Source organism: Pantoea sp. Ep11b (assembly GCF_040783975.1).
GTDB lineage: Bacteria > Pseudomonadota > Gammaproteobacteria > Enterobacterales > Enterobacteriaceae > Pantoea.
On the sequence record NZ_CP160631.1, the window covers coordinates 52,820 to 167,063 of the forward strand.

106 protein-coding genes (2 of these 106 cut by a window edge) are annotated in these 114,244 nt (G+C 58.6%); 46 read left to right on the forward strand and 60 right to left on the reverse strand.

Annotation, left to right across the window (positions count from 1 at the left end; translation table 11 throughout):
• Window positions 1–135 carry the end of a phosphoribulokinase gene (locus tag AB1748_RS00365; RefSeq protein WP_111139710.1) on the forward strand. 735 nt of this gene lie to the left of the window's left edge, so only the last 135 of its 870 coding nucleotides appear in the window; its start codon lies beyond the left edge, outside the window; the stop codon is at window positions 133–135.
• A 243-nt stretch (window positions 136–378) separates the two neighbouring features.
• On the opposite strand, the gene AB1748_RS00370 is transcribed toward AB1748_RS00365, so the two are convergent.
• Window positions 379–783 (reverse strand): OsmC family protein, encoded by a 405-nt coding sequence (locus tag AB1748_RS00370; RefSeq protein ID WP_003852949.1) that lies wholly within the window; start codon window positions 781–783, stop codon window positions 379–381.
• 304 nt (window positions 784–1,087) lie between these two features.
• On the opposite strand from AB1748_RS00370, the gene crp reads away from it, so the two are divergent.
• Together crp and AB1748_RS00380 are read left to right on the forward strand one after the other, a co-directional pair.
• Window positions 1,088–1,720, forward strand: coding sequence for a cAMP-activated global transcriptional regulator CRP (crp, locus tag AB1748_RS00375; protein WP_003852956.1), 633 nt, complete (start codon window positions 1,088–1,090; stop codon window positions 1,718–1,720).
• 57 nt (window positions 1,721–1,777) lie between these two features.
• Window positions 1,778–3,853, forward strand: a complete 2,076-nt coding sequence (locus AB1748_RS00380; protein WP_111139711.1) for a YccS/YhfK family putative transporter — start codon at window positions 1,778–1,780, stop codon at window positions 3,851–3,853.
• A 1-nt stretch (window position 3,854) separates the two neighbouring features.
• On the opposite strand, the gene AB1748_RS00385 is transcribed toward AB1748_RS00380, so the two are convergent.
• From AB1748_RS00385 to ppiA, 5 genes are all read right to left on the reverse strand, one after another.
• Complete coding sequence (locus AB1748_RS00385) at window positions 3,855–5,075, reverse strand: aspartate aminotransferase family protein (protein WP_293773422.1); 1,221 nt, start codon at window positions 5,073–5,075, stop codon at window positions 3,855–3,857.
• Between the two features lie 81 nt (window positions 5,076–5,156).
• Window positions 5,157–5,732: an aminodeoxychorismate/anthranilate synthase component II gene (locus AB1748_RS00390; RefSeq protein ID WP_111139713.1), complete on the reverse strand. Its 576-nt coding sequence runs from the start codon at window positions 5,730–5,732 to the stop codon at window positions 5,157–5,159.
• Between the two features lie 41 nt (window positions 5,733–5,773).
• The gene (locus tag AB1748_RS00395; protein WP_111139714.1) at window positions 5,774–6,367 is read right to left on the reverse strand and encodes a putative adenosine monophosphate-protein transferase Fic; all 594 of its coding nucleotides are present in this window, start codon (window positions 6,365–6,367) and stop codon (window positions 5,774–5,776) included.
• The gene (locus AB1748_RS00400; protein WP_111139715.1) at window positions 6,357–6,527 is read right to left on the reverse strand and encodes a YhfG family protein; all 171 of its coding nucleotides are present in this window, start codon (window positions 6,525–6,527) and stop codon (window positions 6,357–6,359) included. Before AB1748_RS00400 ends, AB1748_RS00395 begins: the two co-directional genes overlap by 11 nt.
• 100 nt (window positions 6,528–6,627) lie before the next feature.
• Complete coding sequence (ppiA, locus tag AB1748_RS00405; protein ID WP_111139716.1) at window positions 6,628–7,200, reverse strand: peptidylprolyl isomerase A; 573 nt, start codon at window positions 7,198–7,200, stop codon at window positions 6,628–6,630.
• A 262-nt stretch (window positions 7,201–7,462) separates the two neighbouring features.
• Here ppiA and tsgA point away from each other — a divergent pair, with 262 nt between their 5' ends.
• A complete protein-coding gene (gene tsgA / locus AB1748_RS00410) occupies window positions 7,463–8,641 on the forward strand; it encodes an MFS transporter TsgA (RefSeq protein ID WP_111139717.1) in 1,179 nt (392 codons plus the stop codon).
• Window positions 8,642–8,676: 35 nt separating this feature from the next.
• Here the strand turns inward: tsgA and AB1748_RS00415 are convergent, their stop codons facing one another.
• The gene (locus tag AB1748_RS00415; RefSeq protein ID WP_111139718.1) at window positions 8,677–9,954 is read right to left on the reverse strand and encodes a cytosine deaminase; all 1,278 of its coding nucleotides are present in this window, start codon (window positions 9,952–9,954) and stop codon (window positions 8,677–8,679) included.
• A 221-nt stretch (window positions 9,955–10,175) separates the two neighbouring features.
• On the opposite strand from AB1748_RS00415, the gene nirB reads away from it, so the two are divergent.
• From nirB to cysG, 3 genes are read left to right on the forward strand one after another with little or no spacing between them, the layout of a single operon-like run.
• Window positions 10,176–12,716, forward strand: a complete 2,541-nt coding sequence (gene nirB / locus AB1748_RS00420) for a nitrite reductase large subunit NirB (protein WP_367395877.1) — start codon at window positions 10,176–10,178, stop codon at window positions 12,714–12,716.
• Window positions 12,713–13,039, forward strand: a complete 327-nt coding sequence (gene nirD / locus AB1748_RS00425) for a nitrite reductase small subunit NirD (protein ID WP_293773411.1) — start codon at window positions 12,713–12,715, stop codon at window positions 13,037–13,039. The genes nirB and nirD overlap by 4 nt, the downstream gene beginning before the upstream one ends.
• Before the next feature lie 47 nt (window positions 13,040–13,086).
• Complete coding sequence (gene cysG / locus AB1748_RS00430; protein ID WP_367395878.1) at window positions 13,087–14,451, forward strand: siroheme synthase CysG; 1,365 nt, start codon at window positions 13,087–13,089, stop codon at window positions 14,449–14,451.
• Between the two features lie 57 nt (window positions 14,452–14,508).
• On the opposite strand, the gene trpS is transcribed toward cysG, so the two are convergent.
• From trpS to pilM, 12 genes are all read right to left on the reverse strand, one after another.
• A complete protein-coding gene (gene trpS, locus AB1748_RS00435) occupies window positions 14,509–15,510 on the reverse strand; it encodes a tryptophan--tRNA ligase (protein WP_111139722.1) in 1,002 nt (333 codons plus the stop codon).
• Window positions 15,511–15,526: 16 nt separating this feature from the next.
• Window positions 15,527–16,204 carry a phosphoglycolate phosphatase gene (locus tag AB1748_RS00440; protein WP_111139723.1) on the reverse strand — a complete coding sequence of 226 codons (678 nt, stop codon included), beginning with the start codon at window positions 16,202–16,204 and terminating at the stop codon, window positions 15,527–15,529.
• Entirely contained in the window at window positions 16,188–16,871 is a 684-nt protein-coding gene (rpe, locus tag AB1748_RS00445; protein ID WP_367395879.1) for a ribulose-phosphate 3-epimerase, read from the reverse strand. The genes AB1748_RS00440 and rpe overlap by 17 nt, the downstream gene beginning before the upstream one ends.
• A 67-nt stretch (window positions 16,872–16,938) precedes the next feature.
• On the reverse strand, window positions 16,939–17,754 hold the full coding sequence (dam, locus tag AB1748_RS00450) for an adenine-specific DNA-methyltransferase (protein WP_111139733.1): 816 nt from the start codon (window positions 17,752–17,754) through the stop codon (window positions 16,939–16,941).
• 93 nt (window positions 17,755–17,847) lie between these two features.
• Window positions 17,848–18,876 (reverse strand): SPOR domain-containing protein, encoded by a 1,029-nt coding sequence (locus AB1748_RS00455; protein WP_111139725.1) that lies wholly within the window; start codon window positions 18,874–18,876, stop codon window positions 17,848–17,850.
• A gap of 72 nt (window positions 18,877–18,948) precedes the next feature.
• Window positions 18,949–20,037 carry a 3-dehydroquinate synthase gene (gene aroB, locus AB1748_RS00460; RefSeq protein ID WP_111139726.1) on the reverse strand — a complete coding sequence of 363 codons (1,089 nt, stop codon included), beginning with the start codon at window positions 20,035–20,037 and terminating at the stop codon, window positions 18,949–18,951.
• 38 nt (window positions 20,038–20,075) lie between these two features.
• Window positions 20,076–20,597 carry a shikimate kinase AroK gene (aroK, locus tag AB1748_RS00465; RefSeq protein WP_003852989.1) on the reverse strand — a complete coding sequence of 174 codons (522 nt, stop codon included), beginning with the start codon at window positions 20,595–20,597 and terminating at the stop codon, window positions 20,076–20,078.
• Between the two features lie 362 nt (window positions 20,598–20,959).
• A complete protein-coding gene (hofQ, locus tag AB1748_RS00470) occupies window positions 20,960–22,231 on the reverse strand; it encodes a DNA uptake porin HofQ (RefSeq protein ID WP_111139728.1) in 1,272 nt (423 codons plus the stop codon).
• Window positions 22,167–22,553, reverse strand: a complete 387-nt coding sequence (locus tag AB1748_RS00475) for a DNA utilization family protein (RefSeq protein ID WP_111139729.1) — start codon at window positions 22,551–22,553, stop codon at window positions 22,167–22,169. The genes hofQ and AB1748_RS00475 overlap by 65 nt, the downstream gene beginning before the upstream one ends.
• Window positions 22,543–23,034, reverse strand: a complete 492-nt coding sequence (locus AB1748_RS00480) for a hypothetical protein (RefSeq protein WP_233498979.1) — start codon at window positions 23,032–23,034, stop codon at window positions 22,543–22,545. Before AB1748_RS00480 ends, AB1748_RS00475 begins: the two co-directional genes overlap by 11 nt.
• Window positions 23,024–23,569, reverse strand: coding sequence for a PilN domain-containing protein (locus AB1748_RS00485; RefSeq protein WP_293773391.1), 546 nt, complete (start codon window positions 23,567–23,569; stop codon window positions 23,024–23,026). Before AB1748_RS00485 ends, AB1748_RS00480 begins: the two co-directional genes overlap by 11 nt.
• Window positions 23,569–24,369, reverse strand: a complete 801-nt coding sequence (gene pilM / locus AB1748_RS00490) for a type IV pilus biogenesis protein PilM (protein WP_293773388.1) — start codon at window positions 24,367–24,369, stop codon at window positions 23,569–23,571. Before pilM ends, AB1748_RS00485 begins: the two co-directional genes overlap by 1 nt.
• A 116-nt stretch (window positions 24,370–24,485) precedes the next feature.
• Between pilM and mrcA the strand changes: the two genes are divergently transcribed.
• The 4 genes from mrcA to AB1748_RS00510 all read left to right on the forward strand — a co-directional run bounded on the left by mrcA (window position 24,486) and on the right by AB1748_RS00510 (window position 30,020).
• Window positions 24,486–27,035: a peptidoglycan glycosyltransferase/peptidoglycan DD-transpeptidase MrcA gene (gene mrcA, locus AB1748_RS00495; protein ID WP_293773385.1), complete on the forward strand. Its 2,550-nt coding sequence runs from the start codon at window positions 24,486–24,488 to the stop codon at window positions 27,033–27,035.
• Window positions 27,036–27,576: 541 nt separating this feature from the next.
• On the forward strand, window positions 27,577–27,987 hold the full coding sequence (locus tag AB1748_RS00500) for an N-acetyltransferase (protein ID WP_111140881.1): 411 nt from the start codon (window positions 27,577–27,579) through the stop codon (window positions 27,985–27,987).
• Between the two features lie 24 nt (window positions 27,988–28,011).
• The gene (locus tag AB1748_RS00505) at window positions 28,012–28,701 is read left to right on the forward strand and encodes a helix-turn-helix transcriptional regulator (protein ID WP_367395880.1); all 690 of its coding nucleotides are present in this window, start codon (window positions 28,012–28,014) and stop codon (window positions 28,699–28,701) included.
• 20 nt (window positions 28,702–28,721) lie between these two features.
• Window positions 28,722–30,020 (forward strand): cytosine permease, encoded by a 1,299-nt coding sequence (locus tag AB1748_RS00510; protein WP_367395881.1) that lies wholly within the window; start codon window positions 28,722–28,724, stop codon window positions 30,018–30,020.
• A 41-nt stretch (window positions 30,021–30,061) separates the two neighbouring features.
• Here AB1748_RS00510 and nudE read toward each other — a convergent pair whose 3' ends face one another.
• The gene (gene nudE, locus AB1748_RS00515) at window positions 30,062–30,625 is read right to left on the reverse strand and encodes an ADP compounds hydrolase NudE (protein WP_111140878.1); all 564 of its coding nucleotides are present in this window, start codon (window positions 30,623–30,625) and stop codon (window positions 30,062–30,064) included.
• Window positions 30,626–31,016: 391 nt separating this feature from the next.
• Between nudE and AB1748_RS00520 the strand changes: the two genes are divergently transcribed.
• From AB1748_RS00520 to pckA, 5 genes are all read left to right on the forward strand, one after another.
• A complete protein-coding gene (locus AB1748_RS00520) occupies window positions 31,017–33,152 on the forward strand; it encodes an intracellular growth attenuator family protein (protein WP_293773379.1) in 2,136 nt (711 codons plus the stop codon).
• A 57-nt stretch (window positions 33,153–33,209) separates the two neighbouring features.
• Window positions 33,210–33,857, forward strand: a complete 648-nt coding sequence (gene yrfG / locus AB1748_RS00525; RefSeq protein WP_111140876.1) for a GMP/IMP nucleotidase — start codon at window positions 33,210–33,212, stop codon at window positions 33,855–33,857.
• 13 nt (window positions 33,858–33,870) lie between these two features.
• A complete protein-coding gene (gene hslR, locus AB1748_RS00530; protein ID WP_111140875.1) occupies window positions 33,871–34,272 on the forward strand; it encodes a ribosome-associated heat shock protein Hsp15 in 402 nt (133 codons plus the stop codon).
• 49 nt (window positions 34,273–34,321) lie between these two features.
• Window positions 34,322–35,188 (forward strand): Hsp33 family molecular chaperone HslO, encoded by an 867-nt coding sequence (gene hslO, locus AB1748_RS00535; RefSeq protein WP_111140874.1) that lies wholly within the window; start codon window positions 34,322–34,324, stop codon window positions 35,186–35,188.
• 365 nt (window positions 35,189–35,553) lie between these two features.
• The gene (pckA, locus tag AB1748_RS00540; protein ID WP_367395882.1) at window positions 35,554–37,173 is read left to right on the forward strand and encodes a phosphoenolpyruvate carboxykinase (ATP); all 1,620 of its coding nucleotides are present in this window, start codon (window positions 35,554–35,556) and stop codon (window positions 37,171–37,173) included.
• Between the two features lie 39 nt (window positions 37,174–37,212).
• Here the strand turns inward: pckA and envZ are convergent, their stop codons facing one another.
• Window positions 37,213–38,580 (reverse strand): two-component system sensor histidine kinase EnvZ, encoded by a 1,368-nt coding sequence (envZ, locus tag AB1748_RS00545; protein ID WP_111140872.1) that lies wholly within the window; start codon window positions 38,578–38,580, stop codon window positions 37,213–37,215.
• Window positions 38,577–39,296 carry a two-component system response regulator OmpR gene (gene ompR / locus AB1748_RS00550; protein ID WP_003853014.1) on the reverse strand — a complete coding sequence of 240 codons (720 nt, stop codon included), beginning with the start codon at window positions 39,294–39,296 and terminating at the stop codon, window positions 38,577–38,579. Before ompR ends, envZ begins: the two co-directional genes overlap by 4 nt.
• A gap of 537 nt (window positions 39,297–39,833) precedes the next feature.
• Here ompR and yjbE point away from each other — a divergent pair.
• The 4 genes from yjbE to AB1748_RS00570 all read left to right on the forward strand — a co-directional run bounded on the left by yjbE (window position 39,834) and on the right by AB1748_RS00570 (window position 44,982).
• Complete coding sequence (yjbE, locus tag AB1748_RS00555; RefSeq protein WP_111140871.1) at window positions 39,834–40,082, forward strand: exopolysaccharide production protein YjbE; 249 nt, start codon at window positions 39,834–39,836, stop codon at window positions 40,080–40,082.
• 182 nt (window positions 40,083–40,264) lie between these two features.
• Window positions 40,265–40,738: a transcription elongation factor GreB gene (gene greB / locus AB1748_RS00560; protein ID WP_111140870.1), complete on the forward strand. Its 474-nt coding sequence runs from the start codon at window positions 40,265–40,267 to the stop codon at window positions 40,736–40,738.
• A 103-nt stretch (window positions 40,739–40,841) separates the two neighbouring features.
• Entirely contained in the window at window positions 40,842–43,169 is a 2,328-nt protein-coding gene (locus tag AB1748_RS00565; protein WP_367395883.1) for a Tex family protein, read from the forward strand.
• A gap of 127 nt (window positions 43,170–43,296) precedes the next feature.
• On the forward strand, window positions 43,297–44,982 hold the full coding sequence (locus tag AB1748_RS00570; RefSeq protein WP_111140868.1) for an alpha-amylase family glycosyl hydrolase: 1,686 nt from the start codon (window positions 43,297–43,299) through the stop codon (window positions 44,980–44,982).
• Here AB1748_RS00570 and AB1748_RS00575 read toward each other — a convergent pair whose 3' ends face one another.
• Window positions 44,983–45,252 (reverse strand): YdgH/BhsA/McbA-like domain containing protein, encoded by a 270-nt coding sequence (locus tag AB1748_RS00575; protein WP_111140867.1) that lies wholly within the window; start codon window positions 45,250–45,252, stop codon window positions 44,983–44,985.
• A gap of 170 nt (window positions 45,253–45,422) precedes the next feature.
• Window positions 45,423–46,199, reverse strand: a complete 777-nt coding sequence (gene bioH / locus AB1748_RS00580; RefSeq protein ID WP_111140866.1) for a pimeloyl-ACP methyl ester esterase BioH — start codon at window positions 46,197–46,199, stop codon at window positions 45,423–45,425.
• Between the two features lie 34 nt (window positions 46,200–46,233).
• Between bioH and gntX the strand changes: the two genes are divergently transcribed.
• Together gntX and nfuA are read left to right on the forward strand one after the other, a co-directional pair.
• The gene (gene gntX / locus AB1748_RS00585; protein ID WP_293773365.1) at window positions 46,234–46,914 is read left to right on the forward strand and encodes a DNA utilization protein GntX; all 681 of its coding nucleotides are present in this window, start codon (window positions 46,234–46,236) and stop codon (window positions 46,912–46,914) included.
• A gap of 58 nt (window positions 46,915–46,972) precedes the next feature.
• Window positions 46,973–47,548 carry a Fe-S biogenesis protein NfuA gene (nfuA, locus tag AB1748_RS00590; protein ID WP_009087718.1) on the forward strand — a complete coding sequence of 192 codons (576 nt, stop codon included), beginning with the start codon at window positions 46,973–46,975 and terminating at the stop codon, window positions 47,546–47,548.
• A 36-nt stretch (window positions 47,549–47,584) separates the two neighbouring features.
• Here the strand turns inward: nfuA and malQ are convergent, their stop codons facing one another.
• The 5 genes from malQ to glpE all read right to left on the reverse strand — a co-directional run bounded on the left by malQ (window position 47,585) and on the right by glpE (window position 54,204).
• Window positions 47,585–49,666: a 4-alpha-glucanotransferase gene (malQ, locus tag AB1748_RS00595; RefSeq protein ID WP_293773358.1), complete on the reverse strand. Its 2,082-nt coding sequence runs from the start codon at window positions 49,664–49,666 to the stop codon at window positions 47,585–47,587.
• Between the two features lie 9 nt (window positions 49,667–49,675).
• On the reverse strand, window positions 49,676–52,081 hold the full coding sequence (gene malP / locus AB1748_RS00600) for a maltodextrin phosphorylase (protein WP_367395884.1): 2,406 nt from the start codon (window positions 52,079–52,081) through the stop codon (window positions 49,676–49,678).
• A 155-nt stretch (window positions 52,082–52,236) separates the two neighbouring features.
• Entirely contained in the window at window positions 52,237–52,995 is a 759-nt protein-coding gene (locus tag AB1748_RS00605) for a DeoR/GlpR family transcriptional regulator (protein WP_111140862.1), read from the reverse strand.
• 31 nt (window positions 52,996–53,026) lie between these two features.
• Complete coding sequence (gene glpG, locus AB1748_RS00610; protein WP_111140883.1) at window positions 53,027–53,848, reverse strand: rhomboid family intramembrane serine protease GlpG; 822 nt, start codon at window positions 53,846–53,848, stop codon at window positions 53,027–53,029.
• 29 nt (window positions 53,849–53,877) lie between these two features.
• Window positions 53,878–54,204 carry a thiosulfate sulfurtransferase GlpE gene (glpE, locus tag AB1748_RS00615; RefSeq protein WP_199560041.1) on the reverse strand — a complete coding sequence of 109 codons (327 nt, stop codon included), beginning with the start codon at window positions 54,202–54,204 and terminating at the stop codon, window positions 53,878–53,880.
• 227 nt (window positions 54,205–54,431) lie between these two features.
• Between glpE and glpD the strand changes: the two genes are divergently transcribed.
• The 9 genes from glpD (at window position 54,432) to mdcH (ending at window position 63,248) form a co-directional block, all read left to right on the forward strand.
• Window positions 54,432–55,937 carry a glycerol-3-phosphate dehydrogenase gene (gene glpD / locus AB1748_RS00620; RefSeq protein ID WP_367395885.1) on the forward strand — a complete coding sequence of 502 codons (1,506 nt, stop codon included), beginning with the start codon at window positions 54,432–54,434 and terminating at the stop codon, window positions 55,935–55,937.
• Between the two features lie 252 nt (window positions 55,938–56,189).
• Window positions 56,190–57,845, forward strand: coding sequence for a malonate decarboxylase subunit alpha (gene mdcA, locus AB1748_RS00625; protein WP_111141798.1), 1,656 nt, complete (start codon window positions 56,190–56,192; stop codon window positions 57,843–57,845).
• A complete protein-coding gene (locus tag AB1748_RS00630) occupies window positions 57,845–58,705 on the forward strand; it encodes a triphosphoribosyl-dephospho-CoA synthase (RefSeq protein ID WP_367395886.1) in 861 nt (286 codons plus the stop codon). The genes mdcA and AB1748_RS00630 overlap by 1 nt, the downstream gene beginning before the upstream one ends.
• An 8-nt stretch (window positions 58,706–58,713) precedes the next feature.
• Window positions 58,714–59,013, forward strand: a complete 300-nt coding sequence (gene mdcC, locus AB1748_RS00635) for a malonate decarboxylase acyl carrier protein (RefSeq protein ID WP_111141794.1) — start codon at window positions 58,714–58,716, stop codon at window positions 59,011–59,013.
• A complete protein-coding gene (locus AB1748_RS00640; protein ID WP_367395887.1) occupies window positions 59,006–59,839 on the forward strand; it encodes a biotin-independent malonate decarboxylase subunit beta in 834 nt (277 codons plus the stop codon). Before mdcC ends, AB1748_RS00640 begins: the two co-directional genes overlap by 8 nt.
• Window positions 59,839–60,639: a biotin-independent malonate decarboxylase subunit gamma gene (gene mdcE, locus AB1748_RS00645; RefSeq protein WP_111141790.1), complete on the forward strand. Its 801-nt coding sequence runs from the start codon at window positions 59,839–59,841 to the stop codon at window positions 60,637–60,639. Before AB1748_RS00640 ends, mdcE begins: the two co-directional genes overlap by 1 nt.
• A gap of 131 nt (window positions 60,640–60,770) precedes the next feature.
• A complete protein-coding gene (locus AB1748_RS00650; RefSeq protein WP_111141788.1) occupies window positions 60,771–61,730 on the forward strand; it encodes an AEC family transporter in 960 nt (319 codons plus the stop codon).
• Window position 61,731: 1 nt separating this feature from the next.
• On the forward strand, window positions 61,732–62,349 hold the full coding sequence (locus AB1748_RS00655; RefSeq protein ID WP_111141786.1) for a malonate decarboxylase holo-ACP synthase: 618 nt from the start codon (window positions 61,732–61,734) through the stop codon (window positions 62,347–62,349).
• On the forward strand, window positions 62,346–63,248 hold the full coding sequence (gene mdcH / locus AB1748_RS00660) for a malonate decarboxylase subunit epsilon (RefSeq protein WP_111141784.1): 903 nt from the start codon (window positions 62,346–62,348) through the stop codon (window positions 63,246–63,248). Before AB1748_RS00655 ends, mdcH begins: the two co-directional genes overlap by 4 nt.
• On the opposite strand, the gene AB1748_RS00665 is transcribed toward mdcH, so the two are convergent.
• The 7 genes from AB1748_RS00665 to asd all read right to left on the reverse strand — a co-directional run bounded on the left by AB1748_RS00665 (window position 63,229) and on the right by asd (window position 75,233).
• Window positions 63,229–64,164 (reverse strand): LysR family transcriptional regulator, encoded by a 936-nt coding sequence (locus AB1748_RS00665; RefSeq protein ID WP_111141782.1) that lies wholly within the window; start codon window positions 64,162–64,164, stop codon window positions 63,229–63,231. The genes mdcH and AB1748_RS00665 overlap by 20 nt on opposite strands.
• A 174-nt stretch (window positions 64,165–64,338) precedes the next feature.
• On the reverse strand, window positions 64,339–66,786 hold the full coding sequence (gene glgP, locus AB1748_RS00670; RefSeq protein WP_111141780.1) for a glycogen phosphorylase: 2,448 nt from the start codon (window positions 66,784–66,786) through the stop codon (window positions 64,339–64,341).
• Window positions 66,787–66,804: 18 nt separating this feature from the next.
• Window positions 66,805–68,238 (reverse strand): glycogen synthase GlgA, encoded by a 1,434-nt coding sequence (gene glgA, locus AB1748_RS00675; protein WP_367395888.1) that lies wholly within the window; start codon window positions 68,236–68,238, stop codon window positions 66,805–66,807.
• 63 nt (window positions 68,239–68,301) lie between these two features.
• Window positions 68,302–69,594 carry a glucose-1-phosphate adenylyltransferase gene (glgC, locus tag AB1748_RS00680; RefSeq protein ID WP_111140383.1) on the reverse strand — a complete coding sequence of 431 codons (1,293 nt, stop codon included), beginning with the start codon at window positions 69,592–69,594 and terminating at the stop codon, window positions 68,302–68,304.
• Window positions 69,595–69,604: 10 nt separating this feature from the next.
• On the reverse strand, window positions 69,605–71,587 hold the full coding sequence (gene glgX, locus AB1748_RS00685) for a glycogen debranching protein GlgX (protein ID WP_367395889.1): 1,983 nt from the start codon (window positions 71,585–71,587) through the stop codon (window positions 69,605–69,607).
• Window positions 71,584–73,767 (reverse strand): 1,4-alpha-glucan branching enzyme, encoded by a 2,184-nt coding sequence (gene glgB, locus AB1748_RS00690; RefSeq protein WP_111140385.1) that lies wholly within the window; start codon window positions 73,765–73,767, stop codon window positions 71,584–71,586. Before glgB ends, glgX begins: the two co-directional genes overlap by 4 nt.
• A 356-nt stretch (window positions 73,768–74,123) precedes the next feature.
• Window positions 74,124–75,233, reverse strand: coding sequence for an aspartate-semialdehyde dehydrogenase (gene asd / locus AB1748_RS00695; protein ID WP_293773325.1), 1,110 nt, complete (start codon window positions 75,231–75,233; stop codon window positions 74,124–74,126).
• Between the two features lie 219 nt (window positions 75,234–75,452).
• On the opposite strand from asd, the gene AB1748_RS00700 reads away from it, so the two are divergent.
• From AB1748_RS00700 to AB1748_RS00715, 4 genes are all read left to right on the forward strand, one after another.
• Window positions 75,453–76,046: a YhgN family NAAT transporter gene (locus AB1748_RS00700; protein WP_111140387.1), complete on the forward strand. Its 594-nt coding sequence runs from the start codon at window positions 75,453–75,455 to the stop codon at window positions 76,044–76,046.
• Window positions 76,047–76,169: 123 nt separating this feature from the next.
• Entirely contained in the window at window positions 76,170–76,751 is a 582-nt protein-coding gene (locus AB1748_RS00705; protein ID WP_111140388.1) for a hypothetical protein, read from the forward strand.
• On the forward strand, window positions 76,748–77,173 hold the full coding sequence (locus tag AB1748_RS00710; protein ID WP_111140389.1) for a hypothetical protein: 426 nt from the start codon (window positions 76,748–76,750) through the stop codon (window positions 77,171–77,173). Before AB1748_RS00705 ends, AB1748_RS00710 begins: the two co-directional genes overlap by 4 nt.
• Window positions 77,170–77,478, forward strand: a complete 309-nt coding sequence (locus tag AB1748_RS00715; protein ID WP_233498989.1) for a DUF805 domain-containing protein — start codon at window positions 77,170–77,172, stop codon at window positions 77,476–77,478. Before AB1748_RS00710 ends, AB1748_RS00715 begins: the two co-directional genes overlap by 4 nt.
• A gap of 33 nt (window positions 77,479–77,511) precedes the next feature.
• Here the strand turns inward: AB1748_RS00715 and gntU are convergent, their stop codons facing one another.
• From gntU to AB1748_RS00735, 4 genes are all read right to left on the reverse strand, one after another.
• Entirely contained in the window at window positions 77,512–78,852 is a 1,341-nt protein-coding gene (gntU, locus tag AB1748_RS00720) for a gluconate transporter (protein ID WP_111140391.1), read from the reverse strand.
• Window positions 78,853–78,854: 2 nt separating this feature from the next.
• Window positions 78,855–79,391, reverse strand: coding sequence for a gluconokinase (gntK, locus tag AB1748_RS00725; RefSeq protein ID WP_111140392.1), 537 nt, complete (start codon window positions 79,389–79,391; stop codon window positions 78,855–78,857).
• A 140-nt stretch (window positions 79,392–79,531) separates the two neighbouring features.
• Window positions 79,532–80,527 carry a gluconate operon transcriptional repressor GntR gene (gene gntR, locus AB1748_RS00730; protein WP_111140393.1) on the reverse strand — a complete coding sequence of 332 codons (996 nt, stop codon included), beginning with the start codon at window positions 80,525–80,527 and terminating at the stop codon, window positions 79,532–79,534.
• A gap of 102 nt (window positions 80,528–80,629) precedes the next feature.
• Window positions 80,630–81,325 carry a pirin family protein gene (locus tag AB1748_RS00735; RefSeq protein WP_111140394.1) on the reverse strand — a complete coding sequence of 232 codons (696 nt, stop codon included), beginning with the start codon at window positions 81,323–81,325 and terminating at the stop codon, window positions 80,630–80,632.
• 346 nt (window positions 81,326–81,671) lie between these two features.
• Between AB1748_RS00735 and AB1748_RS00740 the strand changes: the two genes are divergently transcribed.
• Window positions 81,672–82,163 carry a GNAT family N-acetyltransferase gene (locus tag AB1748_RS00740; protein ID WP_367395890.1) on the forward strand — a complete coding sequence of 164 codons (492 nt, stop codon included), beginning with the start codon at window positions 81,672–81,674 and terminating at the stop codon, window positions 82,161–82,163.
• A gap of 68 nt (window positions 82,164–82,231) precedes the next feature.
• On the opposite strand, the gene ggt is transcribed toward AB1748_RS00740, so the two are convergent.
• The gene (gene ggt, locus AB1748_RS00745) at window positions 82,232–83,983 is read right to left on the reverse strand and encodes a gamma-glutamyltransferase (RefSeq protein WP_367395891.1); all 1,752 of its coding nucleotides are present in this window, start codon (window positions 83,981–83,983) and stop codon (window positions 82,232–82,234) included.
• Window positions 83,984–84,190: 207 nt separating this feature from the next.
• On the opposite strand from ggt, the gene AB1748_RS00750 reads away from it, so the two are divergent.
• Window positions 84,191–84,478, forward strand: coding sequence for a DUF2756 domain-containing protein (locus AB1748_RS00750; RefSeq protein ID WP_111140396.1), 288 nt, complete (start codon window positions 84,191–84,193; stop codon window positions 84,476–84,478).
• Here AB1748_RS00750 and ugpQ read toward each other — a convergent pair.
• The 10 genes from ugpQ to AB1748_RS00800 form a co-directional block, all read right to left on the reverse strand.
• The gene (ugpQ, locus tag AB1748_RS00755; protein ID WP_111140397.1) at window positions 84,469–85,218 is read right to left on the reverse strand and encodes a glycerophosphodiester phosphodiesterase; all 750 of its coding nucleotides are present in this window, start codon (window positions 85,216–85,218) and stop codon (window positions 84,469–84,471) included. The two genes, AB1748_RS00750 and ugpQ, sit on opposite strands and share 10 nt — an antisense overlap.
• On the reverse strand, window positions 85,215–86,288 hold the full coding sequence (locus AB1748_RS00760) for a sn-glycerol-3-phosphate import ATP-binding protein UgpC (RefSeq protein ID WP_111140398.1): 1,074 nt from the start codon (window positions 86,286–86,288) through the stop codon (window positions 85,215–85,217). Before AB1748_RS00760 ends, ugpQ begins: the two co-directional genes overlap by 4 nt.
• Before the next feature lies 1 nt (window position 86,289).
• Window positions 86,290–87,135, reverse strand: coding sequence for a sn-glycerol-3-phosphate ABC transporter permease UgpE (gene ugpE / locus AB1748_RS00765; protein ID WP_111140399.1), 846 nt, complete (start codon window positions 87,133–87,135; stop codon window positions 86,290–86,292).
• Complete coding sequence (gene ugpA / locus AB1748_RS00770) at window positions 87,132–88,019, reverse strand: sn-glycerol-3-phosphate ABC transporter permease UgpA (RefSeq protein WP_111140400.1); 888 nt, start codon at window positions 88,017–88,019, stop codon at window positions 87,132–87,134. Before ugpA ends, ugpE begins: the two co-directional genes overlap by 4 nt.
• A 56-nt stretch (window positions 88,020–88,075) precedes the next feature.
• On the reverse strand, window positions 88,076–89,392 hold the full coding sequence (gene ugpB, locus AB1748_RS00775) for a sn-glycerol-3-phosphate ABC transporter substrate-binding protein UgpB (protein WP_111140401.1): 1,317 nt from the start codon (window positions 89,390–89,392) through the stop codon (window positions 88,076–88,078).
• A 573-nt stretch (window positions 89,393–89,965) separates the two neighbouring features.
• Window positions 89,966–90,679, reverse strand: coding sequence for a high-affinity branched-chain amino acid ABC transporter ATP-binding protein LivF (livF, locus tag AB1748_RS00780; RefSeq protein WP_111140402.1), 714 nt, complete (start codon window positions 90,677–90,679; stop codon window positions 89,966–89,968).
• Between the two features lies 1 nt (window position 90,680).
• Entirely contained in the window at window positions 90,681–91,448 is a 768-nt protein-coding gene (livG, locus tag AB1748_RS00785; protein ID WP_111140403.1) for a high-affinity branched-chain amino acid ABC transporter ATP-binding protein LivG, read from the reverse strand.
• A complete protein-coding gene (locus AB1748_RS00790) occupies window positions 91,445–92,716 on the reverse strand; it encodes a high-affinity branched-chain amino acid ABC transporter permease LivM (protein ID WP_293773287.1) in 1,272 nt (423 codons plus the stop codon). Before AB1748_RS00790 ends, livG begins: the two co-directional genes overlap by 4 nt.
• Window positions 92,713–93,639, reverse strand: a complete 927-nt coding sequence (livH, locus tag AB1748_RS00795) for a high-affinity branched-chain amino acid ABC transporter permease LivH (RefSeq protein WP_111140405.1) — start codon at window positions 93,637–93,639, stop codon at window positions 92,713–92,715. The genes AB1748_RS00790 and livH overlap by 4 nt, the downstream gene beginning before the upstream one ends.
• 133 nt (window positions 93,640–93,772) lie before the next feature.
• Window positions 93,773–94,885: a branched-chain amino acid ABC transporter substrate-binding protein gene (locus tag AB1748_RS00800; RefSeq protein ID WP_111140406.1), complete on the reverse strand. Its 1,113-nt coding sequence runs from the start codon at window positions 94,883–94,885 to the stop codon at window positions 93,773–93,775.
• Window positions 94,886–95,279: 394 nt separating this feature from the next.
• On the opposite strand from AB1748_RS00800, the gene panM reads away from it, so the two are divergent.
• Window positions 95,280–95,675: an aspartate 1-decarboxylase autocleavage activator PanM gene (panM, locus tag AB1748_RS00805; protein ID WP_111140407.1), complete on the forward strand. Its 396-nt coding sequence runs from the start codon at window positions 95,280–95,282 to the stop codon at window positions 95,673–95,675.
• Window positions 95,676–95,750: 75 nt separating this feature from the next.
• Here the strand turns inward: panM and rpoH are convergent, their stop codons facing one another.
• The 4 genes from rpoH to ftsY form a co-directional block, all read right to left on the reverse strand.
• Window positions 95,751–96,608, reverse strand: a complete 858-nt coding sequence (gene rpoH / locus AB1748_RS00810; protein ID WP_010253314.1) for an RNA polymerase sigma factor RpoH — start codon at window positions 96,606–96,608, stop codon at window positions 95,751–95,753.
• A 243-nt stretch (window positions 96,609–96,851) separates the two neighbouring features.
• Window positions 96,852–97,835: a permease-like cell division protein FtsX gene (gene ftsX / locus AB1748_RS00815; protein ID WP_003852199.1), complete on the reverse strand. Its 984-nt coding sequence runs from the start codon at window positions 97,833–97,835 to the stop codon at window positions 96,852–96,854.
• Window positions 97,825–98,493 carry a cell division ATP-binding protein FtsE gene (ftsE, locus tag AB1748_RS00820; RefSeq protein WP_111140408.1) on the reverse strand — a complete coding sequence of 223 codons (669 nt, stop codon included), beginning with the start codon at window positions 98,491–98,493 and terminating at the stop codon, window positions 97,825–97,827. The genes ftsX and ftsE overlap by 11 nt, the downstream gene beginning before the upstream one ends.
• A gap of 5 nt (window positions 98,494–98,498) precedes the next feature.
• Window positions 98,499–100,112 carry a signal recognition particle-docking protein FtsY gene (ftsY, locus tag AB1748_RS00825; RefSeq protein ID WP_367395892.1) on the reverse strand — a complete coding sequence of 538 codons (1,614 nt, stop codon included), beginning with the start codon at window positions 100,110–100,112 and terminating at the stop codon, window positions 98,499–98,501.
• 232 nt (window positions 100,113–100,344) lie between these two features.
• On the opposite strand from ftsY, the gene rsmD reads away from it, so the two are divergent.
• Together rsmD and AB1748_RS00835 are read left to right on the forward strand one after the other, a co-directional pair.
• On the forward strand, window positions 100,345–100,944 hold the full coding sequence (rsmD, locus tag AB1748_RS00830; RefSeq protein ID WP_367395893.1) for a 16S rRNA (guanine(966)-N(2))-methyltransferase: 600 nt from the start codon (window positions 100,345–100,347) through the stop codon (window positions 100,942–100,944).
• Window positions 100,934–101,206: a DUF1145 family protein gene (locus AB1748_RS00835; protein WP_009087803.1), complete on the forward strand. Its 273-nt coding sequence runs from the start codon at window positions 100,934–100,936 to the stop codon at window positions 101,204–101,206. Before rsmD ends, AB1748_RS00835 begins: the two co-directional genes overlap by 11 nt.
• Window positions 101,207–101,231: 25 nt before the next feature.
• Here the strand turns inward: AB1748_RS00835 and AB1748_RS00840 are convergent, their stop codons facing one another.
• Complete coding sequence (locus AB1748_RS00840) at window positions 101,232–101,588, reverse strand: DUF2500 domain-containing protein (RefSeq protein WP_111141899.1); 357 nt, start codon at window positions 101,586–101,588, stop codon at window positions 101,232–101,234.
• A 145-nt stretch (window positions 101,589–101,733) separates the two neighbouring features.
• Between AB1748_RS00840 and AB1748_RS00845 the strand changes: the two genes are divergently transcribed.
• Together AB1748_RS00845 and AB1748_RS00850 are read left to right on the forward strand one after the other, a co-directional pair.
• On the forward strand, window positions 101,734–102,363 hold the full coding sequence (locus AB1748_RS00845) for a lysoplasmalogenase (RefSeq protein ID WP_111141897.1): 630 nt from the start codon (window positions 101,734–101,736) through the stop codon (window positions 102,361–102,363).
• Between the two features lie 85 nt (window positions 102,364–102,448).
• On the forward strand, window positions 102,449–104,734 hold the full coding sequence (locus AB1748_RS00850) for a zinc/cadmium/mercury/lead-transporting ATPase (protein ID WP_367395894.1): 2,286 nt from the start codon (window positions 102,449–102,451) through the stop codon (window positions 104,732–104,734).
• A gap of 37 nt (window positions 104,735–104,771) precedes the next feature.
• On the opposite strand, the gene tusA is transcribed toward AB1748_RS00850, so the two are convergent.
• Window positions 104,772–105,023, reverse strand: a complete 252-nt coding sequence (tusA, locus tag AB1748_RS00855; protein WP_010253330.1) for a sulfurtransferase TusA — start codon at window positions 105,021–105,023, stop codon at window positions 104,772–104,774.
• A 204-nt stretch (window positions 105,024–105,227) separates the two neighbouring features.
• On the opposite strand from tusA, the gene AB1748_RS00860 reads away from it, so the two are divergent.
• Window positions 105,228–105,893, forward strand: a complete 666-nt coding sequence (locus tag AB1748_RS00860; RefSeq protein WP_111141893.1) for a 7-cyano-7-deazaguanine/7-aminomethyl-7-deazaguanine transporter — start codon at window positions 105,228–105,230, stop codon at window positions 105,891–105,893.
• 179 nt (window positions 105,894–106,072) lie between these two features.
• Window positions 106,073–106,627: a DcrB family lipoprotein gene (locus AB1748_RS00865; RefSeq protein WP_111141891.1), complete on the forward strand. Its 555-nt coding sequence runs from the start codon at window positions 106,073–106,075 to the stop codon at window positions 106,625–106,627.
• 49 nt (window positions 106,628–106,676) lie between these two features.
• Here the strand turns inward: AB1748_RS00865 and iolE are convergent, their stop codons facing one another.
• The 3 genes from iolE to iolD are packed head-to-tail and all read right to left on the reverse strand — an operon-like array spanning window position 106,677 to window position 110,608.
• The gene (gene iolE / locus AB1748_RS00870) at window positions 106,677–107,573 is read right to left on the reverse strand and encodes a myo-inosose-2 dehydratase (RefSeq protein WP_111141889.1); all 897 of its coding nucleotides are present in this window, start codon (window positions 107,571–107,573) and stop codon (window positions 106,677–106,679) included.
• A 32-nt stretch (window positions 107,574–107,605) separates the two neighbouring features.
• Window positions 107,606–108,616, reverse strand: a complete 1,011-nt coding sequence (locus tag AB1748_RS00875) for a Gfo/Idh/MocA family protein (protein WP_111141887.1) — start codon at window positions 108,614–108,616, stop codon at window positions 107,606–107,608.
• A 51-nt stretch (window positions 108,617–108,667) separates the two neighbouring features.
• Window positions 108,668–110,608: a 3D-(3,5/4)-trihydroxycyclohexane-1,2-dione acylhydrolase (decyclizing) gene (iolD, locus tag AB1748_RS00880; RefSeq protein WP_367395895.1), complete on the reverse strand. Its 1,941-nt coding sequence runs from the start codon at window positions 110,606–110,608 to the stop codon at window positions 108,668–108,670.
• A gap of 546 nt (window positions 110,609–111,154) precedes the next feature.
• Here iolD and iolC point away from each other — a divergent pair.
• Both iolC and AB1748_RS00890 read left to right on the forward strand, forming a co-directional pair.
• Window positions 111,155–113,068, forward strand: a complete 1,914-nt coding sequence (gene iolC, locus AB1748_RS00885; RefSeq protein ID WP_293773265.1) for a 5-dehydro-2-deoxygluconokinase — start codon at window positions 111,155–111,157, stop codon at window positions 113,066–113,068.
• 423 nt (window positions 113,069–113,491) lie between these two features.
• Window positions 113,492–114,244: the 5' portion of a MurR/RpiR family transcriptional regulator gene (locus AB1748_RS00890; protein WP_293773263.1), read on the forward strand. The gene runs 90 nt beyond the window's last position; 753 of the gene's 843 nt are visible here — the first part of the coding sequence; it begins with the start codon at window positions 113,492–113,494; the stop codon falls past the right edge of the window.

A 114,244-nucleotide genomic window follows, 5' to 3' on the forward strand; every position in this document is an offset into this window, starting at 1 on the left:
CTGGCGATGCTGCAGGGCTCCTTTATCTCGCACATCAATACCCTGGTGGTGCCGGGCGGCAAAATGGGTCTGGCGATGGAGTTAATTATGGGCCCGCTGGTGAAGCGGCTGATGCAAGGCAAACGGATAGAGTAAGGGACGGCATGCGCAGGCTTCAGGAAGGTCGCTACAGGCAAAACCCGGACACAAAGGATCTGACAGCAGCCCATAAGCTCAACACGCAGGGAACCGGATCAGAAGAGGAAAGCGTCCCCCGCCAGGGACAGCGCGGGACGAGCGGTCAGGGACTGGCTCAGGCGACCTTCTGATCTGACCCGGTTCTCTGTGCAGGCACGGTCTTACAACAGCGTGCCGGCAACGTTAAAAATCCTGCGGCTATTACAGTTCAATCACTTCGTAGCTGTGGGTAATCGTTACGCCTTTACCCAGCATGATGGCGACCGAGCAATATTTTTCCGCCGAAAGATCGACGGCGCGTGAGACCGCTTTATCCTGGAGTGCTTTGCCACTGACGATAAAATGCAGGTTGATGTGCGTAAAGATTCGCGGCGCCTCTTCACGACGTTCTGAGGTCAGTTTTACTTCACAATCAGCCACATCGTTGCGGCCTTTTTGCAGAATTGATACCACGTCGATTGCGCTGCATCCGCCCGCCGCCATCAGCACCATCTCCATTGGGCTGGGCGCTTTATCCCCTGAATTGCCATCCATCAGGATCTGATGGCCCGATGAGGATTCTCCGAGGAATGTCAGCCCTTCTACCCATTTCACTCTTGCCTGCATGATTTTTGCTCCGGAATATGCTGTTTTGTCGTCAGAGTACGCTTTCCCCTGGTAAACAGCAATCCGGAGAAATCCGCCCGTAGCTGAAGCGAGACAACAGAAGACAGTCGGCTTAAGCTGTGCTACAAACAGTGCTGAAAATATTTTTCGTCACCCGATGACGAAGCCGGGAAGAATGATGCGCACTGCGCCTGATGCGGCCCGAATAATTTCCTGAAATGGAAAACGCTTGAAGCTTTCACCGCCTGACAGGGAAAACTGCCCCCTGTGTTTTGGGCACGATTACAACAGAGGATAATAGCGAATGGTTCTCGGCAAACCGCAAACAGACCCTACACTCGAATGGTTCCTGTCCCATTGCCATATTCACAAGTATCCATCCAAAAGTACGCTGATTCATCAAGGTGAAAAAGCCGAAACGCTTTACTACATCGTGAAAGGTTCCGTTGCGGTTCTGATTAAAGATGAAGAAGGCAAGGAGATGATTCTTTCCTACCTGAATCAGGGTGATTTTATTGGTGAGCTTGGCCTGTTTGAAGAAGGCCAGGAGCGCAGCGCCTGGGTACGTGCGAAAAGCGCATGTGAAGTGGCAGAGATTTCTTATAAGAAGTTCCGTCAGCTGATCCAGGTTAACCCTGATATCCTGATGCGACTCTCGTCGCAGATGGCGCGTCGCCTGCAGGTCACGTCTGAAAAAGTGGGTAATCTCGCTTTCCTTGACGTGACCGGGCGCATTGCACAGACCCTGCTTAACCTGGCGAAACAGCCAGATGCCATGACGCATCCCGACGGCATGCAAATTAAAATCACTCGTCAGGAAATTGGCCAGATTGTTGGTTGTTCACGCGAAACCGTGGGCCGTATTCTGAAGATGCTGGAAGATCAGAACCTGATCTCCGCACACGGCAAAACCATCGTCGTTTACGGCACCCGCTGATTCCTGTCACCCACGGCGTGATGGCAACATCACGCCGTTATTGTTTGTGCTGAGCCGATGTGGCGTCGAATAATCTACCACCCTGAAGTGAACTACGCCCTGCGGCAAACGCTGGTGCTCTGCCTGCCGGTGGCGCTGGGCTGGCTGGCGGGCGACCTGCAAAAAGGCCTGCTCTTCTCGCTGGTGCCCGCCTGCTGCAATATCGCTGGTCTGGATACCCCGCATAAACGCTTCTTCAAACGCCTGATCGTGGGCGGCAGCCTGTTTGCCCTCGGCAGCTTCCTGATCCAGTGGCTCACCCTGCAGGCGGTGCCGCTGCCGCTGATCCTGTTCGCCATGTCGCTGTTGCTCGGAGTAACCGGAGAGATCAGTCCACTGCATGGCCGTCTGCTGCCCGGCACCCTTATCGCCGCCATCTTTACCCTGAGCCTGGTGGGTCGCATGCCGATCTATGTTCCGCCCCTGCTCTATATCGGCGGCACGCTCTGGTATGGGCTGTTTAACTGGTTCTGGTTCTGGCTGTGGAAAGAGCAGCCGATGCGCGAGAGCCTGAGTCTGATCTACCGCGAACTGGCTAACTACTGCGACGCCAAATATACCCTGCTGACACAGCTGACCGATCCGGAGAAGGCCCTGCCGCCGCTGCTGGCTCGCCAGCAGAAAGTGGTCGACCTGATCAACACCTGTTATCAGCAGATGCATATGCTGTCGGCCAGCCGCGACCACAGTCATAAGCGGCTGACGCGCGCCTTTCAGGTGGCGCTGGATCTGCAGGAGCATATCTCAGTCAGCCTGCATCGGCCGGAAGAGGTGCAGAAGCTGGTGGAGCAGAGCCACGCCGAAGCGGTGATCCGCTGGAATGCCAAAACTATCTCGGCCCGGCTGCGGGTGCTGGCGGATAATATTCTTTATCACCAGTTACCCGAACGCTTTGCGATGGACAAGCAGCTCGGCGCGCTGGAGAAAATCACCTGGCAGCATCCCGACAACCCGGTCGGGCACTTCTGCCTCTATCACTTCAACCGGATTGCCCGGGTCCTGCGCACGCAGAAACCGCTCTATCAGCGCGACCTGATGGCCGACCGCCAGCGCCGCCTGCCGCTGCTGCCTGCCCTGCGCAACTATCTCTCCCTGCGCTCCTCGGCGCTGCGCACCGCCGGTCGTTTTGCGGTCATGCTGATGCTGGGCAGCGCACTGGCGCTGTTCTTCAACATTCCCAAGCCCTACTGGATCCTGATGACCATCATGTTCGTCAGCCAGAACGGCTACAGCGCCACCCGTGTCCGCATCCAGCACCGGGCGCTGGGCACGTTTGCCGGGCTGGTGATCGCGGCCGCTACGCTGCGCCTGGCGGTGCCGGAGTCACTGGTGCTGCTGATCATGCTGGCGATTACCTTTATCAGCTATCGCTTTACCCGTCAGTTTTATGGCTGGTCGATGATTGGCTTCACGGTGACTGCCGTTTATTCGCTGCAGCTGCTGTCGCTGAACGGCGCACAGTTTCTGCTGCCGCGCCTGATGGATACGCTGATGGGCTGTCTGATCGCTTTTGGCGGAATGCTCTGGCTCTGGCCGCAGTGGCAGAGCGGCTTACTGCGGCAGAACGCGCATGATGCGCTGGAAACCTATCAGGATGCGCTGCGTCTGCTGCTGGGCGATGAGCAATCACCCGACAAACTCGCCTACCAGCGCGTGCAGGTGAATCAGGCGCACAATGCACTGTTCAACTCCCTGAATCAGGCGATGCAGGAGCCGGCATTCAACGCCCAGTATCTGAAAGATATGCGGCTCTGGGTAACGCACAGCCAGTTTATCGTCGAGCACATTAATGCGATGACGATTCTGGCGCGCGAACACACCATGCTCACGGCCTCGCTGGCCCAGCGCTATCTGCAATCCTGTGAAATCGCGCTGCAGCGGTGTCAGCAGCGGCTGGAATATGATGGGGCAAGCTCACAGGTTAATCTGCTGGATGAGCTGGAGAATATCAGTGAGGGGCCGGTGACGGTCGTGGAGCAGCATGTGCGGCGCATTCTCGATCATCTGAGCGTAATGCACACTATCTCTTCACTGGCGTGGAGCCAGCGACCGCAACATGGCCGCTGGCTGATCCGTCATTTACGGAAAAGCTGATTCAGCCGTTGAGCACCCTGCCGACCGCCGTGGCGAAGCGATGCATGCCCTCTTCGATGTCAGCCGGTTCAATGATCAGCGACGGCGCGAAACGCATTACGTCAGTCCCGGCGACCAGCACCATCACCCCTTCTGCCGCAGCGGCATTCAGGATGTCGCGCGATTTACCGGCATGCTGAGGCTTCAGCGCCGCACCAATCAGCAGGCCTTTGCCGCGGATATCGCTGAACAGATCATACTTCGCGTCAATCGCCTGCAGCGCCGTCACAAAGTGCTGACGACGCGCTTCCACGCCCGCCAGCACCGCCGGGGTGTTGATGATATCCAGCGCGGTTTCGGCGATGGCGCAGGCCAGGGGATTCCCGCCATAGGTGGTACCATGCACGCCCGGTGCCATCGTCGAGGCGATCTCATTGGTGGTCAGCATGGCGCTGACCGGGAAGCCGCCGCCCAGCGCTTTGGCAGAGGTCAGGATATCGGGCTGAATGCCATAGTGCTCATAGGCAAACAGCTTGCCGCTGCGCCCCATGCCGCTCTGCACCTCATCCAGCACCAGCAGCGCCTGATGCTGATCGCAAAGCTCACGCAATCCCTGCATAAAGGCCGGAGTGGCCGGCATCACGCCGCCTTCGCCCTGAACAGGCTCAACCACGATGGCGCAGGTATGGTCGTCGATCACCGCTTTTACCGCATCCAGATCGTTGAACGGCACATGAACGATATCCGCCGGTTTAGGCCCGAATCCGTCTGAATATTTTGGCTGCCCGCCGACCGTGACGGTAAAGAGCGTCCGGCCATGAAATGCGTTGTGGAAGGCGATGATCTTGCTTTTGAACGGGCTGTGACGCTTGCAGGCGTAATAACGCGCCAGCTTAAACGCCGCTTCGTTGGCTTCGGCGCCGGAGTTCGCGAAGAAAACGCGCTCGGCAAAGGTCGCGTGTATGAGTTTACTGGCAAGACGCAGCGCCGGTTCGTTGGTGAAGACGTTGCTGGTGTGCCACAGCGTCTCACCCTGGCTTTTCAGCGTCTCCACCAGCGCAGGATGGCAGTGTCCAAGTGCGGTGACGGCGATGCCACCCGAGAAATCGATATACTCTTTGCCCTGCTGATCCCATACACGGCTGCCCTTGCCTTTTACCGGCACGAACTGCGCAGGTGCATAAACAGGCAAAATAACGTTATCGAACGTCTCCCGCGTGACCGCAATTTTTTCGGCTGCCATTGATGACCCCATTTGAATGATGTTTGTGCAATCATGAAATAATAATCACAAAATATGCATAAAAAATCACTCAAAGGCAACTTATTGCGTCAGGAAATTGCGCAGCAGCTGGTGCCCCTGCTCGCTGAGAATGCTCTCGGGATGGAACTGCACGCCCTCCAGCGCAAGGGTTTTGTGGCGGAATCCCATGATTTCGTCGGGTTCGCCGTCACGCACTGTCCAGGCCGTTATCTCGAACGCCTCCGGCAGGGAGTCGCGTTTGACGATCAGCGAATGGTAGCGGGTCACCGTAAGGGGATTGTTGAGATGGCGGAACACACCCTGACCGGTGTGCTGAATGGCGGACGTTTTACCGTGCATCACCTGACGCGCCCGTACTACCTGTGCCCCATACGCCTGGGCGATAGCCTGATGCCCCAGGCAGACGCCCAGCACCGGCAGCTTCCCGGCAAAGTGCCGGATCGCCGCCAGCGAAATGCCTGACTCCGACGGCGTGCAGGGACCTGGTGAGATCACCAGATGAGTCAGCGGTAAGGCCGCCATCTGCGCCAGGGTGATAGCATCATTGCGCACCACCTGCACCTCTGCACCCAGTTCGCAGAAATATTGATAAAGATTCCAGGTAAAGGAGTCGTAGTTGTCGATAAGCAGCAGCATGAACCATCCAGAGTGATAACCCGCGCGGCTATTCTACGCGGTTACGCCGCCTCACTCACCACTTTCGCAAACACCTGCTCCAGCGGCTCCAGGTCTCCGGCTACGCCAGCCTGATTCGCCGCTTTCCAGCTTTCCGCATCCGTCTCATCCCACGACAGCAGATAACCGGCATGCAGCGCCAGCTGTTCGAAGAAGATGCGCTGTGCGCGGCCATTTCCATGACGGAACGGATGCAGCATATTGATTTCACAATAGTAGTGCGCGATGCGGCGGATAAACTCCTCGCGCGGCAGCTCCGCCAGCCCCTTCTCCTCCTCCAGCGCGGCCATCAGTGCGTTGCCCTCTTTTTCGATATATTCGAAATGGCAGAACGGCGTCTCATCACGCCAGATATCGATGGTGCGCAGCTCACCGGCCCAGCTGTAGATATCCTGGAACAGCGTGCGGTGGATCAGACGCAGGTAGGGCAATCCCGGATTGCGCGGGCCCAGCTCCAGTGTCGCGGCCCGCGCCGCGCTGAAGCTCAGCTCCGCCTTGCGCAGCTGGGCGGCATCGTGAATATCGGCCAGGTTTTTCAGGACGTTGTCATGCTGCCACAGGTAAGGATCCTGACTGACGGCGCTGTTAGAGTCCATATTGCCTCCTCAGGGACGCCAGGCGTGCCGCCGCATCATCGCTGTTAACGCTGGTTTCAGTCGGTGCAAAGCCCTCCAGACGGCAACTGGCCTGATAGCTGGCGCTACGCCGCTGTTGCCACAGGGTGACTTTCTGTTTTTCGGTGAGTCTGTTCGCCATACCGCCTCCTGCTCAGGTTTTTTGCCCTAAGTATAAGAGCAAATTCTGGCTTTGCCGGAGACGGCAGGCCGTCGCCATCCGCAGATGGCGATCCGGAGGCTTAAGGCAGGACTTTGGCGGAGAGAATGACGACCGGTTTTGACGGGACATTCTGGTAAGGACCGACATCTTTGGTCGGCACCTGCGAAATTTTTTCTACCACATCCTGACCTTTCACGATCTTACCAAACACGGCATAGCCAAAGTCGCGCTGTCCGTGGTCCAGGAACGCGTTGTCCGCCACGTTCAGGAAGAACTGGCTGGTCGCGCTGTCTTTGTCTGCGGTACGCGCCATCGAGATAGTGCCACGCAGGTTACGCAGGCCATTATCCGCTTCATTTTTGATCGGCGCGTTAGTCTGCTTCTGCTGCATGTCGGTGGTGAATCCCCCGCCCTGCACCATAAAGCCCGGGATCACGCGATGAAAAATAGTGTTGTTATAGAAACCGCTGTTCACGTAATCAACGAAGTTTTTCACGGAGACCGGCGCTTTCTGATTATTCAGTTCGAGTTCGATATTGCCGGCAGAAGTGGTGAGCAGAACGTGCGTGTCGCCTTTGGCGGCCAGCGCCTGGGCGGAAACGGAAGAGAGCGCGAACAGGGTGAAGGCCGCTGCTAAAGTACGTTTAAACATGAATGATTCCTTACCTGGGAGAGCGGGCACAAAAACGTGATTGATTGTAAAGAGACTCTATTCCAGGAGCCAGTGTTTTACCTATATTTACGCTGTGGCGGTAAAAGCCGGGAGCAAACGATAAACCAGGGCTACAGCGTGATTAAAATCACACAACACATGAAATATGGATCTCATGTTTCACTGCTTGTTTATTAAGATCACAGTTCCGTTTACACTTTCTGACACTTTTTGCCACCCCGGTTCTCAACAGGTTCAGAACATGACAAACCGTAATCGTATTGGCCTCACCTGGATAAGCTTCTTCTCCTACGCGCTGACCGGCGCGCTGGTGATCGTTACCGGTATGGTGATGGGCGATATCGCCAAAGATTTTCAGATCCCCATCTCCAGCATGAGTAACACCTTCACCTTCCTGAACAGCGGCATCCTGGCGGCCGTTTTCCTGAACGCCTGGCTGATGGTCATCGTGCCACTGAAGCGTCAGCTGATTTTTGGCTTCGTCCTGATGGTGCTGGCGATCATCGGATTAATGACCAGTCGCGATCTGACGGTCTTTTCGCTCTGTATGTTCGTGCTGGGCGTGGTCAGCGGCATCACCATGTCGATCGGGACCTTCCTGATCACCCACCTGTATGAAGGCCGTCAGCGCGGTTCCCGCCTGCTGTTTACCGACTCCTTCTTCAGCATGGCAGGCACGCTGTTTCCGGTGCTGGCAGGCATTCTGCTGGCGCGTCAGCTGCCCTGGTACTGGGTCTATGTCTGCATCGGCTTTATCTACGTCGCCATCTTCATCATGACGCTGTTTGTGGAGTTCCCGGTGCTGCGTAAACCCGAGAACAGCCCGACGGTTGAGAAGGAAAAATGGGGCGTGGGCGTCCTGCTGCTGGCGGTGGCGGCACTCTGCTACATTCTGGGCCAGCTCGGTTTCATCTCCTGGGTGCCGGAATATGCCACCAAAGTGATGGGCATGAATATTGATGACGCCGGACAGCTGGTCGGCAGCTTCTGGACCGCGTACATGGTCGGCATGTGGGCCTTCAGCTTCCTGCTGCGTTTCTTCGACCTGCAACGCATTCTGATGGTGCTGGCGGGTCTGGCTACCCTGCTGATGTACTGGTTCGTCAGCAGCAGCGATGCCGGGATGCTGAAATGGATCATCATGATTCTGGGCTTCAGCTCCAGCGCCATCTACACCACCATTATCACCCTGGGTTCGCTGCAGACCCGAGTGGCCTCACCGAAGCTGGTAAACTTCATTCTGACCTGCGGCACGGTCGGCACCATGCTGACCTTCGTGGTGACCGCGCCTATCGTGGAGAAGAGTGGTGTGCATACTGCACTGGCAACGGCGAACGCGCTCTACGCCGTGGTGTTTGTGATGTGTGCCCTGCTTGGCTTTGTCAGCCGTCACCGCTCTCACGGTCACGTCATGCACTAATTGTTCGGGGCGGCGTTCTGGCGCCGCCCTGCCCGTTAACGCCGGAAGTCCACCCGCTCCCGCGCCCGCCAGTAAATCTCGCTCTCTGCCGGCTTCGTCTCTGCCACTACCGTACCCTGACGCAGCGAATAGCGCACCGGCACCTGCCTTCTTACCGCATCAAAACCACTCTCCGCAGGCAGAATCACCAGGCTGGCGTCATGGCCGACCTCAATGCCGTAACCCGGCAGCTGCAGCGTCCTGGCGCTGTGATGCGTAATCAGATCCAGGCCCGCATTGATCTGCTCATAGCCCATCAGCTGACAGACATGCAATCCCATATGCAGCACCTGCAGCATGCTGGCGGTGCCCAGCGGATACCAGGGATCAAACACATCGTCGTGACCGAAGCAGACGTTAATCTCCGCCTCCAGCATCTCTTTTACCCGCGTGATGCCGCGCCGTTTAGGGTAGGTGTCAAAACGCCCCTGCAGATGGATATTGACCAGCGGGTTAGCGACAAAGTTGATGCCGGAGAGTTTCAGCAGCCGGAACAGCCGCGAGGTGTAAGCCCCGTTGTAAGAGTGCATCGCGGTGGTATGACTGGCCGTCACCCGCGCTCCGTTGCCATCGCGATGCGCCAGCGCCGCCACGGTTTCAACGAAGCGCGACTGCTCATCGTCGATCTCGTCGCAGTGAACATCGATCAGGCGATCGTAGCGGTTCGCCAGCGCAAAGGTCTTATGCAGCGATTCGACGCCATATTCGCGGGTAAATTCGAAGTGCGGGATCGCGCCGACCACATCCGCGCCCAGCCGCAGTGCCTCTTCCAGCAGCGCTTCGCCATTGGGATAGGAGAGAATCCCCTCCTGCGGAAAAGCGACGATCTGAATGGTGATCCAGGGGGCCATCTCTGTCTTCAGCTCCAGCATCGCTTTCAGGGCCGTCAGCGACGGGTCGGAGACATCGACGTGGGTGCGGACAAACTGGATGCCGTTGGCGATCTGCCACTTCAGCGTCTGCAGCGCCCGCTGTTTCACATCTTCGTGGCTGAGCAGGGCTTTGCGCTCGGCCCAGCGTTCGATCCCCTCAAACAGGGTGCCGGACTGATTCCAGGCAGGCTCACCCGCCGTCTGGGTCGTATCCAGATGAATATGCGGCTCAACAAAGGGGGCGCAGGCCAGGCCGCCCTCTCCATCCAGCACCTGCTCTGTCGCCGGGAGCGGCTGCGGCTGGGCCGAAAGCCGGGTGATTTTGCCGTCGGCGATGTCGATTTGCCACAACCCTTCCCGTCCGGGCAAGCGCACGTTATTGATTCTGCCGGGTGACTGCATGGCTGATTCCTTATCCGATTAACCTGTGTCGTTAAAACTAGCACGATTCATACCAGGAACAGCAATGCAGGTTATTCAGCAGGTTAGCCGCATCCGATAAAATCAATGAAAATCATATATATACCTCTTAATAGGTATATGGCGTTGTGGTTGATGCATATCAATAAGCGTCAGAAACGGCGCGCTATTGTAGCCGCAGATATCGCAAATTTGAGGCAAAAATGAGCAAGCACAATGTCGTCGTTATCGGTAACGGCATGGTCGGCCACCGCTTCATCGAAGAGTTACTGGAGAAAGCGGAACCCGACCAGTTTTCGCTGACCGTCTTTTGTGAAGAACCCCGCGTCGCCTACGATCGTGTCCATCTGTCCGCTTACTTCTCCCATCATACTGCTGAAGAACTGTCGCTGGTCCGGGAAGGCTATTACGACAAACATCAGGTCACCCTGCTGCTGGGCGAGCGTGCCATCACCATTAACCGTGATGGGAAGCTCATCCACTCCAGCACCGGACGCGCGGTGCACTACGACACGCTGATTTTTGCGACCGGCTCCTATCCGTGGATCCCACCCATTACCGGGGCAGAAGGCAGCGACTGCTTTGTCTATCGCACCATCGAAGATCTCAACGCCATTGAAGCCTGCTCACGTCGCTGCAAACGCGGTGCAGTGATTGGCGGTGGGCTGCTGGGGCTGGAAGCGGCGGGCGCGCTGAAAAATCTGGGCATCGAAACCCACGTTATCGAGTTCGCGCCGGTACTGATGGCGGAGCAGCTGGATCAGCAGGGCGGAGAACTGCTGCGTCACAAGATTGAACAGATGGGCGTGCGGGTACATACCAGTAAAAATACCCGGCAGATTGTGCATCACAAGCACGGCGGCAAAACGCTGGAATTTGCCGATGGCAGTGCGCTGGAGGTCGATTTTATCGTCTTTTCCACCGGCATTCGTCCGCAGGACAAACTGGCAAAACAGTGTGGGCTGACCCTGGGGCCGCGCGGCGGCATCGCCATTGATGACCAGTGCCGCACCAGCGATCCCTCTATCTATGCGATTGGTGAGTGCGCCGCCTGGCAGAATCGCGTCTATGGCCTGGTGGCCCCGGGCTACAAAATGGCGCAGGTCGCCAGCGACCACCTGCTGGGCCGCGATAATGCCTTTACCGGCGCGGACATGAGCGCCAGGCTGAAACTGCTGGGTGTGGATGTGGGCGGCATTGGCGATGCCCGCGGCACCACGCCCGGCGCACGCAGCGTGGTCTGGCTGGATGAAGGCAAATCAATCTACAAACGTCTGGTGATCAGCAACGACCAGAAAACCCTGCTGGGTGCCGTGCTGGTGGGCGACACCCGCGACTATGGCAACCTGCTGCAACTGGTGCTGAATGCGATTCCTCTGCCGGCCAATCCGGAGGCGCTGATCCTGCCTGAAGGCAGCGGGGACAAACCGGCGAATGGCGTCGATTCCCTGCCGGATAGCGCGCAGATCTGCTCCTGCTTCGACGTCAGCAAAGGCGATATCGTGAAGGCGGTTCAGGGCGGCTGTCATACCGTGGCGGCCCTGAAAAGCGCGACCCGCGCGGGCACCGGCTGCGGCGGCTGTATTCCGCTGATTACCCAGGTGCTGAACAGCGAACTCAGCCGTCAGGGGATTGAGGTCACTAACCATCTCTGCGCCCATTTCGCCTGGTCACGTCAGGAGCTTTATCACCTGATTCAGGTGGAGGGGATCAAAACCTTTGATGAGCTGCTGGCGCGCTACGGTCAGGGCTACGGCTGTGAAATCTGCAAGCCAGCGGTGGGTTCACTGCTCGCCTCCTGCTGGAATGAGTATGTGCTGGCGCCTCAGCATACGCCGTTACAGGACAGCAACGACCTCTATCTGGGCAATATCCAGAAAGATGGCACCTATTCGGTGATCCCGCGTTCACCCGGCGGTGAGATTACGCCGCAGGGCCTCAAGGCGATCGGTGAGGTCGCCGAACGTTATCGCCTCTATACCAAGATCACCGGCTCCCAGCGTATTGGTCTGTTTGGCGCGCAGAAAGATGACCTGCCTGCGATCTGGTCCCAGCTGATCGACGCCGGATTTGAAACCGGCCAGGCCTACGCCAAGGCGCTGCGTATGGCGAAAACCTGCGTCGGCAGCGCCTGGTGCCGCTATGGCGTGGGCGACAGCCTCGGCCTTGGCGTGATGCTGGAGAACCGCTACAAAGGGATCCGGACGCCGCACAAGATGAAGTTTGGCGTTTCCGGCTGCACCCGCGAATGCGCGGAAGCACAGGGCAAAGATGTCGGCGTAATCGCCACGGAAAAAGGCTGGAACCTCTACGTCTGCGGCAACGGCGGCATGAAGCCCCGCCACGGCGATCTGCTGGCGGCCGATCTGGATCAGCAGTCGCTCATCACCTTTCTTGACCGCTTCATGATGTTCTACATCCGCACCGCCGACCGTCTGCAGCGTACCTCGCTGTGGCTGGAGAGTCTGGAAGGCGGCATCGATTATCTGCGCGACGTGATCGTGAATGACAGGCTCGGCCTCAACAGCCAGATGGAAGAGCAGCTGGCCGCGCTGCGCGCTACGGCGCATTGTGAATGGAAAACCACGCTGGAGGATAAAGCGCATCTGACGCGCTTCGCCCACTTTATCAACTCATCACAGCGCGATCCTGATGTGCAGTGGGTTGCCGAGCGCGATCAGCATCGCCCGGCACGCGTTGATGAACGTATCGCTGTGACCCTGATTGAGGAGACTGAACGATGAGCCAGTGGAATCCGGTTTGCCCGCTGACGCAGATCCTGCCCGCCACCGGCGTCTGTGCGCTGATAGCAGGCCAGCAGGTTGCGATCTTCCGTCCCCGCGACGATGAACAGCTCTATGCCCTCAGCAATATTGACCCCTTTGCTCATGCCAGCGTACTGTCACGCGGCATTATTGCCGAACACGAGGGCACGCTCTGGGTCGCCAGCCCGCTGAAGAAGCAGCGGTTTCGCCTCAGCGATGGCTACTGCATGGAGGATGAGACCCGCTCCGTCGCGGTCTGGCCGGTGCGGGTCAACGCCGGACAGGTTGAAGTCTGCCTGTAACGCCCGTCAACAGCCCGCCTGCGCGGGCTTTTTATTAAGGACGCCTGATGGACTACTTTCCCCTGTTCTGCCGTCTGCAGGGCAGACGCTGCCTGCTGGTAGGCGCAGGTGATGTGGCGGAGCGAAAAGCCCGCCTGCTGCTGGCGGCCGGGGCCGATCTCTGGGTCGGCGCGACTGATTTCTCCCCCGTGTTCCGGCACTGGGCACAGCAGCAGGCTGTGACGCTGCTGCATGGCCCTTTTGAGCCGCACTGGCTGAAGGACTGCTGGCTGGTCGTGGCGGCCACCAGCGACAACGCCGTGAATCAGCAGGTCGCTGACGCGGCGGAAAAGCAGCAGATCTTCTGCAATCTGGTGGATGCCCCGCAGCAGGCCAGCGCCATTATGCCTTCCGTCATCGACCGTTCACCGCTGATGGTCGCCGTCTCTTCCGGCGGACGTGCGCCGGTGCTGGCGCGTCTGCTGCGGGAGAAGCTGGAGGCGATGCTGCCGCAGCATCTCGGCAAGCTGGCGCAGCGGGCAGGTACTCTACGCGACCGGGTGAAAACGCAGTTCGCCTCTCTCAATGGCCGCCGCCATTTCTGGGAGCGCTTTTTCAACAGCGAACGACTGGCGCAGACGCTGGCAAACGGTGATGAGGATCGCGCCGCGCAGATCACGGAGACGCTCCTGAGTGCCGATCCTGCCGTGCGGGGAGAAGTGGCGCTGGTGGGTGCTGGTCCTGGCGATGCCGGACTGCTGACCCTGAAAGGCCTGCAGCTGATCCAGCAGGCGGATGTCATCGTCTATGACCGGCTGGTTTCTGATGCGATTCTGAATCTGGTGCGTCGCGATGCCGAACGCATTTTTGTCGGTAAACGGGCCGGATACCACTGCGTGCCGCAGGAGGAAATCAATCAGTTACTCTGCGAGCAGGCGCAGCGCGGTAAACGGGTGGTGCGGCTGAAAGGGGGCGATCCCTTTATCTTCGGACGCGGCGGCGAAGAGCTGGAGGCGCTGGCGCAGCGGCAGATCCCGTTCAGCGTGGTGCCCGGCATCACCGCCGCTTCGGGCTGTGCCGCCTACAGCGGTATTCCCCTGACCCACCGAGATCATGCGCAGAGCGTGAGGCTGATTACCGGGCATCTGCAGAAAACGGGCTCGCTCGAATGGCAGACGCTGGCGGCGGAACAGCAGACGCTGGTGTTTTATATGGGCCTGACCCAGGCCGCAGAGATACAGCAGCAGCTGATCACGCACGGTATGCGCCGCGATATGCCGGTGGCGCTGGTAGAAAACGGCACCTCGCCCCGTCAGCGTGTGGTCAGTGGAACACTCGGCGAGCTGGAAGCACTGGCGGCTCAGGTCGCCAGCCCCAGCCTGATGATTATCGGCAGCGTGGTCGCGCTGCGTGACACGCTGCGCTGGTTCTGAGCCTGTAAATAAAAACGGCGGGCACCATGCCCGCCGTTCTGTCTGTCGCTTTCGCCGTTACGGCATCGCGACAAAGCCCACCGCTTCATACACCTTCTTCAGCGTTTCCTGCGCCTGGGCGCGGGCTTTGGCCGCGCCATCACGCATCACCTGCTCCAGCAGCGCTTCATCGTTGCGGAAACGGTGATAACGTTCCTGCAGCTCAGAGAGCATACCGGAGACGGCATCCGCCACTGCGCCCTTCAGGTGGCCATACATCCTGCCTTCGAACTCCTGCTCCAGCTCGGCGATGGTTTTGCCGGTCACGCCTGACAGAATGTCCAGCAGGTTAGAGACGCCCGCTTTCTCTTTGATGTCGTAACGCACGACAGGCGGCTCTTCAGAGTCGGTCACGGCACGTTTAATCTTCTTCACCACCGCTTTAGGATCTTCCAGCAGGCCGATAACGTTGTTGCGGTTATCGTCAGACTTGGACATTTTCTTCGTCGGCTCCAGCAGCGACATTACGCGCGCGCCGGACTTCGGAATAAACGGCTCCGGCACCTTGAAGATCTCGCCATAAAGCGCGTTGAAGCGATGCGCGATATCGCGGCTCAGCTCCAGATGCTGTTTCTGATCTTCACCGACCGGCACCTGATGGGTCTGATAGAGCAGGATGTCAGCCGCCATCAGCACCGGATAGTCGAACAGACCAGCGTTAATGTTCTCTTCGTAACGCGCGGATTTATCCTTGAACTGAGTCATGCGGCTCAGCTCACCGAAGTAGGCGTAGCAGTTCAGGATCCAGCTCAGCTGCGTGTGCTCCGGCACATGTGACTGCACGAAGATGGTGCTTTTTTCGGGGTCGATACCACAGGCCAGATAGAGCGCCAGCGTATCCAGCGTCGCCTTACGCAGTGCAGCAGGATCCTGACGCACAGTGATCGCATGCAGATCCACGATGCAGTAGATGCAGTGGAAATCATCCTGCATCTGCACCCACTGACGCAGTGCTCCCATGTAGTTGCCGATGGTCAGTTCGCCGGACGGCTGTGCGCCGCTGAAAACGATGGGTTTCATACTTATGTCCTGATATTTACAGCCCCAGAGCGGGCAATAGTTCGTCGAAAGAGTCGAGGGTTAAATCGGGCTGGCTGGTGGCAATCGGCTCGCCATAGTTGTAGCCAAAGGTCAGGCCGACATGCGGAACGCCCGCCGCCTGCGCGGCCTGGATATCATTGCGGGAATCACCGATAAACAGCAACTCCTTCTGCAGCAGACCAAAGGTGCCCAGCACCTTAAAGATCGCCGCCGGATGCGGTTTTTTAACCGGCACATCGTCGCCACCGATAATCAGTGAAAACGCATCCTCAATACCCAGCGACGCGAGCAGCGGTGCCACAAACGGCGTCGGCTTGTTGGTGACAATCGCCATCGGCAGCCCGGCGGCTTTGAAGGCGGCCAGCGTCTCCTTCACCTGCGGGAACAGCGTACTGCCCGCCTCGACGGTGTCGGCATAATGACGGTCAAACAGCGCCCGGGCATCACGCTGCTCTTCTGGCTGCGGCTCGCGGCCCAGCGCGAAGGTCAGCGCGCGGGCCATCATGATATCGGCACCGTTACCAATCCAGGTTGACACACGCGCCAGACCCGCCTGCGGCAGACGAAGGTCGTTCAGCGTGCGATCGATTGCATCGGCCAGGCCTGGCGCGCTATCGACCAGCGTGCCGTCCAGATCGAACGCCAGCGCACGGATATCAGTGAAATGAGCCATTGGTCTTCTCCAGTTCGTTGCGCATATCGTCGATCACTTTCTTGTAATCGGGATGACCAAAGATGGCCGAGCCGGCCACAAACATATCCGCCCCGGCGGCCGCGATCTGGCCGATGTTGTCGATCTTGACGCCGCCATCCACTTCCAGACGAATGTCGTAGCCGCTCTGATCGATACGTCTGCGCGCTTCGCGCAGCTTATCCAGCGTGCCGGGAATAAAGGACTGACCGCCAAAACCGGGGTTGACGGACATCAGCAGAATGATATCCAGCTTGTCCATCACGTAATCGAGGTAGCTCAGCGGCGTCGCCGGATTAAAGACCAGGCCCGCTTTGCAGCCATGCTCTTTAATCAGTTGCAGGGTACGATCGACATGTTCGCTGGCTTCGGGATGAAAAGTGATATAGGTGGCGCCCGCTCTGGCGAACTCGGGGATAAGCGCATCCACCGGTTTCACCATCAGATGCACATCGATGGGGGCGGTGATGCCATAGTCGCGCAGGGCTTTCAGCACCATCGGACCCATGGTCAGGTTAGGGACGTAGTGGTTGTCCATCACGTCGAAGTGAACCACGTCACCTCCGGCCGCCAGCACTTTGGCCGTATCTTCGCCCAGGCGAGCAAAGTCTGCCGAAAGGATTGAAGGGGCCAGCAAATATTGTTTCATCCGATTCTCCCACTGTTGTGCGCCAGCCCTGCGGCTGGCGTAATGCGTTGGTCGCGGACGAAACAGACTAGCGATAAAGTGCCAGCAGTTCGTCGACCTTGGTGCGACCGGTTATGCTCCGGCTGATAGAACGCCGGGCTTTGACCACATGTAACACTGCACCCTGATACCACAAACGCGTCAGTGCAGTGTCGTGGTTGGAAATCAGTACCGGAATCCGGTGCTCCGATGAAGAGATCTCTGCGGCCAGCGCCGCCAGATTCTCCTGCTCACGCAGGCTGAAGCTGTTGGTGTGGTAAGCCGTAAAATTGGCCGTTGCCGACAGCGGCGCATAAGGCGGGTCGCAATAAACCACCGATCCTTTACCGGCACTCTTCAGGGTAACATCGTACGATTCACAGACAAACGTCGCTTTCTGTGCACGCTCAGCAAACCATAACAGTTCTGCTTCGGGAAAGTAGGGTTTGCGATAGCGGCCGAACGGGACGTTGAATTCACCCCGCAGGTTATAGCGGCACAGACCGTTGTAACAGTGACGGTTCAGATAGAGGAACAGCAGCGCACGCTGATAGGCGTCCGTGCTGGTATTAAATTCAGTGCGGTGCTGGTAATAACAGATTTCGTTGTTATTTTCTGGCGTGAAGAGCCGCTGCGCATCGCGGATAAAGTCCGACGTGCGCGTTTTAACAATGTTGTAGAGATTGATCAGGTCACTGTTAATATCGGCAAGATGATAGCGATCAAATTCAGTGTTCAGAAACACCGAACCTGCACCAACAAATGGCTCGACCAGACAGTCGCCCTGCGGCAGATGGCGATGGATCTCTTCTACTAAGGGAAATTTTCCCCCTGCCCATTTCAGGAAAGCGCGATTTTTTTTCATGCTGTCGTGGTTATTACATCTTATTGTGAGGCTGTGGCTGAACCGACAGCAGATCTGCGCTTTAAACGGGGCCAGCGAGTGGCCCCACATCCGCTATTGGCTGGCTTCTTTCTTCACCTGGCTGACGGGCTTCACCCACGGGTTCTTCGCACGCACGTCTGCAGGCAGTGAGGCCACTGCCCGTTTAGCATCCGCTGGCGTCGCGTAGGAGCCACTGACCAGCACGTACCACGGCTGACCGCTGCGGGTGGTTTTGTAGACGTGATAGCCACTCAGATTCTGCTGCTTCGCCCAGGCGTTCAGACTTTCCGGCTTCGACGCGCCGCTCAGTTGCAGCGTGTAGCTGCCGCCAGGCAGGGATTTGCTGGCCGTACCGCTGCCGGCGACGGACGTAGCAGGCGCAGAAGTGGCAGGTGTCCGCGCGGGCGTCGTGTGGGTTCTGCTGTCACGGGTAACCGGCTTCGACGCGGTGGCCGTTTTGTGCGATGACTCGTGCGCCGGACGGGCCGCAGTCGTGGTGCGGTTTGGCGTCTGGCGGCCCGGTGCGGTAACCGGGTTGGCTGCCGTGCCGGACGTGCCCGCCGTGCCGCTGACGGTCGCAGGCGCGGTTGGCAGAGAGCTGCCCCCCTGCGAGCCCATCGCGGCGTTATCGACCTGCTGCTGCTGATTGGTCAGCGCGCTGTTGAGGTCGCCCGGCAGCGTTACACGCTGCTGACTGGCGGGCGTATCAACCGGTGCTGCCTGCGTCGGCGTGGAGGCTACAGGCGGCATCGAGATGTCGCGCTGCGCGTCAGATCCACTATTTGCGCTGGTCGCCGGGCTGTTTTCGGTCGTGGCCGGGCTATTCTGTGCACCTGACATAGAGGAGGAACCGGTCAGATCGATATTTTTCTCGCTGCCGGAACCGCCACCCGCCGCCGTGGTGGATTTCTTCTCATCCGGGCCATTCAGTGCCGATCCAATGCCCAGCACCAGTAACAGCAGGACCAGGATCCCGACACCCATCATGATACGCTGGCGCGAAACCGGTATTCTGGCTGCGGTAGACGACTTACGAGGGCGCGAGGGACGGCGGTCGCTGGCGTCAGGTTTTAACTCGTCTTCCGGTTTAAACTCATCCATTTTGCCTCCTCCGTAAAGCGGCATTCCGCACTGCGCACCCTGCGCGCCGCGTCACCACTCAACTGCTTAATCTCAGGGTTGCTGACAATCGTTAATTGCAGCCAGCACCATATCATGTGCCACGCCGCCACGCACTTCAGAGCGGCCAATCGACAGCGGGAGTATCAGCCGCAATTCGCCCGCCAGAACTTTTTTATCGCGCATCATGTGTGGCAGGTACATCTCTGCACTCATCGCCTGCGGCCCGTGTACCGGTAAACCGGCACGTCGCAACAGAGCAATAATGCGGTCTGTCTCTTCCGCACTGAACTGTCCCAGACGTTCCGCCGTGCGCGCCGCCATCACCATGCCTGCGGCAATCGCTTCGCCATGCAGCCAGTTGCCGTAGCCCATGTGGGCTTCAATCGCATGGCCAAAGGTATGACCCAGATTGAGCAGCGCCCGCTGACCGTTTTCACGCTCATCGGCAGCCACCACGTCCGCTTTCAGTTCACAGCAGCGACGGATGCAGTAGGCCAGCGCCTGCGCATCCAGCGCCAGCAGCGCATCCAGGTTCTGCTCCAGCCACTGGAAAAATGCGCCATCAAGGATGATGCCGTATTTGATCACTTCGGCCAGACCGGACGCCAGTTCGCGCGCGGGTAGCGTCTGCAGACAGGTTGTATCGATCACCACCGATGCGGGCTGATAAAACGCACCGATCATGTTTTTGCCCAGCGGGTGGTTAACGGCCGTTTTGCCACCAACCGACGAGTCAACCTGCGACAGTAAGGAGGTCGGCACCTGAATAAAGCGAACGCCACGCTGATAACTCGCCGCAGCAAAACCGGTCAGATCGCCAATGACGCCGCCGCCTAAGGCGACAAGCGTCGTATCACGACCGTGCGGTTTTTGCAGAAGGGCGGTAAAGACCTGATCCATCACGGCCAGCGTCTTATACTGCTCGCCGTCGGGTAAGATCACCTGATCCACATTGACCCCTGCCGCTGTCAGCTGCGCTATCAGCGGGTCAAGATAGAGCGGGGCCAGCGTCTGGTTTGTCACCACCATGGCGTTTTCGCCCGCCTTCAGCGGCCAAAAAGAAGCCGGATCGTTAAACAGTCCGGCGGCGATAGTGATGGGGTAACTGCGTTCCCCCAGTGAGACGGTGATCTTCTCCATGATGCCCGATACCTGTTAAAGAGTCTTCGAACGTTGGATCAACTTTTTTCCAACATGTGGATAATCTGATTCGCCACCACTTTGGCACTCTGATCATCGGTGCGGATGGTGACATCGGCGATCTCTTCATAGAGCGGATTACGTTCACCGGCCAGTGCTTCGAGCACTTCGCGCGGCGGCGAATCCACCTGCAGCAACGGACGTTTTTTGTCACGCTGGGTGCGCGCCAGCTGCTTCTCGATGGTGGTTTCAAGATAAACCACAACACCGCGGGCGGAGAGACGATTACGCGTTTCCCGGGATTTGACGGAACCCCCGCCTGTCGCCAGGACGATGCCTTGCTTCTCGGTCAGTTCGTTAATGATTTTTTCTTCGCGATCGCGAAAGCCAGCTTCGCCTTCGACATCAAAAACCCAGCCCACATCCGCTCCGGTGCGTCGCTCAATTTCCTGATCGGAATCGAAGAACTCCATGTTGAGTTGCTGAGCCAACTGACGGCCAATAGTGCTTTTGCCGGCACCCATCGGCCCAACCAGAAAGATATTGCGTTTCTCTGCCATTTTGTCGGTATTACTAAGAATTCGTTAATGATACCCCGCGTTCAGCATTTGCTGGCGGGACAGGAACTGAGACCTCATGAGCGTTAGCAAGAGTCAGATGAAAAATTATCTCAACACTCAAGGCTGTTTGGCAACCGATTATATTGCCTTCAGCACATCCATTTCTGGATTGGCCTGTGTTCGCGAAACTGTAACGCGCCAGCGCTGCGTCTTTACAACGCGGCTTACAGAGGAGTTTACTAATCTGCTTGCCTGGATTTACCGGGCATAGACGGTTACACCGTATTGAAAATCGCTAAACCTTGTAAGCTAATTCCTCTCCGGCGTCAACGCAGTTGGCCTTCAGGAACACATTTTCCGTTTTATCCACCCGTAAGCGCTGATTCCCTGACCAATCGCGGCGTAATGAAGATGACCAGCTCTCTTTTTTTGCGCTGTTCCGAATGCTGGCGAAACAGCCCGCCAATCAGCGGCACGTTTCCCAGCAGCGGCACCTGATTCTGCCCGCGCGTGCGCTGCTGCTGAAAGATACCGCCTAATGCCAGCGTTTGCCCGTCGCTGACCGTGACCTGCGTCTCAATTTCCTGTTTATCAATAGATAATATGTCGCTGTCGCCGCTTCGGATGGTGCGACCCGGCATATTCTGGCTGATATGGATTTTCAGCTGAATGCGGCCCTTGCCGGAGATGGCGGGCGTCACCTCCATGCCCAGCACCGCCTCTTTAAACTCAATACTGGTGGCGCCGCTGTTGCCTGCCGACACGGCATAGGGAATTTCGGTGCCCTGCTTGATCGAGGCGGTCTGCTGATGCGAGGTAAAGAGACGCGGACTGGCGATAATTTCAATCTGGTTCTCCTGCTCCAGCGCACTGAGCTCCAGATCCAGAAGCCCGCCGCCGATGCGCGCCAGCGCCATCCCTACGCTGATGCCCGGAGAACTCACCGCCAGCGGAATAGCCAGCCGGGGATGATGCAGGATGTCGGTCACCGCCGCATCACCCGCCTGCAGCCCCCACTTCACCCCCAGCTCCTGCAGATGCTCTTCGCTGATGGTCACGATGTGCGCCGAAAGCTCGATCTGCTCCAGCGGCCGATCCAGCGCCCGTATCCAGCGCTCCGTCTCTTTTAACGCGGCCGCCGTATCGCGCAACAGCAGTGCATTGGTGCGTTTATCGATTGTTACGCTGCCGCGCGGCGTCATGAGTGTCTGCCGTTCACTCAGCAGACTCGCATGGACCTCACTGGCGCTGGCATAGCGCAACAGTACGCTACGCTGCTGCAGGGGGCGCTGCTGTAACGCTTCCTGCTGCTCAGCCTGACGCGCCTGTTGCTGAGCCTGCTGCCAGCTGGCCGGGTAGACCATCAGGACATTGTCCTGTTCGATCAGCGTCAGCTTTGCCATGCGCGCCACCAGATCCAGCGCCTGATGCCAGGGCACATTATCCAGCCGCAGAGACAGCGTCCCCTCCACGTCCGGCGCAATCAGCAGGTTGATCTGCTGATAATCCGCCAGTGCCTGCAGAATACGCGTCACCGGCGCATGATCAAACGTCAGGCTGAGCGGCTCTTCATCGGCGGCGTAAACCGGCAGCAGGCCGCTCAGGGCCAGCAGCAGCAGGGCTATCCTTGTCATGCGCTCCTCCTTTTAAATAGATCCGGGTCTGTTGTGCCTCGCAGCTATCCGGCACCACCAGGGTGATACTGTGACGGCGGATATCAGCAGGCTGCCAGGGGGCAACGGGAAACGGCCTGCCGCTGCGGGCCATTATGCTCTGCCCCTGTGGGGTCAGCAGCCAGGCGTGATAATGCGCCTCGCGCCCGACGATCCCCTGCAGCCGCCAGCCGGTCAGGGGCGCGACGACGGCCTTGCAGAGCGACGTTGCGACAGGCTGAAACGGATCCCGCGCCAGCACGCCGCCACCGCAGAGCAGCAGAATCAGCAGGCTATAGCGCATCGTCAGGGTCCAGCCAGAGCTGCGCGACCAGAAACGGCGGCTGTGAGCGCAGCTGAAAATGGTGCGGAAAAGGCGCATCACCTTCGGCAAGCTCGGCAAACAGCGACTGGAACGCCGGCCACTGCAGATGCAGCGTCAGCGTGCGCGAAGCGGTATCGGGCTGCCACGCCTCAAGCTGGTGATGACGTGCGGCCAGAATCGCGTCCATGGCCCCGTCCGAATCGGGTCTGGCGCGCTGCAGGGCCTGCAGTTGCGCCTTCAGCTGCGCACTAGCGGGATGCTGCTGCCACTGCTGCTGGCGTTGCTGCAGAGTGTGGGTTAACTGCGACAGCATCTGCTGTTCCACGATCAGCGCCTGCTGCCGGGGGCGTAACAGAGCGACCCCGAAGAGCAGCAACAGCCCGGCAGAGACGATCGCGAGCAGCCCGTAGCGTGGCAACGCAGTCATCTGCCACCAGCGATCCCACCACTCACTCATCATTCACCTCCCGCAACGTCAGTTGCAGTGAAAAATGATAACGGCCATCAGGCTGACGCTTAACGCCGCCCTGCTTCACCTGGTCAAACAGGGTGACAGTGGTTAACTGCTGGCGGAACTGCCGGATCGCCACCATATCCTGTGCCATTCCCTCCAGCATCAGACGCTGGTCGCGCTTCTCCAGCCGGGTCAGCCAGGCGCTGTCGGGTAACAATGCGGGTAAATCCAGCCAGAACTGCTGCCAGGCGACCCGCTGCGCCCGCTGCCTGCGCTGCTTCGCCTGCTGCTTCTGTACGACCGCGAGCTGCGCCAGCAACGCCTTCTGCTCCGCCAGCTGTTTTGCCAGATGGTTCAGCGCCTGCTGCTGCACACCGGTAGCCTGCGCCACATGCTGACGCGCCTGCTGGATACGCCATGCCTGCTGCATCACCGCCAGTAAGAGGCTGATGGCCACCAGTAACAGCACCGCCAGGCTCTGCCGTCGCTGCTGCTGAAGACGTCGCTGCCGCCAGGGCAGCAGATTAACCGCGATATGCATTATTCGTCCCCGCGCAGCGCCAGTCCGGCGGCCAGCACAAACGCGCCCGGATTTTCCGGCAGAGGCGGCTGTTGATAGCGAAAGAGATCGAAAGGAGAAAACAGAGTGGCGTCAGCCGGCAGCACCGCTTCTCCGGCTGCACACCAGGCGACAGCTGGCGCGTCAGGAAAAGCCTGCCGGAGAGCCTCGGGCGTGGCAACCCCGGCGGTATCGACAGCGGTATGCGCATCGCTCCAGAGCCAGCGTTCATCCTGATGCAGGGCCAGCACCGCGCCCGGCGGCCATGCTGCCTGCCGGACCAGTCGCTTCAGCGCGTCGGTCGTGAGTTCAAACACCTGCGGCGTGAGTCCCGCCTGTAACAGGGGAGTCATCCACTGTTCGATGATCTCCAGCCGTGCTGCCGTCACGCAGAGCTGACCTTCCTGTGCCGCCGGGCGATAATCCAGCGCCAGCGCGGCAGGCTCCAGCGGAAAGAGACGGCGCGCAGCCGCCTGCACATAGTGTTCCAGTGCCTGCGCCTTCAGCGGCTGCGCGGGCAGCGGGAGCTGACGCTGCAGCACCAGCCGGGCGGGCAGTGCGACCCGCAGCGAGTAACGGCGCGGCAATCGCTGACGCCAGGCGGTTAAGGCCGCCAGTAACTCAGGTGAAGATTGCAGCACGCCGTTTCTTAACGTATCTTGCGGCAGCCGCTGCTGCCACCAGTGGCGTAGCTGCCAGCCATCACGACGGGGCTGGAGGGCCAGGGCGCAAATCTGCCTATTCTGAATATCCAGCCCAATTTGCCAGGTATGAAAAGCCATCCGCGCGATCTCCTTATCGTCCGGGAAAATGGACATATCAAAGCGTCTGGCTTGCCTTTATACTACCGCGCGGTTGTTTATAAACTGCTCAAACGACAACAGATGGGAAATTCCAGGTGAAGTTCGTAAAGTATTTATTGATCCTTGCAGTGTGTTGCATCCTGTTGGGAGCTGGCTCGATTTATGGTTTATACAAATACATAGAGCCGCAGCTGCCTGACGTCAACACGCTGAAAGATGTGCGTCTGCAGACCCCTATGCAGGTTTACAGCGCCGATGGCGATCTGATCGCCCAGTATGGCGAGATGCGCCGTATTCCTTTGACGCTGCAACAGGTGCCACCGGTGATGGTGAAAGCTTTTATCGCCACCGAAGACAGCCGCTTTTATGAGCATCACGGCGTGGACCCGGTGGGAATTTTCCGTGCGGCCAGCATTGCGCTGGTTTCCGGTCATGCCTCACAGGGTGCCAGTACCATTACGCAGCAGCTGGCCCGTAACTTCTTCCTGAGCCCTGAACGCACCCTGATGCGTAAGATAAAAGAGGCGTTCCTGGCGATCCGCATTGAGCAGTTGCTGAATAAAGATGAGATTCTTGAGCTCTATCTGAACAAGATCTATCTGGGCTACCGGGCTTATGGCATCGGAGCCGCCTCGCAGGTCTATTTTGGTAAGCCGGTGGACCAGCTGTCGCTGAGTGAGATGGCGATGATTGCCGGACTGCCGAAGGCGCCCTCAACCTTCAACCCGCTTTACTCACCGAGCCGCGCCCTGTCGCGCCGCAACGTCGTGCTGGCGCGTATGCTGGATCAGCATTACATCACCCAGCAGCAGTATGACGAAGCCCGCAACACGCCACTGGTCGCGAAGTATCACGGTCCTGAAATTGCGTTCTCTGCCCCCTATCTGAGCGAAATGGTGCGTCAGGAGATGGTGAAGCGTTACGGTGACAGCGCCTACACCGACGGTTATAAGGTCTACACTACCGTGACCCGTCGTCTGCAGGAAGCCGCACAGACTTCGGTGCGCAACAACGTCATGGCCTACGATATGCGTCATGGCTATCGCGGGCCGACTCGTGTGCTGTGGAAAGTGGGTGAACCCGCCTGGGATCAGACAAAGATTGAGAACACGCTGAAGCCGCTGCCGGTCTACGGTCCGCTCCATCCGGCAGTGGTCACGGATGCGCGCAGCGATGAAGCGACGGTGATGCTGAAAGATGGCAGCAACGTATCGCTGACGTTAGCCGGTGTACGCTGGGCGCGTCCCTACAAGTCCGACACCGTGCAGGGGCCGACGCCGAAGAGCGTGACGCAGGTCCTGCAGGCCGGTCAGCAGATCTGGGTGCGCAAAGTGGGTGACGACTGGTGGCTGGGCCAGGTGCCGGATGTCAATTCAGCGCTGGTTTCACTGAATCCTGATGATGGTGCGGTACGTGCGCTGGTGGGCGGTTTCGCCTTTAACCAGAGCATGTTTAACCGTGCCACCCAGGCGCTGCGACAGGTCGGTTCTAACATCAAGCCTTTCCTCTACACCGCTGCGATGGATCGCGGGCTGACGCTCGCCTCGATCCTTAACGATGTGCCGATCTCACGCTGGGATGCAGGAGCCGGTGCGGACTGGCGTCCCAAGAACTCACCGCCAACCTATGATGGTCCGATTCGTCTGCGTCAGGGCCTGGGGCAGTCGAAAAACGTCGTGATGGTGCGGGCGATGCGTGCGATGGGCGTGGATTACGCCGCAGAGTATCTGCAGCGCTTTGGTTTCCCGGCGCAGAACATCATTCACACCGAGTCGCTGGCGCTGGGCGCCGCCTCGTTCACCCCGCTCCAGGTGGTGCGCGGCTACTCCGTGATGGCGAATGGTGGCTTCCTGATTGACCCCTACTTCATCAGCCGGATTGAGAATGAACAGGGCAACACCGTGTTCGAAGAGAAACCGAAGATCGCCTGTCCACAGTGCAATCTGCCGGTGATCTACGGTGAAACCAGGAAAGCGCTGGCGCTGAACGAAGAGAGTGTAGAGAACGTCGCAGCCTCAGACGCTAAGCAGAATCAGGCGGCGCCTCAGCCTGCACTGGAGCAGGTGCCGGCTCAGGCCCAGCAGGGCGGTCAGGCGTATGCGCCACATGTCATCAATACCCCGCTTAGCTTCCTGATCAAGAGTGCGCTGAACAGTAATATCTTCGGCGAACCGGGCTGGATGGGCACCGGCTGGCGTGCCGGCCGTGACCTTAAACGTAATGATATCGGCGGTAAAACCGGTACCACCAACAGTTCGAAAGACGCCTGGTTCTCGGGCTACGGCCCGGGTGTGGTGACCTCCGTCTGGATCGGTTTCGATGATGCGCGCCGTGATCTGGGCCGCAGCACGCTCTCCGGTGCCATTCCCGATCAGATTTCGGGCTATGAAGGCGGCGCGAAGAGTGCGCAACCGGCATGGGATGAGTTCATGAAGAGCGCGCTGGAAGGCGTCCCGGTGCAGCCGTTAACGCCGCCGGACGGGGTGGTGACGGTCACCATCGACCGCAGCACCGGCAAACTGGCTAATGGTGGCGGCAATACCCGTCAGGAATATTTCATCAATGGCACCCAGCCGACCGAATATTCGGTTCATGATGTGGGCACCACCATCATGGACAATGGCGAGAGTCACGAGCTGTTCTGACGTAACCGCTGGCGTGTGAAATCAACAAAGCCGATCGCTCTGACGATCGGCTTTTTTTTTGCGTAAAAAGGGGATGGCCCAGGGGTTTAAAAAAGGATACGCAACGCTGCGTTTTCACATCACTGCCCTCCTCTGCTTTGCTGCCATCAGCAGGGAGTATCAGAGCGTAGTCTGGATCGATGGGGATAAAGTAGCGGGGGGACAGAATCAAATCAGAGGTTCAGCGGCGACACGCATAAAAAAATACCGCCCACATCAGTGACCGGCATTTTTTGTGCCTTATGTTATAAGGCGACAGCGTCCTGGCTTATTTGTGACTGTCACGAAAAAAGTCAATCGCATGTTATTATAGTGCTGAAAATCGCATTTCCCTGGCGCCAGCGGATAAAACAGATTGCATGGCAACGCAATACGTCGGGCCAGCATAATAGTTACCGCTTCGGATAACAGGGGGGATATTGGCTCTTGCGCCTCGCTTTTTATCGTGATAAGAAGCCTGCCAGATTGCTCATATTTAATTATTCGCGGAAACTGTTTATATATGGAAATTGAAATTGGCGATGTGCCGGACCAGAAGAGTGAAGAATATATTATTCAGCAACTCTGGCAGCATAATAGTGCTTTCGCTGACATCAACATGAAAACATTGAATGTTATCCTGTATGACGATGAGAAAAATATTCAGGGTGGCCTGTTAGCGCACACCTGGTGCGGCACGCTGGATATCCACTATTTCTGGATAGCCGAGGCGCAGCGCATGCATGGCACAGGGCGTAAGATGATGCAGGCAGCGGAAGAAGAGGCGCGTAACCGACACTGTCATATGGCAGTGGTAGACACACTGAGTTTTCAGGCTCGCGGTTTCTACGAGAAATTAGGTTATCGCGTTTATGGCGAACAGGAAGGCTATGCAGAGCGCTACGCACGCTACTATCTGGCAAAACGATTATAACCTGAATGATTTCAGCGAGGTGCCATGGATAGCCCCTACCGTAGTATCGATGAGTTTATTGCCCCATTCGCCACAACAATGGATCTGTTACCGACCCCGTGGGGATTTAAGGATGCGGCTTCACAGCATCTTTATATGAATGAAGCGGCCAGAAAGTACACGGCGACGCCTGAAAATTATCGCTTAGAGGGTAAGAGGGACAATGAATTCCCTACCCCCTGGAGCGATTGTGCCGATCAATTCTGCGAGCACGATCAACAGGCTGAAGCGGCAAAAGGCAGCGTTGCCGTGATTGAAACACATTACTGGTACGGCAATAACTACCTCTCCCCTTTTATCAGCGAAAAATATCCGGTGTTCGACCACAATAAGCAGCTGCTGGGCTGTATCTGGAATGCACGTCCGGTCGATAATCTCTCCGCGATGCGCTTTATCGATCAAAAGAAGGCGTCCGTTCTGACCACGCGGCTGGCGCATCCCCTGTTTACCTCCGCCGAACTGGATGTCATCTTCCTGCTGCTGCGGCGGTTCAATGCCAAAGAGATCGCGCGTATCTACAACCTGAGCGTAAAAACCATCAGCAACCGCATCACGACGCTTTATCAGAAAGCCGGAGTCCATTCGCTTCAGCAATTTGAGAGCTACTGCTACGCGGAATCGCTGGAAAGTTATCTGCCAGAGCACTTTCTCGGCGCTGGCGTTATTTTTATTTAAATCGGTAAGGAAACCCTGCAGTGAGTAAATTTGACGATTACCCCCTGAGTCGCGTGCCTGAAAATAAACGACTTTCGCTGCTGAGCGTGGCGATTGTGCACATGGGTATGCTGACGGCGCTGGACCAGTTTATGCTCGGGGCCGTGCTGGGCAACGGTATGTCCACGGGTGAAGCTTTTACCGCGATTACCCTGGCCAGCCTGCTGTTTGGTGTGCTGACGTTTGCGCTCGGCTATGCCGGAATGCGCGAAGGTCTGCCCGGTAGCCTGCTGGCACGCTGGTGCGGCTTTGGCCGTCACGGTTCGGTGCTGATTGGCCTGCTGGTGGCAATCAGCCTGCTGGGGTGGTTCGGCATCCAGAATGCGGTCTTCGCCCGGTCGCTGAGCTATGCGCTCGATGGCCGGCTCAGCTTCGCCGAAGCGGCAGCCCTGTCAGGGGGTGTCCTGACCCTGCTGGTGACCTTTGGTTTCCGGGCGCTGCGGTTTACCGCCCGCATTGCCGTACCACTCTTTATTGCACTGGTGGGCTGGATTTTCTGGCACGCCTTTCACGGTCAGGCTGGCCCTGTTGCTCAGCCAGCGGTAGCGGCTGATCCCATTACCGTGAGCGCCGCAATTACCATGGTGATTGGCGGCGCAATCCTGGCCAGCCTGATGACGCCCGATCTGACCCGTTTCTCACGCAACGGAAAAGATGTGTTTGCCATTACGCTGCTGACTATTCTGGCGGGCGAATATGGGATCAATGGCCTGGCGATTCTGGTCGCCAGAGAGCTGCAGACTGCCGACATTATTGCCATCATTACGCAGACCACCAGCACCCTGGGGTTGTTTGCGGTAGTCTTTTCAACCCTGCGCGTTAACGATCTGAATCTCTACTCCTCCACCCTGGGCATCAGCAATGCGATCGAGGGCGTGACGGGCTATAAGCCGCGCTATCAGGTGATTACGCTGCTGCTGGGGGTGCTCGGCACGCTCTGTTCTATTCTGGGGATCCTCGACCGGTTCGTCGATTTTCTGGAGCTGCTGGGTGTGGTCTTCCCGCCGGTTCTGGGGGTGATGATTATTGATTACTACGTGCTGAAAACCAGCCGTCAGACGCTTGCGCTGGGCCGCACGGAGAATGCCCTGCCGCCCGTCTCGGTGTCGATTGGCTGGCCGGCACTGATCGCCAGCCTCGCGGGTGCGGCCACCGGCCTGTTTATTGAGCGCGGCGTCCCGGTCTTCAACTCGTTAATCGTCGCCTGCCTGGCTTATCTGGTGGCGGCGCCTCTGTCCAGGCGGCTATCAGCGCGGCAGACAGGCGCGCTGACGGACTGATTACGCTCCTTCTCTGCTGATTGCGCCGCTGGCTGGCGCAATCAGTAGCTCAGCCGTCCCTGTCTGACCAGCCATTCACGGGCCATAAACAGCGCACTGACGTTGCGCGCCTCGCGGAAGTCGGGCTCTGCCAGCAGCGACATCATATCGCTCAGCGGCCAGCGATGAACAATCAGCGGCTCCGGCTCATCCCCTTCCAGCCTTTCGGCGTAGAGCCCTTCCGCTACCACAATATTCATTTTGCTGGAGAAATAGGAGGGGGCCAGCGTGAGTTTGCCCAGCGTCGTCAGCGCGTTTGCGCCAAAACCGACCTCTTCCTTCAGTTCACGCACCGCGGCCTCGTTGACGGTTTCCCCGGCGTCGATCAGCCCTTTCGGAAAGCCGAGCTCATAAGTTTCCAGTCCGACAGCATATTCCTGAATCAGGATCAGATGATCATCGATAATCGGTACAATCATCACAGCTTCCCGTTCTGAGGGCTTCATGCGCTCATAAACGCGACGTGCGCCATTACTGAAGGCCAGGTCGACCGATTCAATCGTGAATAACCGCGAACGCGCCACGGCAGTGATATTGAGGATGTCAGGTTTTTTTGGAATTTTCATATCAGCCTCAAAGTAATCTGCGCCTCCTGGCGGGAGCAAATTAGCATACCTAACCACAGACAATTGTGCGACAGTCAGACAAGAACGTTATCGTTGCATAGATTCTGACGATTGAATAACAGCCTTTAGTTACCAGTTAAGACTAAATTTGCATTAGTCAATATGCTGCGATAAGTTTCAGATAATACCGATATTTAATCCAGTCTGGGCCGGTTACCATTCGGACAAGGCATGGTTTAACAAATGCTAATCAGATATACGCTGGCACTATTTCATCAGATGCCTGATACCCTGGGGTTATATAATCTTCCGCTGTGCCGCGCTGACCGTGCGCACGACCGGAAGCGTAAGTTAAAAGTGAAGGCAGCATTTTGGCTGAGTTGAGCAGAGCATGAGCACAATCTTTATGATCCTGGCCATAGTGCTGACCTGTTCAATCCTGGCAGGTATTGGGTTCTGGTACGCGATGCGGCATCGCCCGCCCCTGGCGAAACCACTGCCATTTATCAGCCCGCCCTGTCGTAAACTCTCTGCTCAGGAGCGGGAGGCCGTCGACAAGTATGTCGCCGCGCTGGAAAAGCAGTCCCGCACTACGGTAACCACCGATAAACGCAGGGCATCTGAACGTCTGGCGCTGACCGCACAGAGCAATAACGTCTATCCGGTTACCCGGGCGATCACCCGCTACGGCCTGTCAACGGACGACCCCCACAAATGGCGCTACTACCTGGATGAAGTCGAAGTTCATCTGCCGCCGCTGTGGGAGCAGTACATCACCGACGAAAACTACGTTGAGTTAATCCGCACCCAATCCATTCCGCTGGTGATCTCGCTGAACGGCCATTCGCTGGCCGATTACGCCGTGGATCAGCAGTCGCTGCCGACGCTGATGCGTCCGATGTCGACCAACGCCTCTATCCGCAAAGCAGAAACGGAAAATATTGAGCTGCTGAAGGTGCGCAAAGAGACGCCGGAAGAGTATCGACTGTCACGCCCTGACGGCACCCGTGAAGCGGTGATGATCTCCCTGGCCTTTCTCCTGTTCTTCTTCAGCCTGTTAGTGCCCGCCTCCCTGATGATCTGGCTGGTGCTGACCGGTGCCCTGATGATTGCGGCCAGCCTGTGGCTGCTCTATCGCATTCCCGGCGAGCGCGGCCTGCGCGATATCCACTGTCTGCGCGGTGCGCCGAAACGCTGGGGCCTGTTCAGCGAGTCGAACCAGGAGCAGAGCAACATTACCCTGGGGATTATCGACCTCGCCTATCCGCCGCACTGGCAGCCTTACGTGGCGCACGATCTCGGTCAGATCACCGATGTGGAGATCTACCTCAATCGTCAGGTAGTGCGTCAGGGCCGCTTTCTGTCACTGCAGGATGAAGTGAAAAACTTCCCGATTCAGCGCTGGCGGAAAAATGTAGTGCTGGCCTGCGGTTCACTGATGGTGCTGACCCTGCTGGTCACCTGGATCCCGCTCGGGATGCCGGTGAAGCTCAGCCTGGCCTGGGCCAGAGGCACAGACAGCCTGGAAGTCAGCAGCGTCGATAAACTCAGCGGTGTGGCGCTGAACATTGGCGACAGCCTTAAAGTCAGCGGCACCGGGATGTGTTCGGTACCGGATAACTATCAGAGCAACCGCAGTTACGCCTATATGCCCTTTGACTGCTCTGCAGTCTACTGGAACAACGCTACGCCGCTGCCGCAGCCTCAGTCGGACATTATCGACAAAGCCTCGGCGCTGCTGGATACCACGACAAAGCAGCTGCATCCGGAAACTAATACCGATCCCAAACTGAACCCGCAACTGGCCTCGGCGATTCAGAAGTCCGGGATGATCCTGCTGGACGATTTCTCCGATCTGGTGATGAAGACCCAGGACCTCTGTAATCAGCCGCAGGATTGCCTGCGCCTGAAGAATGCGCTGGTGAATCTGGGTAATGCCAAAGACTGGGAGGCGCTGATGCGCCGGGCGGACTCCGGCCAGCTCAACGGCATGAATGTGCTGCTGCGTCCGGTCAGCGCAGAAGCGCTGGAAAACCTGGTGAATACCGCCACCTCGACCTTCTTTTTCCGCGAAACCCGCCGGGCGGCAGAGAATCTTAACAGCCCGCCGCCGGGTGGCTTCCTGATCGTCAGCGACGAAGGCCGTCAGCTGGTGAATCAGCCTCAGCCAACCGTATCGCTGTTCGACCTCGATCCCCCTTCTCAGTGGCGCGAGCTGCAACGGCTCTCCGCCATGCTGCTGCACACGCCTTTCAGCGCCAGCGGCATTATCACCAGCATCTCCACCGATGCCAACGGAACACGGCATATCGCGCTGCACAACGAGCCGGATGCCATGGCGCAGTGGCGCTACCTGGGCACCGTGTTGCTGCTGCTGGTGCTGATGATCTGCGGTGTGTTCAACGGCGTGCTGGCGCTGCGTCGTATGCACCGCAACCGTCAGCGCATGATCGATATCCAGCAATATTACGATAAGTGCTTCAACCACAACCTCGGGACTTTACAGGGCGTGCGCTCGATATTCTGAGCCCTGCCCTTCTGTGCTACCCTGTCGCCCGGTTTTTTTTCAGGGTGAGACCCCGCAATGCTTAACTGGTCTGAGATTGATACCGTGCTGCTCGACATGGACGGCACGCTGCTGGATCTGGCGTTTGACCGTCACTTCTGGCTGGAGCATGTGCCTGAACAGCTCAGCCAGCAGCGCGGCATCGCCCGGGCAGAAGCCGATGCGATCATCGCGGAAAAGTATCAGGCCGTCGCCCATACGCTAAACTGGTATTGTCTCGATTACTGGGCCGGGGCGCTGGCGCTGGACATCCGCGCCATGACCTGGGCGATGCGCAGCCGGATTGCGCTGCGTGACGATACGCTGCCTTTTTTACAGGCACTGCGGCGCATGGGTAAGCGCACCATCCTGCTGACCAATGCGCATCCTTACAATCTTGACGTCAAACTGGCGCAGACAGGTTTAGCGCCGCACCTTGATTTATTACTTTCCACCCATACCTTTGGGTATCCGAAAGAAGACCAGCGCTTATGGCAGGCGGTACAACAGCACACCGGCTTTTCTGCGCCGCGCACGCTGTTTATCGATGATAGCGAAGTGATTCTGGATGCTGCGGCGTTATGGGGCATCGGCGGGTGCTTAGGCGTAAAAAACCCCGATTCGGGTCGTCCTGAGCAAATCTTTCAGCGTCACCGCGCCACCGGCGATTACCGGACGCTGATCTGAGTCAGGAGCAGCAATGAAAGAGAAAAGCAGCGAAGAGGTACGCCTCGACAAATGGCTGTGGGCCGCGCGCTTCTACAAAACCCGGGCGATTGCGCGGGAGATGATTGAAGGCGGCAAAGTGCATTACAACGGTCAGCGCAGCAAACCCAGCAAAGTGGTGGAGCTGAATGCAGAGCTGACGCTGCGTCAGGGCAACGACGAACGCACGGTGATCGTGGCAGAAGTCAGCACTCAGCGCCGTCCTGCCAGCGAAGCTCAGCTGCTCTATCGGGAAACCGAGGCCAGCATCGAAAAACGCGAAAAAGTGGCGCAGGCGCGCAAGCTCAATGCGCTGACTATGCCCCATCCCGATCGGCGACCTGATAAAAAAGAGCGTCGCGATTTGATGAAATTTAAATTATCGGGTGATGAATAACGTCGTCTTCGCTGACGCGCCATCACCCCGTTCCAGTGAGAGAAAAAATATGTCAGTCCAGGATCAACTGCACCGTTATCTGTTTGAAAATGCCGCTGTGCGCGGCGAGCTGGTGAACGTCTCTGACACCTGGCGTGAAACCGTGAAGAACCATGACTACCCGGCTCCGGTGAAAACCCTGCTGGGTGAGATGCTGGTCGCCACCAGTCTGCTGACCGCCACGCTGAAGTTCGATGGCGAAATCACCGTGCAGCTGCAGGGCGATGGCCCGCTGTCGCTGGCGGTCATTAACGGCAACAACAATCAGGAGCTGCGCGGCGTCGCGCGTCTCAAAGGCGACATTCCCGCTGACAGTACCCTGAAAAGCATGGTCGGCAATGGTTATCTGGTGATCACCATTACCCCGGAAAAGGGTGAGCGTTATCAGGGCGTGGTCGGTCTGGAAGGGGATACCCTGGCGGCGTGCCTGGAAGATTACTTCATGCGCTCAGAGCAGCTGCCGACGCGTCTGTTTATCCGCACCAGCGACAAAGGCGCGGCCGGGATCCTGCTGCAGGTACTGCCTGCGCAGGATACGGAAAAAGAGGCGTTTGAGCATCTGGCCACGCTGACCGAAACCATCAAAACGGAAGAGCTGATCGACCTGCCCGCCAATGAAACGCTCTGGCGTCTCTACCACCAGGAGGAGGTCACGCTCTACGATCCGCAGCCGGTGATCTACAAATGCACCTGTTCACGCGAACGCTGTGGCGAAGTGCTGACCACGCTGCCGCAGGAAGAGGTGGATGAGATTATTGCGGAAGATGGCAAAATCGAAATGCACTGTGACTACTGCGGTTCAGACTATGTGTTTGACGCGGTCGATATTGCCGCTATCCGCAGCCACTCGCACGAAAACAGCGACCGACTACACTGATTTTCCGGGCGGCCTCTGCCGCCCCTTTTCTCCCGCCCCGCTATCCCCATAATTTTTCAGACAAATTATCTTTTTTTACTTTCATAACATCTTTTAAACGTTCGAAACATGGCCTTAACGCGCCCTGAGTCGCATTTTTGGATCACTGCCCTTTTTCCCGAAACGCAGAAGAGTAAACTGCGCGCGATCGTGCAAACGCCCGGAAGCCCGGGGCCGATGCCTGAACAGCCCGGCTCACATTGCAGCGTTCCGCAACGATATGCCGGGGTGCGTCAGTCATCGGTCATATCCGATGCAACAGCTGGCGGCACGATCCCAACCTATCTCTGCTGTGCAGAACAGACACCGATTTAAGGAGCAGTAAAATGCGCGTTAACGGCCTGACCTCGCAAGACCTTGCCGCTTTGGGCATCGTGGATACCACGGAAGTGGTTTACAACCCTGATTACGACACGCTATTTCAGGAAGAGACGCGCCCGGACCTCGAAGGTTTTGCTCGTGGCACCCTGACGCAGAGCGGTGCGATTGCCGTAGATACCGGGATTTTCACCGGGCGATCGCCTAAGGATAAGTACATCGTACGTGATGACACCACGCGCGATACCCTGTGGTGGAACGATCAGGGCACCGGCAAAAACGACAACCAGCCACTGTCGCAGGAGACCTGGAACGCGCTGAAAAGCTGCGTCACCCGTCAGCTCTCCGGCAAACGCCTGTTTGTGGTGGATGCCTTCTGCGGCGCCAATGCCGATTCGCGTCTGAGCGTGCGTTTTATCACCGAAGTGGCCTGGCAGGCGCACTTTGTGAAGAACATGTTCATTCAGCCGGATGATGCCGAACTGGCCGACTTCACGCCCGATTTTGTGGTGATGAACGGCGCCAGATGCACTAACCCTGACTGGCAGGCGCAGGGGCTGCACTCTGAAAACTTCGTCGCCTTTAATCTCACCGAACGCATGCAGCTGATTGGCGGTACGTGGTACGGCGGCGAGATGAAGAAGGGTCTGTTCGCCATCATGAACTATCTGCTGCCGCTGAAGGGCATCGCGTCGATGCACTGTTCAGCCAACGTCGGCAAAGCGGGTGACGTGGCGGTCTTCTTTGGCCTCTCCGGCACCGGCAAAACCACGCTCTCCACCGATCCCGATCGTCAGCTGATTGGCGATGATGAGCACGGCTGGGACGACGATGGCGTGTTTAACTTCGAAGGCGGCTGCTACGCGAAAACCATCAACCTCTCTGAGCAGGCTGAACCGGAAATCTACCGCGCCATTCGCCGCAACGCGCTGCTGGAAAACGTGGTGGTACGCGAAGATGGCAGCATCGATTACGCCGACGGCAGCAAGACGGAAAACACCCGCGTTTCCTATCCAATCAATCACATCGACAATATCGTGCAGCCGGTCTCTAAAGCGGGCCACGCGAAGAAAGTCATTTTCCTGACCGCCGACGCGTTTGGCGTGCTGCCGCCGGTTTCACGTCTGACGCCGGAGCAGACGCAGTATCACTTCCTGTCAGGCTTCACCGCTAAACTGGCCGGCACCGAACGTGGCGTCACGGCGCCTGTCCCGACCTTCTCCGCCTGCTTTGGCGCGGCTTTCCTGACGCTGCATCCGACGCAGTATGCGGAAGTGCTGGTGAAACGAATGGAAGCGTCTGGTGCGCAGGCTTATCTGGTCAATACCGGCTGGAACGGCAGCGGCAAACGCATCTCCCTGAAGAATACCCGCGCCATTATCAATGCGATCCTGGCGGGTGAGCTGGATGATGCGCCGACGAAAACCCTGCCGATCTTCAACCTGCAGATGCCGGTTACGCTGGGTGAACTGGACAGTGATACGCTCGATCCGCGTCGTAGCTGGGAGAGTGAAGAGAAGTGGACCGCCGCCGCCAACGATCTGGCGCAGCGTTTTATTGATAACTTCACGAAGTACACCGATAACGCCGCAGGTGCTGCGCTGGTGAAAGCCGGCCCGCAACGCTAAAAAAAACGGCGCGGCAGTGTGCCTGCTGCGCCGCTTTTATCAGTTTGAGATGCTGTTGCCGCCGTTGTTATGGCTCAGTGCCATACTCTCTACCAGCGGTAGCCAGGCGCGAATACGCAATCCCCCGCGTTCGCTCTCGCCAATCTCCAGCGATCCCTGATGCGCATCGATAATACGCTGCACAATCGCCAGGCCAAGCCCCGTGCCGCTGGTGCTGCGGGCGCTGTCGCCCCGCACAAACGGCTGGAACAGATGCGCCAGCTGATCCGGCTTGATGCCCGGGCCATCATCCTCCACCTGGAACCAGGCGCGATGCAGCTCCCGTCCGCTGCTGACCTTGATCCAGCCATTGCCGTAACGTGCGGCGTTGACCACCAGATTGGCCAGCGCACGCTTAATCGACAGTGGATTGATATCCAGCATCAGCTCTTCCGGCATGACCGCATTTTCGATCTCACGCTCGTAGCCGCTTTCCGCAGCGACCACTTCGCCCAGCACGCTGTTGAGGTCGGCGCGCTCCGTCTGCATCTCCTGACCGGTGCGCAGGTAGTCGATAAACTGCTCAATGATGGCGTTGCACTCTTCGATATCTTTGTTAATCGATTCGGCCAGATAGCCATCCTGCTCGCCCATCATTTCGGTGGCCAGACGAATACGGGTCAGCGGCGTGCGCAGATCGTGACTGACGCCCGCCATTAACAGCGTGCGATCGTCAGCCAGTTGCTTCACCCCGGCGGCCATCTGGTTAAAGGCGCGGGTCACTGACCGCACCTCTGACGCACCATATTCGCGCAGCGGCGGTGGAATAATGCCGCGTCCGACCTGCAGAGCCGCATGTTCCAGATCCACCAGGGGTCGGTTCTGGATGCGGATAAAGAGCCAGGCCCCGCCGATCGCCAGCAGCATAATCGCCAGGGTATAGCGGAACAGCGGTGAGAAGTCGCCCTGATGAATCTCCGTCAGCGGCACCCGCACCCAGATATCGGGCGACAGCCAGGTTTTCAGCCAGACGACCGGGGAGTTCTTGTTGACCTCCACCCGTACATCGGTCGGCCCGCCCAGCTGCTGCCCCATCTGCTCGCTCAGAAATTCGTAGTGCTGCGCCCAACGCAAGCCGTTCTCTTCTGCCGCCGCATTGGTAAACAGCGAAATCCCCAGTTCACGGTAGATCTCCCGGCGAAAGGCCGGCGGAACTTCCAGCTGCGTGCCATCTTCCAGCTGCAGCCGGTCGGTCATCAGCATACGGACTTCGTAGGCGAGCACCTTGTTGAACTGCTGCAGGCTGGGAAGGATGGCAAAGTTCAGCACCACCAGATAGGTCGTGACCAGGCTGACGAACAGCAGGGTCACGATCAGCAGCAGCGTGCGGGCGAATGAACTGCGTGGCGAGAAGCGCAGCCGCTTCATGCTTTGCTGCCGTCCGGCACAAAGACGTAGCCCAGGCCCCAGACGGTCTGGATATAACGTGGATGCGCAGGATCTTCTTCCACCATGCGACGCAGGCGGGAGATCTGAACGTCAATCGAACGCTCCATGGCGCTGTATTCACGGCCACGCGCCAGGTTCATCAGCTTATCGCGGGAGAGCGGCTCACGCGGATGGCTGACCAGCGCCTTCAGCACCGCGAACTCACCGCTGGTCAGTGGCATCGGCTCATCTTCACGGAACATTTCGCGGGTGCCAAGGTTCAGCTTGAACTTACCAAAGGCAATGATCGCCTCTTCCTGTGACGGTGCGCCTGGCAGCTCATTGGCCTGACGACGCAGCACGGCACGGATACGCGCCAGTAGCTCACGCGGGTTAAACGGTTTAGGAATGTAGTCATCTGCACCGATTTCCAGCCCGACGATGCGGTCCACCTCTTCACCCTTGGCCGTCACCATAATAATCGGCATCGGGTTGCTCTGACTGCGCAGACGACGACAGATAGAGAGGCCATCTTCACCCGGCAGCATCAGGTCGAGCACCATCAGATGGAAGGATTCACGGGTTAACAGACGATCCATCTGTTCGGCATTAGCGACACTGCGCACCTGAAAGCCCTGCTCGGTGAGATAGCGTTCCAGCAGTGCACGCAGACGCATATCATCATCGACGACCAGAATTTTGTAGTTCTCTTGCATTTTCAACTCCCAAAGGCGCTATTGCCTGAGCCAACATTGTTAAAAAAAGATGCCTTATAGTGACAGTCATTAATGGTTTATATTCTAGCCAAAATTGTTACAAAGCATATTAAACAGGAGCTTATATTTATTCTGCGCCCCTTTCGGGCCGTTATCGCCCTTTTTACCCGCCGTCCGGGACGGTTACGGCAAATCTGAAAAAAAAGCGAAATTTCTCTGAATGGCTGGCGTCAGAAGCGTACCAGCGTTTATACAGTGAATAAATTCAGCGCGTTAGCAGATAATTTGACTTATAAACAAGCCATCACGGCAACGACCCTCCAGATAATCCACCTTATCTGCATTCTGACAGCATAATATTCCGGTCAAACCTGTTAAAGCACCACGCCTCTCTCGGATTAATTTGAGCCGGGCTTTCAGCAAGGCCAGCAGAAATTAAAGTCCATTAAATCAATCAGTAAAGCCAACTTTTCGCCCCCCGAATTTTGAACCAGACTGCTCAGGCACCATTCGATGTCTCAACGGGGATTACACACAATGAAAAAAACAATTTTACTGCTCAGCGCGCTGGCTTTCAGCAGCATCAGCCCGGTCTATGCTGCAACAGCAACCGGTGAAGCGGCCGGTGCGGCTGCCACCACTACCGCAAAAGGTAACTCCGACGCCATCGGCGTGGGTGCTGTCGCTGCCCTGCTGGGCGTAGCGCTGGCCACCATGGGCGGCGGCGGTGGTGACGGTCACGGTACTGGCACCTCAACCACCACGGCGACCCACGCCGGAAAATAAGTTCGGACCGGCGAGTCCGGCTTCAGAACACCGGTTTAATTTTGATAGCAAGCTCCAACCCTTTCGCCGCCGGGGAAGTCAACGTGGGTTTTTAGCCTTTAAAAACCCTTTCCCCGACTCTTTTTTGCCGCCGCCTGTTTGCCTTACACTGAGCCTCTTTCGATCTCTCTGGCCGGTATAGCATGAAAACCCGACTGATTACCCGCGAAGGCTTTGACAAACTCAAAGCGGAACTCGACTATCTGTGGCGTGAAGAGCGTCCGGAAGTGACCAAAAAAGTGACCTGGGCTGCCAGCCTGGGCGATCGCAGTGAAAATGCGGACTACCAGTACAATAAAAAGCGGCTGCGTGAAATCGACAGGCGCGTCCGCTACCTCACCAAAAGTCTCGAACAGCTGCGGATTGTTGACTACTCACCGCAGCAGGATGGCAGGGTCTTCTTCGGGGCCTGGGTAGAAATAGAAAACGATGAGGGCGACATCAAACGCTTCCGCATCGTGGGCTACGATGAGATTTTTGGCCGCAAAGATTACATCTCCATCGACTCGCCAATGGCGCGGGCGCTGCTGAAAAAAGAGGTCGGCGATGCCGCAACGGTGGAGACGCCGGTGGGCCCGGCGCGGTGGTATGTCAACGCCATTGATTACCCGCAATAACCATTCAGATTATCGCTGAAAGCCGCCCGCGTCTCTGGCATTTTTAACCATCAATCCGTATAACTGTCGGCTATTTCTCAACCCGGAAAGCAAGACAGTCCTGATGATGAAAGTTCTGAGCCAGATAATTGCCAGTGAGCTTCAGGCGCGTCCCGAACAAGTTGACGCCGCCGTTCGCCTGCTGGATGAAGGGAACACCGTGCCGTTTATCGCACGCTATCGTAAAGAGGTGACGGGCGGACTGGATGATACCCAGCTTCGCCAGCTTGAGACCCGCCTCAGCTATCTGCGCGAACTCGAAGAGCGGCGTCAGTCGATTCTGAAATCGATCGGGGATCAGGGTAAACTGACTGACGACCTCGCCCGCGCCATCAACACCACCCTCAGTAAAACCGAGCTTGAAGATCTCTACCTGCCCTATAAACAGAAACGCCGCACGCGTGGACAGATCGCGATCGAAGCCGGTCTGGAACCGCTGGCAGAGGCGCTCTGGCAGGATCCATCCCATCTCCCTGAGCAGCTGGCAGAGCAGTATGTCGATGCCGACAAAGGCGTTGCCGACGTTCGGGCCGCGCTGGATGGTGCCCGCTACATCCTGATGGAGCGTTTCGCTGAAGATGCCGCGCTGCTGGCGAAGGTGCGTAACTACCTGTGGAAAAATGCCCACCTGGTGTCGCGCGTGGTCGAAGGCCAGCAGGAAGCGGGCGCGAAGTTCCGCGACTACTTCGATCACCACGAAGCCCTGAGTAGCGTGCCGTCGCACCGGGCGCTGGCGATGCTGCGTGGCCGCAACGAAGGCGTGCTGCAACTGTCGCTGAATGCCGATCCACAGTTCGATGAAGCCCCGCGCGAAAGCTACGGCGAAACCCTGATCGCCGAACACCTGAACCTGCGCCTGAACAACGCACCGGCCGACAGCTGGCGCAAGGCGGTCGTAAGCTGGACGTGGCGCATCAAGGTGATGCTGCATCTGGAAACCGAGCTGATGGGCACGGTGCGCGAACGCGCTGAAGATGAAGCGATCAACGTCTTTGCCCGCAACCTGCACGACCTGCTGATGGCGGCCCCTGCCGGGATGCGCGCCACCATGGGGCTGGACCCCGGCCTGCGCACCGGCGTGAAAGTCGCGGTGGTGGATGCGACCGGCAAGCTGGTGGCGACCGATACCGTCTATCCGCACACCGGCCAGGCCGCCAAAGCCGCCGCCGCTGTCGCCGCGCTCTGCATGAAGCATCAGGTCGAGCTGGTGGCGATCGGCAACGGCACGGCGTCACGCGAAACGGAACGCTTCTTCCTGGAGCTGCAGCAGCAGTTCCCGCAGGTCACGGCGCAGAAGGTGATTGTCAGTGAAGCCGGGGCCTCGGTCTACTCCGCCTCAGAGCTGGCGGCGCTGGAGTTCCCGGATCTTGATGTGTCGCTGCGCGGCGCGGTGTCGATTGCCCGACGCCTGCAGGATCCGCTGGCTGAGCTGGTCAAAATCGACCCGAAATCGATTGGGGTCGGCCAGTATCAGCATGACGTCAGCCAGAGTCAGCTGGCGAAGAAACTCGATGCGGTGGTGGAGGATTGCGTGAACGCCGTCGGCGTGGATCTCAACACCGCCTCGGTCCCCTTACTGACCCGCGTGGCGGGCCTGACGCGCATGATGGCGCAGAATATCGTCAGCTGGCGTGATGAGAATGGCCGCTTTCAGAACCGTCAGCAGTTACTGAAAGTGAGCCGCCTTGGGCCAAAAGCCTTTGAGCAGTGTGCGGGCTTCCTGCGCATCAATCATGGCGATAACCCGCTGGATGCCTCAACCGTTCACCCGGAAGCCTATCCGGTGGTCGAGCGCATCCTGGCCGCGACTGAGCAGGCGCTGAGTGACCTGATGGGTAACGCGGGCAGCCTGCGTAACCTCAGCCCCCGCGACTTCATCGATGAGCGATTTGGTCTGCCGACCGTAACCGACATCATGAAAGAGCTGGAGAAGCCGGGCCGCGATCCGCGTCCTGAGTTTAAAACCGCGCAGTTCGCGGAGGGCGTGGAAACGCTAAACGACCTGACCCCAGGCCTGATTCTGGAAGGTGCCGTCACCAACGTGACCAACTTCGGCGCCTTTGTGGATATCGGTGTGCATCAGGATGGGCTGGTCCACATCTCCTCGCTCTCTGACCGCTTCGTCGACGATCCTCATCAGGTGGTGAAAGCGGGCGATATCGTCAAAGTGAAAGTGATGGAGGTCGATCTCCAGCGCAAGCGTATCGCCCTGACCATGCGTCTTGATGAGCAGCCGGGTGAAGGCAATGCACACGGTGGAGCGCGGAGCGGAGCGCCGCGCGATGAGAAGCGTCAGGCCAGCCCGAAAGGTCGTCCGCGTCCGGCCACCGCCGCCGCCGGTAACAGTGCGATGGGCGATGCACTGGCCGCCGCGTTCGGTAAAAAACGCTAAGCTTTTCAGGGGCCATCTTCTGGCCCCTTTTTCACACCGCGCCGTCCGGTTGAAAATCCCCGCCATAACGCTACGCTAAAAAGACGCCTGTCATAAAAACAACACCTGCTGCGGCACCCAATTCACGATGGAAAAAATCACCGATCTGATCGATAAGATTTATGCTGGCACATTTCCGGAGGCGATCCTGGCGCGCCTGCTGGCTGACATCGCCGCCGCCCGTGACACGATCAAGCTGCCGCGTAAGGCACACTGGGATGAGCAGGATGTGGTGCTGATCACCTACGCCGATCAGTTCCGCGAGGCCGATAAACCAACGCTCAGCACCTTTTCCCGCTTCTATCAGCAGCATCTGCAATCTATTTTTCCGCTGGTTCACCTGCTGCCGTTCTACCCCTGGTCCTCCGATGATGGCTTTTCGGTCATGGATTACCATCAGGTCAATCCGCAGTACGGTGACTGGCAGGACATCGCACGTCTGCATCAGGAAACGCGGCTGATGTTTGACTTCGTCTGCAACCATATGTCGGCCGGCAGCGCCTGGTTCAGCCACTTTCTGGCGCAGGATCCCGGCTGGGACGACTTCTTTATCAGCATGCCGCCCGCTACCGATCTCAGTGCCGTGACACGTCCGCGCACCTCGCCGCTGCTGACCCCGTTTACCCTGGCAGATGGCGAGACCCGCTTTATCTGGACCACCTTCAGCGCCGACCAGATCGACCTGAACTTCGCCAGCCCTGAGGTACTGCGGCGCATGGTCAACGTCCTGCTCGACTATCTGATCCGTGGCGCCGACTATGTGCGGCTGGATGCGGTGGGCTATATGTGGAAAACGCCCGGTACACGCTGTATCCATCTGGAAAAGACCCATCAGCTGGTAAAGCTGTTTCGCGCGATAGCCGATCAGGTCGCGCCGGGCACGGTGATTATCACTGAAACCAACGTGCCGCATCAGGACAACATCAGCTATCTCGGCAACGGGCACGATGAAGCGCAGATGGTCTATCAGTTTTCGCTGCCGCCGCTGGTGCTGCACGCTCTCCACACCGGTTCGGCGCGCGCGCTGCGGCAGTGGGCCAGCACGCTGGATCTCAGCAACCGCGACACCACCTTCTTCAACTTTCTGGCGTCACACGATGGCATTGGACTGAACCCGGCGCGCGGCATCCTCCCTGAAGTGGAGATTGTGGCGCTGGTGCGCGATCTGGCGCTGGAAGGCGCCCTGGTCTCCTACAAAAATAACCCCGACGGCACCACCAGCCCCTATGAAATCAACGTCACCTTTCTGGATGCGTTGAATCGTGAAAGCGACGACGACGCCACGCGGCTGAAACGCTTTTTGCTGGCGCATGCGATTCTGCTGGCTTTTCCCGGTGTGCCGGCCATCTATATCCAGAGCATTCTGGGCGGCCGGAATGATTATGCCGGGGTGCGGGCTGCCGGGCACAACCGAGCGATCAATCGTCAGAAGTATGAACTGCAGCAGATAGAGTCGGCGCTGGCGGGCGGGGAGTGGCTGCGTCAGCAGATCTCTATCCGGCTCGGACAGCTGATCCAGTTGCGTCGGCGACAGCCGGCTTTTCATCCGGATAATGCGATGACGCTCTATGAGAGCGAAAACGCTGTGCTGGTGCTGCGCCGTCATCAGCCGGAAAGCGGTGAGGGTTTACTCTGCGTGTTTAATCTCAGTGGACGAACAGTGGAGACGCGGTTGCCAATGGCGCATACGCTGCAGGATGTGGTGAGCGGCGAGAAAGTTGATGGCACCCAGCCGGTTAAGCTGGATGCCTGGCAGTTCATGTGGCTGCGATAATTACTTGTAAACTTCAGCGGTGGCGCTGAACTTACCGTGTTCGCGACCGGCGATCACGCGGTAATATTTGCCGCCTTTTTCGTCAGCAAGTTTAGACAGCACTTTTTTGGCATCCATTGGCGACGTGGTTTCCGCCGTGGTGTTCACGGTACCAATCTTCTCCAGTTTCATTGTCTTAACTTCTTCGTTAGTGACTTCCTTTGCTGCCATTGCAGAAAATGAAATCGCGCCCATCATCATTGAAGCCACAACCCATTTTAAAACCTTCATTATGTTTACCCTCATTCATGATCCATTGTGAGATGTAAGCAGCCGCTAAACGCGTAAGGCAGTATGGAACGGCATAGTCATTTCCGTGACTAATCACATAAAATTGCAGCGGCCTTGCTCACAAAGAGAAGTATTGCTGCTGCCAGCGATTTTGCCACCACAAAGCCTGATTATCCCGGCAAATTATTGATAAAACTAACAATATGCTGACAAAATACCCCGGTGTGCGAAATAAAAGGCGCATGTGCTGCTTTTTCAATAACCACCGAAGGCGATGCCGGTAACGTCTCATCCAGTTCTGCAGCAATGCGGCGCGGTACCAGTCCGTCCAGTGCGCCATAGAGCCGCAGAAACGGCAGCGTGATTTGCGGCAGCGCGTCGCGCAGATCGACCTCGCGCAGAATCTCCAGCCCGGCATCCAGCACCGCCACCTCCGGCATCGGCTGCGACAGCACCACGTCTTTCAGCTGCCGCGCATCGGCGCGCGCCGTTTCGGTGCCCAGCGTCTGCAGCGCCAGGAAACGCTCAACCGTGCGCTGGAAATCGTTGCTGAGCATCTGCTGAAAGTTCTGCAGCGTCTCCGGTTTAATGCCGGGCCAGCCCTCTGTGGCGGTAAAACAGGGCGAGGAGGCGACGGTGATCAGAGCCGCCAGCCGGTCAGGGGCGGTCAGCGCCAGCTCCGTGGCCACCAGCCCGCCCAGCGACCAGCCCATCACGATCGCCTGCGGCGGCAGCGACGGCAGCAGCTGCGCGGCCATCTGTTTCAGCGTTAATGCGCCCGCGTTCTGACTGCGGCCATAACCCGGCAGATCGACCAGATGCAGGCGACAGTGCGGCCTGAGTCGCGGAATAATGGTTTGCCAGACTTCAGCATTCAGTCCCCATCCGTGCAGCAGCACAAGATCGCGTTTTCCTTCCCCGCAGGTGTGCCAGTAAAGCGACGTCATCAGTTACTATCCCGAAAATGAAAAGGAGGTCGCTATGCTAGCAATGCCCGCCCTGTGTTGGCTATGCCGGATGCCACTGCGGATCGCCGGGCATGGCCTCTGCAGCCTCTGCCTGCGCGAACTACCGCCGCTTCCCCTGCTCTGTCCGCGCTGTGGCTTACCGGCAGGCTCCGCCACGCTCATCTGTGGTCGCTGCCAGCAAAAACCGCCCGCCTGGCAGGCGCTCATCTGCGTGAATGACTACCGTCCCCCCTTCAGCCAGTGGGTTAATCAGCTGAAGTTTTCGCACATAACCGCACTCAGGGTGATGCTGGCCCGGCTGCTTTTGCTAAGCTGGCAGACGGTGTACCGGCGCGGCGGCGTGCCGCGTCCCGACCTGCTGCTGCCGGTGCCGCTGCATCATCGCCGACGCTGGCAGCGCGGCTATAACCAGACGGGTTTGCTGGCCGCACCGCTGGCGCACTGGCTGGGGTGTGAATGGCGCGAAGGCGTTTCCCGCCCACATCGGGGCGCAGTGCAGCATCAGCTCAGCGCCCGCCAGCGCCGCACCAACTTACGCGGGGCATTCCGCCTTGAAATGGCGGTTCAGGGCCGCCATATCGCCCTGCTGGATGACGTGATTACCACCGGCAGCACCGTAGAGGAAATCAGCCGCCTGTTACTGACGCAGGGCGCGGCCAGCGTGCAGGTCTGGTGCCTGTGTCGTACCTTGTAGAGCGTCTGTGATGGGCGTATTATAACCAACTAAATTAGTCAACTATTGAGCAATCGACATGATCCGAATTACTGACTCTGCCCAGGAACATTTTTCTAAACTGCTATCCAAACAAGAAGATGGCACCCAGATTCGCGTATTCGTGATTAACCCGGGTACGCCAACGGCTGAATGTGGCGTCTCATACTGTCCGCCCGATGCCGTTGAAGCCACCGACACCGAACTGAAGTTTGAAAAGCTGTCAGCCTACGTTGATGAACTGAGCAAACCCTATCTGGAAGATGCTGAGATCGACTTCGTGACCGATAACCTCGGTTCACAGCTGACGCTGAAAGCGCCGAACGCCAAAATGCGTAAAGTCTCCGATGATGCGCCGATGGTAGAACGCGTTGAGTATCTGCTGCAGGCGCAGATTAACCCGCAGCTGGCCGGCCACGGCGGTCGCGTGTCGCTGATGGAGATCACCGACGACGGTTACGCCATCCTGCAGTTTGGCGGCGGCTGTAACGGCTGTTCGATGATTGACGTGACGCTGAAAGATGGTATCGAAAAAGAGCTGCTGGCCGCCTTCCCGGAACTGAAAGGCGTGCGGGACATCACCGAGCACCAGCGCGGCGAACACTCCTTCTACTGATGAACAGCGCGCGGCAGCCTGACTGCCGCGCTTTTTTTACCCCTCTTTCTCGCCTGACTGACGCTGCTGGCTCACCACCTTCAGTAGCGCATTCACCTCCTTGTCCGCAAACATCTCCTCCAGCGTTTTGCTCAGCTTGCGTCGCCAGTTAGGGTACTCATCCACCGTGCCCGGCACGTTGACCGGCGTGGTCATGCCGAGCCAGTCTTCCGGCTGCAGACCCAGAAGCGCACTGTCCGTATCTGCCAGGAAGCGATGTATCGCCCGGTTCAGCGCAGGCGTCATCGCGAGCTTTTCCGCCTTTTTCTGGCTGCGGGCCGGTAAGGCACCCGCCTGATGCAGCGCATCCAGCAGCGCCTGTTTCTGTGTGGCGCGCTGCTCATGCAGCGCCTTCACCGCATCACCCGGATAGAGGCCCAGCTTCTCGCCCAGCGTCAGGTCGCCCTGCTCCCAGAAGCCGGTCAGCGTCGGCAGGTCGTGCGTGCTGGCGCTGGCGATCGACTGGCGCGGATAGTCCTGTGGTGCGCGATAACGCTCATCTTTCTCCTGCTCAAACCAGAGCACCTTCCATGAAAAGACGCCGCTCTTGCGCAGCAGGCTGACGATCTCCTGCGGCACGGTGCCCAGGTCTTCGCCAATGACCATGCAGCGCAGCCGGTGACTCTCCAGCGCCAGGATGCTCAGCAGGTCGTTCACCGGGTAGGCCACATAGGCCCCTTTATCGGCGGTTTCTCCGGCGGGCACCCACCAGAGACGCAGCAGGGACATCACATGGTCGATGCGCAGCGCACCGCAGTCGCGCATGTTGGCGCGCAGCATATCGATAAACGGCTGATAACCACGCGCCTGCATCACATGCGGATCCATCGGCGGCAGCCCCCAGTTCTGCCCCAGCGGGCCGAGGCGATCCGGCGGCGCGCCGACGGAGGCCTGCAGGCGATAGAGCTCAGGGTCATGCCAGGTTTCCGCGCTGCCTTCCGCCACGCCCACGGCCAGATCCCGGTAGAGGCCGACGCTCATTCCCAGCGCCTGACTGTGCGCCCAGCAGCCAGAGAACTGCTGCTGCGCCAGCCATTGCAGCCATTGCCAGAACGCAATCTCCTCTTCATGCTCTTCACACCACTGCTGCACCTCCGGCGACTGGCTGTTGCGCCACGCTTCCGGCCATGCGGGCCAGCCGCCCTGCTGGCTCTTGTCGGCCTGTCGCGCCAGCTGGATGCCGTCATAGGCCGCCTGATAGCGCAGGCTGTCGCCGCCCTCGCGGACAAACGCAGCCCAGGACTGCTGCTCCTCGCTCTGGCTGTCCCGCCCCCGGAAGTGTGTCCAGGCGTGGCGCAGCGCCGCGAGCTTCAGCGCCATGACCGCCTCATAATCGACGTGCTCCGCCTCACGCGCCCGGGTCAGCGCCTTTTGCGTTCTGGCGCTTTTCCACCACTTCTGCGCCGCGGCACTTTCCCGGAAATCGCTTACCTGATCGACGTCGATATAGATGACGTTCAGCCAGCGGCGCGACGACGGGCTGTAGGGGCTGGCGAAACCGGGGCTGGCGGGATAGAGCGCATGCAGCGGATTAAGCCCGACGAAGTCGCCGCCGCGTGCAGCCAGCTGCACCAGCAGCCGATCAAGATCGCCGAAGTCGCCGATCCCCCAGTTCTGCTCTGAGCGTACGGTATAGAGCTGCACCAGCGCGCCCCAGCGTTTTTCGCCCGCCTCCAGCGCCGGCGGCAGATAGCAGCGGCGTGGCGCAACGACAATCCGCGTCTGCCAGCTTTTCTTCCCTTTGGTGAGCGTCAGCTGATGATACCCCTGCGTCAGCGGGCCAGGCAGCGTAAAAGGCTCACCTGCGGTCAGTTCGCCGCTGTGCTGTTTGCCCTTTTCCGTCTGCAACTGCCAGTGATAGACGCCGCTGCCCTCTGGCGTCAGCTGGCGTTTGCCGCTGCCGCTGAAGACCGCAACCGGGGGCAGCGGCGATTTTTTTGCCTTCTGCGGCTGGCTCATTATCGCCAGCAGCGCGCGCTTAGTCTCATCGCTGATTTCTGCTTTTTTGCCGTTTACGTCGATGTAATTCAGTGAGATACCCGCGGCACGGGCGGACTGATCGAGTGAATCTTGTTTCATTGCTGCTCCTTAGCGCGGTGCCTGCCAGATACGTTGCTGATAATCACGAATGGATCGGTCCGAACTGAACATGCCGGTTCGGGCCGTGTTGAGAATTGCGGCGCGGGTCCAGCCTTCCGGGTCGCGCCACAGCGCTTCGACCCGCTGCTGCGCCTCGATATAGGCCTGGAAATCGGCCAGCACCAGCCAGGGATCGCCCTGCTTAGTCAGGCTCGCCAGCATCAGGTCAAACGCCTGTTTGTCGCCGTCGCTGAATTTGCCTTTTTCCAGCGCCTTCAGCAGGTCATCCAGCGCCGGGTTCTGCTTACGCACCTTTTTCGGGTTGTAGCCTTTCGCCCGGAGCGCCTTAACCTCCTCCACGGTGTGCCCGAAGATAAAGATGTTCTCCTCTCCTACCTGTTCAGCAATCTCGACGTTCGCGCCATCCAGCGTGCCGATGGTCAGTGCGCCGTTCAGCGCCAGCTTCATGTTGCCGGTGCCGGAGGCTTCATAACCGGCGGTGGAGATCTGCTCTGAAAGGTCGGCCGCCGGGATCATCTGTTCGGCCACCGTGATGCGGTAGTCAGGGATAAAGACCACTTTGAGTCGATCGCCAACGCGCGGGTCGTTGTTAACCACCTCCGCCACCCGGTTAATGGCGTAGATAATGTTTTTCGCCAGGTAGTAGCCTGGTGCGGCTTTGGCCCCAAACAGGAACACCCTTGGCGTGAGGGTCTGATCGTCGGGCTGCTTAATGAGTTTCTGATAGCAGTAGAGGATGTGCAGCAGGCTGAGGTGCTGCCGCTTATACTCGTGCAGGCGTTTGATCTGCACATCGAACAGCGCCGCCGGATTGACGACAATGCCGGTGTGCCGGGCGATGTAGCGGGTAAGCTGCGCTTTGTTCTGCTGCTTGATGCTGCGATAGCGCTGACGGAACGCCGGATCGTCGGCATAGCTCTCCAGGCCGATCAGCGCCTCCAGATTGTTGGCCCACTCAGTTTTCAGCGTCTCATCGATCAGCCCGGCCAGCGCCGGATTACACTGCTTCAGCCAGCGGCGCGGTGTGATGCCGTTGGTGACGTTGTGGAACTTCTGCGGCCAGAGCTGGTGATACTCGGGAAAGAGATCGCTGACTACCAGCCGCGAGTGCAGCGCCGCCACGCCGTTGACCGCAAACCCGCTGACCACGCAGAGATTGGCCATCCGCACCTGACCCTCCGCGACAACCGCCAGCTTGTGCCACATCGCCTTATCGTCCGGCCAGTGCTGCTTCACCTGCTTTTTCAGCCGCCGGTTGATCTCTTTGATAATCACCATATGGCGCGGCAGCAGCGTGCGCATCAGCTTCTCATCCCAGCGTTCCAGCGCCTCCGGCATCAGCGTGTGGTTGGTGTAAGCAAAGACCCGGCTGCTGATCTGCCAGGCCTCATCCCAGCTCAGCTGATGCTCATCCAGCAGCAGGCGCAGCATCTCCGGGATGGCAATGGTGGGATGGGTGTCGTTGAGCTGGATCACCTCAAAATCGGGCAGGCTGTGAATGCTGCGCCCTGCCAGATGGTGACGCCGCAGGATATCGGCTACCGCGCAGGCGCACTGAAAATATTGCTGCATCAGGCGCAGCCGCTTGCCCGCCTGATGATTGTCGTTGGGATAGAGCACTTTGGTCAGCTTCGCCGCCTCAATGCCGGGCTTCTCGGCCTGCAGAAAGTGGCCATCATTAAATACTGTGAGATCAAACGGCTGCGCGCTGACGGCCTGCCAGAGGCGCAGCGGCAGCGTCACGCCGTTGCGGTAGCCAGTGACCGGCAGATCCCAGGCCTCACCGCGCAGCCTGAAGTCGGGATACCAGCGAACGGTGCCATCCTCCTGCTTTTCGACCCGTCCCCCCATCGCCACCTCGACATCCAGCGCCGCATTGTGGCGAAACCAGGGGTAGTGCTCGCGCTGCCAGTCATCGGGCGCCTCCTTCTGGTGGCCCTCCTCAAAAGACTGGCGGAACAGACCGTACTGGTAGTTAAGGCCGTGACCGGTCGCTGGCTGGCCCACCGTGGCCATCGAATCGAGATAGCAGGCAGCCAGCCGCCCCAGTCCGCCGTTGCCCAGCGCCGGGTCGACCTCCTGCTCCAGCAGCTCCGATAAGTCGAGCTGCTGCTCAGCCAGCGCGGCGCTGACCTCGTTATACCAGCCGAGGTTCAGCAGATTGTTGCCGGTCAGACGGCCAATCAGGAACTCCATCGACAGATAATTGACGTGCCGCTGCCCCTCAGACAGGCACGGGGCCGGTTGCGCGGCCAGCAGCTCCGCCAGCGCCGCGCTGACTGCCTGCCACGCCTGATGCGGTGTCATCTCCCGGGCTGAACGCAGATTTAACTGTTGCCACTGGCGGGTCAGCGCGGCAGTGAAACGGGCTTTACTGAATTTTTGCTGCGGCATATCACTCCCTTCTGTTAAGCATGAGGTGAAGCAAAAAGAGAACGCGCACAGGCTGACAATCGGCTGCCAGCAACCGATTAAGTAAAGACGCGAGTGAGGAAAAAAGCGACAGCAATCAAAGAAAAACGCCAGCCGGGCGGCTGGCGTGGCAGGAATCAGCAGAGTTCGAGATGGACCTCATGCTGCTCAATCACTTTCATGACGCTGGCGGGCGGCATTTTATCGGTGTAGAGGTAATCCAGCAGGCTCATATTGCCGAGATTCACCATTGCGTTGCGGCCAAACTTGGAGTGGTCCACCACCAGCATGACGCAGCGTGAATTTTCGATAATGGCGCGCTTGGTGCGCACTTCGTGATAGTCGAACTCCAGCAGGGAGCCATCCATATCGATGCCGCTGATGCCGAGAATGCCGTAATCGAGCCGGAACTGAGAGATGAAGTCGAGCGTCGCTTCCCCCATCACCGCGCCATCGCGGGTCCGCACCTCACCACCCGCGATAATGACCCGGAAGTCGGGTTTGCCCATCAGCAGCATCGCCACGTTAAGGTTGTTGGTGACGACCCGGAGATCGCTGTGGTTCAGCAGCGCATGGGCCACCGCTTCCGGCGTAGTGCCGATGTCGATAAACAGCGTGGCCCCATCCGGGATCTGGCTGGCCACGCGCTCGGCGATGCGCGCCTTTTCCGCTGACCACATCATCTTACGATCGTGCCAGGCGGTATTCTCAGAGCTGGACGGAAGCGCCGCGCCGCCGTGATGACGCTGTATCTTATTCTGATCGGCCAGATCGTTGAGATCGCGACGAATGGTCTGCGGACTGACCTCAAAATGGTCCACCAGCTCCTCAGTACTGACATATCCCTGACGACGGACTAAATCGATAATCGCGTCATGACGTTGCGTCTGCTTCACGTTCCTCTCCTGTTAACCTGCATATTCCCGTCTACCGACGCGTGACGTGACGCGTGTCGACCAGCGCCATCGCCAGCCCGACCAGCAGCCCGGCCACATGGGCCGCGTTGGCGATCGCCAGACCAAAGACGCCGAACCAGCCAATGACCAGCCAGACCAGCGCAAAACCGATCAGCCCCCGTTCAAGATAGACGCCACTGTCGGGATCGCGCTCGCCGCGCAGCCAGCAGTAGCCCATCAGGGCATACACCACGCCCGACAGGCCGCCAAACCAGATGCCGCTGAACTTCGCCTGCAGCCAGCCACTGAGCAGGGCCGAAATCAGCATAATCACGAACAGTTTGCCGCTGCCGAGCCGCTTCTCCACGGCCCCGCCCAGATACCACCACCACATCAGATTAAACAGGATGTGCAGCAGTGAAAAGTGCAGCAGCGCATGGCTGAACCAGCGCCAGACCTGAAAATGCTGGTCGGCATCCGGCCAGGAGAGCCAGGCCATCACGGTCTGATCGCCCATCACCTGCATCAGAATAAACACAGCGATGCAGAGCACCATCACGCTCATCGTCAGCGGCCCCGCACGCTCGCGGATGTTCGCCCAGATGTTGCTGCGCTCATAGCGCAGGCCGCTGTCCGTTTTACCGCTGTGCCAGCTGGCCGCCTGATAGCGCGGGTGGTTGGGATCGTGCAGGAACTGCTGAAGTTCGTTTTCGACCACGGCAATTTTGCTTTCATCATCCAGCATGATGACGTAGTGGTTGTCATGCTCGATCCGCAGCGTGACGCCGCGCGTCGCCATATAGTCCACAAACGCCTGCGCCATGCGCGGCTGGTTAAACTGGGTAATGCGCATCAGTAACGCTCCATGTGCCGGGCCGCCATCTACTCACTGCCGAGGGCAACCTGCTGAGGAAAAGCAGCGCGCCAGGCATCAAAGCCGCCGTCGATGCTGTACGCTGCGCTGAAGCCCTGGCCCAGCAGATACTGTGCTGCGCTTTTGCTGCTGTTGCCGTGATAGCACATCACCAGCACCGGCAGGCTGTGGTCAGCACCGCTGATAAAGTCGCTGAGGTTGGTGTTGGTCAGATGCAGCGCGCCGGCCGCATGGCCCAGGGCATAACTCTGTGGATCGCGGATATCCACCAGCAGCGCACCCTGCGCCAGACGCGCCTGCGCCTGCTGCACATCAATACATTCGAACGTTTCCATGAGATCTCTCATAACAGCATCACGATAGCGGATAGTGTAACCCGAGAATCCACGCCGATAACCTGACAATCGTTACGGGTATCGGTTTTTTTGGTGGGCAGAATGTTAGCTATATCACGCAAAATTGTTTTTAGCGGGTTAAAAGCTGGCGTAAATGTTGGTTTGTGATTATGATTATGCTCGAAAACGAACATTAGTGAACTATTCCGAACATCGGAGGAGATGACGTGGAAACCAAAGACCTGATCGTGATCGGCGGCGGCATCAACGGTGCCGGCATTGCAGCAGACGCTGCAGGACGCGGACTGTCGGTGTTAATGCTGGAGGCGCGGGATCTGGCTTGCGCGACCTCCTCTGCCAGTTCAAAACTGATTCACGGCGGCTTGCGCTACCTTGAACACTACGAATTCCGTCTGGTCAGCGAAGCGCTGGCTGAACGTGAAGTGCTGCTGAAAATGGCCCCGCATCTGGCGTTCCCGATGCGCTTCCGCCTGCCGCACCGCCCGCATCTGCGTCCGGCGTGGATGATCCGCACCGGCCTGTTTATGTATGACCACCTCGGTAAACGTACCAGCCTGCCGGGCAGCAAGAGCCTGCGCTTTGGCGCGGATTCGGCCCTGAAGCCGGAGATCACGCGCGGATTCGAATATTCAGACTGCTGGGTGGACGACGCCCGCATGGTGGTACTGAATGCGCAGGAAGTGGTGAAGCGCGGCGGCGAAGTGCGTACCCGTACCCGCGTGACCCGCGCCTGGCGTGAAGGCGGCCTGTGGAAGGTGGAAGCGGAAGATGTCGACAGCGGCAAAATCCATACCTGGCAGGCAAAAGGTCTGGTCAATGCGGCTGGCCCGTGGGTCAAACAGCTGTTCGATGATGGCCTGCAGCTGAAATCGCCGTACGGTATCCGCCTGATTAAGGGCAGCCATATCGTGGTGCCGCGCGTGCACACCGAGAAGCAGGCCTATATTCTGCAGAACGAAGACAATCGCATCGTGTTTGTGATCCCGTGGATGGATGAGTTCTCCATTATCGGTACGACCGACGTGGAGTACAAAGGCGATCCGAAAAAAGTCCACATCGACGACAACGAAACCGAGTATCTGCTGAAAGTGTTCAACGGACACTTTAAAAAGCAGCTGACCGCCGACGATATCGTCTGGTCTTACTCCGGTGTGCGTCCGCTGTGTGATGACGAATCGGATTCACCGCAGGCGATCACCCGTGATTACACGCTGGATGTGCGCGACGATCATGGTCAGGCACCACTGCTGTCGGTGTTTGGCGGCAAGCTGACGACCTACCGTAAGCTGGCTGAACATGCGATGGAGAAACTGGCGAAGTATTACCCGAATGCGGGCCCGGCCTGGACGAAGAACTGCGTGTTACCCGGCGGGAACATCTCCGGCACCCGTGAAGATTATGCCGCCAGCCTGCGTCGCCGCTATCCGTTCATCAGCGAAAACATGGCGCGTCACTTCTCGCGTACCTACGGCAGCAGTACCGAAACCCTGCTGGCGGGCGCGAAGAGCCTGAACGATCTGGGCGAGAACTTCGGCCATGAGTTCTACGAGGCGGAGTTACGCTACCTGGTGCAGCATGAGTGGGTGCGTGAACTGGATGATGCGATCTGGCGTCGTACCAAACAGGGTATGTGGCTGACCAAAGAGCAGCAGGCCCGTGTCGCCGAATGGCTGGCAGCGAAGGCGAAACCGGTTCTGTCGCTGGCTTCATAAGCAGCCCCCCTTGATCATAAAGCAGGCTCCGGCCTGCTTTTTTTATGCCCGTCCGCCGGGGCCACGTTCAGATCCGGCGCAGACCTGAGCCACATCGTTTACGGCTCAGACGCCGTACTTCGCTCTCCCTCCTCCCCATCATTACCTTAAGCCTAACGTTCCGCCTTTTTGCTTAATTGAACAGGGCAGGCATAAGGCACAGACTTTACACAGCAAAAACGTCAACAGATCGATTCCAATCAGGAGGTTGAAATGAACACAGGCCAAACGCCTGTCCGGGAGTGGAACACACGCCGCAGTGAAAAAGCGCGTCGTATGGCCTCCTTTCCCCTCGATGGCAAAGTCATTCCTGTAGAAAGAGCCACAGAAGCACTTGAACAGTTAATCGCCCCGGGCGATCGGGTGGTACTGGAAGGGAACAACCAGAAACAGGCGGACTTCCTGTCCCGCACGCTGGCACAGGTTAACCCGGCAAAGATCCACGACCTGCATATGATTATGCCCAGCGTCGGCCGCAGCGAGCATCTCGATATTTTTGAAAAAGGCATCGCCCGCAAACTCGACTTCTCCTTTTCCGGTCCGCAGAGCCTGCGCATGTCGCAGCTGCTGGAGGATGGCCAGCTGGAAATCGGCGCTATCCACACCTATATCGAACTTTACTCCCGCCTCTATGTTGATCTCAGCCCGAATGTGGCGCTGATTGCCGGTTACAAAGCTGACCGCAAAGGCAACCTCTATACCGGTCCGGGTACCGAAGATACCCCGGCGCTGGTGGAAGCCGCAGCGTTTCGCGATGGGATCGTTATCGCTCAGGTAAATGAACTGGTCGACGATGAAACTGACCTGCCGCGCGTCGATATTCCCGGCTCGTGGATCGACTACGTTGTGGTCGCCGACAAACCCTTCTTTATCGAGCCGCTGTTTACCCGCGATCCGCGCCTGATTAAACAGGAACATATCCTGATGGCGATGATGGCGATCAAGGGCATCTACGCCGAGCATCAGGTGCAGTCGCTCAACCACGGCATCGGCTTTAACACCGCCGCGATTGAGCTGCTGCTGCCCACCTACGGCGAACAGCTGGGTCTGAAAGGCAAAATCTGTAAGCACTGGGCGCTGAACCCGCATCCGACACTGATCCCGGCAATTGAGAGCGGCTGGGTGGAGAGCGTGCACTGCTTTGGTGGCGAGCTGGGGATGGAAGAGTATATCCGCGCCCGTCCCGACATCTTCTTTACCGGCAGCGACGGTTCGATGCGCTCTAACCGCGCCTTCTGTCAGCTGGCGGGCCAGTACGCGGTCGATATGTTTATCGGCGCGACCCTGCAGGTGGACGGGCTGGCAAACTCCTCGACCGTGACCCGTGGCCGCCTTTCCGGCTTCGGTGGCGCACCGAACATGGGCCATGACCCGCACGGCCGCCGCCACGCCTCCCCCGCCTGGCTGAATATGATCACTGAGCCGGACCCGATGCAGCGCGGTAAGAAACTGGTGGTGCAGATGGTGGAGACCTTCCAGGCCGGGGCCAAACCGACCTTTGTGGAAAAACTTGATGCGGTCGATGTCGCCAAAGCCTCCGGTATGCCGCTGGCACCGGTCATGATCTACGGCGATGACGTCACCCATGTCCTGACCGAAGAGGGTATCGCCTATCTCTACCGGGCGGAGAGCCTGGAAGAGCGTCGCGCCATGGTCGCCGCCGTCGCGGGCATTACCGATATCGGTCTGGGCGTCGATGCCGCCCGGGTTGCCGCGCTGCGTAAAAGCGGCAAAGTGGTCTACCCGGAAGATATGGGCATCCGCCGCTCCGACGCCACCCGCTCCCTGCTGGCGGCTGGCAGCGTGGCCGATCTGGTTGAATGGTCAGGCGGCCTGTACAACCCACCCGCTAAATTCCGGAGCTGGTAATGAAACTCCTGTCACCGACCCAGAGCGAGGCGCAGGCCAGCCAGCTGGCCACGATTGCGCGTGATTGTCTGATCGATGAAGCCCGTCTGAGCCCCAAACCGGGTCTGGTTGACAGTCGGGGAAACGGCGCGCATCAGGATCTGACGCTGGCGCTGATGGAACGTTCTGCTCACAGCCTGGTGCCCGTCTTTCTGGCGCTGGCCCGTCACAGCTGGCTGCGTCCCGCCGATATCGCCCTGCGCGAAACGGTAGGCCGCCTGGGCCGCGACGGCGAACAGCAGATGATGGCGGCGACCGGCGGCGTGAACACCCATCGCGGCGCGATCTGGGCGCTGGGCCTGCTGGTCAGTGCCGCAGCCATGCTGGGTGGCACCGGCCGGGCGGCTCAGCTGACCCGCACCGCGGCCGCGCTGGCCAGCCTGCCGGATAGCGGTGCGCCTAAACAGTTCAGCAAAGGGCTGAAAGCGACCCACCGCTATCGGGTGCCCGGCGCACGCGAAGAGGCACAACAGGCGTTTCCGCACATCATGAAACTGGCGCTGCCGCAGCTGATGGCAAGCCGGGCCGTGGGCGCCAGCGAAAGCGCAGCCCGGCTGGATGCGCTGATGGCGATCATGACCTCGCTCAGCGATACCTGCGTGCTGTCGCGGGCCGGTATGACCGGGCTCAACGCGATGCAACAGGGGGCGCGCGCCGTTCTGCTGGCGGGCGGCAGCCACACCGCAGAGGGGGCGGAGGCGCTGGCGCGGCTCGACCGCCGGATGCTGGCTCTCAACGCCTCACCGGGCGGGGCCGCTGACCTGCTGGCCGCGACGCTGTTTATCGATCGGGTCTGTTCGCCTGAACACTCATATTTTTAGAGGCCATTATGGAACACATCACATTATCTCTCCCTGCTAATCGCCTGCTCAGTGGCAGAGCGCTGGCCGGGGTCGTTGGTTCCGGTGATATGGAAGTGCTGTACACCGCAACCAGCGGCCAGACACTGAACATCGCTATCACCACCTCGCTGGATAACAGCGACGCCCGCTGGAAGGCGCTGTTTGACCGCCTGAATCTGATCAGCGGCCTGCCCGCTGGCGAGCTGATTATCCATGATTTCGGTGCGACGCCCGGCGTAGCGCGCATCCGTATTGAACAGGTTTTTGAAGAGGTGAGCCATGCGTAACGATGCCAGCTTTATTGAATTACGGGCCCGTGAACGCGCCCATGCGCTGCTCGATGCGGGCAGCTATCGTGAACTGCTCGATCCCTTTGAAGGCATTATGTCGCCGTGGCTCGCCCCGCAGGGCGTGGTTCCGCAGTCGGATGATGGCATGGTGGTGGCGCGCGGCACGCTGAACGGTCAGTCTGCCGTGGTGATTGCCATCGAAGGTACCTTCCAGGGCGGCAGCATGGGTGAAGTCTCCGGCGCGAAGATGGCGGCGGCGCTGGAGCTGGCGGCGGAAGATAACCGCAACGGTATTCCGACCCAGGCGGTGCTCTGCCTGGAAACCGGCGGCGTGCGCTTACAGGAGGCCAATCTGGGCCTGGCGGCGATTGCCGATATCCATGCGGCGATTGTCGATCTGCGCCGCTATACCCCGGTGATCGGCATCATCAGCGGCACCGTGGGCTGCTTTGGCGGCATGTCTATCGCCGCCGCGCTCTGCAGCTATCTGATTGTGACGCGTGAAGCCCGGCTGGGGCTGAACGGCCCGCAGGTCATCGAGCAGGAAGCGGGGATTGAAGAGTATGACTCACGCGACCGTCCGTTTATCTGGAGCATGACCGGCGGCGAGATCCGCTACGCCAGTGGCCTGGTCGATGTGCTGGTGGATGACGGGATTAATGCCGTGAAAACGGCCATGCAGGGCTTTATCGCCAGAGGCGTCCCGGCGCAGCATCGCAGCGACAACTATGACGATTTTCTGTCACGTCTGACGCAGTTCGACACCCGCCAGCAGGCGGACACCGCGCAGATTAAACAGCTTTTTGCCCGGGAGGAGAAATAATGACGCAGACAAGCAGCCGCGGTGCCACCTGGCTGGAAAAACTGGCACCCCATGCGCAGCGCCTGAGCGGCCTGTGCGCCTCTGTTCAGGTGGCTGACGGCCAGCTCAACGGCGAAAACGTACGCTTTGTCGCCGTGGTGCCCGATGCGCATAACCACTATCCACGCGCCGCACGGGGCGAAGTCGGCCTGCTGGAGGGCTGGACGCTGGCGAAGGTGGTGAATGAAACGCGGGAAGCGGACAAAAACCGCGCCGTGAAGCGCCCGATTGTGGCGGTGATTGACGTACCGAGTCAGGCCTATGGCCGCCGCGAAGAGGCGTTTGGGATCCACCAGGCGCTGGCGGGCGCGGCGGGTGCCTACGCCAATGCGCGCCTGGATGGTCATCCGGTTATCGGCCTGATTGTCGGCAAGGCGATGTCCGGTGCGTTTCTGGCGCACGGTTATCAGGCTAACCGGCTGATTGCGCTTAACGATCAGGGGGTTCTGGTGCACGCTATGGGCAAAGCGTCAGCGGCCCGTATTACGCTGCGATCCGTGGAGGCGCTGGAAAAACTGGCCGCCACCATTCCGCCGATGGCGTATGACGTCGATAACTTCGCCACTCTCGGCCTGCTCGCCGATCTGCTGAACGTGGCCGATCCCGATGCGCCGTCCGATGCGGATGTCGCGATGGTGGAAATCGCCCTGCAGAAGGCTATCAGTGATGCCCGTCAGGATCCGAGCCTGAAGAACCGCCTGGGGGCAGCCAACCGTCACAGCTCTTCCCTGGTTCGCGAGCGCATGCGCGCGACCTGGTAAAAACATAAAAATAAACCTGCCGAAAACGGTCTGACGGGGCGCATTAAGGCGTGCGCCCCGGTGCAGTGGCCGTGTTCAGAATTATAAACATCGCTGTTTTTAAAGAATTTTTTCTTATTAACAGGTGATTTATGATCTATACAATTGTTCATGCCCTTGCGCCAATCTTCGTCATTATGCTGCTCGGTTTCTGGGCGGGTAAGGCCGGAATGGTTAATAACAAAGATGTCTCGCTGCTCAATATTTTCGTGATGGATTTTGCGCTACCTGCCGCGCTGTTCAGCGCCACGGTTCAGACACCGTGGTCGGGCATCGTCGCACAGTCGCCGCTGATTGTGGTCTTAACCGGCGCGATGTGGATTGTCTATGCGGCGCTCTATTTCCTGGCGACCCGCGTCTTTAAAAAGTCGCCGCAGGATGCCGCGGTGCTGACCCTGACGGTCGCCCTGCCGAACTACGCCGCGCTGGGCCTGCCGATTCTGGGCAGCGTGCTGGGCGAAGGCTCTGCAACCTCCCTGTCTGTGGCGGTTTCGATTGCCTGCGGCTCAGTGCTGATGACGCCATTCTGTCTGCTGATCCTGGAGCGGGAAAAAGCGCGCAGCGCCGGTGAAAATGCCGGTTCGACACTGGCCATGCTGCCGGTTCTGATGTGGCGCTCGATTAAGAAACCGATCGTCTGGGGGCCGCTGCTGGGCGTGGTGCTGAGCGCATTCGGTCTCAGAATGCCGGAACTGGTGATCTCGGCGATTAAACCGCTGGGTCTGTCGGCCACCGCCGCCGCCCTGTTCCTGACCGGCGTGATCCTCTCTGCCCGCAAACTGAAATTCAATGCTGTCGTAGGTCTCGGCACCGTCGCCAAGCTGCTGATCCAGCCTTTTGTGGCCTGGGGTCTGGTGCTGGTCATGGGCCTTCACGGTTCGGTGGCGATCACCGCTATCCTGATGATTGCGCTGTCGGCCGGTTTCTTCGGTGTGGTATTTGGCAATCGCTTTGGCGTACAGTCACCCGATGCGGAAGCCGTGCTGCTGCTCAGTTCGCTTCTCTCTGTTTTATCGTTACCGCTGTTCATTACGCTGACATCAGGAATGTAATATGTGTGATCCGCGCCCCCACGATTTGCTCTGGCTGCGAACCCGCAGTGCGTTAGCCTCGCTCCAGGAGAGCTGGGTCAGGCAGCAGTGGCATCCCGACCTGCCCGTGGTGGTGCGGCGCGATCACCGGGCGTCCGGGCTAATCCCGATTGGCGTGCGCGGCGAGCGCCGTGAGCAGCGCGCCGCCGGCTGGATCCCGCCAGCCGATATCAGCCGGATCGTGACGCCGGAGAGCCTGGCTGAGCGGGCATCCCTGCTGGCTTCGCCTTTCGCCGCCTGTGCGCCGGTCAGCGCAGCGATAGTGCTCAGCGGAACCCGCTGGCCGTGGCGCTGGGGCATCACCGGCAGCACCGGTTATGCGCTGGCGACACAGCGCCCCACGCTGCACGCCGCCAGCGATCTGGATGTTGTGATCCGCGCCCCGCAGCCGCTGCCCCGTGAGGCACTGCAGCAATGGCAGGCGCTGACCGCGACGCTGGCGTGCCGGACAGATACGCAGGTGGAAACGCCGTCTGGCGCGTTTGCCCTGGATGAGTGGCTGCGGAGAGGCCGGGTGCTGCTGAAAACCGACACCGGCCCGCGGCTGACCGCTTCCCCCTGGAGCAGAGAGGATCAATGAAAATACTCTTTACCTTTCCCGGTCAGGGCACCCAGCGTGCCGGTATGCTGCAGCATCTGCCCGACGGCGATGCGCTGTTAAGCCAGGCGCGCGCGGTACTGGGCGACGAGGCCAATCGGCTCGACAGTGCAGAGGCGCTGCGCCACACCCGTGCGGTGCAGCTCTCGCTGCTGATTTGCGGTGTTGCCTGGGCGCGTGAGCTGATTCGCCGGGGCGTGGCGCCCGATATCGTCAGCGGCCTGTCGATCGGCGCATTTCCTGCGGCGGTGATTGCGGGGGCACTCGATTTTGCGGATGCCCTGCAGCTGGTTGCACGGCGTGGCGATCTGATGGAGCAGGCCTATCCGCAGGGGTATGGCCTGACCGCGATCGCCGGCTTAACGCTGAACCGTCTGGAGCCCCTGCTGTCGGGCAGCCATACCTATCTCGCCAATCTCAACGCCGAGACACAGATTGTGATTGCCGGACGCGATGAGGATATGGCGAGGGTCGCGCAGAAAGCACTGGAGGCCGGTGCCAGCAAAGCGATTAAGCTCGCGGTGAGCGTGCCGTCGCACTGCGCCCTGCTGGACGAGCCTGCCGCCGAACTGGCGCGCGCCTTTGAGTCTGTAACGCTCTCCCGGCCCCGCTGTGCCTACCTCAGCGGGTCCACCGGACGGGTTATCCACGATCCCGCCAGGATAGCCGACGATCTCGCCTTCAATATGGCGCGCACCGTGCAGTGGCACGATGCGATGGTCGCCGCTAATCAGCGCGATGCCCGGCTGGCGATTGAGATGCCGCCCGGCAATGTTCTGACGGGTCTGACGCTGCAGGCGGGCTGGCAGGGAGACGCGATCTGCATGGAGCGCAACAGCATTGAGGTTGCACTTCATCTGGCTAAACGGCTGGATCGGTAAGGGTGCGGGCGTACATCCGCCCTTCTGCCGCCAGCGCCAGCAGATCCTGATCGCGTTCGCGCCGGTGTGAATAGACGATCGCGATCTGCTGACACATCTGATAGGGCTCTGCGAGCGTCAGCAGCTGAATATTGTTCTCATAGACTTTTTTCATGCGCCCCGGAATCAGCGCCAGCCCGATGCCCGCCTGCACCAGACTTATCATTGAGAAGATGTCGTTGACCCGGGTCACCATCCGCGGTTCGAATCCGGCGATCTGAAACGCCTCCTGCGAACCGGTGTAAGTCGCAAAGCCTTCTGCCAGCGAGACAAAATCGCGGTCAGCATAGTCACGCAGGTCGACCGGCCCGCTGCCGTTCCGCGTCTCGCCAGCTGGCGCGGCCAGGAAGATCCGATCTTCAAACAGCGGGATGACATCGAACCGTGTGTCATTCAGCTCGTCCTTATCGGTGGCGATCAGGATCGCATCCAGCACATCATCTTCCAGCATAGCCAGCAGCGTCTGATTGGAACCCATGGTCAGGTCGAGTTCCAGCGTGGGTCGCCGCAGCTTCATCCCCATGATCAGGCGCGGAATGGTCTCCAGCGTCAGCGAGTAGAGCGTGCCCAGCCGCAGCCGTCCGCCGCCGATGCCCGCCACCTTGCGCGCCTCTTCGATACCCTTCCCCATCAGCGTGGTCACATCGCGACAGTACTCCAGCAGGGTCCACGCGGCCGGCATCGGCACCAGGTTGCGGCCCTTGTGGATAAACAGCGGGCAGTCGATCCCCTCCTCCAGCGTGTGCAGTGCGCGATGCACGCTGACGCTGCTCAGATCGAGCGCCTCCGCCGTCCTCGCGATATTGCCCTTACTCATAAACATCATAAAAACGCTGAGTTTACGAAAGGTAATTTCCTGGTTGATGTTGTCACTCATTCGCGGGGGTTCCCTGCAGACGCATCCTGATTGTCCACATAGTAGCGATTCTCACTCAGGGTGTAATGATCTGGCTCGCACAAGCGGGACGGGAGCGGCTGAAAAAGGGGGGAAGCGGTGAGAAGAAGAGAGCGTGCGGCCGGTGGGCTGGCCGCACGGAAATAAACGCCTGACTTACAACCTGACCGGCGTAATGTTCCAGATCTCGTCGGCGTACTCCTGAATGGTACGATCTGACGAGAAGTAGCCCATTCCGGCGATGTTTCTGGCCGCGCGACGCTGCCACTCATCCGGTTTACGGTAGAGCGCGTCCACCTTATCCTGGGTGTCCACGTAGCTGCGATAATCCGCCAGTAACTGGTAGTGGTCGCCGAAGTTGACCAGCGAATCGAACAGATTGCGGTAGCGGCCTGGCTCCTGCGGACTGAAGACGCCCGAGGCAATCTGGGTCAGCACCTGATGCAGCTCCTCATCGCCTTCATAGTAGTCACGCGGGTTGTAGCCCTTTTTACGCAGGGCTTCGACCTGCGGCGTGGTGTTCCCGAAGATAAAGATGTTCTCTTCGCCGACGTGATCCAGCATCTCAACGTTCGCCCCATCCAGCGTGCCAATGGTCAGGGCGCCGTTCAGCGCAAACTTCATGTTACTGGTGCCGGACGCTTCCGTTCCTGCCGTCGAAATCTGCTCGGAGAGATCGGCCGCCGGGATAATGATCTGCGCCAGGCTGACGCTGTAGTTCGGGATAAAGACAACCTTCAGCTTGTTCTTCACCTGCGGATCGTTGTTGATCACGTTAGCGACATCGTTGATCAGATGAATGATGTGTTTGGCGACGTAGTAGGCCGACGCCGCTTTCCCGGCAAAGATGTTGACGCGCGGCACCCAGTCAGCCTGCGGATCGGCCTTGATACGGTTGTATCGCGTGATCACATGCAGGACATTGAGCAGCTGACGTTTGTACTCATGAATACGCTTGATCTGCACATCGAACAGCGCATTCGGATCGAGCACCACATCCAGATTCTTCGCCACCCAGCTGGCCAGTCGCCGCTTATTCTGATGCTTGGCCACCGCCACCTTTTCGATAAAGGCCGGATAGTCGATCTGCGCTTTCAGCTCGCCGAGCTGGCTGAGATCGGTACGCCAGTTGCGGCCAATCTCGTCGTCCAGCACCTCAGAGAGCGCCGGGTTCGCCAGCGCCAGCCAGCGACGTGGCGTCACGCCGTTGGTCTTGTTACAGAAGCGACCGGGGAACAGACGGGAGAAATCGGCAAACAGCGACTGCACCATCAGATTCGAGTGCAGCTCGGAGACACCGTTGACCTTGTGGCTGACGACTACCGCCAGCCAGGCCATACGCACCCGGCGGCCATCGTTTTCGTCAATGATCGAAATGCGCGACAGCAGATCGATGTCATCGGGATAGTGATCCTGCACGGTCTTCAGGAAGAAGTCGTTGATCTCAAAAATGATGCTGAGATGGCGCGGCAGGATCTTACCGATCATATCTACCGGCCAGGTCTCCAGCGCCTCGCTCATCAGCGTGTGGTTGGTGTAGGAGAAGACCTGACAGCAGACGTCGAAGGCGCTGTCCCAGCTGAACTTATGCTCGTCGATCAGCAGGCGCATCAGTTCGGGGATCGCCAGCACCGGATGCGTGTCATTCAGGTGAATGGCAATTTTATCCGCCAGGTTGTCCCAGGTCTGATGCATTCGCCAGTGGCGATTCAGGATATCCTGCACCGTGGCAGAGACCAGGAAATATTCCTGACGCAGACGCAGCTCGCGCCCGGAGTAGGTCGAGTCATCCGGGTAGAGCACCCGTGAGACGTTTTCGGAGTGGTTTTTATCTTCCACCGCCGCGAAGTAGTCACCCTGGTTGAACTTGCCGAGATTGATCTCGTTGCTGGCCTGCGCCCCCCACAGCCGCAGCGTATTGGTGGCGTCGGTGTCGTAACCCGGGATGATCTGGTCATAGGCCATCGCCAGGATCTCTTCGGTCTCCAGCCAGCGCACTTTGGTGCCTTCATGCTGAACACGGCCACCGAAACGAACTTTGTAACGGGTGTTGAAACGCTGGAACTCCCACGGATTACCATATTCCAGCCAGTAATCCGGCGACTCTTTCTGCTCACCTTCCACGATGTTCTGTTTGAACATGCCGTAGTCATAGCGGATGCCGTAACCCCGGCCCGGCATACCCAGCGTCGCCAGTGAGTCGAGGAAGCAGGCCGCCAGACGCCCCAGGCCGCCGTTGCCCAGCCCCGGATCGTTCTCCTCTTCCATCAGCTCGGCCAGATCCAGACCCATCTCATCCAGTGCCTGGTTGAGATCGTCATAGATCCCCATCGCCAGCAGCGCATTGCCCAGCGTGCGGCCCATCAGGAACTCCATCGACAGGTAATAGACCTGGCGGACATCCTGAGAGAGCTGGGCACGGCTGGAACGCAGCCAGCGCTCGACCATCCGGTCGCGCACCGCCAGCAGTGAGGCGTTGAGCCACTCATGTTTATTGGCGATAGAGGGATCTTTGCCGATGGTAAACATCAGCTTGTAGGCAATCGAATGCTTTAAGGCATCAACCGTCAACGTTGGTGAGGCGTAAGTGAAAGGTGCGTTCATATCCAGTTTCCCAATCCGTTACATCAAACGTTGGTAGAGATCACGGTAGGCTTGTGCCGCCACCTGCCAGCTAAAGTCCATACCCATCGCCTGGCGCTGAACGTAACGCCAGAGTGACGGACGGGACCACAATACAAACGCGCGCCGGATAGCCCGAAGCAGCGACCAGGCATTGGCGTCTTCAAAACTGAATCCGCTGGCGATACCGTCGGCCAGGTTCTCTAACGAACTGTCGTTGACGGTATCGGCCAGGCCACCCGTGCGGCGCACTAAAGGCAACGTACCATACTTCAGGCCATAAAGTTGTGTCAGACCACAGGGCTCAAAGCGACTTGGCACCACGATCACATCCGCCCCGCCGACAATGCGGTGAGAGAACGCCTCGTGATAGCCAATCTGCACACCAACGCTGCCCGGATGCTCTGCTGCCGCGGCCAGGAAGCCCTGCTGCAGCTCGGCATCGCCCTGTCCCAGCAGCACCAGCTGACCGCCCTGCGCCAGCAGGCCGGGCAGCGCCTCCAGCACCAGGTCCAGCCCTTTCTGTTTGGTCAGACGGCTGATAACGCAGAACACCGGCGCTTTGTCATCGACCTTGAGACCCATCGCCACCTGCAGCTGACGTTTGTTTTCAGCCTTTGCTTCCAGCGTGTCGCGGTTGTAGCGCGCGCTGAGCAGCAGGTCGTGCGCCGGGTCCCAGATAGAGGGATCGACCCCGTTAAGGATCCCGCTCAGACGCCCTTCCCGCATCCGCTGTGCCAGCAGGGTCTCCATGCCGTAGCCATATTCTGCCGAGGTAATCTCATGGGCATAGGTCGGGCTGACCGCCGTCACATGGTCGGCGTAGAAGAGTCCCGCTTTCAGGAAGGAGATCTGGCCGTAAAACTCCAGCCCATGCATGTTAAAGAACGACCACGGCAGGCCAATCTGGTCCATGTGGTGCGCCGAGAACAGCCCCTGATAGGCCAGGTTATGCACGGTAAAGACCGATTTGGCCGGACGACCGCGCGTTTCCAGATAGGCGCAGGTCAGGCCGGCATGCCAGTCGTGAGCATGCACGATATCGGGACGCCACATGGAATCCATGCCGCACGCCAGTTCACAGCCGACCCAGCCCAGCAGCGCAAAGCGCAGGTAGTTGTCGACATAGGCAAACTGCGACTCGTCATGATAGGGACTGCCGGGACGGTCGTAGAGATCAGGCGCATCGATTAAGTAGATGCCCACACCGTTAAATTCACCAAAAAGCAGACGCATATGACCGGCAAATGTCTCTCGCTCTGTCACTACCTGGAGATCAGGTATGCCTTTGCGCAATGCGGGAAAAGCGGGCAACAGTACCCGCGTATCCGTACCACCCGCAATCTGCGCCTGAGGTAATGCCCCGACTACATCAGCCAGTCCGCCCGTTTTCAGCAGCGGGAAAAGTTCTGAACAGACATGTAAAACCTGCATCCTCGACCTCATTAAGTTATCCGGCACGCTCCGCGTGCCGATTGCGTAAGTTCCGCTTATCGCTTACAGCCCCGCTTTGGCCAGTCTGGCCAGCATGGCGCGGGTAACCAGCACGATTCCTTCATCCGAACGGTGAAACCGACGACTGTCTTCATCAGGGTTTTCGCCAATGACCATGCCTTCCGGCAACTCGCAGGCGCGATCGATCACGCAGCGACGCAGACGACAGGAACGGCCAACAACCACATCAGGCAGCAGTACGGTTGAATCAATATTGCAAAATGAGTTCACGCGAACCCGGGGGAACAGGACAGAATTGACCACCACCGACCCGGAGATGATGCAGCCACCCGACACCAGCGAATTCATGGTCATCCCGTGACTGCCGGAACGATCCTGAACAAATTTGGCGGGCGGCAGCGGCTCCATATGGGTACGGATCGGCCAGGTAACGTCATACATATCGAGCTCTGGCATCACAGAGGCCAGGTCGAGATTGGCGCGCCAGTAGGCTTCCAGCGTGCCGACATCGCGCCAGTAAGGCGGCGCGTTGTCATCATTCTGCACGCAGGAGAGCGCAAAGGAGTGCGCGTAGCCTTCACCGCTGGCTACGATTTTCGGCAGGATATCTTTGCCGAAATCGTGGTTGGAGCCTGGCGTCTGCAGATCCTCTTCCAGCAGTTCATAGAGATAATCCGCGTTGAACACGTAGATCCCCATGCTGGCGAGCGACTGCGTGTCATCACCTGGCATGGTGGGCGGCTTCGCGGGTTTTTCCACGAAGTCGATCACCATGTTCTCTTCATCCACCGCCATCACGCCAAAGGCGGTGGCTTCATGCACCGGTACGGGCAGACAGGCGATGGTACATTTCGCCTCGTTCACCACATGGTCCAGCAGCATGCGGGAGTAATCCATCTTATAAATGTGGTCCCCGGCGAGGATCACGATGTACTGCGCCTGATAGCGGCGAATCACATCAAGGTTTTGCGTCACCGCATCTGCCGTGCCGCGATACCACTGTTCGGTCGAAAAACGCTGCTGCGCTGGCAGCAAATCGACAAACTCATTCATCTCTTCGTTGAAGATCGACCAGCCGCGCTGGATATGCTGAGTCAGGGTGTGAGACTGATATTGCGTAATCACGCCAATCCGTCGGATACCGGAGTTGACGCAGTTGGAGAGGGCAAAGTCGATAATGCGGAATTTGCCGCCGAAATGCACCGCCGGTTTGGCACGCTTGGCCGTTAAATCGACCAGTCGTGTGCCGCGTCCGCCGGCGAGGATCAGAGCAACCGTCTGTGTAGGGAGCTGGCGAGCCAGCATCAGGTGATCTGTTCTATCTAACTTAACCATGTCTGACTCCTTATGATTGCTTTTGGAACACGCACACGCCGTGTGCGGGACCATGCCAGACAGTTAGCAGGATGGGGTTGTCGTCCCCGGCGAAAGGAGGAAGGGCACGCCATTCTCCGTCTGGTAACACGATGTCATTCACCTTATCCGTGGCGTTTATTGTTATTAACCAGCGGCCGGACAGCAGGATCTGCAATCTGTGCATCCCCTGCGCCCATTCATCGTGTTGCAGTGGCTGGCCACCGGCATTGAGCCACTGCACATTGCCGTCACCGTCCTGCCACCAGCGGTCTGCGGTCAGCGCCGGAATGCGCTGACGCAGACGAATCAGTGCGGCGGTAAATCCGACTAATCCCTTCTCATCCGCCCGCCAGTCAAGCCAGCTCAGGGCGTTGTCCTGACAGTAGGCGTTGTTATTGCCACGCTGCGTATGGCCACGTTCGTCGCCCGCCAGCAGCATGGGTGTGCCCTGCGACAGCAGCAGCGTGGTCAGCAATGCCCGCACGCTGCGGCGACGCCGCTCAACCACGTCATACGTGACGTTCAGCCCCTCTTTGCCGTGGTTGTGGCTGTAGTTATCGCCGTGACCATCGCGGTTATCTTCCCCGTTCGCTTCGTTGTGTTTGCGTTCGAAGCTCACCACGTCCCAGAGCGTAAAACCGTCATGGGCGGTAATCAGGTTAACCGTCGCGTGCGGCGCCCGGCCATCGTGCTGGTAGAGATCGCTTGAGGCAGCAAAGCGGCGGGCAAACTCGCCGTTACTTAATGCGCCGTGCAACCAGTAACGACGTGCGGTGTCACGAAACTGATCGTTCCATTCGGCAAACGGCGGCGGAAAACGGCCTGCCTGATAGCCGTCAGGACCGATGTCCCAGGGTTCGGCTATCAGCTTGACCTGAGAGAGCAGCGGACAGGCACGAATCGCGGCAAAAAAGGGCGCATCGCGCTGGTAATCAGGTGTGCGGCCCAGTACCGGGGCCAGGTCGAAGCGGAAACCGTCGACATGGCAGACCCTGACCCAGTAGCGCAGCGCCTCTAACGTCCACGCCATCACCTGCGGATGGTGGATGTTCAGCGTGTTGCCGCAGCCGGTCCAGTTCTGATAACCGCCCTGCTCATCCAGCCAGTAGTAGCTGGCGTTATCAATGCCCCGCATGGAGAGGGTCGGGCCAATCTCATCCAGTTCGGCGGTGTGGTTAAACACCACATCCAGCACCACTTCGATGCCCGCAGCGTGCAGGTTTTTCACCGCCTGCTGAAACTCCTGCAACGGCGTTACCCCCGGCTGGCCGGAGCCGTAACGCGGGTCAACGGCCCAGAGCGCAAAGGGGTTGTAACCCCAGTAGTTGCTGAGGCCGAGCTGCAGCAGCCGCGGTTCGCTGGCGAAATGCGCCACCGGCAGCAGCTCCAGGGTGGTAATCCCGAGCTGACGCAGGTAATCCACCATAACAGGATGACCCAGCGCCGCGTAAGTCCCGCGCAGCGTTTCCGGAATTTCCGGATGCAGCAGCGTCAGACCGCGAACGTGGGCCTCATAGATAATCGTATTGCCCCACGGGATGCGTGGCGCGACATCGTCCTGCCAGTCAAAGTCTTCCGCAACGACCCGTGACTTCGGCGCAATCGCCGCATTGTCATGCGGGTCGGGCTGCGTGTCGCCGCCATAAAACAGCGGATCGTCCGGTACATCGCCCTCAACCGCGCGAGCGCAGGGATCGACCAGCAGCTTCGCCGGATTAAAGCGGTGCCCCTGCGCCGGTGCCCAGGGGCCATGCACCCGATAGCCGTAGCGTTGTCCGGGCTTGAGTGCCGGAATGTATCCATGCCAGATATCCCCACTGCGGCCAGGCAGGTCAAAGCGCACTTCTGCGCCCTCTTCATCAAACAGGCAGAGCTCTACGCGCCCGGCGTGCTGGGAAAAGAGGGTGAAGTTAACGCCTTTGCCATCGTAACTGGCACCCAGCGGTTCGGGATCGCCGGCAGTGATGATCATTCCGCCTCCCGCACCAGCCAGACCGTTGCCAGCGGCGGCAGATTAAGGCTCAGCGACTGTGGTCGCCCGTGGCTGTGCTGCTCATCGGTATGCACCCGGTGAATGCGCACATCGCTGCCGTGATACTCATGCTGATCGGTGTTCAGCACTTCACGCCAGTAGCCAGGCTGGTTTACGCCAAGGCGATAGCCCGGACGCGGCACCGGCGTAAAGTTACTGATCACAATGATTTCGTTACCTTCACGGTCACGGCGCACAAAGGCGAAGACCGAGTGCTCCGCATCATCCACGACCAGCCACTCAAAGCCTGCCGGATCGAAGTCGAGCTGATGCAGCGGCGTGTAGTGCTGATAGGTGTGGTTGAGGTCGCGCACCAGACGCTGAACACCGTGATGCCAGTTGTCATCGCCTTCCAGCAGATGCCAGTCCAGGCTGACGTCATGGTTCCATTCGCGGCCCTGCGCAAATTCGTTGCCCATAAACAGCAGTTTCTTGCCGGGGAAGCCCCACATCCAGCCGTAATAGGCGCGCAGGTTGGCGAACTTCTGCCAGGCGTCGCCCGGCATCCGATCGAGAATCGAACGCTTGCCGTGCACCACTTCGTCATGCGACAGCGGTAGCACAAAGTTTTCGGTGTAGTTGTACATCATGCCGAAGCTCATCAGGTTGTGATGGTGCTTGCGGTAGATGGGATCGACCTGCATGTAGTCGAGGGTGTCGTGCATCCAGCCCAGATTCCATTTGAACCAGAAGCCCAGCCCGCCGCCTTCGGTGGGACGCGTCACGCCAGGGTAGTCGGTTGACTCCTCCGCCATCGTGACCGAACCGGGTGCCACGGTGCCGAGCGTGCGGTTGGTGTAGCGCAGGAATTCGATCGCCTCAAGATTCTCGCGGCCACCATACTGGTTCGGCACCCATTCGCCTTCGTTGCGGCTGTAGTCGCGATAGATCATCGACGCCACCGCATCCACGCGCAGGCCATCGATCCCAAAGCGTTCTGTCCAGTAAAGTGCATTGCCTGACAGGTAGTTGCTCACTTCCCGGCGGCCAAAGTTGTAGATCAGGGTATTCCAGTCCTGATGGAACCCTTCGCGCGGATCGCTATGCTCATAGAGCTGGGTGCCATCAAACCGCGCCAGACCAAAGTCATCGCTGGGGAAATGGCCCGGCACCCAGTCGAGCAGCACGTTCAGGCCCGCTTCGTGGGCGCTGTCGATAAAAGCGCGGAACTCATCACGGGTTCCAAAACGGCGGGTCGGCGCATACATCCCCAGCGGCTGATAGCCCCAGCTGCCGTCAAACGGATGTTCGTTGATGGGCAGCAGTTCGATATGGGTAAAGCCCATCTCTTTAACGTAGGGCACCAGCTGTTCAGCCAGCTCTTTGTAGCTCAGCCAGAAGTTGTTGTCGGTGTGACGACGCCAGGAGCCGAGGTGCACTTCATAGATGGAAATGGGCGCGTCAAAACCATTGGCGGCTTTACGCTCCTCTTTCATCTCAACCGGCTCTGGCAGGCCGCAGATCATCGATGCGCTCTCCGGACGCATCTGCGCTTCGAACGCATAGGGGTCCGCCTTGATACGCAGTTCGCCATTCGCATCGATAATTTCATATTTGTAGAGCTGGCCGTTGACGGCACCCGGCACAAAGAGTTCCCAGATCCCCAGCTCCTGACGCAGACGCATCGGATGACGGCGGCCATCCCAGAAGTTGAAGTCGCCGACCACCGAGACGCGACGGGCGTTGGGTGCCCAGACGCAGAAACGGGTGCCGGTGACGCCATCGATCACGTCGCCATGTGCGCCCAGTGTTTCATAAGGACGCAGATGCGTACCTTCCGCCAGCAGCCACAGGTCCATCTCCTGCAGCAGCGGGCCGAAACGATAGGCGTCGTCCACCAGGTTCTGCTGGCCGTGCCAGTTGACCGCCAGCTGATAGCGGAACGGATTTTTACGGCGTGGAATGACGCCACTGAAGAAGCCGCGCGCATCTTCACACGCCAGCTGAGCCAGTTTGCGCCCGGTAGAGGTTTCAATGACCCAAACTTCGAGCGCTTCGGGGAGCAGCGCCCTGACTTCAAGGCCCTGCTGAGTTCGGTGCATCCCTAGTAACGAAAAAGGGTCAGCATAATTACCCGCAAACAGGGCATTGATCGCCTCGCGATCGGGAAGCTCTGACATGACTTTCTTCCTGTGATAATTGGCAGCCGAAATGAACGCAACATAGCCTGTGGCGCTTCATCTGCGCTGCTCTTCATTGAGCCATACGTACGACGGCAAAAGGAGTCAGGCCATTCCATGGAAAAGGGTTTTGCCGTGTACCACAACATTTAGTCCAAAAAGCAAAAGCGTTACCTGTGGCACATCATGGTTAAATCATAGCTTGGTCCCGGCAGTTGCCATGGACTTAAGCAAAATATTCTTTGTCGATCGGCAAAAAACGGAAGCCGATCACTGAGTAAGCGAAACGGCAGGTTATTTCGCATACGGTAAAGACAAAAAAGGCCGGATAAATCCGGCCCTTGAAGAAATTTAACTCAGTCGATTAACAACCGCAGCATACGACGTAACGGTTCGGCTGCGCCCCACAACAGCTGGTCGCCCACCGTGAAGGCGGAGAGATATTCCGGCCCCATATTCAGTTTGCGCAAGCGGCCAACCGGCGTGGTCAGCGTGCCGGTGACGGCGGCGGGTGTCAGCTCACGCATGGTCAGCTCACGGTCATTCGGCACTACTTTGACCCACTCATTGTGTGACGCCAGCAGCTGTTCAATTTCCGCCAGCGGCAGGTCACGTTTCAGTTTCAGCGTGAAGGCCTGGCTGTGGCAGCGCAGCGCGCCGACGCGCACGCATAATCCGTCAACCGGGATGATGTCGGTGGTGGCGAGGATCTTGTTAGTCTCCGCCTGACCTTTCCACTCTTCGCGGCTCTGGCCATTCTCCAGCTGTTTGTCGATCCACGGGATCAGGCTGCCAGCCAGCGGCACACCGAAGTTATCGGTCGGCAGCGTGCCGGAACGGGTGAAGTCGGTGACGCTACGCTCGATATCAAGAATGGCGGAAGCCGGATTTTGCAGCGCAGGCGCAACGTGGTCGTGCAGCATGCCCATCTGGGTCAGCAGTTCGCGCATGTGGCGCGCGCCGCCGCCAGAAGCGGCCTGATAGGTGGCGACCGAGGCCCACTCCACCAGGTTATGCGCAAACAGGCCACCCAGCGACATCAGCATCAGGCTGACGGTGCAGTTCCCGCCGACAAAGGTCCTGATGCCCTGGTCGATGCCCTGGCGGATCACAGCATGGTTGACCGGGTCCAGGATGATAATAGCGTCTTCTTTCATGCGCAGCGTGGAGGCCGCATCAATCCAGTAGCCCTGCCAGCCGCTTTCGCGCAGTTTTGGGTAAACGTCGCTGGTGTAGTCGCCGCCCTGGCAGGTAATAATGATATCCAGTGCACGCAGTGCCTCGATATCAAATGCATCCTGCAGGGTGCCCTGCTGCTTACCGGCAAAGGCGGGAGCCGCCTGACCGTGCTGCGACGTTGAGAAGAAGACCGGATTGATTGCATCAAAATCGCGCTCTTCGCTCATGCGGGACATCAGCACAGAGCCGACCATACCGCGCCAACCAACAAAACCTACATTCTTCATGTCGTGTCCGTCTCAGGCAGTTTTACACCTGCTTTTCATTTCAGAGGAGAGAGCGGCATGCTATTTTCACGCCGCTCTGCGTAATAATAAGAGTTACCTGTCTCTGCTCACTCTACAAAATGCAGAGCGGGTAGCAAGTGAATTAATTCGATTACGCTAACTTTTTCAGCAGTGTAACTAATAACCCCGCTTTTTCGCGAACAACTGGGTGCCAGACCGATGACTGAAATGATTTCAGCGACAATATTATTGTTGTTAATTATGGATCCGCTGGGCAATCTGCCGATTTTTATGTCGGTTTTAAAGCATCTGGAGCCGAAACGGCGGCGAGTAGTGCTGATCCGCGAAATGCTGATCGCCCTGATTATCATGCTGCTGTTCCTGTTTACCGGTGAACGCATCCTGGCGTTTCTGAATCTGCGCACCGAAACGGTGTCGATTTCCGGCGGCATCATCCTGTTTCTGATCGCCATCAAGATGATTTTCCCCTCGGCCGAAAGCAGCAGTTCTGGCTTACCGGCGGGTGAAGAGCCTTTCCTGGTGCCGCTGGCGATTCCGCTGGTCGCCGGGCCGTCGCTGCTGGCAACGCTGATGCTGCTGTCGCATCAGTATCCGAATCAGATGTCGCATCTGGTGGGCGCGCTGCTAATCGCCTGGGGCGTAACGGTCGCTATTCTGCTGATGTCAGGTCTGTTCCTGCGTCTGCTGGGCGATAAGGGTGTGAATGCGCTGGAACGTCTGATGGGCTTGATACTGATTATGCTGGCAACCCAGATGTTCCTGGACGGCATCCGGGCCTATCTGAAGTTATAAGAGCACCTTTGTCCTTTTGAACTGACAAGCATGCAGCCACATCAATTCAGCCTGTTTATCACAAAGTTACGACATTGAAATGAACAATAATATTAATGTAATGTTGTAAAAAAGGAGATTGCTATGGCGGGTAGTATCGAAAATTATGCCGGGACAGGCGTCTTTATTATCGTTGAGCGGCTTTATAGCAGGGATGCACCGAACTGGCACGGTGTTGGCGCCTCCATGATGCAGATTCACAAAATGGTTTACCAACTTTATCATAAACAAGATGTTTATCTGGAAGGCGCAAAGATCGAACCCGACAGCGCGACGGTCTGGCAGCGTTTAAAAATCCTGTTTGGCGCGGATTTGGTACAGAAAAATGCAGCCGATAGCAGTACCTGCTTTTCTCTCGATTATGCAGGTTCCCGCTTTGTCACTACGCCTTTCTCAGGCGTCAACTCAAAAAAAATCCCGGAATTTTTGACCAGAGAATATACCCTGCCTGGCCGAAACGTGCTGGCCTTTGGCAGCGATCCCTTCCCGCATGTCGGCCTTTATGGCCGTGCAGATGCACGCTTTGTGATGGCGGAGGGCGGTAAAGGTGACCCGACCGCCGCCGCGAAATACGATGCAAAAAGTAAACAGCTGGTGATGGTGGACCCCGGAAAAGAGCTGCCGCAGCTGATGCAGCGGCTGAAAACCCGGAGGGAAATGCAATGAGGTTGTTATTACCCTTTTTCTTTGGCGCGCTCTATCTGATAACAGGTTATCTCTCCCTTCAGGAAGTCCTGGAGTATGCCAGCAGCGGCCATTCAGGGGTGATCACAGATATGCGCAGTTATCTGGTTGCCCCGCTACTCTGCGCGTTACTCTGGCTACTGGTTTATCTGGTAGCCTGGTGGGGTTTCAGAAAAATTGCCACCCTGTCCGTGGCTAAAGAAACAACCTTTCAGTCGCTATTTTTTCTGGCAAATATACTCTGTTTAGCTGGCCTGACCGTTTTATCCGTCCCGGGCCAGAAAGCGGCGTTAAATGACGTGCAACTGATGCAAGTTGACGTCACTGATTTTGCCTGGATTTACTTGCTTGCCGCCGCCATCACGCTGGTTTTTTTTGCTCTGATAAGAAGAAAATGGGCATGAACAGTCTGCCGCAGATGATCAAAAGCTGTCTGCTGCGCACGTTTAACTATGAAGGGCGTGAAGAAAGGACGAGCTATTTTATTTTCCTGCTGTTTCAGCTGGTCTGGTTCTGCAGTTATCTGCAATGGTTTACCGGGCCAGAGCATGAAATAGGCTTAATCGCGCTGCTGCTGTTTATTTTGCCTCTATTTTCCTGCGGGGTGAGAAGAATAAATGACGCTGGCTATTCACGCGGCGTCATTGTCCTTTTGGTAGTAGCACCTTATCTGCTGTTCCCTTTTTTAATCTTCCCCCGCTCGCGGTAAAGAACCTGACGGGCAGATAGCCCGTCAGACTGGTCAGGAAAGCAATTCAAAAGCAATCATCCCGATGACCGCCCCCACAGTGCCGAGAATGGTCTCCATCAGCGTCCAGGTCTTCAGCGTTTCCGCTTCGCTGGCCCCGGTAAAGCGGCCAAAGAGCCAGAAACCGGCATCGTTGACGTGGCTGATAATGATAGATCCCCCGCCGATACAGATCGACAGCGCCGCCAGCTGGGCACCGCTGTAGTGCAGCGGTTCAATCACCGGCATGATCAGCCCGACCGTGGTCAGACAGGCGACCGTCGCCGATCCCTGAATAACCCGCACCGCACCCGACAGGATAAAGCAGGCCAGCGCGATCGGCAGGCCCGCGCCGGTCAGCGCATTGCCCAGTACCGGACCCACGCCAGAGTCCACCAGCACCTGCTTAAACACACCGCCTGCTCCAATCACCAGCAGGATAATCCCGGCGGGCTGCAGTGCACTGCCGCATACCTGCATCACCCGCTCTTTATCCATGCCCTGACGATAGGCCAGGCCATAGATCGCCACCAGCAGCGCCAGCAGAATAGCGGTGAAAGGATGGCCGATAAATTCCAGCCACTCATACAGCGTGGTGCCTTCGGTCGTGAAGCGTGCGCCAATGGTTTTCAGCCCCACCAGCACCAGCGGGAACAGAATCAGTGAGAGGCTGAAGCCAAACGACGGCAGCTTGCTCTCATCAACATCGGGTTGATGATCTTCCGGCGGCGCGCTGAAGGTGACATGTTTGCCGATGAAGTTGCCAAACAGCGGCCCGGCAATCAGCATACCGGGGATAGCTGCGCAGAGCCCCAGCAGGATCATCCAGCCAAAGTCCGCGTGCATCTGTGATGCCAGCAGCATCGGGGCCGGTCCGGGCAACAGAAACGCCGCCGCAGCCGCCACACCGGCAAACAGTGGGATGACCAGCTTCACCAGATTGCCCCCCGTGCGCCGCGCCACCGCAAACGCGATGCTGATCAGCAGCACGACGGCCACCTCAAAGAAGAGCGGCAGCGCGCAGATCAATCCGGCAATGCCCATCGCATAGTGCGCACGGCTCTGCCCAAAGGTTTTCAGCATCCGGATAGCGATCTGATCCACCGCGCCGGTTTCATGCAGGATTTTGCCGAACATCGCACCCAGCGCCACCACGATAGCAAGGAAGCCGAGCGTGCCGCCCATCCCCTTCTGCATGGTTTCAGCAATTTTATTGAGGGGCATGCCGGAGAACAGCCCGGCACCGATGGAGACTAACATCAGCGCGACAAAGGCGTGCATACGCGCCTTCATCACCAGAAAAAGCAGCAGCAGGACAGAGCCTGCTGCGGTCAGAACAAGTGTTGCGGTATTCATCTCTAACCCTGGCTGATTGCGTCCCGGATCGTCGCAACTGTCGCCGCCACAACCTCGTCCAGTGAATGGGTGATATCCACGACCAGCACATCCTGCTCGTCGCTGCCCGGCTCTTCCAGCGTGGCAAACTGCGTCACCAGCATCTGCGGCTTAAAGAAGTGGCCCTTACGCGCTTTCAGACGGGCTTCGATGGTGTCGAAATCGCCTTTCAGGTAGATGAAACGCAGGTTGTCATTTCCCTGACGCAGAATGTCGCGATAACTCTTCTTCAGGGCTGAACAGACAATCACGGAGATCGCCTGAGTACGCTGCATCGCAAAAGCGGCATCGTTCAGCGCCTGCAGCCACGGCTGGCGATCATTGTCATCCAGCGGATGACCATCGGCCATCTTCATGATGTTGGCGCGGGGATGGAGAAAATCACCGTCAAGAAAGGCTGTGTTCAGCTGGTGAGAAACCTGGTTGGCGACGGCAGACTTTCCGCTGCCTGAAACGCCCATCAGGATAAAAACGTGATGCGACGGGGATTGCGTAGTCATTTTTCTGCTCCGGCAGGTGAGAATTTGCCAATGTTACCGATAACAATGTCATTTCTCATTCTCCTGGCCGCTTAACAGCCTGGCAACCTTTTTACCGGGAAAAGCGTGAAAGTGTGAGCTGACTCATAAAAACATCACAATCAGATGCTGCCACCTTCACTGATCTCAAAGCCGACATCGCGCAGCCGGTTATCGCTGCTCTCACCGGCGATCCGCGCCAGCAGCAGCGCCGCCGCTTCGCGCCCCATCCGGTCGCGCGGCGTCAGCACGGTGGCGAGCTGAGGCGTCACGACCTGACTGATATCATGGCCGTGAAAGCCGGCAATCGCCATCTGTGAAGGCACCTGTAATCCCTGACGCTGGCACTCAAACATCGCGCCGACCGCCAGGTCGTCATTGGTACAGAACAGGCTGTCCGTTTCAGGATAGAGACGCTGCGCCTCTCGCAGCAGATCGCCACCGGCACTGAAGGAGGAGGCATCCTCCATCATCACGCTGCGTGGCGTCAGTCCCGCTTCGCGCATCGCGATTTCATATCCGCGCTGCTTCTGCAGCGTACGTTCATCCAGACGCGCGCCGAGGTAGACCGTGTAGCGATGACCTTTGCCGAGGATGGCCCGCGTCATCTGCCGCGCGGCCTCGACGTTGTCAAAGCCCACGGCCATATCCAGACAGGGCGTCACGCTGTCCATCACCTCAATCACCGGAATCCCGGCCACCTCCAGCATCCGCAGCGTGCCCGGCGTATGGGTACGTTCGGTGAGGATGACGCCATCAATGTTCCAGCCCAGCAGCGAGCGCAGCTGCAGCTCCTCCTTTTGCGGGTTGTAGCCAAAGTGGGCGACCAGGGTCTGATAGTTGGCTTCGTCAGTGACGGCTTCGATGCCGCGCAGCACGTCGGCAAACACCTGGTTGGTGAGAGAGGGCAGCAGCACGCCGATGGCGCGGCTGGTGGCGTTAGAAAGCATATCGGGGGCGCGATTGGGGATGTAGCCCAGCTCATCCAGCGCCACCGCGATCTTATCCCGCAGGGCAACGGAGACCTGCTCAGGATTGCGCAGGTAGCGGCTGACGGTCATTTTTGTAATGCCGACGCGATCGGCAACGTCCTGTAATACCGGTCTTTTCTTCTTCATCGTAGCGCCTGAGATCGCCCTGAAAGCTAAAGTACGATGAGTCTATCACTTTTTTGTCACAACATTGCCAACCGGGCGCGACAAGGCGCGCCCGTCATCGGCTTAAACCGGTGGCAAATCAAACAGCAGAACTTCTGCTGCGGAGCTGGCTTCGAGAGTCAGCGCGCTTTCGTCCCAGATAGCCAGCGCGTCGCTGGTGGTGACCGGATGACCGTTAACGGTCACGTCCCCTTTCACGACCTGGATCCAGATCCGGCGGCCCGTCTCAATCGCGACGTTATCCTGTTCACCCGCTGACAGCACCCAGCGCGACAGCGTCATATCCTGATAGACCTTCAGCGATCCGTCACGCGCATCCGGGCTGAGCACCAGCTGGCGACCCTGCACATCCGGGAAGCGGCGCTGGTCATAGCGCGGCTCGATGCCGTTGCGCTCAGGCATGATCCAGATCTGATAAAGGTGCAGCGGTTCGCTTTCGCTGGCGTTGTACTCGGAGTGACGCACGCCGGTGCCGGCGCTCATAATCTGGAACTCACCCGCCGGGATCTGCTCTTTGTTACCCATGCTGTCCTGATGCTCAACCGTACCGGAGAGTACGTAGGTCAGGATCTCCATATCTTTATGGGGATGAGTACCAAACCCCTGACCGCCATCGATCACATCTTCGTTGATGACCCGCAGCGCGGAGAAGCCCATAAAGTTGGCGTCGTAGTAGCTGGCAAAAGAGAAAGTGTGCCAGCTATCCAGCCAGCCATGGTTTGCGTGACCGCGTTCTTCAGCTTTACGTACATAGATCATGTTCAAATCTCCTCAATGTTTTTTGTAGTGTGTTCCTGAGGGGGTCAGATTGATAGCTGAAAAACTTCACTCCTCTGTTCAAAATAGTTGAATAAGGAATAGGCAGTGGCTGAAAAGCACTGAAGGAGAGCAGCCAAAAAAAAGCCAGCACGCGGCTGGCTAAAAATACTGGAAGCAATGTGAGCAATGTCGTGCTTTCTCAGGCTGTCATGCGACATCCCGCGAATGCATGGCAATAATAATCATTATCATTCTCGTCTGTAAAGCCTTTTCCGATCATTCCTGCTTGATTAACCGGATGATTTCCATGATGTTTAAAAGGTTTCTGCCGATTAGAGGAGCGCTCATGGAAATCACTGTCCGCCACGTTATGCCCGACGATGCCGCTGCGCTGCACCGGATCTACAGCCAGCCCGATACGCAGGCCAGCACACTCCATCTTCCCCACTCGTCGCTTCAGATGTGGCAGAGTCGTCTCGCCGCCCCACAGCCCAATGCGCATCTGCTGGTCGCCTGCATCGGTGAGGAGATCGTGGGTCAGTGTGCGCTGCAGGTGGAAGAGCGCGCCAGACGCCGCCATGTCGCCTCCCTGGGGATGGGCGTGGATGCGCGTTACCGGCAGCGCGGCGTGGGCACCACGCTGATGCGTGAAATGGTTGCGCTGTGCGACGACTGGCTTCAGGTGCGCCGGATGGAGCTGACGGTGTTTGTCGACAATGGCCCGGCCATCGCGCTTTATCAGCGTTTTGGCTTTGAGATTGAGGGAACGGCGAAGGGCTTTGCGATGCGGCACGGCGAGCTGATTGATGCACACTATATGGCGCGGGTTAAGGCCTGACGGCTGAAAGCAGCAGAGGCACCGGCGTGCCCCTGCTGCGGATACTCCCTGTCAGTTAGCGTCCGGGCTCAGTAGCCGGCGCTCAGATCATCAACGCTGCGCGGATCGGAGGCACCATACAGCATACCGTCCGGCCCGATCATGATGCTCTGGGTGCTGCCCATCGACGGCAGTACCTTCACATGCTGACCTTTATTCTCCAGCAGGCGCAGCGTGTCCGGACTGAAGCCCTTCTCAACGCGCAGCTGATCCGGCAACCACTGATGATGGAAGCGCGGCGCATTGGTGGCTTCGGCCACGTTCATGCCGAAATCGATGCTGTTGACCACCATCTGCAACACCGTGGTGATAATGCGGCTGCCGCCAGGACTGCCGGTAACCAGCCAGGTTTTTCCGCCTTTGGCGACGATGGTTGGCGACATGGAGGAGAGCGGCCGTTTCGCCGGCTGCACGGCGTTCGCTTCGCCGCCCACCAGCCCGTAGACATTCGGCGTGCCCGGCTTGGCGGAGAAGTCATCCATCTCGTTGTTCATCAGGATGCCGCTGTTGCCCGCCACAATCCCGCTGCCAAAATAGGTGTTAAGCGTATAAGTGACCGCGACCGCGTTACCCTGCTTATCCACCACCGAGAAATGGGTAGTCTGATTACTCTCATAAGGTTCCAGCTTGCCCGGTTTGATCTCGCTGGAAGGGCGCGCCTTCGCCACGTCGATCTGCTGCGCCAGCGTTTTCGCATAGGCCTTGCTGGTCAGCGCCTGCCAGGGCACCTTCACGAAATCGGGATCGCCGAGGTATTCCGAGCGATCGGCATAGGCATATTTTTCTGCTTCTGCCATCACCTGCATGGCGTCGGCGCTGCCGAAGCCCATCTTCGCCAGATCGAAGTTCTCCAGGATATTCAGGATCTGCACGATGTGAATACCACCGGATGAGGGCGGTGGCATGGAGAAGACTTCATAGCCCCGGTAGGTGCCGCTGACAGGCGTTCGTTCGACCGCCCGGTAGGCCGCCAGATCCGCTTTGCTGATCAGGCCGCCATGCTGCGCCATCTCTCCGGCGATCTCATCGGCGATCTCTCCCTTGTAGAACGCATCCGGCCCCTGACGGGCGATAAGCTGCAGGCTGTGCGCCAGGTTTTTCTGAACCAGCCGATCGCCCTTCTGCCACGGCGTACCGTCCGGCTTATAGAAGATCGCCTTGCTGTTGGGATGAGTAATCAGGACCTCTTTGCCGTAGGTTTTGAGATCATCTGCCAGCGCGTCGTTGACCGGAATGCCTTCACGCGCCAGTTTGATCGCCGGGGCCAGCAGGGTGCTCAGCGGCAGCGTGCCATATTTCTGTGCGGCCAGCGCCAGTCCGGCAACGGTGCCGGGCGTCCCGGAAGCGAGGTGTGAAGTCAGCGACAGTTTGCTGTCGGCGTTGCCCTGCTTGTCCAGGAACATATCGCGCGACGCGTGTCCCGGTGCCATTTCACGAAAATCGATGGCGGTGGCGCGGCCTGAGGCCGTGCGCAGCAGCATAAAGCCCCCGCCGCCCAGGTTGCCCGCCTGCGGATGGGTTACGGCCAGCGCAAAGCCCACGGCGACGGCGGCATCGACCGCATTGCCGCCCTGGCGCAGGATCTCTACGCCCACCCGGGTCGCCATCGCATCCACCGACGCGACCATGCCGTGCTGCGCCTTCACCGGATGAAACGTATCGCTGTCCACCCCGTAAGAGACCGGCGGAGCCTGCACTGCCGCAGCCTGAGCGCCAGCCACCACGGTCATGCTCATCACCAGCGACCAGCTCAGCTGACGCACCCTTTTCTGCATTTTCATCCTGCCACCATCCTGTGTTGTTATTTACATTTTTTTATCATTTCTGCAAGTGCCTACAAATACAGCAAAATAACCGGGGTTAAGTCAAATCCGGAATACATCTGAAAGTAAGGTCTGTGATATCGGGTAAACTTATGGCTGCGACCCCGATGTCGGTGTGCGGTATTGCGCACCCGGAACCCTGTCGCGCTTGAGAAAGGAGGAGTGATGAAAAAGTGGATGATGGTTTTAGCCGCCCTGCTGCCTTTCGCCAGCCAGGCGACCACGCTGAACAGCACCAACGATCCAAACAGGCCGGGCTATAACCCCAGCCAGCAGCGGATGCAGTCGCAGATGCAGAGCCAGCAGCAGCAACAGCAGCTGAAGCTGCGTCAGGATCAGCAGCGTCAGACGCAGGATCTGCAGCGTAAAATGCAGGAACAGCGCGACAGCGCCCGGCAGCGGGTTATCGACGCGCAGCCGGGACACCAGACGCAGAACCCGAATCAGAACTGATTAAAATCGGGGCCGATGATGTCGATACTGTCGGTACAGATGGCATCGACGCCCCATTTCAGTAAGGTTCTGGCGCGATCCGGGTTGTTGACGGTGTAGACCAGAATCCTGAGGCCAGCGGCTTTGAGTTCGGCTACCCGCTCAGCGGTCAGCACGTTGTGATTCAGGTGGATCGAGACGCACTCCAGCGCAGCGGTTTTCGCCTGCCATTCCGGGTCCCAGCTGTGCGACAGCAGGCCGCGTGGCAGCTGCGGCTCGGCCTGCATTGCCGCCTCCAGGGCTTCGTAAGAGAACGAGGAGAGCAGTGGAGGCGTCTGATCCTGCCACAGGATTGCCGCAGCCTGCGCGATCGCCCGTCCGGTCTCCACTTCACTGCCAGTGGTGGGTTTGATTTCGATATTCGCCATCATCTGATGCTGGCGACAGCGGGCCGCGACCTCGTCCAGCCGCGCCAGCTTTTCGCCCGAAAACGCCCTGCCAAACCAGCTGCCCGCGTCGAGCTGAGAGAGTTTTTCCCACGGCAGCTGCCCCGCCACGCCCCAGCCGTCGCTGGTGCGGTCCAGCGTGTCATCGTGCAGCAGGAAGATCTGCGCATCTGCTGATAATTTGGCATCAAACTCAATCATCTGATGGCCATACTTCGCGCCGATGTCGATCGCCGCCAGGGTATTTTCCGGTGCCAGTTTGCCGCCGCCGCGATGGGCGACGATACGGGGATAAGGCCAGTGTTGTGTGCTCATTCCAGACGCTTTCCATGGGTTGAATCAAAAAAGTGTAACGCATCTGCTGGCAGATGCAGCCACAGCGTAGTGCCCGGCTGTGGCCGTTCGCTGTGGGGTAAGCGTACCACCAGTGGCGTCTCACCGATGCGGCCGTGCACCAGATTATCGGCACCCAGCATCTCCAGCGTATCAACCCGCAGAGGCACGCCGCCCTGCTCGCGGCTGCTCTGGCGGATATGTTCGGGCCGGATGCCCAGCACCACGGATCGGTTAGCCCACTTCGCTTTCATGTCGCTGAGCGGCAGTGCATGGGAGGCGTCGAGGTTAAAGCGTGAGCCGTCGCTGCTGAACTGCCCTTTCAGCAGATTCATCGCGGGTGCGCCGATAAACGAGGCCACAAACTGGCTGGCGGGACGTTCATACACCTCGGCCGGTGAGCCAATCTGCTCCACCACTCCTTTGTTCATCACCATCACCCGCTGCGCCAGCGTCATCGCCTCAACCTGATCGTGCGTCACATAGAGGCTGGTGGTCTGCAGGCGGCGATGAAGCTGCTGCAGCTCCAGCCGCATCTGCACCCGCAGGCGGGCATCAAGATTGGAGAGCGGCTCATCGAACAGAAACACCGCCGGTTCGCGCACGATGGCGCGGCCCATCGCCACGCGCTGGCGCTGTCCGCCGGAGAGTTCACGCGGACGGCGCATCAGCAGGTGATCCAGTTCCAGGCTGCGCGCCGCATCCAGCACCCGCTGGCGGATCTGCTCTTTGCCCATGCCGCGGATTTTCAGGCCATAAGCCATATTCTGCTCCACCGACATGTGGGGATAGAGCGCATAGTTCTGAAACACCATCGCGATGCCGCGATCTTTCGGCTCTTCCTGCGTCACGCGACGATTGTCGATGTAGATATCCCCGGAGCTGACGCGCTCCAGCCCGGCCACCATCCGCAGCAGCGTCGACTTACCACAGCCGGAGGGGCCAACCATCACCATAAATTCGCCATCATTGATCGTGACATTCAGCGGCTGAATGATCTGATTCTTGCCATCGTAGGATTTGGTTACTGCCTGAAGGGTTACGCCCGCCATCTTATTTCTCACTCTCAACCAGGCCGCGCACAAAGGCACGCTGCATGACTAACACCACCACCAGCGGTGGGATCAGGGTTAATAACATCGCCGCCATCACTTCGTTCCACTGGGTCGGCGAACCGCTGGTGGAGATCATGCTTTTGATCCCCGCCACCGCCGTGCCGAGACTGGCGTCATTGATGATCAGCAGCGGCCAGAGATACTGGTTCCAGCCGTAGATAAAGGTGATAACAAACAGCGCCGCCAGATTGGTTTTTGACAGCGGCAGAACGATGTCGATGAAGAAGCGCATGGCGCTGGCACCGTCGATGCGTGCCGCCTCCACCAGCTCATCCGGCAGTGACATAAAGAACTGGCGGAACAGGAAGGTGGCGGTGGCGGAAGCCATCAGCGGCAGGGTTAATCCGCTGTAGCTGTCGAGCAGATTGAGATCGGCAATCACCTGCACGGTAGGGAAAATACGCACCTCCACCGGCAGCATCAGAGTGACAAAGATCAGCCAGAAAAAGAGCGTGCGCAGCGGAAAACGGAACCAGACCAGCGCAAACGCCGACAGCATCGAAACGGTGATTTTGCCGAACGTGATCCCCAGCGCCATGATCATGCTGTTAAGCAGCATCAGGCCAAACGCCGGGCCGTTGCCGTTGACGCCGTGGGTCCAGATGCGCGAGATGTTCTCCCACAGGTGCGTGCCGGGCACCAGCGTCATCGGCACCTGATAGACCGCCGCGTTATCCAGCGTGGCCGCCACAAAAGCGACATAGAGCGGAAACAGGATGGTGAGCACGCCCAGCACCAGTACGATGTGGCTGAAGAGATCCAGCCCGCGTCGATTCTCAATCATTGATATTGCACCTTACGTTCAACAAAGCGGAACTGGATCACCGTCAGCCCGATCACCAGCAGCATCAGCACCACCGACTGCGCCGCCGACGCGGAGAGATCCAGCCCGGTAAAGCCTTCGCGATAGATTTTGTAGATCAGCGTCGTGGTCGCCTGCACCGGTCCGCCGCCGGTTGCAGCATCGATCACCGGGAAGGTGTCGAAGAAGGCGTAGATCAGGTTGACCACCAGCAGAAAGAAGCTGACCGGTGCTATCAGCGGCAGCGAAAGGTTGAAGAAGCGCCGTACCGGTCCCGCACCGTCAATCGCGGCGGCTTCCACCAGGGATTTTGGGATCGATTGCAGGGCGGCAAAGAAGAACAGGAAGTTGTAGCTCATCTGCTGCCAGATCGACGCCAGCACAATCAGGAACATCGCCTGGCCGCTGTTCTGCGCGTAGTTCCAGTTGTAGCCCAGGTGGTTCAGCAGGTAGCTGAACAGGCCCAGTCCAGGATTAAACAGGAACATCCAGAGCACCGCCGCCACCACCGGCGCTACGGCGTAGGGCAGCAGCAGCAGCGTCTGATAGAGGCGGCGCAGGCGCACCACATAGTCCACTAGCGCCGCCAGCAGCAGAGACGAGAGCATACCGAACACCGTCACCATCCCGCTGAATTTCAGGGTGGTCCAGAAGGTGTCGAGATAGTAGGGATCGGCAAACAGCCGCCTGAAGTTTTCCAGTCCGACAAAGCGGCTGGAGATGCCAAAGGGATCGAGACTTTGCAGCGAGTACCATAACGCTTCACCGGCGGGCCAGAGAAAGAAAATGGCGGTAATCAGCAGCTGCGGCAGCACCAGAAGATAGGGTAACAGGCTGGTGCGAAAGACGGGACGGGATGAAGACATGGCGTACCTGACGTCAGAAAGAGGCGGGCCAGCCGGGGCTGACCCGCAAGGAGAGATTACTTCACCTGCTGTTCAAAGCGGCGCAGCAGCGCGTTGCCACGCTTCACGGCGTTATCCAGTGCGTTCTGCGGCGACTGTTTACCGGTCCAGACGCTTTCCAGCTCCTCGTCGATCACGGTACGGATCTGCGGCATATTGCCCAGACGCATGCCTTTCGTGAACGGCAGCGGCGGCTTATTCATCATCTGACGAGTGGCGATATCCGCGCCCGGATTTTTGTCGTAGAAGCCCTGCTGCTTTGTCAGCTCGTAGGCGGCGGTGGTGATCGGCAGATAACCGGTTTTCTGGTGCCACTCAGCGGCGATTTCCGGCTTAGCCAGAAACTGCATGAATTCGGCCACGCCTTTGTAGGTTGCCGCGTCCTTACCTTTCATCACCCACAGGCTGGCACCGCCGATCAGGGCGTTCTGTGGTGCCTCCGGCACGGTGTCGTCATATGGCATCATGCCCACGCCGAAGTTGAATTTTGCGTAGTGGCGGATATCCGCCAGCGATCCCGATGAGGCGGTTGTGATGCCGCAGTCACCGTTGTAGAACTTGGCGGTGGACTCATCCTTACGGCCAAAGTAGGTGAAGTCCCCTTTTTTGTTCATCGCTTCCAGCAGTCCGATGTGGCGAACCTGCACCGGCTTGTTGAACTCCAGAACCGCGTCCAGCCCGTCAAATCCGTTGTTTTTCGTCGCCACCGGCAGGGCATGCCAGGCACTGAAGTTTTCAATCTGGATCCAGCCCTGCCAGCCGCTGGCGTAGCCGCAGCTCATGCCCGACTTGCGCAGTGCGGCGGCATCCGTCGCCAGCTCCTGCCAGGTTTTCGGCGGCTGATCCGGGTTCAGGCCCGCTTTTTTAAAGGCGTCTTTGTTGTAGTAGAGCACCGGCGTCGAGCTGTTGAACGGCTGAGAGATCAGCTGACCTTTGCTGTCGCTGTAGTATCCCGCCACCGTGGGCACGAACTGCTTCTCGTCAAAGGGGATGCCCGCCTCTTTAAAGACCTGATGCACCGGCACGATCGCCTGGGAGGCCATCATGGTCGCCGTGCCGACTTCATAGACCTGCAGCACCGCAGGCGCTTTACCGCTGCGCACTGCCGCAATCCCGGCGGCAAGGCTCTGCTCGTAGTTACCTTTGTAGGTCGGAACAATTTTGTAATCGGGATGGGTCTGATTAAAACGCTGTGCCAGCGAATCGACTTCTTTGCCTAACTCGCCTTCCATGGAGTGCCAGAAAGGGATCTCAGTGGCGGCAAGCGCCTGGCCGCTGATCGCCAGACCGAGCAGCGCGCTCATCAGGCTACGACGAAAGGTAACGACGGACATAAAGTTTTCCTGTGCAGGTAAATACGCGTGAAATCACGGATTTCTGGTTCGCGAAGTAACATGACACGGAAAAATGACGGATTAATAACGGAGAGATGACAGCCGGATGACAGGCACAGAAGAGGAAAAGGCAGCGCGGTTAACGCAGGGTGAGAAGGATGATAACCCTGGCTGGGGTGCGGTCAGACTGAGTATGCACAGCGAACGGGGTCAGAGCGGAAAGACGCTAAATCCGTCATCCATGACATGCTGAGCCCGCGCGATTACGCACCTCATTCCTGAAATGCGCCCGTATACGGCCCGGCGCGTTGCGTTGTTCAAAACGCTCCCGGCGTTGTTGTCCATAGCGCGGGACGCTTTCCTCTTCTGCCCCTGTTCCCTGCGTCTTAAGCTTATTTGCTGCGGCCAGATTCGCCTGATTTGAGTTTGTCAGCCGCCTGAGCTGCTCTGCCCCCCCACGCCGACACCCGGAGCCGTGAACGGACAGCGCAGCCACCGGAACCTACACGTCGTACGTAAGGATGGCGAGCGCTGCCCAGCCGGAACCTGGCCAGCAGGCCAGGCCGTGCCCCATCAGGCGCCTAAGTAAGCGCTGCGGACGGCTTCGTTAGAGAGGAGTGCTGCGCCTGTGTCTTCGAGCACCACATGGCCGTTCTCCAGCACATAGCCCCGATCCGCCAGCTTCAGCGCCTGATTGGCGTTCTGCTCGACCAGGAAAATGGTCATCCCTTCGCTGCGCAGCTGCTCAATGGTGTCGAAAATCTGCTGAATAATGATCGGTGCCAGCCCCAGCGAGGGCTCATCCAGCAGCAGCAGGCGCGGCTGACTCATCAGCGCACGGCCAATCGCCAGCATCTGCTGCTCACCGCCCGACATCGTTCCGGCGCGCTGGATTTTACGCTCCTCAAGCCGTGGAAAGAGTTCGTAAACGCGCCGGATGCGTGTCAGATACGCCTGGCGGCTGGCAAAAAAGCCCCCCATCGCCAGGTTCTCTTCCACCGTCATACGTGAAAAGACCCGTCGTCCTTCCGGCACGATGGCAATCGCTTCCCGCATAATGCGCGACGTCTGCCAGTCGGTAATGGCTTTGCCATCAAAGGTGATGGTGCCCTGGGTCGCGCGGGGTTCGCCGCACAGCGTGCCCAGCAGCGTGGTTTTCCCGGCGCCGTTGGCCCCGATCAGGGTGACGATCTCCCCCTGGTTGATGTAGAGGCTGACGTTATGCAGCGCCTGAATCTTGCCATAGTGCGCGCTGACGTTTTCAATGGTTAACATCGTATTTGCCATCTCAGGCCTCTCCTAAATAGGCACGAATGACATCCGGATTGTTACGAATCTCCTCCGGCGTTCCGTTAGCCAGTGGCGTTCCCTGATTCACCACATAAATACGGTCAGAAATTCCCATGACCAGCTTCATATCATGTTCAATCAGCAGCACGGAAACCTTGTGTTCGCCCCGCAGCTCCGCGATCAGCGCATCCAGCTCATGCGTCTCTTTAGGGTTCAGGCCCGCAGCCGGTTCATCCAGCATCAGGATCTCCGGGCGCGTCACCATGCAGCGTGCGATCTCCAGCCGGCGCTGCTGACCATAGGCCAGGTTGCCCGCCTGACGGTTTGCCAGATCGAGCAGGCCGACCCGCTCCAGCCAGGTTGCGGCACGGTCCAGCGCCTCGCTCTCACTGCGGCGAAACGCCGGGGTTTTCAGCAGGCCGGAAAACACGCCGCTTTTGAGATGCTGATGCTGCGCGACCAGCAGGTTCTCAATCACCGTCATCTCACGGAACAGACGCACATGCTGGAAGGTCCGCACGATGCCCATCCGCGCGATCTTCTGGCCCGGCAGACCTTCCAGATGCTGTTCGCGCAGTTTAATGCTGCCGCCGGTGGGCTTGTAGAAGCCGGTCAGGCAGTTAAACACGGTGGTTTTACCGGCACCGTTCGGCCCGATCAGCGAGACGATCTCCTGTGGACGCAGCTCCAGCGCCACATTGTTCACGGCTAACAGACCGCCGAAGCGCATCATCAGGCCTTCAACGGCTAATAAAGGCTGAATCATGCCTGCTCTCCTTTTTTACCGGTTCTGAGTTTCAGATGCGGACGTTTCATCGGCAATAATCCCTGTGGCCGCCAGATCATCATCAGCACCATCAGGCCACCCAGCACCAGCATGCTGTACTCATTCAGATCGCGCATCAGTTCGCGTGACACCACCAGCAGAATGGCCGCCAGGATCACCGCAAACTGGGAGCCCATGCCGCCCAGAACCACAATCGCCAGCACAAAGGCGGATTCGACGAAGGTAAAGGATTCCGGGCTGACAAAGCCCTGACGCGCCGCGAACAGACTGCCGGCAAAGCCCGCAAAGGCGGCGCTGATAGTAAACGCGGTGAGCTTGATACGGGTCGGACTCAGGCCCAGCGAACGACAGGCAATCTCATCTTCGCGCAGTGCTTCCCAGGCACGGCCCAGCGGCATCCGCAGCAGCCGGTTGATGACAAACAGCGTCAGCACCACCAGCAGCAGCGCCACCATGTAGAGGAAGATGATGCGATCGCTGGGGTCATACTTCAGACCAAAGAAGTTGTGGAAGGTATCCCAGCCACCCTCGCGCGGCGTGCGGCCAAACTCCAGACCAAACAGCGTCGGTTTCGGGATCTGGCTGATGCCGTTTGGCCCACCGGTCAGAGCGGTGTTGTTCAGCAGCAGAATACGCACGATCTCGCCAAAGCCCAGCGTCACAATCGCCAGATAGTCGCCACGCAGTCGTAGCACCGGGAAGCCCAGCAGCAGGCCAAACAGTGCGGCAACCATGCCGGAGAGCGGCAGACACTGCCAGAAGCCGAGACCGTAATAGTGGTTCAGCAGCGCAAAAGTATAGGCGCCGATGGCATAGAAACCGCCATAACCCAGTACCAGCAGGCCCGACAGTCCGACCACCACGTTCAGGCCCAGACCGAGCATCACGTAGATCAGCGTCATGGTGGCGATATCGACGGTGCCGCGTGACACCAGGAAGGGCCAGGCAATCGCGGCGACAATCAGCACTGCCATCACCAGCTTCTGCTTCGGCGTCGAACCATCCAGGCCCGGTAACAGCAGCGCCGGACCAGACATTTTCTTCAGACCGCGTTGCCACACCGGACGCAGCAGCTGGAACAGAAACACCACCACACAGCCTGTCGCGATCCAGTTCCAGCGCACGCTACCGGCGTTCTGCACCACCAGCTGTGTGCCATCGAGGTTCAGGCGCAGCCCCATAAAGAAGGTGGCGAGCACCAGCAGCATCAGGGCCGAGATCAGCGCATTGATAAAGGAAGTCTTCATACTTTTTCGACCTCCGGGCGACCCAGAATCCCGGTCGGCATCACCAGCAGCACCACGATCAGCAGCGCAAACGAGACCACATCTTTATATTCCGTACTGAGATAGGCGGAGGTCAGCGCCTCGGCGATCCCCAGCACCAGGCCACCAATCATCGCGCCAGGAATACTGCCAATGCCGCCCAGCACGGCGGCGGTGAACGCCTTCATACCGGCCATAAAGCCGATGAAGGGGTTAATCGAACCGTAGAACTGACCCAGCAGTACGCCAGCAACCGCGGCCATCGCGGCCCCGATCACAAAGGTCAGGGAGATCACGCGGTCGGTGTTAATGCCCAGCAGGCTGGCCATTTTCAGATCTTCTGCACAGGCGCGACAGGCCCGGCCCATGCGGGAGTAGCGAATAAACGTGGTCAGGGCCAGCATCGCCAGGAAGGTCACGACCCAGATCACCACCTGCATGGTGGAGATAGTGGCGGCAAAGCCGTTGCTCTCACCCACCGTCCACTGCCCGGTGATCAGACTCGGCAACGCCAGGTCGCGTGAACCCTGCGTCAGGCTGACGTAGTTCTGCAGGAATATCGACATCCCGATGGCGGAGATCAGCGCAATCAGGCGCTTCGAGGCACGCACGGGGCGATAGGCGACACGTTCAATGCTCCAGCCGTAGGCGCTGGAGATAATCACCGCCATCACAAAGCCCGCCGCGATCATCAGCCAGGTGGTGTCGATGCCCATCATCATCAGGGCAGCAATCACGATAAAGGAGACGTAGCTACCGATCATGTAGACCTCGCCGTGGGCGAAGTTGATCATGCCGATAATGCCGTAAACCATGGTGTAACCGATGGCGATCAGCGCATAAGTGCTTCCCAGGGTCACACCGTTGAACATCTGCTGAATAAAATAGAGAAACTGCTCCGACATACCTTAACCCTTACTTGTCCGATCGCAGGCGACCGGGGTACAAAAAACGCCTGGCAGTGAGGTGCCAGGCGTTCATGTCGCAGGTCAGGCAAACCGGTTACCCGGCCTGCCATCTACCCGAAAATGACCTGGTTTACTTCACAGCGGTCGAGGTGCCATCGGCATGCCATTTGAAGACGCCGAATTCAAAGCCCTTAAGGTCGCCCTTCTCATCCCAGTTCAGGTTGCCCATTACGGTTGGCACTGCGGCACCCTCTTTCAGGTTTTTCACGATGGCATCCGGCTCGGCACTCTTGCTGCGCTCCATGCCGGTCGCCAGCGACTGCAGTGCGGCGTAGGTGGTCCAGACGAACGGACCGGTCGGATCCAGTTTCTTCGCTTTCAGCGCATCCACGATAGGTTTGTTGGTCGCCACCTGGTCATAGCGTTTTGGCAGGGTCACCAGCATGCCTTCAGAGGCGGCACCGGCAATGTTCGACAGCGAGGCGTTACCCACCCCTTCCGGCCCCATGAACTGGGTTTTCAGACCAGCTGCACGCGCCTGGCGGACGATCTGGCCCATTTCCGGGTAGTAACCACCGAAGTAGACAAAATCGACGTTCTCTTTCTTGAAGCGAGCCACCAGCGTGGAGAAATCTTTATCCCCGGCGGTGATCCCTTCAAACATCACGATGTTCGCGCCCTGCTTTTTCAGGCTCTCCTGCACGGCGCGCGCCAGGCCTTCGCCATACTGCTGCTTGTCGTGTACGACAGCGATGCGCTGCGGTTTCAGCTCGCTCATCACATATTTTGCCGCCGTCGGCCCCTGATCGGAGTCAAGACCGGTGGTGCGCATAATCAGTTTATAGCCGCGTGAGGTCAGGTCTGGTGCGGTCGCGGCCGGGGTGATCATCAGCACACCTTCATCTTCATAGATGTCAGATGCGGGCTGCGTGGAGGATGAACAGAGATGGCCAATCACATAGCGGATGCCGTCGTTAATGACTTTGTTGGCGACCGCCACGGCCTGTTTCGGGTCACAGGCGTCGTCATATTTCACCGCCACCAGTTTGTTGCCGTTAACGCCACCTTTGGCATTGATATCTTCAATCGCCTGAGTAGCGCCCGCGAACTGCATATCGCCATACTGCGCCACCGGACCCGACATGGCACCAACAATCGCCACTTTGATATCTTCAGCCAGCGCCGCATGGCTCATCGCCAGTGCTACACATCCCGCCAGTAATGCGCGACCTTTCATTTTCATCCTGACTACCCCATCTGTTTTATCGTGTATGTTGTGAGTGTTTGCGCTGCCAGATAAAGTGGAAAACTGATTAAGCATGAATGAGTTAGCTTACTTTTCTGGCATTTATTAGTAATAAGGCTTTATTTTTCAGGTTATTAAACAGGAAGTTTCTTCTGTAAATCAACTGACATATTCAGAATTGACTGAGTGAAACAGCATAATACACTGGAGGCAATGGCCGGTTTTTCACCACTTTGCCAGCGCGTTATGCTGGGTGACCATTCGCTGTCGCTGTTTACAACTATCATCCTGGCATCCAGGCCATCTTTTGACCTGTTTTATTGATGAAAATGTGGTGGTGCGCAGGTTGTATATTTTCGCTACACATTCCCCTATTACAGAGGTTTTTGTTATGAAGCTCACTATTCAGCGGGTGACGATGCTGACCGCACAGGACCGCATCGATCTGGGCAAAGTCTGGCCGGATCTGGAGATGGAAAAACTGGCGCAGCATCTGGATGAGCGGCATCGTCTCTATGCTGCGCGCTTCAACGACCGCCTGCTGGCTGGTCTGCTTCTGGAGATCGCCGGAACCCACGGCAAGATCCAGCGGCTGACCGTCCGCGATGTGACCCGGCGACGCGGCGTCGGTCAGTATCTGCTGGAGGAGACAATGAGGCAGAACAGCTCTGTGGCAGACTGGTGGGTCGCCGATGATGGCAGTGACGATCAGCAGGTGCGGGCGGCCTTTATGCAGGCGTGTGGCTTTCGGGCACAGAGTGATGGCTGGATAAGGTCGGCAGAGTAAGCGCCAGCGGCTGAGCAGAGAGGGGGAAACAAAAAGGGCGACATCATCTGTCGCCCCTTACGGTGTTAACGTGCGTTACGCTTCGATCGCCATACGCAGTTTTTTCATGGCGTTCTTTTCCAGCTGGCGCACACGCTCGGCGGAAACGCCATACTGATCGGCCAGCTCCTGCAGCGTGGTTTTGTTATCTTCGTCCAGCCAGCGGGCGCGGATGATGTGCTGACTGCGCTCATCCAGACCTTCCATCGCATAGCTCAGCTTGTCAGCCGCGTGCGCATCCCAGTTATCCTCTTCAATGCCGTCAGCAAAGTCAGAGGTTTTATCCTGCAGGTAGAGCACCGGTGCCATCGAGCGACCTTCGCTGCTCTCATCATCAGCAGACATATCAAAGGTCATATCCTGGGCCGCCATACGCGATTCCATTTCGCGCACGTCTTTGCTGCTGACGCCCAGCTCACGCGCCACCATCTCGACCTCATCCTGGTTGAACCAGCCCAGACGCTGCTTGGTTTTACGCAGGTTAAAGAAGAGCTTACGCTGTGCTTTGGTGGTCGCGACTTTTACGATACGCCAGTTGCGCAGCACATATTCGTGGATCTCAGCTTTAATCCAGTGCACGGCAAACGAAACCAGACGCACGCCCACTTCCGGGTTGAAGCGACGCACCGCTTTCATCAGGCCGATGTTACCTTCCTGCACCAGGTCCGCCTGTGGCAGGCCGTAGCCGGAGTAGTTACGAGCGATATGAACTACAAAGCGTAGGTGAGACAGGATCAGCGTCTTTGCCGCATCCAGATCGCCCTGGTAATGCAGCCGTTCAGCCAACGCTTTTTCCTCTTCTGCCGAGAGCATCGGCCAGGTGTTCGCCGCCCGGACGTAAGACTCCAGGTTGCCAAGAGGAGCAATAGCTAAAGTTTGCATTTCTTTGGTCATTCAAACCCTCACAAATTCAGTGGAATTGCCGCACATTTCCCTGCGCAGACGATACAGTAAGTCAACGTCGCGCGAAATCCGAAAGCAATCTGTGCTACTTAGAGTGGCAAAGTTATCCACAAGTTCAATTTTACCGGTGAATATTTTACACACAGATGACAGGAAGGGAAGAGGGGGTAAGCGATCCTCTGCACCCTTTGTCGGTAGCAGAGGACCATTATAACAAAAAAATGTTGCAGGCGTTTACTGCGGCGTAAATCGGCGTAAATGTTGGACTGTTGCCAGCCAGGCCGCGACCCAGCCGATGATGGCTGCGATCAGCAGCAGCAGCAGTGCCTCATCCCACGAGAAGCCTTCCAGTGAGAAGGTAGTACCAAATACGGTCGCCACGCTGGCCACCACAGACTGGAGTCGCAGCACCAGCACTTCCGACAGCAGCAGCGACAGCACCGCACCGCTGAAGCCCAGCAGCGCCCCGCCATAGAGGAACGGGCGCAGGATAAAGCCGTCGGTCGCGCCAATCAGCTTCTGCACGTTGATGGTGTCACGCCGGGCAAAGATACTGAGCCGCACGCTGTTACCAATCACCAGGAACACCGCCACGATCATCAGCACGCCAATCATGGAGGCGATCTGCCCGACCAGTCCGGTCAGCGCCGCCAGGCGGGCAAACCAGCTATCGTCCATGCGCACTTCATCCACGCCCTGCACTTTAGTAACCCGATCGCGCAGGCTCTGCATGGTGTCTGAGTTCTGGAAATTCAGTTTCGGCGTAATGATAGCGACCGCGGGCAGCGGATTCTGCTCCAGCATATCCATTGCACCGCCAAAGCCTGACCAGTTACGGAACTCGTTCAGCGCCTCTTCCCGCGTCAGGTAGTTGACGTTATCCACCCCTTCGACCTGTTTGAGCTGCGCCACCACGTTTTCTGCCGCCGTGTCATCCAGCGTTTTGGAGAGATAGACGGTTAACTGCGGGGCCGGATACCACTGGGTGGCCGCCTGGCTGACGTTTTTCCAGACCATGTAGCAGACGCTGGGCAGCGTCAGTGAGATGGCGATGACCATCACCGTCAGCAGGGTGGCCAGCGGCTGACGCCACATGTCCGAGAGCGTGCCGCGCAGCGCATAGCGCCACTGCTCCTGCCAGCCGCCCTTCAGTGCTTTACTCTTCGACGGCTGCTTAGCTTTCGGCGCAGCCGGGCGTTTAATGCGTTTATTGACCATCGTGGCCTCCGTGCAGACGTCCCTGATTCAGCGTCATCATCCGGTAGTTGCGCCGGGCGATCAGGCCGCTGTCATGTGTCGCCATCAGAACGGTGACGCCGACGCGGTTAAACTCTTCGAACAGACGAAGAATGTCTTCGGAGAGCGCGTCGTCGAGGTTACCGGTCGGTTCATCCGCCAGCAGCACGGCTGGCTTGTTCACCACCGCACGGGCAATGCCCACACGCTGCTGTTCACCGCCAGAGAGCTGAATCGGAAAACTTTTCGCTTTGTCGAGCAGCCCGACTTTATCAAGCGCCGCCGAGACGCGACGGCGGATATCTTCGCCGCTGGCCCCGGAGATAATCAGCGGGATCGCCACGTTGTCATAGACCGAACGATCCATCAGCAGATGGTGATCCTGGAAGATCATGCCAATCTGACGACGCAGGAACGGCACCTCGCTGTTACGCAGGCGGGAGATGTCATGGCCGCTGAACCAGATTCTTCCGGCACTCGGGCGCTCAATGCCACAAATCAGCTTCAGCAAGGTACTTTTACCGGCACCGGAGTGGCCGGTCAGAAACGCCATTTCGCCAGGGCGCAGATGAAAATCGACCCCCTGCAGCGCCTGACGTCCGCCGAGATATGCCTTACTGACCTCTTCAAAGCGAATCATCCTAATTAGTCCTCTCGGGCAAACAGTGCCTCAATAAAATCGTCCGCCTTAAACGGTCGTAAATCTTCAATGCCTTCGCCGACGCCGATGTAGCGAATCGGAATACCGAACTGATCGGCCACCGAGAAGATCACGCCGCCTTTGGCGGTGCCATCCAGCTTGGTGAGCGCAATGCCGGTCAGGCCGACCGCTTCGTTAAAGAGTCGGGCCTGGCTGACCGCGTTCTGTCCGGTGCTGGCATCCAGCGTCAGCATCACTTCATGTGGCGCGGAATCGTCCAGCTTTTTCATCACGCGGGTGATTTTTTTCAGCTCTTCCATCAGGTGCGATTTGTTCTGCAGACGACCGGCGGTATCGGCAATCAGTACGTCAACGCCGCGCGATTTGGCAGCCTGAATCGCATCGAAGATCACCGATGCTGAATCTGCACCGGTATGCTGTGCAATCACCGGAATGTTGTTGCGCTGGCCCCACACCTGCAGCTGTTCCACCGCCGCCGCACGGAAGGTATCGCCCGCCGCTAACATTACCGATTTGCCTTCGGCCTGATACTGGCGCGCCAGCTTACCGATAGTCGTGGTTTTACCGACGCCGTTAACGCCCACCATCAGGATGACAAACGGCGTTTTGCCTGAGACGTCCAGCGGCGCATCGACCTTCGCCAGGATCGCGGCCATCTCCGCCTTCAGCAGGCCATACAGTGCTTCGGCATCACGCAGCTGCTTGCGGCTTGCCTGCTGGGTCAGATGGGCGATGATGCGGCGCGTGGTTTCCACGCCGACATCGGCAATCAGCAACTGCTCTTCCAGCTCGTCAAACAGGTCATCATCAATCTTTTTGCCCCGGAACAGGCTGATAAAACCGGAACCGAGGTTCTGACGGGTTTTCACCAGGCTGCGCTTCAGGCGGGCGAAGAAGCCCTCTTTGCTCGGGCGCTCCTGCTCCTGCGCGATGAGTGGCGCGGCGGCCAGCGGCAGATCGCTGACGGTATCCGCTAACGGCTCGGCGGGTGCAGTCTCCGCCACGTCGGCGTCATCCAGCGCCAGCGCAGTCAGCTCCTCTTCAGAGAGCGGCGCCTCTTCTTCGTGGTACGGGGTTTCAACGACGTCTGCGTCGCCCGGCGCCAGCGCGGTCAGTTCATCCTCAGACAGCGGCGCCTCTTCTTCTTCGCGATGCGGGGTCTCCACGACCTCCGCGCCGCCCAGCGCCAGCGCGGTCAGCTCTTCTTCGCTTAACGGCGCATCTGCCGGTGCGTCATCGGCGATTGGCGTGATGACGTCGTCGGCGTCAATAACCGGCGTCGCGTCATGTTCAGGGGGGTCGATATCCACCTGCACTTCAGGATCGGCCTCAGCCGCATCCAGCCGCTCAGGTGCCGCTTCGTAGGGCGCGGCGGCGGTAACGTCCGCCTCACGCTGCTGGTCAGCTACCGTTTCGGTGATCGCAACCGTCTCTTCCGCCTGCGCTTCAGCCTGGCGGAGTGCCGGATCGTCCTGTTCAGTCTGCTGCTGAGCGGGTTCCGCGACCGTCGGGGTCTGCTCTTCCGCTACAGGTTGTTTCTCTTCCTCTTTGCCAAATCCCAGCCAGGAAAAAAAGCCACGTTTTTTCTCTTTTGCCATTGTGTGACGACACTCCTCGATGGCTTTGTCCCGGTCGCGCGTGGTTTCCAGGGGTAAATCAATGAAAGTTGGTCAGCGCCAGACCGGCGTAAACCGCAGAATAATGCATGACTTCAGCAACTCAGTAGTCTAACACTTTCCTGCCAGCTCACCACAGCACCCTTTTTTAACGTTTCTTCTCACCGATTGGCCCGTTAAACTACGCAACAAATTATGACGAGTTGTGAGCAATATGAATAAAAACCCCCGCAGTACAGGCGGTGCCGGGCAGATCCGTATCATCGGCGGTCAGTGGCGCGGACGCAAATTGCTGGTGCCGGACAGTGCCGGACTGCGCCCGACCACCGATCGGGTGCGCGAGACGCTGTTTAACTGGCTGGCCCCGGTACTGCCAGAGGCCCGCTGCCTCGACTGCTTTGCCGGTAGCGGCGCGCTCGGTCTGGAAGCCCTGTCGCGCTACGCAGGCTCCGCGACGCTGCTGGAGCTGGAGCGTCCGGTGGCGCAGCAGCTGACAAAAAACCTGCAGACGCTGCGCGCCACGAATGGCACCGTGATTCAGACGAATGCGTTAAGCTGGCTGGCGCAGCCCGGTGAACCTTTTGATGTGGTGTTTATCGATCCGCCGTTTCGTCAGGGATTGCTGGCGCAGACGCTGGCGTTGCTGGAGCAGAATCACTGGCTGGCCGAGCAGGCGCTGATTTATGTGGAAAGTGAAGTGGAAAATGGCGCGCCGCCGGTGCCGCCAGCGTGGGACCTCTATCGCGAAAAAATAGCCGGACAGGTCGCTTATCGTTTGTATCAACGTCAACAGGAGACGCAGGATGTTACTTAATTTGGGGCGTCTGTTGATGCTATGCGTGTGGGGATTTTTACTGGCCAACGTGGTACATCCCTACCCGAAACCGCTGACCTATTTTATCAACGTTGCCCTGTTTTTCATGATCATGATGCATGGTCTGCAGCTCGTTTTACTGCGCGCAACGCAGACCAAAGATGCGCCGCCGATTGACCGCGTTACACAGATTAAGGTGTTCCTGTTCGGCGTCTTCGAGCTGGTCGCCTGGCAGAAGAAACATTTCCCACGCAAAAAATAGGGCTGGCGGGCGTTATGCCCGCCCTCTACGGCAGGGGCGTGAAGCGGATAAAGCGCGTCCCCTGCATCGTCAGCTCGCCCCGGGCGCCTTTATCCAGCTGATGATACTCCCCTTCCTTTAGCTGCACCCTGATGTCGCTGGCACCGTTCAGGGGATGAAACAGCACTTCATAGCGCATCTCTTCTCCGGCGATAACTTCGCGCTGTCGTGAACGACGATTGGGCGCAGGAAATTCGCGCTTACTGCTGACCTCAACCTGCAGAGAACGCGCAGGCGCAGCGTCATTCATGGCCCCTTCGCGACGTTGCTTAATAAACTGACGGGTCGCCAGAACGGCAATGATCGCCAGGACGATAACAAAGATTAACGGCGGTTTACTCATCGCATTCTCACGCCTGTGAAGAAGAGGGATCAGGCGGCAAAGCATACAACCAGAGTTGCCTGATTGTCACATCGCAGAGGCGTAACCTAAACTGGAAGAGATATTTTGGGATCTTTCACCATTCTGAGTAAAAAAGGGAGAAACAATGCTCTGGTCTTTCCTCGCTGTCCTTTTCTCCGGCTGGCTCTATGTCGACGCCAGCTATCGCGGCCCGCAATGGCAGCGCTGGCTGTTTAAACCGGTCACTCTGCTGCTGCTGGTCGGGCTCGCCTGGCAGGCACCGGTATTGCAGAGCACGGACTATCTGATTCTGGCCGGGCTGGTCGCCACGCTGGCGGGTGATGCGTTAACGCTGCTGCCGCGTCAGCAGATGCTCTATGCCATCGGGGCCTTTTTCCTGTCGCACCTGCTCTATACCCTCTGCTTCGCCGCCAGCATGACCATGACCTTCTTCTGGCCGATTCCGCTGACGCTGCTGATCATCGGTGCTGCCCTGATCGGTATCCTCTGGAGCCGGCTGGAAGATCTGCGCTGGCCGGTCTGTACCTTTATCGGTATGACGCTGGTGATGACCTGGATCGCCACCGAGCAGTACTTCTTCCGTCCGACCGATTACAGCTTCTCCATCATGGTCGGTGCCGGACTGCTGCTGCTGGCGAATGCTGTGTGGTTCCTCTCGCACTACCGTCGTCGCTTCGCTGCCGACAGCGCAGTTGTCGCCGCCTGCTACTTTGCCGGTCACTTTATGATCGTGCGCTCGCTGTGGGTGGTCTGATAAAAGTGCCTTGACTCTGGAGTCGACTCCAGAGTGTAGGATAGCGGGATGGGCAGCGTCGCTCATCCCCTTATCCGGAGGTCATATGCAACACCATCACGCCTGTGGCTGTGGCAAACCCCGCGCCAGCCACACCGCCACAAAACCGCTATGCCAGGTTCCTCAGGCTCGTCCCCTTACCCTTTCGATCCATGCTGCCACGCCCGTCACGGCGGATACGGCAGGCTGTTGCTGCGACAGCGACAGCAGTCCCGGCAGTGATGGCGGGGCGGCAGAGGAAAGTGACCGGCGAGGCGGCGCTTATCCTTTCAGCTGGCAGATCCAGGGGATGGATTGCCCCGCCTGCGCCCGCACTGTTGAAACCGCCGTTCGTCAGGTGAGTGGCGTGACCGACGCCCGCGTTCTTTTCAGCAGCGAGAAGCTGATGGTCAGCGCCGACACTGACGTACAGAATGCGGTTGAACAGGCGGTGAAAAAAGCCGGATTCCGGCTCGCGGCCGCGTCCTCCCCCTCTGCCCCACAGGCCGCGCCAGGCTGGCAGCAAAACCGGATGCTGATTCTGCTGGCGCTGCTGGTGCTCGCCGGTACCCTGCTCAGCCAGCTTGCGCCGGTCTGGGGCGACCGGCTGTTTGTCGTGACCACGCTGGCGGGCCTGATCCCGGTGGCGCGCGCAGCCTGGCAGCGCCTGCGCAGCGGATCGCCATTTACCATTGAGACACTGATGACCGTGGCGTCGGCAGGCGCGCTGATGATTGGCGCACACGCAGAGGCGGCGATGGTGCTGGTCCTGTTTCAGCTGGGCGAACAGCTGGAAAGGTATGCCGCCTCACGGACGCGCAGCGGCGTCACCAGTCTGATGGCGTTGCGGCCCGAATCCGCGATCCGCCTGCAACAGGGCAAACGTGTTGAGGTATCGCTCACGGCGCTGCAACCTGGTGATGTGATCGAAGTCGCGGCGGGCAGCCGTTTGCCGGTCGATGGCCGGTTACTCAGCCCGATCGCCAGTTTCGATGAGAGCGCCCTGACCGGCGAATCCCTGCCCGTGGCGCGGAGCAGTGGCGAGACGCTGCCTGCCGGTGTCACCAGTATTGACCGGCTGGTGCAGCTGGAGGTGGTGTCGAAGCCCGGTGAGAGTGCCATCGACCGTATCCTGCAGTTGATTGAAGAAGCGGAAACGCATCGTGCCCCGGTTGAACGTTTCATCGATCGGTTCAGTCGCATCTATACGCCGCTGGTGATGCTGCTGTCACTGCTGGTGATGGTGGTGGTGCCGCTCTCTGGCGCAGGCGACTGGCAGCCGTGGATCTACAAAGGGCTGACCCTGCTGCTGATTGGCTGCCCCTGTGCGCTGGTGATCTCTGTCCCCGCTGCCATCACCTCCGGGCTGGCGGCGGCGGCGCGTCAGGGCGCCCTGATCAAAGGCGGGGCGGCGATGGAGCGGCTGAGTTCGCTGCGCTGCATCGCGTTTGATAAAACCGGTACGCTGACGCTGGGCAAGCCCGGACTGACGCAGATCCTGCGGTTTGGCGCGCGCGACGAGACCGCGATCCTGGCACTGAGCGCCGCCGTAGAACAGGGGGCGACGCATCCGCTGGCTAGCGCCATCGTGGCGGCCGCGCAGGCGCGCCATCTGACGCTGCCTGAGGCGCACGATCAGCAGGTGCTGGCGGGACGTGGCATCAGCGCCAGGGTCGCAGACCAACAGGTTCAGCTGCTGACGCCCGCGCATGCCCCCGGACTGACGCCGGAGCAAACGGCGCAGATTGCGCAGCGGGAAGCGGAAGGGGAAACCCTCGTGGTACTGCTGTGTGAGGGCGAGGTGCTGGGTGCCCTGGCACTGCGCGATCGGCTGCGCGACGACGCGGCCGCTGCGGTGCAGGCGCTGAAAAAACTGGGTATTGAAAGCCTGATGCTGACCGGCGATAACCCGCGTGCCGCTGCCACGATCGCCCGCCAGTTGCAGATTGATTATCGCGCCAGCCTGCTGCCCGCCGACAAAGTCGCGGCGGTGCGTGAACGGAGCCGGCAGCAGCCGCTGGCGATGGTCGGGGATGGCATCAACGATGCGCCCGCCATGAAGGCGGCGACCCTGGGGATCGCGATGGGCAGCGGCACCGATGTGGCGCTGGAAGCGGCCGACGCGGCGCTGACGCGAAATCAGCTCGGTCATCTCGCGCCGATGATTGCGCTGGCCCGCCGGACCCGCCGCATCATCCGCCAGAATATCGGCATCGCGCTGGGCTTAAAGGCGATTTTCCTGGTCACCACTCTGCTGGGTCTGACCGGACTCTGGCTGGCGGTGCTGGCCGATTCGGGGGCGACCGCGCTGGTCACCGCCAACGCGCTGCGGCTACTGCGGCGGCACGCCTGAGGATGGAGCAGGCTGACGGCGGTCCGTCCGGCCGTCGTTAACCTGCCATGCCTTTGCGGATCAGGAACTGATAGGGCAGCGTGTCGGTCTGCTGCGCCAGCAGGCCATGCTCCATAAAGCGGCAGAAGCCGGGAATATCGCGGGTGGTCGCCGGATCATCGGCGATGATCAGCAACGTCTCGCCATCCTGCAGGCTGCGTACGGTTTTGCGCACCATCATGACCGGCTCCGGGCAACGCAGGCCACGGGCATCCAGCTGATGGTCGGCAGAGGAAAAAGCATCGCTCATAATCGACTCGGTTCAGGTAAGGGGCGCTCATTCTAGCGCGTGCGGGCGGTGACGCAAGGCGATAACGATTGCGCTAAAATTAACCATTGCATAAAAAGCACAACGCGATAAGATGCCGCCGCTTTTTACTCATAAAACTGCCCGCCACCGCTCGAACGGTGTCGCGCAATGGGTTCCCTCACCCCAACATTAAAAAGGTCGATTATGCTCGCATTTTCTTCACGTCAGCGCATGCATGCGCTTTTCTGGTTGTCGCTGTTTCACCTGCTGGTGATCACCTCCAGTAACTATCTGGTCCAGCTGCCGGTTGCTATCTTTGGTTTCCACACCACCTGGGGCGCATTCAGCTTTCCGTTTATCTTTCTGGCGACCGATCTCACCGTGCGTATCTTTGGCGCACCGCTGGCCCGACGCATTATTCTGGCGGTCATGATCCCGGCGCTGTTTATCTCCTATGGCATCTCTTCCCTCTTCTATCAGGGAGAATGGCAGGGCTGGCAGGCGCTGGAACAGATGAACCTGTTTGTGGCTCGTATCGCCTGCGCCAGCTTTATGGCCTACGCGCTGGGTCAGATCCTTGACGTTCACGTCTTTAACCGTCTGCGCCGGCTGCCGCAGTGGTGGGCCGCACCGGGCTGCGCCATGTTCCTGGGGAACATCAGCGACACCCTGGCCTTCTTCTTTATCGCTTTTTACAAGAGCCCCGATGCGTTTATGGCGCAGCACTGGGTCGAGATCGCCCTGGTGGATTACAGCTTCAAGGTGCTGATCTGCATGATCTTCTTCCTGCCTGCCTATGGTGTGCTGCTCAACGCGGCGCTGAAACGCCTGGCGGAACGTCAGGCCACCCGCCAGGTCAACTTCGGCTAAACCTGGCCCGGCAGGCGTCAGAGGCAGACGGACAAACAGACGTCTGCCCGGCCAGAGGCTCATCCGCTCTGCCATTCCGGCAATTATCCGCTAAGATCTTCTGACAATCATCAGGTTGCGTTTGCAGCCTGATTCCTGTTGTATGAGTGCCTGACCGGAAACTGAAAAAAGGGATTCTGATGCGCAAGCTGGTGAAATATGTAGGAATGAGTTTACTGGTGCTGGGCTTAGCGGCCTGTGACCAGAAGAAAGAGGAGGCGGCGAATGACAACGGCGTCAGCGCCAGTCAGTCAGCCCAGACTGTCACACTTATGGATGGCAAGCTGAGCTTCTCACTGCCACCAGGCATGTCAGATAAAAGCGGTAAGCTGGGTTCGCAGACCACTAACATGCACGTTTATGCCGATGAAACCGGTGCCCGCGCCATTATCGTGATTGCCGGCGAGCCGACCAGTGACGCGCTGGATGTGCTGTCACAGCGCATGGAGCAGCAGCAGCGTAATCGTGATCCGCAGTTGCAGGTGGTGTCGAACAAAGCCGTGACGCTGAAAAATCAGCCCGCGCAGCAGCTGGATACCGTGATTTCCGCCAATAATCAGACCTCATGGTCGTCCGTGATTCTGGCGAAAGTCGATGGCAAGCTTGTGACGCTGCAGATTACGCTGCCAGGCGATAATCAGCAGCAGGCGCAGAGCGACGCTGACAGTATTGTGAAAAGTATTACCCTGAAGTAAATCGCAGGCTGACTTCTCTGCCCGGCAGAGAAGTCAGCTTAAAAGCCTTTTACAGACCGGCATTCTCGCGAATATATCTGCGGGCTTTAACCGCATATTCGAAGGGATTCGCCAGCGCCGGATCCTGCTCCGCTTCCACCACCATCCAGCCTTTATAACCATAATCATCCAGAATTCTGAACACCGGCTTAAAGTCGATCACGCCATCGCCCGGTACGGTAAAGGTGCCCTTTTTGACCCCTTCCAGAAACGAGAGATGGTTCTCGCGGACGTCGGCGACGACCTCATCGCGCACATCCTTGAGGTGAACGTGGAAGATACGCGGCAGGTGCGTTTCCAGTACCGCCAGCATCTTCTGCTGTGAGCCCTCGGAGTAGTAAATATGGCCGGTGTCGTAGAGCAAACCGACCTGCTCGTCAGTCATCGCCATAAAGCGATCGATCTCTTCCGGGGTCTGAATACCGGTGCCCATGTGATGATGCAGCGTGACGCGCATCCCCTTCTCTGCCGCAATCCGCGCCAGCTCATTGTAGCCTTCTGCGGTTAAGCGCCACTCTTCATCCGTGAAAACGGGTTTCTGCTCAAACACCGCCAGTTCGGTGCCCTGAATACTTTTGCTCTGCTCTGAGCAGCCAATCACCCGTGCGCCCATCGCATGCAGGAAGTTCATGTGTTCGATGAACGCGCTGAGCGTTTTCTCTCTGTCACCACGGGCAAAAAAGGTGCTGAACCAGGCGTTACAGATCTCAATGCCGCGAATGTCGAGCATCGGTTTCAGAATCGCCGGATCGCGGGGATATTTACTGCCGACCTCGCTGCCGGTAAATCCAGCCAGCGCCATCTCACTGACCGTCTGCTGAAAAGTATTTTCACTGCCAAGCGCCGGCATATCGTCATTGGTCCAGCCGATCGGCGCGATCGCCAGTTTTACATTCTCTTTGTTCATCGTCATGTTCCCGGGCCGCATTCAGGGCGAAATCAGTTGTAAAAAGCAGGGCGTGGCGGCATCTCTACCGGCTCAATGGCACCGCTGTTTTGCGCTTTAATGCAGGCATCGGCGGCCACAGAGGCGGCAAAACCATCCCAGGCAGAAGGACCGGTCAGCTGTCCTGCCTGAATGTCGTTGATAAATGCCTGCAGCTCCACGTCATAGGCTTCGATAAAGCGATCTTTCCAGTCCACCAGAATCGTGTTCGACAGACGGGCATCTTTACGCAGCTGTACCGAAGAGGGTTCCGGCAGACGGGCAATGCCCTCTTCGCCAACCACTTCGCACTGAATGTCATAGCCATACGCGCAGTTAACGAAGATTTCGACGTCGATGCGCACCCCTTTCTGAGTTTCAAACAGCACGATCTGCGGATCTTTCAGCTGACTGTGAGACTTCGACGTCACGCGCGGGAAGACCACCTGCACCGTTTTGTAGTCGTCGCTGGTCAGCCAGCGCAGCACGTCCAGCTCATGGATCAGGGTGTTGGTAATCGCCATCGGCGTGGTGTAGTTCTCCGGCACGGTCGGGTTGCGGTGTGCGCAGTGCAGCATCAGCGGCTCACCAATGTCGCCGTCGGTGATCACCTTTTTCAGCGCACGGTAGCCCGCATCGTAGGGACGCATAAAGCCGACCTGCACCAGACGTTTTCCTGCCTGAATCTCCGCATCGACGACCCGGCGGCAGCCCTCGGCGCTCATCGCCAGCGGCTTCTCGCAGAACACCGGTTTACCGGCGGCAATCGCCGCCAGGGTGAACTCTTCATGGGTCGGATCCCATGAGGTCACCAGCACCGCATCGACGTTGGGCGACTGAATCACATCATGGCCATTCTGGAACACCTCCGCCTCGATGTTCAGGCGCTGGAGGGCGGCACGCGCACCGTCGACATTAATGTCAGAGACGGCCACAACCTGGGCACCCTGCAGCACATGGCTGCAGCGGCGAATATGTTCCTGACCAATTGCACCTGTACCGATAACACCAAGTTTCAAAGTCATAATTACACCTGTGTAGGGTTCGTACGGAGAAGAGGAAAACGGCTCTTAAAATTAATATTTTCGTGCCTGATCCAGATGGCTGTTGAGCTTATCCGCCACCGCCTGCGCGCGTTCAGTGTTTGAAGCCTGCGCCACGCCGACATGCCACCAGCTGAAATATTTGTGGATCATGGTTTTTGGCAGCACTTTGATGTCGATAAGGGTCGAAACCGTCTGAGTACGTGCATCTTCCAGCGCGGCGCTGAGTTCCTCCAGCGTGGTCACACGGTAGGTCTTACAGCCGTAACCGGCGGCGATCGCGGCAAAATCGACCGGGATAAAGCCGCCATCCAGCCTGCCACTCTCCGGATTACGGAAGCGGAACTCGGTGGTAAAACTGTCCATGCCGTGTTCCATCTGCAGATTGTTGATGCAGCCGTTGGTCATGTTATCCAGCAGCACCACGTTGATCTTCGCCCCCTCCTGAACCGACGTGACCAGCTCAGAGTGCAGCATCATAAAGGAGCCATCACCGACCAGCGCATAGACCTCGCGCTGCGGCTGGGCCAGCTTCGCGCCCAGCGCCGCATTGACCTCGTAACCCATGCAGGAGTAGCCATATTCGACGTGATAGGCGTTGTAATCCCGGGTGCGCCAGACACGCTGCAGGTCGCCCGGCAGGCTGCCCGCGGCTGCCACGATGACCGCCTCTTTCGGCAACTGCTCATTGAGGGTGCCGAGCACGCTGCTCTGCGTCAGCAGGGATTGTGTCAGGCGGCGGAACTCCGCAAATACCGCCTCGCGATCCAGATGGTCAGCGATCTCCGGCACAAAGTCGCCATCGTGATATTCGGCCTGATAGACGCGCTGCGTCTCTTCCAGCAGCTGACGCTGCGCCTGCGCAATCTGACTGCCCCAGTCATTGCTGTAGTGCTGTGAGGCCAGTCCCGCCGTCAGCGCCGTCAGTCCCTCACGGGCGTCGGCCAGCAGCTGGACACCGTCCAGCTTGTAGCTGTCGAAGTTGCTGACGTTAACGTTCAGGAAACTCACTTCGGGATGCTGGAAAATCCATTTCGAGGCGGTGGTGAAGTCGGTATAGCGGGTGCCAATCCCGATCACCAGGTCAGCCTCTTTCGCCAGCAGGTTAGCGGCCAGCGATCCGGTCTCGCCCACGCCGCCCAGGTTCAGCGGATGATCGGAAACCAGCGTGCCTTTGCCCGCCTGCGTCTCTGCGAAAGGGATCTGATAGCGTTCGGCGAACTGCCGCAGCGCCTCGCCCGCTTCGGCGTACTTCACCCCGCCGCCGCAGATAATCATCGGCTTGCGCTTACGGGTGATCAGCGTCAGGGCATCCGCCAGCTGTGCTGCCACCGGCAGGCGGCGATCCAGACGGTGAACCCGTTTCTGGAAGAAATAGTCGGGATAGTCCCAGGCTTCGCCCTGTACATCCTGCGGCAGCGATAGCGTTACCGCACCGGTTTCGGCCGGATCGGTCAGGACACGCATGGCATTGATGCAGGCGGACATCAGCTGTTCCGGGCGGCTGACGCGATCCCAGTATTTGCTGACGGCACGAAAAGCGTCGTTGGTACTGATGCTGAGATCGTAGCTCTGCTCAATCTGCTGCAGTACCGGATCGGGCTGACGGGTGGCGAAGACATCGCCGGGCAGCAGCAGCAGTGGAATACGGTTAGCGGTCGCGGTTGCCGCTGCGGTGATCATATTGGCCGCGCCAGGCCCCACAGATGAACTGCAGGCGATAATCTGACGACGCAGTGACTGGCGGGCAAAACCGGTGGCGGCGTGGGCCATGCCCTGCTCGTTACGCCCCTGCCAGACCACCAGATCGCCGCTGTCCTGCTCCAGCGCCTGGCCCAGCCCCAGCACGTTGCCGTGGCCGAAGATAGCGAAGATGCCTTTAACAAACTTCGTTTCAACACCATCCACATCGATAAATTGATTATCAAGAAATTTAACCAGCGCCTGTGCCGTGGTCAGTCTGATTGTGCCCATATTCATCCTTACATGCTGGTGGACCCCGACCTCCGCGACACCCCGCCATACGTGGTTATCGACGGAACAGGCGACCGGAATAACTGAAACGTGAGGCGATTATAAACAAATATATTTTTCATAAAACATGATTACAGAAGAAACATTTCATTTTGCGAGTGAGATCAAATTTAGCGGTTGCAGCGGGTCTGGCGGGAGAAAGCGGCAGGAAAATCCGGAACGTTTTACCGTGCAGCAAGCGGGATGAAAAAATTCATTTCAGTGGGGGCAGCGTGCCCTGGCGACGAAGAGATCTCTGCGATCGGCCTCACAACCCTGACATGGCGCGCATCGGGATAGCGGATTGCGCGCCGGTGGGTCAGGATCAGGAGTTTTACCTGGTTCACATATTTGCGACGGATATTTCATTACAAGTTGTTTATGAAATTTTTATTCCTCATACTGCCGCTACAGCCAGTGAGACATTCACAGACCCGGGAGCCGGGCAGACATGACGTTGCTCGTTTCGCTCGCCAGCTCTGCTAATCACAGAAGGAAACCACAGGTATGCGTACAGAACAGAAGCCGCTTGATGTGATTTGTATCGGGCGAATCGCCGTTGATTTTTATGGCCAGCAGATCGGGGCGAGACTGGAAGATGTCACCTCCTTCGCGAAATATCTGGGAGGTTCGTCAGGCAATGTCGCCTATGGCACCGCCATTCAGGGACTGAAATCGGCGATGCTGGCGCGCGTGGGCGATGAGCACAACGGTCGCTTTCTGCGTGAAGCGTTGCAGCGTGTGGGCTGTAACACTGACGCGCTGATCACCGATCCGCGGCGTCTGACCGCCCTGGTGATCCTCGGTATTAAAGATGAAGAGACCTTCCCGCTGATTTTCTACCGCGATAACTGTGCCGACATGGGCCTGGTGCCGGAAGATATCGACGAGGCCTTTATTACCTCTTCCCGCGCGGTGGCGGTGACCGGAACTCACCTGTCGCACCCACAGACGCGGGCAGCCGTGCTGAAAGCGCTGGATATCGCCCGCCGTCACGGCCTGCGCACCGCGCTGGATATCGATTATCGTCCGGTTCTGTGGGGGCTGACCTCGCCGGGCGATGGCGAAACCCGCTTCATTGAGTCCTCTCAGGTCACTCAGCAGCTTCAGGAAGTGGTGCACTATTTCGATCTGATCGTCGGCACCGAAGAGGAGTTTCACATTGCCGGTGGCAGCACCGATACTCTGACCGCGCTGAAGAGCGTGCGTCAGGCGAGTCAGGCTACGCTGGTCTGCAAACGCGGCCCGCTGGGCTGCGTGGTATTTGAGGGTGAAATACCGGATAGCTGGGACCAGACGCAGCTGCACACGGGCGTGCGGGTTGACGTGCTAAACGTGCTGGGTGCGGGCGATGCCTTTATGTCTGGCCTGCTGCGCGGCTGGCTGAACGATGAGGGCTGGGAACAGGCGTGCCGCTACGCCAACGCCTGCGGCGCACTGGTGGTTTCACGCCACGGCTGCGCCCCCGCTATGCCTACCAGGGCGGAGCTGGATGATTTTCTGAGCCGCGATGATGCGGTAAAACGTCCCGATCTCGACAGTCGTCTGAACCATCTGCACCGCGTCACCACCCGCAGGCAGTCCTGGCCAGAGCTGAATGTCTTCGCCTTTGACCACCGCAAGCAGCTGGCGGAGATGGCCCAGGAGGCGGGTGTCGATGAAAGCCGCATCCCGCCGCTGAAGCTGCTGCTACTGAAAGCGGCACAGCAGGCGGCCGAAGAGGCGGGATTAGAGAATAAAAGCGGCATTCTGGCCGATACCACCTACGGACAGAAAACGCTGAATGCCATTACCGGTAAGAACTGGTGGATTGGTCGCCCGATCGAGCTACCGGGCTCACGTCCGCTGCGTCTGGAGCATGGCAATATCGGCTCTCAGCTGATCGACTGGCCCGCCGAGCATGTCGTGAAATGTCTGGTCTTCTATCATCCTCATGACAGTGCTGAACTGCGAAAAGAGCAGGATGAGCTGCTGCTTGACGTCTGGAAGGGCTGCAACAAGAGCGGTCACGAACTGCTGCTGGAGGTGATTCTGCCTGAGAGCCATCCGGACAAGAACGAGGTTTATTACGTCGATATGCTGAGCCACTTCTACAGCCTGGGCATTAAGCCTGACTGGTGGAAACTGCCGCCGCTTTCGGCCGAATGCTGGCAGACGATTGGTCGCCTGATTGAGCAGCAGGATCCTGACTGTCGCGGCATTCTGCTGCTTGGCCTGGATGCGCCCGAAGAGAAGCTCAAAGCTGGTTTTGCGGCGGCGGCTGACGCACCCTGGGTAAAAGGTTTCGCGGTAGGCCGCACCATCTTTGGTCAGCCTTCCCGCCAGTGGCTGCAGGGTGAGCTGGATGATGAGGCGCTGATTGAGACGGTTAAGGGCAACTATCTGCGGCTGATTGAGCACTGGCGCACTGCCCGTGCCTGATTCACTGCGGCTCTGCCAGACGCCATCCCGGACGGGATGGTGTTAACCTTTCTGACGACGTCTGCATGGGCTGCTGTGAGGCCGTGCAGCCACAGTGAACAGGGTCAGAGCGGAGAAACGTCATCGCCGCCATCCCTGCTCGTTAAGCTAAGCCGCTGCAGCCAGCTCCGATTGTTCAGCACTCCGCCCTCCTCCCACCCGGATGTTATTCTGACCCGTGACGCTCCTCTCCCCCGCAGACATTCCACGCCGCTCTTTACACGGTTATTGCCTGTCAGGCGGCGCGCTGACGCTAATCTGTGAACCATTTCATAAAGACATGAAATAAATTGTACTGCTGACGCAAAAAAATGAAATTTTCCATCCATCTGGTACTATAGCGCTCATTATGCAGCCATTATTTCCAGGACACGGGCAGACGTGATGAACAATAATCCCACCCAACTTTCTCTGTTGCAGGACGATATTCGTCGCCGCTACGAAACGCTGAGTAAGCGGCTTAAACAGGTTGCGCGCTATATCCTTGATAACAGTAACAGTATCGCCTTTGATACCGTTGCCTCAATTGCCCAGCAGGCCGATGTGCCGCCTTCAACGCTGATCCGTTTTGCCAATGCGTTTGGCTTCAGCGGCTTCAACGAAATGAAACAGGTTTTTCGTCAGCACCTGATGGAGGAGACGGTCAACTATACCGAGCGCGCGCGTCTGTTCCGTCAGACCGCCACGGACGACAGCGCCAGTGCGCCTGAGAGCCCGGCGGAGATCCTGAATGTCTTTACCATGGTGAACAGTCAGGCCCTGCAGCAGCTGGCGATGCAGGTTAATCCTGAGCAGCTCAACAAAGCGGTGAAGCTGCTGAACGAGGCGGAAAATATCTATGTCATCGGCCTGCGCCGCTCTTTCAGCGTGGCCTCCTATCTGGTCTATGCGCTGCGCCATCTGGAGCGTCGTGCGTTCCTGATCGATGGTCTGGGGGGGATGTTTACCGAGCAGCTCAGCCTGGTGAACCCGAAGGATGTGGTGATTGCGATCAGCTACTCACCCTATGCGCGCGAAGCGGTTGAAGTGGTGGAGATGGGGGCCAAGCGCGGCGCACATCAAATCGCCATTACCGACAGCCAGGTCAGCCCGCTGGCCGCCTTCAGCGATGTCTGCTTTGTCGTGCGTGAGGCCCAG

Coding starts and splice junctions, on each gene's coding strand:
- AB1748_RS00370 (WP_003852949.1), bottom strand. CDS start 783: ATGCAGGCAAGAGTGAAATGGGTAGAAGGGCTGACATTCCTCGGAGAA.
- crp (WP_003852956.1), top strand. CDS start 1,088: ATGGTTCTCGGCAAACCGCAAACAGACCCTACACTCGAATGGTTCCTG.
- AB1748_RS00380 (WP_111139711.1), top strand. CDS start 1,778: ATGTGGCGTCGAATAATCTACCACCCTGAAGTGAACTACGCCCTGCGG.
- AB1748_RS00385 (WP_293773422.1), bottom strand. CDS start 5,075: ATGGCAGCCGAAAAAATTGCGGTCACGCGGGAGACGTTCGATAACGTT.
- AB1748_RS00390 (WP_111139713.1), bottom strand. CDS start 5,732: ATGCTGCTGCTTATCGACAACTACGACTCCTTTACCTGGAATCTTTAT.
- AB1748_RS00395 (WP_111139714.1), bottom strand. CDS start 6,367: ATGGACTCTAACAGCGCCGTCAGTCAGGATCCTTACCTGTGGCAGCAT.
- AB1748_RS00400 (WP_111139715.1), bottom strand. CDS start 6,527: ATGGCGAACAGACTCACCGAAAAACAGAAAGTCACCCTGTGGCAACAG.
- ppiA (WP_111139716.1), bottom strand. CDS start 7,200: ATGTTTAAACGTACTTTAGCAGCGGCCTTCACCCTGTTCGCGCTCTCT.
- tsgA (WP_111139717.1), top strand. CDS start 7,463: ATGACAAACCGTAATCGTATTGGCCTCACCTGGATAAGCTTCTTCTCC.
- AB1748_RS00415 (WP_111139718.1), bottom strand. CDS start 9,954: ATGCAGTCACCCGGCAGAATCAATAACGTGCGCTTGCCCGGACGGGAA.
- nirB (WP_367395877.1), top strand. CDS start 10,176: ATGAGCAAGCACAATGTCGTCGTTATCGGTAACGGCATGGTCGGCCAC.
- nirD (WP_293773411.1), top strand. CDS start 12,713: ATGAGCCAGTGGAATCCGGTTTGCCCGCTGACGCAGATCCTGCCCGCC.
- cysG (WP_367395878.1), top strand. CDS start 13,087: ATGGACTACTTTCCCCTGTTCTGCCGTCTGCAGGGCAGACGCTGCCTG.
- trpS (WP_111139722.1), bottom strand. CDS start 15,510: ATGAAACCCATCGTTTTCAGCGGCGCACAGCCGTCCGGCGAACTGACC.
- AB1748_RS00440 (WP_111139723.1), bottom strand. CDS start 16,204: ATGGCTCATTTCACTGATATCCGTGCGCTGGCGTTCGATCTGGACGGC.
- rpe (WP_367395879.1), bottom strand. CDS start 16,871: ATGAAACAATATTTGCTGGCCCCTTCAATCCTTTCGGCAGACTTTGCT.
- dam (WP_111139733.1), bottom strand. CDS start 17,754: ATGAAAAAAAATCGCGCTTTCCTGAAATGGGCAGGGGGAAAATTTCCC.
- AB1748_RS00455 (WP_111139725.1), bottom strand. CDS start 18,876: ATGGATGAGTTTAAACCGGAAGACGAGTTAAAACCTGACGCCAGCGAC.
- aroB (WP_111139726.1), bottom strand. CDS start 20,037: ATGGAGAAGATCACCGTCTCACTGGGGGAACGCAGTTACCCCATCACT.
- aroK (WP_003852989.1), bottom strand. CDS start 20,597: ATGGCAGAGAAACGCAATATCTTTCTGGTTGGGCCGATGGGTGCCGGC.
- hofQ (WP_111139728.1), bottom strand. CDS start 22,231: ATGACAAGGATAGCCCTGCTGCTGCTGGCCCTGAGCGGCCTGCTGCCG.
- AB1748_RS00475 (WP_111139729.1), bottom strand. CDS start 22,553: ATGCGCTATAGCCTGCTGATTCTGCTGCTCTGCGGTGGCGGCGTGCTG.
- AB1748_RS00480 (WP_233498979.1), bottom strand. CDS start 23,034: ATGATGAGTGAGTGGTGGGATCGCTGGTGGCAGATGACTGCGTTGCCA.
- AB1748_RS00485 (WP_293773391.1), bottom strand. CDS start 23,569: ATGCATATCGCGGTTAATCTGCTGCCCTGGCGGCAGCGACGTCTTCAG.
- pilM (WP_293773388.1), bottom strand. CDS start 24,369: ATGGCTTTTCATACCTGGCAAATTGGGCTGGATATTCAGAATAGGCAG.
- AB1748_RS00500 (WP_111140881.1), top strand. CDS start 27,577: ATGGAAATTGAAATTGGCGATGTGCCGGACCAGAAGAGTGAAGAATAT.
- AB1748_RS00505 (WP_367395880.1), top strand. CDS start 28,012: ATGGATAGCCCCTACCGTAGTATCGATGAGTTTATTGCCCCATTCGCC.
- nudE (WP_111140878.1), bottom strand. CDS start 30,625: ATGAAAATTCCAAAAAAACCTGACATCCTCAATATCACTGCCGTGGCG.
- AB1748_RS00520 (WP_293773379.1), top strand. CDS start 31,017: ATGAGCACAATCTTTATGATCCTGGCCATAGTGCTGACCTGTTCAATC.
- yrfG (WP_111140876.1), top strand. CDS start 33,210: ATGCTTAACTGGTCTGAGATTGATACCGTGCTGCTCGACATGGACGGC.
- hslR (WP_111140875.1), top strand. CDS start 33,871: ATGAAAGAGAAAAGCAGCGAAGAGGTACGCCTCGACAAATGGCTGTGG.
- hslO (WP_111140874.1), top strand. CDS start 34,322: ATGTCAGTCCAGGATCAACTGCACCGTTATCTGTTTGAAAATGCCGCT.
- pckA (WP_367395882.1), top strand. CDS start 35,554: ATGCGCGTTAACGGCCTGACCTCGCAAGACCTTGCCGCTTTGGGCATC.
- envZ (WP_111140872.1), bottom strand. CDS start 38,580: ATGAAGCGGCTGCGCTTCTCGCCACGCAGTTCATTCGCCCGCACGCTG.
- ompR (WP_003853014.1), bottom strand. CDS start 39,296: ATGCAAGAGAACTACAAAATTCTGGTCGTCGATGATGATATGCGTCTG.
- yjbE (WP_111140871.1), top strand. CDS start 39,834: ATGAAAAAAACAATTTTACTGCTCAGCGCGCTGGCTTTCAGCAGCATC.
- greB (WP_111140870.1), top strand. CDS start 40,265: ATGAAAACCCGACTGATTACCCGCGAAGGCTTTGACAAACTCAAAGCG.
- AB1748_RS00565 (WP_367395883.1), top strand. CDS start 40,842: ATGATGAAAGTTCTGAGCCAGATAATTGCCAGTGAGCTTCAGGCGCGT.
- AB1748_RS00570 (WP_111140868.1), top strand. CDS start 43,297: ATGGAAAAAATCACCGATCTGATCGATAAGATTTATGCTGGCACATTT.
- AB1748_RS00575 (WP_111140867.1), bottom strand. CDS start 45,252: ATGAAGGTTTTAAAATGGGTTGTGGCTTCAATGATGATGGGCGCGATT.
- bioH (WP_111140866.1), bottom strand. CDS start 46,199: ATGACGTCGCTTTACTGGCACACCTGCGGGGAAGGAAAACGCGATCTT.
- gntX (WP_293773365.1), top strand. CDS start 46,234: ATGCTAGCAATGCCCGCCCTGTGTTGGCTATGCCGGATGCCACTGCGG.
- nfuA (WP_009087718.1), top strand. CDS start 46,973: ATGATCCGAATTACTGACTCTGCCCAGGAACATTTTTCTAAACTGCTA.
- malQ (WP_293773358.1), bottom strand. CDS start 49,666: ATGAAACAAGATTCACTCGATCAGTCCGCCCGTGCCGCGGGTATCTCA.
- malP (WP_367395884.1), bottom strand. CDS start 52,081: ATGCCGCAGCAAAAATTCAGTAAAGCCCGTTTCACTGCCGCGCTGACC.
- glpG (WP_111140883.1), bottom strand. CDS start 53,848: ATGCGCATTACCCAGTTTAACCAGCCGCGCATGGCGCAGGCGTTTGTG.
- glpE (WP_199560041.1), bottom strand. CDS start 54,204: ATGGAAACGTTCGAATGTATTGATGTGCAGCAGGCGCAGGCGCGTCTG.
- mdcA (WP_111141798.1), top strand. CDS start 56,190: ATGAACACAGGCCAAACGCCTGTCCGGGAGTGGAACACACGCCGCAGT.
- AB1748_RS00630 (WP_367395886.1), top strand. CDS start 57,845: ATGAAACTCCTGTCACCGACCCAGAGCGAGGCGCAGGCCAGCCAGCTG.
- mdcC (WP_111141794.1), top strand. CDS start 58,714: ATGGAACACATCACATTATCTCTCCCTGCTAATCGCCTGCTCAGTGGC.
- AB1748_RS00640 (WP_367395887.1), top strand. CDS start 59,006: ATGCGTAACGATGCCAGCTTTATTGAATTACGGGCCCGTGAACGCGCC.
- mdcE (WP_111141790.1), top strand. CDS start 59,839: ATGACGCAGACAAGCAGCCGCGGTGCCACCTGGCTGGAAAAACTGGCA.
- AB1748_RS00650 (WP_111141788.1), top strand. CDS start 60,771: ATGATCTATACAATTGTTCATGCCCTTGCGCCAATCTTCGTCATTATG.
- AB1748_RS00655 (WP_111141786.1), top strand. CDS start 61,732: ATGTGTGATCCGCGCCCCCACGATTTGCTCTGGCTGCGAACCCGCAGT.
- mdcH (WP_111141784.1), top strand. CDS start 62,346: ATGAAAATACTCTTTACCTTTCCCGGTCAGGGCACCCAGCGTGCCGGT.
- AB1748_RS00665 (WP_111141782.1), bottom strand. CDS start 64,164: ATGAGTGACAACATCAACCAGGAAATTACCTTTCGTAAACTCAGCGTT.
- glgP (WP_111141780.1), bottom strand. CDS start 66,786: ATGAACGCACCTTTCACTTACGCCTCACCAACGTTGACGGTTGATGCC.
- glgA (WP_367395888.1), bottom strand. CDS start 68,238: ATGCAGGTTTTACATGTCTGTTCAGAACTTTTCCCGCTGCTGAAAACG.
- glgC (WP_111140383.1), bottom strand. CDS start 69,594: ATGGTTAAGTTAGATAGAACAGATCACCTGATGCTGGCTCGCCAGCTC.
- glgX (WP_367395889.1), bottom strand. CDS start 71,587: ATGATCATCACTGCCGGCGATCCCGAACCGCTGGGTGCCAGTTACGAT.
- glgB (WP_111140385.1), bottom strand. CDS start 73,767: ATGTCAGAGCTTCCCGATCGCGAGGCGATCAATGCCCTGTTTGCGGGT.
- asd (WP_293773325.1), bottom strand. CDS start 75,233: ATGAAGAATGTAGGTTTTGTTGGTTGGCGCGGTATGGTCGGCTCTGTG.
- AB1748_RS00700 (WP_111140387.1), top strand. CDS start 75,453: ATGACTGAAATGATTTCAGCGACAATATTATTGTTGTTAATTATGGAT.
- AB1748_RS00705 (WP_111140388.1), top strand. CDS start 76,170: ATGGCGGGTAGTATCGAAAATTATGCCGGGACAGGCGTCTTTATTATC.
- AB1748_RS00710 (WP_111140389.1), top strand. CDS start 76,748: ATGAGGTTGTTATTACCCTTTTTCTTTGGCGCGCTCTATCTGATAACA.
- AB1748_RS00715 (WP_233498989.1), top strand. CDS start 77,170: ATGAACAGTCTGCCGCAGATGATCAAAAGCTGTCTGCTGCGCACGTTT.
- gntU (WP_111140391.1), bottom strand. CDS start 78,852: ATGAATACCGCAACACTTGTTCTGACCGCAGCAGGCTCTGTCCTGCTG.
- gntK (WP_111140392.1), bottom strand. CDS start 79,391: ATGACTACGCAATCCCCGTCGCATCACGTTTTTATCCTGATGGGCGTT.
- gntR (WP_111140393.1), bottom strand. CDS start 80,527: ATGAAGAAGAAAAGACCGGTATTACAGGACGTTGCCGATCGCGTCGGC.
- AB1748_RS00735 (WP_111140394.1), bottom strand. CDS start 81,325: ATGATCTATGTACGTAAAGCTGAAGAACGCGGTCACGCAAACCATGGC.
- AB1748_RS00740 (WP_367395890.1), top strand. CDS start 81,672: ATGGAAATCACTGTCCGCCACGTTATGCCCGACGATGCCGCTGCGCTG.
- ggt (WP_367395891.1), bottom strand. CDS start 83,983: ATGAAAATGCAGAAAAGGGTGCGTCAGCTGAGCTGGTCGCTGGTGATG.
- AB1748_RS00750 (WP_111140396.1), top strand. CDS start 84,191: ATGAAAAAGTGGATGATGGTTTTAGCCGCCCTGCTGCCTTTCGCCAGC.
- ugpQ (WP_111140397.1), bottom strand. CDS start 85,218: ATGAGCACACAACACTGGCCTTATCCCCGTATCGTCGCCCATCGCGGC.
- AB1748_RS00760 (WP_111140398.1), bottom strand. CDS start 86,288: ATGGCGGGCGTAACCCTTCAGGCAGTAACCAAATCCTACGATGGCAAG.
- ugpE (WP_111140399.1), bottom strand. CDS start 87,135: ATGATTGAGAATCGACGCGGGCTGGATCTCTTCAGCCACATCGTACTG.
- ugpA (WP_111140400.1), bottom strand. CDS start 88,019: ATGTCTTCATCCCGTCCCGTCTTTCGCACCAGCCTGTTACCCTATCTT.
- ugpB (WP_111140401.1), bottom strand. CDS start 89,392: ATGTCCGTCGTTACCTTTCGTCGTAGCCTGATGAGCGCGCTGCTCGGT.
- livF (WP_111140402.1), bottom strand. CDS start 90,679: ATGGCAAATACGATGTTAACCATTGAAAACGTCAGCGCGCACTATGGC.
- livG (WP_111140403.1), bottom strand. CDS start 91,448: ATGATTCAGCCTTTATTAGCCGTTGAAGGCCTGATGATGCGCTTCGGC.
- AB1748_RS00790 (WP_293773287.1), bottom strand. CDS start 92,716: ATGAAGACTTCCTTTATCAATGCGCTGATCTCGGCCCTGATGCTGCTG.
- livH (WP_111140405.1), bottom strand. CDS start 93,639: ATGTCGGAGCAGTTTCTCTATTTTATTCAGCAGATGTTCAACGGTGTG.
- AB1748_RS00800 (WP_111140406.1), bottom strand. CDS start 94,885: ATGAAAATGAAAGGTCGCGCATTACTGGCGGGATGTGTAGCACTGGCG.
- panM (WP_111140407.1), top strand. CDS start 95,280: ATGAAGCTCACTATTCAGCGGGTGACGATGCTGACCGCACAGGACCGC.
- rpoH (WP_010253314.1), bottom strand. CDS start 96,608: ATGACCAAAGAAATGCAAACTTTAGCTATTGCTCCTCTTGGCAACCTG.
- ftsX (WP_003852199.1), bottom strand. CDS start 97,835: ATGGTCAATAAACGCATTAAACGCCCGGCTGCGCCGAAAGCTAAGCAG.
- ftsE (WP_111140408.1), bottom strand. CDS start 98,493: ATGATTCGCTTTGAAGAGGTCAGTAAGGCATATCTCGGCGGACGTCAG.
- ftsY (WP_367395892.1), bottom strand. CDS start 100,112: ATGGCAAAAGAGAAAAAACGTGGCTTTTTTTCCTGGCTGGGATTTGGC.
- rsmD (WP_367395893.1), top strand. CDS start 100,345: ATGAATAAAAACCCCCGCAGTACAGGCGGTGCCGGGCAGATCCGTATC.
- AB1748_RS00835 (WP_009087803.1), top strand. CDS start 100,934: ATGTTACTTAATTTGGGGCGTCTGTTGATGCTATGCGTGTGGGGATTT.
- AB1748_RS00840 (WP_111141899.1), bottom strand. CDS start 101,588: ATGAGTAAACCGCCGTTAATCTTTGTTATCGTCCTGGCGATCATTGCC.
- AB1748_RS00845 (WP_111141897.1), top strand. CDS start 101,734: ATGCTCTGGTCTTTCCTCGCTGTCCTTTTCTCCGGCTGGCTCTATGTC.
- AB1748_RS00850 (WP_367395894.1), top strand. CDS start 102,449: ATGCAACACCATCACGCCTGTGGCTGTGGCAAACCCCGCGCCAGCCAC.
- tusA (WP_010253330.1), bottom strand. CDS start 105,023: ATGAGCGATGCTTTTTCCTCTGCCGACCATCAGCTGGATGCCCGTGGC.
- AB1748_RS00860 (WP_111141893.1), top strand. CDS start 105,228: ATGCTCGCATTTTCTTCACGTCAGCGCATGCATGCGCTTTTCTGGTTG.
- AB1748_RS00865 (WP_111141891.1), top strand. CDS start 106,073: ATGCGCAAGCTGGTGAAATATGTAGGAATGAGTTTACTGGTGCTGGGC.
- iolE (WP_111141889.1), bottom strand. CDS start 107,573: ATGAACAAAGAGAATGTAAAACTGGCGATCGCGCCGATCGGCTGGACC.
- AB1748_RS00875 (WP_111141887.1), bottom strand. CDS start 108,616: ATGACTTTGAAACTTGGTGTTATCGGTACAGGTGCAATTGGTCAGGAA.
- iolD (WP_367395895.1), bottom strand. CDS start 110,608: ATGGGCACAATCAGACTGACCACGGCACAGGCGCTGGTTAAATTTCTT.
- iolC (WP_293773265.1), top strand. CDS start 111,155: ATGCGTACAGAACAGAAGCCGCTTGATGTGATTTGTATCGGGCGAATC.